The organism is Rhizobium sp. NXC24 (assembly GCF_002944315.1).
Taxonomy (GTDB): Bacteria; Pseudomonadota; Alphaproteobacteria; order Rhizobiales; family Rhizobiaceae; genus Rhizobium.
This window is the reverse complement of sequence record NZ_CP024311.1, coordinates 3,770,157-3,879,388: the sequence shown is the minus strand read 5'-3', so window position 1 is coordinate 3,879,388 and position 109,232 is coordinate 3,770,157. Positions and strand designations below refer to the sequence as shown.

Annotated in this window: 115 protein-coding genes, 1 tRNA gene and 1 pseudogene (1 of these 117 only partly in view); 65 read left to right on the top strand and 52 right to left on the bottom strand. The window is 60.9% G+C overall.

The features are described from left to right. Together NXC24_RS35735 and NXC24_RS35730 are read right to left on the bottom strand one after the other, a co-directional pair. Positions 1–1,562, bottom strand: partial view of an alpha/beta hydrolase gene (locus NXC24_RS35735; RefSeq protein ID WP_104825257.1) — the 5' portion only. It extends 232 nt beyond the left edge of the window; the window shows 1,562 of its 1,794 coding nt (coding positions 1–1,562); the start codon lies at positions 1,560–1,562; its stop codon lies beyond the left edge, outside the window. A gap of 10 nt (positions 1,563–1,572) precedes the next feature. Further along, positions 1,573–3,087, bottom strand: a complete 1,515-nt coding sequence (locus tag NXC24_RS35730; protein ID WP_104825256.1) for a polysaccharide biosynthesis C-terminal domain-containing protein — start codon at positions 3,085–3,087, stop codon at positions 1,573–1,575. Between the two features lie 185 nt (positions 3,088–3,272). Here NXC24_RS35730 and NXC24_RS19050 point away from each other — a divergent pair, with 185 nt between their 5' ends. Then, positions 3,273–4,127, top strand: coding sequence for a glycosyltransferase (locus tag NXC24_RS19050; protein WP_104824713.1), 855 nt, complete (start codon positions 3,273–3,275; stop codon positions 4,125–4,127). Here NXC24_RS19050 and NXC24_RS19045 read toward each other — a convergent pair. Together NXC24_RS19045 and NXC24_RS19040 are read right to left on the bottom strand one after the other, a co-directional pair. Further along, entirely contained in the window at positions 4,094–5,296 is a 1,203-nt protein-coding gene (locus NXC24_RS19045; protein WP_104825255.1) for a glycosyltransferase family 4 protein, read from the bottom strand. The genes NXC24_RS19050 and NXC24_RS19045 overlap by 34 nt on opposite strands. 287 nt (positions 5,297–5,583) lie before the next feature. Beyond that, positions 5,584–5,820, bottom strand: a complete 237-nt coding sequence (locus NXC24_RS19040; RefSeq protein WP_034522129.1) for an Lrp/AsnC ligand binding domain-containing protein — start codon at positions 5,818–5,820, stop codon at positions 5,584–5,586. 178 nt (positions 5,821–5,998) lie between these two features. Here NXC24_RS19040 and NXC24_RS19035 point away from each other — a divergent pair, with 178 nt between their 5' ends. The 3 genes from NXC24_RS19035 (at position 5,999) to NXC24_RS19025 (ending at position 9,985) form a co-directional block, all read left to right on the top strand. Next, positions 5,999–7,282 carry an FAD-binding oxidoreductase gene (locus NXC24_RS19035; protein ID WP_104824712.1) on the top strand — a complete coding sequence of 428 codons (1,284 nt, stop codon included), beginning with the start codon at positions 5,999–6,001 and terminating at the stop codon, positions 7,280–7,282. A gap of 88 nt (positions 7,283–7,370) precedes the next feature. Next, positions 7,371–8,906: an aldehyde dehydrogenase family protein gene (locus NXC24_RS19030; protein WP_104824711.1), complete on the top strand. Its 1,536-nt coding sequence runs from the start codon at positions 7,371–7,373 to the stop codon at positions 8,904–8,906. A gap of 89 nt (positions 8,907–8,995) precedes the next feature. After that, positions 8,996–9,985 carry an Ldh family oxidoreductase gene (locus tag NXC24_RS19025; RefSeq protein WP_104825254.1) on the top strand — a complete coding sequence of 330 codons (990 nt, stop codon included), beginning with the start codon at positions 8,996–8,998 and terminating at the stop codon, positions 9,983–9,985. Positions 9,986–10,035: 50 nt separating this feature from the next. On the opposite strand, the gene NXC24_RS19020 is transcribed toward NXC24_RS19025, so the two are convergent. The 5 genes and pseudogenes from NXC24_RS19020 to NXC24_RS19000 form a co-directional block, all read right to left on the bottom strand. Beyond that, complete coding sequence (locus tag NXC24_RS19020) at positions 10,036–11,361, bottom strand: glucoamylase family protein (RefSeq protein ID WP_104824710.1); 1,326 nt, start codon at positions 11,359–11,361, stop codon at positions 10,036–10,038. A gap of 157 nt (positions 11,362–11,518) precedes the next feature. Then, positions 11,519–11,734 (bottom strand): TetR-like C-terminal domain-containing protein, encoded by a 216-nt coding sequence (locus NXC24_RS19015; protein WP_104824709.1) that lies wholly within the window; start codon positions 11,732–11,734, stop codon positions 11,519–11,521. A 171-nt stretch (positions 11,735–11,905) separates the two neighbouring features. Beyond that, the gene (locus tag NXC24_RS19010) at positions 11,906–12,469 is read right to left on the bottom strand and encodes a TetR/AcrR family transcriptional regulator (protein WP_104824708.1); all 564 of its coding nucleotides are present in this window, start codon (positions 12,467–12,469) and stop codon (positions 11,906–11,908) included. 4 nt (positions 12,470–12,473) lie between these two features. Next, positions 12,474–12,938, bottom strand: a complete 465-nt coding sequence (locus tag NXC24_RS19005) for a nuclear transport factor 2 family protein (protein ID WP_104824707.1) — start codon at positions 12,936–12,938, stop codon at positions 12,474–12,476. An 82-nt stretch (positions 12,939–13,020) separates the two neighbouring features. Continuing rightward, a pseudogene (locus tag NXC24_RS19000) lies at positions 13,021–13,882 on the bottom strand (DMT family transporter). A gap of 106 nt (positions 13,883–13,988) precedes the next feature. On the opposite strand from NXC24_RS19000, the gene NXC24_RS18995 reads away from it, so the two are divergent. Beyond that, positions 13,989–15,407, top strand: a complete 1,419-nt coding sequence (locus NXC24_RS18995) for a PLP-dependent aminotransferase family protein (protein WP_104824706.1) — start codon at positions 13,989–13,991, stop codon at positions 15,405–15,407. A gap of 63 nt (positions 15,408–15,470) precedes the next feature. On the opposite strand, the gene NXC24_RS18990 is transcribed toward NXC24_RS18995, so the two are convergent. Further along, positions 15,471–15,755: a hypothetical protein gene (locus NXC24_RS18990; RefSeq protein ID WP_104824705.1), complete on the bottom strand. Its 285-nt coding sequence runs from the start codon at positions 15,753–15,755 to the stop codon at positions 15,471–15,473. A gap of 239 nt (positions 15,756–15,994) precedes the next feature. Between NXC24_RS18990 and NXC24_RS18985 the strand changes: the two genes are divergently transcribed. The 11 genes from NXC24_RS18985 to NXC24_RS18935 all read left to right on the top strand — a co-directional run bounded on the left by NXC24_RS18985 (position 15,995) and on the right by NXC24_RS18935 (position 26,191). Then, positions 15,995–16,651 (top strand): response regulator transcription factor, encoded by a 657-nt coding sequence (locus tag NXC24_RS18985; protein WP_104824704.1) that lies wholly within the window; start codon positions 15,995–15,997, stop codon positions 16,649–16,651. After that, positions 16,648–18,027, top strand: coding sequence for a HAMP domain-containing sensor histidine kinase (locus tag NXC24_RS18980; protein ID WP_104824703.1), 1,380 nt, complete (start codon positions 16,648–16,650; stop codon positions 18,025–18,027). Before NXC24_RS18985 ends, NXC24_RS18980 begins: the two co-directional genes overlap by 4 nt. A 169-nt stretch (positions 18,028–18,196) precedes the next feature. Beyond that, positions 18,197–18,880 (top strand): MtnX-like HAD-IB family phosphatase, encoded by a 684-nt coding sequence (locus NXC24_RS18975; RefSeq protein ID WP_104824702.1) that lies wholly within the window; start codon positions 18,197–18,199, stop codon positions 18,878–18,880. A gap of 19 nt (positions 18,881–18,899) precedes the next feature. Beyond that, positions 18,900–20,321, top strand: coding sequence for an aminotransferase class III-fold pyridoxal phosphate-dependent enzyme (locus NXC24_RS18970; RefSeq protein WP_104824701.1), 1,422 nt, complete (start codon positions 18,900–18,902; stop codon positions 20,319–20,321). Between the two features lie 4 nt (positions 20,322–20,325). Then, entirely contained in the window at positions 20,326–21,279 is a 954-nt protein-coding gene (locus NXC24_RS18965) for an arginase (protein ID WP_104824700.1), read from the top strand. Continuing rightward, the gene (locus NXC24_RS18960; protein WP_104824699.1) at positions 21,276–21,629 is read left to right on the top strand and encodes an EamA family transporter; all 354 of its coding nucleotides are present in this window, start codon (positions 21,276–21,278) and stop codon (positions 21,627–21,629) included. The genes NXC24_RS18965 and NXC24_RS18960 overlap by 4 nt, the downstream gene beginning before the upstream one ends. Then, positions 21,626–22,498 carry a fatty acid desaturase gene (locus tag NXC24_RS18955; RefSeq protein ID WP_104824698.1) on the top strand — a complete coding sequence of 291 codons (873 nt, stop codon included), beginning with the start codon at positions 21,626–21,628 and terminating at the stop codon, positions 22,496–22,498. The genes NXC24_RS18960 and NXC24_RS18955 overlap by 4 nt, the downstream gene beginning before the upstream one ends. Beyond that, positions 22,488–23,303, top strand: coding sequence for an alpha/beta fold hydrolase (locus tag NXC24_RS18950; RefSeq protein WP_104824697.1), 816 nt, complete (start codon positions 22,488–22,490; stop codon positions 23,301–23,303). The genes NXC24_RS18955 and NXC24_RS18950 overlap by 11 nt, the downstream gene beginning before the upstream one ends. Then, on the top strand, positions 23,284–24,429 hold the full coding sequence (locus NXC24_RS18945; RefSeq protein ID WP_104824696.1) for a peptidogalycan biosysnthesis protein: 1,146 nt from the start codon (positions 23,284–23,286) through the stop codon (positions 24,427–24,429). Before NXC24_RS18950 ends, NXC24_RS18945 begins: the two co-directional genes overlap by 20 nt. Continuing rightward, on the top strand, positions 24,429–24,857 hold the full coding sequence (locus NXC24_RS18940) for an EamA family transporter (RefSeq protein ID WP_104824695.1): 429 nt from the start codon (positions 24,429–24,431) through the stop codon (positions 24,855–24,857). The genes NXC24_RS18945 and NXC24_RS18940 overlap by 1 nt, the downstream gene beginning before the upstream one ends. Continuing rightward, the gene (locus NXC24_RS18935; protein ID WP_104824694.1) at positions 24,857–26,191 is read left to right on the top strand and encodes a cyclopropane-fatty-acyl-phospholipid synthase family protein; all 1,335 of its coding nucleotides are present in this window, start codon (positions 24,857–24,859) and stop codon (positions 26,189–26,191) included. The genes NXC24_RS18940 and NXC24_RS18935 overlap by 1 nt, the downstream gene beginning before the upstream one ends. Here NXC24_RS18935 and NXC24_RS18930 read toward each other — a convergent pair. The 3 genes from NXC24_RS18930 to NXC24_RS18920 all read right to left on the bottom strand — a co-directional run bounded on the left by NXC24_RS18930 (position 26,132) and on the right by NXC24_RS18920 (position 28,284). Continuing rightward, positions 26,132–26,971, bottom strand: a complete 840-nt coding sequence (locus NXC24_RS18930) for a MipA/OmpV family protein (protein ID WP_104824693.1) — start codon at positions 26,969–26,971, stop codon at positions 26,132–26,134. The genes NXC24_RS18935 and NXC24_RS18930 overlap by 60 nt on opposite strands. Before the next feature lie 175 nt (positions 26,972–27,146). After that, positions 27,147–27,788 carry a DUF1007 family protein gene (locus NXC24_RS18925; protein WP_104824692.1) on the bottom strand — a complete coding sequence of 214 codons (642 nt, stop codon included), beginning with the start codon at positions 27,786–27,788 and terminating at the stop codon, positions 27,147–27,149. Positions 27,789–27,927: 139 nt separating this feature from the next. Then, positions 27,928–28,284 carry a hypothetical protein gene (locus NXC24_RS18920; RefSeq protein ID WP_104824691.1) on the bottom strand — a complete coding sequence of 119 codons (357 nt, stop codon included), beginning with the start codon at positions 28,282–28,284 and terminating at the stop codon, positions 27,928–27,930. Positions 28,285–28,513: 229 nt separating this feature from the next. On the opposite strand from NXC24_RS18920, the gene NXC24_RS18915 reads away from it, so the two are divergent. Then, a complete protein-coding gene (locus tag NXC24_RS18915; RefSeq protein ID WP_104825253.1) occupies positions 28,514–29,785 on the top strand; it encodes an MgtC/SapB family protein in 1,272 nt (423 codons plus the stop codon). Between the two features lie 97 nt (positions 29,786–29,882). Further along, positions 29,883–30,167 carry an acylphosphatase gene (locus NXC24_RS18910; protein ID WP_104824690.1) on the top strand — a complete coding sequence of 95 codons (285 nt, stop codon included), beginning with the start codon at positions 29,883–29,885 and terminating at the stop codon, positions 30,165–30,167. Positions 30,168–30,310: 143 nt separating this feature from the next. Here the strand turns inward: NXC24_RS18910 and NXC24_RS18905 are convergent. Continuing rightward, a tRNA-Gly gene (locus NXC24_RS18905) sits at positions 30,311–30,385 on the bottom strand. 243 nt (positions 30,386–30,628) lie between these two features. Here NXC24_RS18905 and NXC24_RS18900 point away from each other — a divergent pair. The 4 genes from NXC24_RS18900 to NXC24_RS18885 all read left to right on the top strand — a co-directional run bounded on the left by NXC24_RS18900 (position 30,629) and on the right by NXC24_RS18885 (position 33,365). Continuing rightward, positions 30,629–31,138, top strand: a complete 510-nt coding sequence (locus NXC24_RS18900; protein ID WP_104824689.1) for a prolyl-tRNA synthetase associated domain-containing protein — start codon at positions 30,629–30,631, stop codon at positions 31,136–31,138. A gap of 159 nt (positions 31,139–31,297) precedes the next feature. After that, a complete protein-coding gene (gene trxA, locus NXC24_RS18895) occupies positions 31,298–32,275 on the top strand; it encodes a thioredoxin (RefSeq protein ID WP_104824688.1) in 978 nt (325 codons plus the stop codon). Positions 32,276–32,507: 232 nt separating this feature from the next. Then, positions 32,508–33,167 carry an LON peptidase substrate-binding domain-containing protein gene (locus NXC24_RS18890; protein ID WP_104824687.1) on the top strand — a complete coding sequence of 220 codons (660 nt, stop codon included), beginning with the start codon at positions 32,508–32,510 and terminating at the stop codon, positions 33,165–33,167. Positions 33,168–33,176: 9 nt separating this feature from the next. Then, the gene (locus NXC24_RS18885; protein ID WP_104824686.1) at positions 33,177–33,365 is read left to right on the top strand and encodes a Trm112 family protein; all 189 of its coding nucleotides are present in this window, start codon (positions 33,177–33,179) and stop codon (positions 33,363–33,365) included. 27 nt (positions 33,366–33,392) lie between these two features. Here the strand turns inward: NXC24_RS18885 and NXC24_RS18880 are convergent, their stop codons facing one another. Continuing rightward, the gene (locus NXC24_RS18880; protein ID WP_104824685.1) at positions 33,393–34,607 is read right to left on the bottom strand and encodes a ubiquinone biosynthesis hydroxylase; all 1,215 of its coding nucleotides are present in this window, start codon (positions 34,605–34,607) and stop codon (positions 33,393–33,395) included. Between the two features lie 83 nt (positions 34,608–34,690). Between NXC24_RS18880 and tesB the strand changes: the two genes are divergently transcribed. From tesB to NXC24_RS18850, 6 genes are all read left to right on the top strand, one after another. Further along, the gene (gene tesB / locus NXC24_RS18875; RefSeq protein ID WP_104824684.1) at positions 34,691–35,575 is read left to right on the top strand and encodes an acyl-CoA thioesterase II; all 885 of its coding nucleotides are present in this window, start codon (positions 34,691–34,693) and stop codon (positions 35,573–35,575) included. A 213-nt stretch (positions 35,576–35,788) separates the two neighbouring features. After that, a complete protein-coding gene (locus NXC24_RS18870; RefSeq protein WP_199773498.1) occupies positions 35,789–36,139 on the top strand; it encodes a P-II family nitrogen regulator in 351 nt (116 codons plus the stop codon). A gap of 27 nt (positions 36,140–36,166) precedes the next feature. Next, positions 36,167–37,606, top strand: a complete 1,440-nt coding sequence (locus NXC24_RS18865; protein WP_104824683.1) for an ammonium transporter — start codon at positions 36,167–36,169, stop codon at positions 37,604–37,606. 277 nt (positions 37,607–37,883) lie between these two features. Continuing rightward, positions 37,884–40,544, top strand: coding sequence for a DNA translocase FtsK (locus NXC24_RS18860; protein ID WP_104824682.1), 2,661 nt, complete (start codon positions 37,884–37,886; stop codon positions 40,542–40,544). A gap of 134 nt (positions 40,545–40,678) precedes the next feature. After that, positions 40,679–41,344, top strand: a complete 666-nt coding sequence (locus tag NXC24_RS18855) for an outer membrane lipoprotein carrier protein LolA (RefSeq protein ID WP_104825251.1) — start codon at positions 40,679–40,681, stop codon at positions 41,342–41,344. A gap of 204 nt (positions 41,345–41,548) precedes the next feature. Next, the gene (locus tag NXC24_RS18850) at positions 41,549–42,352 is read left to right on the top strand and encodes an exodeoxyribonuclease III (RefSeq protein ID WP_104824681.1); all 804 of its coding nucleotides are present in this window, start codon (positions 41,549–41,551) and stop codon (positions 42,350–42,352) included. Positions 42,353–42,362: 10 nt separating this feature from the next. Here the strand turns inward: NXC24_RS18850 and NXC24_RS18845 are convergent, their stop codons facing one another. Further along, positions 42,363–42,818 (bottom strand): cyclic nucleotide-binding domain-containing protein, encoded by a 456-nt coding sequence (locus NXC24_RS18845; protein WP_104824680.1) that lies wholly within the window; start codon positions 42,816–42,818, stop codon positions 42,363–42,365. An 8-nt stretch (positions 42,819–42,826) separates the two neighbouring features. Then, positions 42,827–43,510 carry a response regulator transcription factor gene (locus NXC24_RS18840; RefSeq protein ID WP_104824679.1) on the bottom strand — a complete coding sequence of 228 codons (684 nt, stop codon included), beginning with the start codon at positions 43,508–43,510 and terminating at the stop codon, positions 42,827–42,829. 148 nt (positions 43,511–43,658) lie between these two features. Between NXC24_RS18840 and NXC24_RS18835 the strand changes: the two genes are divergently transcribed. Together NXC24_RS18835 and NXC24_RS18830 are read left to right on the top strand one after the other, a co-directional pair. Next, positions 43,659–44,207, top strand: a complete 549-nt coding sequence (locus NXC24_RS18835) for a L,D-transpeptidase (RefSeq protein WP_104824678.1) — start codon at positions 43,659–43,661, stop codon at positions 44,205–44,207. A gap of 145 nt (positions 44,208–44,352) precedes the next feature. Then, positions 44,353–45,183, top strand: coding sequence for an aldo/keto reductase (locus NXC24_RS18830; RefSeq protein WP_104824677.1), 831 nt, complete (start codon positions 44,353–44,355; stop codon positions 45,181–45,183). Positions 45,184–45,292: 109 nt separating this feature from the next. On the opposite strand, the gene NXC24_RS18825 is transcribed toward NXC24_RS18830, so the two are convergent. Next, positions 45,293–46,186 carry a LysR family transcriptional regulator gene (locus tag NXC24_RS18825; protein ID WP_104824676.1) on the bottom strand — a complete coding sequence of 298 codons (894 nt, stop codon included), beginning with the start codon at positions 46,184–46,186 and terminating at the stop codon, positions 45,293–45,295. 124 nt (positions 46,187–46,310) lie between these two features. On the opposite strand from NXC24_RS18825, the gene NXC24_RS18820 reads away from it, so the two are divergent. Together NXC24_RS18820 and NXC24_RS18815 are read left to right on the top strand one after the other, a co-directional pair. Beyond that, positions 46,311–46,706 carry a cupin domain-containing protein gene (locus tag NXC24_RS18820; protein WP_104824675.1) on the top strand — a complete coding sequence of 132 codons (396 nt, stop codon included), beginning with the start codon at positions 46,311–46,313 and terminating at the stop codon, positions 46,704–46,706. Positions 46,707–46,719: 13 nt separating this feature from the next. Then, on the top strand, positions 46,720–47,709 hold the full coding sequence (locus NXC24_RS18815; protein ID WP_104824674.1) for an aldo/keto reductase: 990 nt from the start codon (positions 46,720–46,722) through the stop codon (positions 47,707–47,709). Between the two features lie 75 nt (positions 47,710–47,784). Here NXC24_RS18815 and NXC24_RS18810 read toward each other — a convergent pair whose 3' ends face one another. Then, the gene (locus tag NXC24_RS18810) at positions 47,785–48,294 is read right to left on the bottom strand and encodes a MarR family transcriptional regulator (protein WP_104824673.1); all 510 of its coding nucleotides are present in this window, start codon (positions 48,292–48,294) and stop codon (positions 47,785–47,787) included. Positions 48,295–48,375: 81 nt separating this feature from the next. Here NXC24_RS18810 and NXC24_RS18805 point away from each other — a divergent pair, with 81 nt between their 5' ends. After that, entirely contained in the window at positions 48,376–49,275 is a 900-nt protein-coding gene (locus tag NXC24_RS18805) for an EamA family transporter (protein ID WP_104824672.1), read from the top strand. A 93-nt stretch (positions 49,276–49,368) separates the two neighbouring features. Here the strand turns inward: NXC24_RS18805 and leuC are convergent, their stop codons facing one another. The 5 genes from leuC to rplS form a co-directional block, all read right to left on the bottom strand. Beyond that, positions 49,369–50,778 carry a 3-isopropylmalate dehydratase large subunit gene (leuC, locus tag NXC24_RS18800; RefSeq protein WP_104824671.1) on the bottom strand — a complete coding sequence of 470 codons (1,410 nt, stop codon included), beginning with the start codon at positions 50,776–50,778 and terminating at the stop codon, positions 49,369–49,371. A gap of 68 nt (positions 50,779–50,846) precedes the next feature. Continuing rightward, positions 50,847–50,969, bottom strand: coding sequence for a hypothetical protein (locus tag NXC24_RS36190; protein ID WP_260303993.1), 123 nt, complete (start codon positions 50,967–50,969; stop codon positions 50,847–50,849). Positions 50,970–51,053: 84 nt separating this feature from the next. Continuing rightward, positions 51,054–51,932 carry an amino acid ABC transporter permease gene (locus tag NXC24_RS18795; protein WP_104824670.1) on the bottom strand — a complete coding sequence of 293 codons (879 nt, stop codon included), beginning with the start codon at positions 51,930–51,932 and terminating at the stop codon, positions 51,054–51,056. A 34-nt stretch (positions 51,933–51,966) separates the two neighbouring features. Beyond that, complete coding sequence (locus NXC24_RS18790; protein ID WP_104824669.1) at positions 51,967–52,764, bottom strand: basic amino acid ABC transporter substrate-binding protein; 798 nt, start codon at positions 52,762–52,764, stop codon at positions 51,967–51,969. 207 nt (positions 52,765–52,971) lie between these two features. Continuing rightward, a complete protein-coding gene (rplS, locus tag NXC24_RS18785; protein ID WP_104824668.1) occupies positions 52,972–53,511 on the bottom strand; it encodes a 50S ribosomal protein L19 in 540 nt (179 codons plus the stop codon). A 336-nt stretch (positions 53,512–53,847) separates the two neighbouring features. On the opposite strand from rplS, the gene NXC24_RS18780 reads away from it, so the two are divergent. Then, positions 53,848–55,302, top strand: a complete 1,455-nt coding sequence (locus NXC24_RS18780) for an NCS1 family nucleobase:cation symporter-1 (RefSeq protein ID WP_104824667.1) — start codon at positions 53,848–53,850, stop codon at positions 55,300–55,302. Between the two features lie 90 nt (positions 55,303–55,392). Here NXC24_RS18780 and NXC24_RS18775 read toward each other — a convergent pair whose 3' ends face one another. The 6 genes from NXC24_RS18775 to ffh all read right to left on the bottom strand — a co-directional run bounded on the left by NXC24_RS18775 (position 55,393) and on the right by ffh (position 59,941). Next, positions 55,393–56,043: a VOC family protein gene (locus NXC24_RS18775; RefSeq protein ID WP_104824666.1), complete on the bottom strand. Its 651-nt coding sequence runs from the start codon at positions 56,041–56,043 to the stop codon at positions 55,393–55,395. A gap of 189 nt (positions 56,044–56,232) precedes the next feature. Then, positions 56,233–56,925 carry a tRNA (guanosine(37)-N1)-methyltransferase TrmD gene (gene trmD, locus NXC24_RS18770; protein ID WP_104824665.1) on the bottom strand — a complete coding sequence of 231 codons (693 nt, stop codon included), beginning with the start codon at positions 56,923–56,925 and terminating at the stop codon, positions 56,233–56,235. A gap of 7 nt (positions 56,926–56,932) precedes the next feature. Beyond that, positions 56,933–57,505: a ribosome maturation factor RimM gene (rimM, locus tag NXC24_RS18765; RefSeq protein ID WP_104825250.1), complete on the bottom strand. Its 573-nt coding sequence runs from the start codon at positions 57,503–57,505 to the stop codon at positions 56,933–56,935. A 121-nt stretch (positions 57,506–57,626) separates the two neighbouring features. After that, positions 57,627–57,986 (bottom strand): 30S ribosomal protein S16, encoded by a 360-nt coding sequence (rpsP, locus tag NXC24_RS18760; protein ID WP_004107969.1) that lies wholly within the window; start codon positions 57,984–57,986, stop codon positions 57,627–57,629. A gap of 48 nt (positions 57,987–58,034) precedes the next feature. Then, a complete protein-coding gene (locus tag NXC24_RS18755) occupies positions 58,035–58,343 on the bottom strand; it encodes a chorismate mutase (RefSeq protein WP_104824664.1) in 309 nt (102 codons plus the stop codon). 17 nt (positions 58,344–58,360) lie between these two features. Beyond that, positions 58,361–59,941, bottom strand: coding sequence for a signal recognition particle protein (ffh, locus tag NXC24_RS18750; RefSeq protein WP_104825249.1), 1,581 nt, complete (start codon positions 59,939–59,941; stop codon positions 58,361–58,363). Positions 59,942–60,266: 325 nt separating this feature from the next. Between ffh and NXC24_RS18745 the strand changes: the two genes are divergently transcribed. The 7 genes from NXC24_RS18745 to NXC24_RS18715 all read left to right on the top strand — a co-directional run bounded on the left by NXC24_RS18745 (position 60,267) and on the right by NXC24_RS18715 (position 66,858). Continuing rightward, complete coding sequence (locus NXC24_RS18745) at positions 60,267–61,289, top strand: MBL fold metallo-hydrolase (RefSeq protein WP_104824663.1); 1,023 nt, start codon at positions 60,267–60,269, stop codon at positions 61,287–61,289. A gap of 75 nt (positions 61,290–61,364) precedes the next feature. Continuing rightward, positions 61,365–62,270, top strand: coding sequence for a diaminopimelate epimerase (gene dapF, locus NXC24_RS18740; protein WP_104824662.1), 906 nt, complete (start codon positions 61,365–61,367; stop codon positions 62,268–62,270). Further along, a complete protein-coding gene (gene mtaB, locus NXC24_RS18735; protein WP_104824661.1) occupies positions 62,267–63,541 on the top strand; it encodes a tRNA (N(6)-L-threonylcarbamoyladenosine(37)-C(2))-methylthiotransferase MtaB in 1,275 nt (424 codons plus the stop codon). Before dapF ends, mtaB begins: the two co-directional genes overlap by 4 nt. Positions 63,542–63,564: 23 nt before the next feature. Further along, positions 63,565–65,040 (top strand): signal recognition particle-docking protein FtsY, encoded by a 1,476-nt coding sequence (gene ftsY, locus NXC24_RS18730; RefSeq protein WP_104824660.1) that lies wholly within the window; start codon positions 63,565–63,567, stop codon positions 65,038–65,040. Beyond that, positions 65,037–65,753 (top strand): septation protein A, encoded by a 717-nt coding sequence (locus NXC24_RS18725; RefSeq protein ID WP_104824659.1) that lies wholly within the window; start codon positions 65,037–65,039, stop codon positions 65,751–65,753. Before ftsY ends, NXC24_RS18725 begins: the two co-directional genes overlap by 4 nt. Further along, positions 65,753–66,343: a DUF2585 domain-containing protein gene (locus NXC24_RS18720; RefSeq protein WP_199773497.1), complete on the top strand. Its 591-nt coding sequence runs from the start codon at positions 65,753–65,755 to the stop codon at positions 66,341–66,343. The genes NXC24_RS18725 and NXC24_RS18720 overlap by 1 nt, the downstream gene beginning before the upstream one ends. A gap of 119 nt (positions 66,344–66,462) precedes the next feature. Further along, complete coding sequence (locus tag NXC24_RS18715) at positions 66,463–66,858, top strand: Rap1a/Tai family immunity protein (protein WP_104824658.1); 396 nt, start codon at positions 66,463–66,465, stop codon at positions 66,856–66,858. 153 nt (positions 66,859–67,011) lie between these two features. Here the strand turns inward: NXC24_RS18715 and NXC24_RS18710 are convergent, their stop codons facing one another. From NXC24_RS18710 to ccmA, 5 genes are all read right to left on the bottom strand, one after another. Further along, positions 67,012–67,623: a DsbE family thiol:disulfide interchange protein gene (locus NXC24_RS18710; RefSeq protein ID WP_104824657.1), complete on the bottom strand. Its 612-nt coding sequence runs from the start codon at positions 67,621–67,623 to the stop codon at positions 67,012–67,014. Then, on the bottom strand, positions 67,620–67,793 hold the full coding sequence (gene ccmD / locus NXC24_RS18705; protein WP_104824656.1) for a heme exporter protein CcmD: 174 nt from the start codon (positions 67,791–67,793) through the stop codon (positions 67,620–67,622). Before ccmD ends, NXC24_RS18710 begins: the two co-directional genes overlap by 4 nt. A 1-nt stretch (position 67,794) precedes the next feature. Then, positions 67,795–68,556, bottom strand: coding sequence for a heme ABC transporter permease (locus tag NXC24_RS18700; RefSeq protein ID WP_104824655.1), 762 nt, complete (start codon positions 68,554–68,556; stop codon positions 67,795–67,797). Positions 68,557–68,614: 58 nt separating this feature from the next. After that, entirely contained in the window at positions 68,615–69,274 is a 660-nt protein-coding gene (ccmB, locus tag NXC24_RS18695) for a heme exporter protein CcmB (protein WP_104824654.1), read from the bottom strand. 193 nt (positions 69,275–69,467) lie between these two features. Next, entirely contained in the window at positions 69,468–70,115 is a 648-nt protein-coding gene (gene ccmA, locus NXC24_RS18690; RefSeq protein WP_104824653.1) for a heme ABC exporter ATP-binding protein CcmA, read from the bottom strand. A 263-nt stretch (positions 70,116–70,378) separates the two neighbouring features. Here ccmA and acnA point away from each other — a divergent pair, with 263 nt between their 5' ends. From acnA to NXC24_RS18675, 3 genes are all read left to right on the top strand, one after another. Beyond that, complete coding sequence (gene acnA, locus NXC24_RS18685; protein ID WP_104824652.1) at positions 70,379–73,069, top strand: aconitate hydratase AcnA; 2,691 nt, start codon at positions 70,379–70,381, stop codon at positions 73,067–73,069. Between the two features lie 260 nt (positions 73,070–73,329). After that, positions 73,330–74,073 carry a thioredoxin family protein gene (locus tag NXC24_RS18680; RefSeq protein WP_104824651.1) on the top strand — a complete coding sequence of 248 codons (744 nt, stop codon included), beginning with the start codon at positions 73,330–73,332 and terminating at the stop codon, positions 74,071–74,073. Between the two features lie 328 nt (positions 74,074–74,401). Further along, the gene (locus NXC24_RS18675) at positions 74,402–74,803 is read left to right on the top strand and encodes a DUF2794 domain-containing protein (protein ID WP_104824650.1); all 402 of its coding nucleotides are present in this window, start codon (positions 74,402–74,404) and stop codon (positions 74,801–74,803) included. 15 nt (positions 74,804–74,818) lie between these two features. Here NXC24_RS18675 and NXC24_RS18670 read toward each other — a convergent pair whose 3' ends face one another. From NXC24_RS18670 to NXC24_RS18655, 4 genes are all read right to left on the bottom strand, one after another. Then, positions 74,819–75,376: a GNAT family N-acetyltransferase gene (locus tag NXC24_RS18670; protein WP_104824649.1), complete on the bottom strand. Its 558-nt coding sequence runs from the start codon at positions 75,374–75,376 to the stop codon at positions 74,819–74,821. 122 nt (positions 75,377–75,498) lie between these two features. Continuing rightward, positions 75,499–76,239 (bottom strand): Bax inhibitor-1/YccA family protein, encoded by a 741-nt coding sequence (locus NXC24_RS18665; RefSeq protein WP_104824648.1) that lies wholly within the window; start codon positions 76,237–76,239, stop codon positions 75,499–75,501. A 225-nt stretch (positions 76,240–76,464) separates the two neighbouring features. Beyond that, positions 76,465–79,008: an ABC transporter permease gene (locus NXC24_RS18660; RefSeq protein ID WP_104824647.1), complete on the bottom strand. Its 2,544-nt coding sequence runs from the start codon at positions 79,006–79,008 to the stop codon at positions 76,465–76,467. Beyond that, positions 79,008–79,718, bottom strand: a complete 711-nt coding sequence (locus NXC24_RS18655; RefSeq protein WP_104824646.1) for an ABC transporter ATP-binding protein — start codon at positions 79,716–79,718, stop codon at positions 79,008–79,010. The genes NXC24_RS18660 and NXC24_RS18655 overlap by 1 nt, the downstream gene beginning before the upstream one ends. A gap of 74 nt (positions 79,719–79,792) precedes the next feature. Here NXC24_RS18655 and NXC24_RS18650 point away from each other — a divergent pair, with 74 nt between their 5' ends. Both NXC24_RS18650 and thpR read left to right on the top strand, forming a co-directional pair. Beyond that, on the top strand, positions 79,793–80,443 hold the full coding sequence (locus tag NXC24_RS18650) for an arylesterase (RefSeq protein ID WP_104824645.1): 651 nt from the start codon (positions 79,793–79,795) through the stop codon (positions 80,441–80,443). 68 nt (positions 80,444–80,511) lie between these two features. Further along, positions 80,512–81,108: an RNA 2',3'-cyclic phosphodiesterase gene (gene thpR, locus NXC24_RS18645; protein WP_104824644.1), complete on the top strand. Its 597-nt coding sequence runs from the start codon at positions 80,512–80,514 to the stop codon at positions 81,106–81,108. On the opposite strand, the gene NXC24_RS18640 is transcribed toward thpR, so the two are convergent. Beyond that, a complete protein-coding gene (locus NXC24_RS18640; protein ID WP_104824643.1) occupies positions 81,039–81,521 on the bottom strand; it encodes a low molecular weight protein-tyrosine-phosphatase in 483 nt (160 codons plus the stop codon). The two genes, thpR and NXC24_RS18640, sit on opposite strands and share 70 nt — an antisense overlap. 36 nt (positions 81,522–81,557) lie before the next feature. Between NXC24_RS18640 and NXC24_RS18635 the strand changes: the two genes are divergently transcribed. The 5 genes from NXC24_RS18635 to NXC24_RS18615 all read left to right on the top strand — a co-directional run bounded on the left by NXC24_RS18635 (position 81,558) and on the right by NXC24_RS18615 (position 85,148). Next, positions 81,558–81,863: a 4a-hydroxytetrahydrobiopterin dehydratase gene (locus NXC24_RS18635; RefSeq protein ID WP_104824642.1), complete on the top strand. Its 306-nt coding sequence runs from the start codon at positions 81,558–81,560 to the stop codon at positions 81,861–81,863. A 66-nt stretch (positions 81,864–81,929) separates the two neighbouring features. Continuing rightward, positions 81,930–82,319 (top strand): YkvA family protein, encoded by a 390-nt coding sequence (locus tag NXC24_RS18630; RefSeq protein WP_104824641.1) that lies wholly within the window; start codon positions 81,930–81,932, stop codon positions 82,317–82,319. A 332-nt stretch (positions 82,320–82,651) separates the two neighbouring features. Continuing rightward, positions 82,652–83,215 (top strand): invasion associated locus B family protein, encoded by a 564-nt coding sequence (locus tag NXC24_RS18625; protein ID WP_104824640.1) that lies wholly within the window; start codon positions 82,652–82,654, stop codon positions 83,213–83,215. A 263-nt stretch (positions 83,216–83,478) separates the two neighbouring features. Beyond that, on the top strand, positions 83,479–84,714 hold the full coding sequence (rlmN, locus tag NXC24_RS18620; RefSeq protein ID WP_104824639.1) for a 23S rRNA (adenine(2503)-C(2))-methyltransferase RlmN: 1,236 nt from the start codon (positions 83,479–83,481) through the stop codon (positions 84,712–84,714). A 5-nt stretch (positions 84,715–84,719) separates the two neighbouring features. Next, positions 84,720–85,148 carry a hypothetical protein gene (locus NXC24_RS18615; RefSeq protein ID WP_104824638.1) on the top strand — a complete coding sequence of 143 codons (429 nt, stop codon included), beginning with the start codon at positions 84,720–84,722 and terminating at the stop codon, positions 85,146–85,148. Here NXC24_RS18615 and NXC24_RS18610 read toward each other — a convergent pair. Beyond that, on the bottom strand, positions 85,132–85,773 hold the full coding sequence (locus NXC24_RS18610) for a LysE family translocator (protein ID WP_104824637.1): 642 nt from the start codon (positions 85,771–85,773) through the stop codon (positions 85,132–85,134). The genes NXC24_RS18615 and NXC24_RS18610 overlap by 17 nt on opposite strands. A gap of 65 nt (positions 85,774–85,838) precedes the next feature. Beyond that, positions 85,839–86,693, bottom strand: coding sequence for an SDR family NAD(P)-dependent oxidoreductase (locus NXC24_RS18605; RefSeq protein WP_104824636.1), 855 nt, complete (start codon positions 86,691–86,693; stop codon positions 85,839–85,841). A 41-nt stretch (positions 86,694–86,734) separates the two neighbouring features. On the opposite strand from NXC24_RS18605, the gene NXC24_RS18600 reads away from it, so the two are divergent. The 3 genes from NXC24_RS18600 (at position 86,735) to NXC24_RS18590 (ending at position 88,659) form a co-directional block, all read left to right on the top strand. Beyond that, a complete protein-coding gene (locus NXC24_RS18600; RefSeq protein ID WP_281060654.1) occupies positions 86,735–87,025 on the top strand; it encodes a type II toxin-antitoxin system ParD family antitoxin in 291 nt (96 codons plus the stop codon). Then, positions 87,022–87,312: a type II toxin-antitoxin system RelE/ParE family toxin gene (locus tag NXC24_RS18595; RefSeq protein ID WP_104824635.1), complete on the top strand. Its 291-nt coding sequence runs from the start codon at positions 87,022–87,024 to the stop codon at positions 87,310–87,312. The genes NXC24_RS18600 and NXC24_RS18595 overlap by 4 nt, the downstream gene beginning before the upstream one ends. Before the next feature lie 123 nt (positions 87,313–87,435). Beyond that, a complete protein-coding gene (locus NXC24_RS18590) occupies positions 87,436–88,659 on the top strand; it encodes an argininosuccinate synthase (protein ID WP_104824634.1) in 1,224 nt (407 codons plus the stop codon). A 76-nt stretch (positions 88,660–88,735) separates the two neighbouring features. On the opposite strand, the gene NXC24_RS18585 is transcribed toward NXC24_RS18590, so the two are convergent. After that, complete coding sequence (locus NXC24_RS18585; RefSeq protein ID WP_104824633.1) at positions 88,736–89,218, bottom strand: MarR family winged helix-turn-helix transcriptional regulator; 483 nt, start codon at positions 89,216–89,218, stop codon at positions 88,736–88,738. Positions 89,219–89,377: 159 nt separating this feature from the next. Between NXC24_RS18585 and NXC24_RS18580 the strand changes: the two genes are divergently transcribed. Together NXC24_RS18580 and NXC24_RS18575 are read left to right on the top strand one after the other, a co-directional pair. Next, a complete protein-coding gene (locus NXC24_RS18580; RefSeq protein ID WP_104824632.1) occupies positions 89,378–90,019 on the top strand; it encodes a LysE family translocator in 642 nt (213 codons plus the stop codon). A gap of 100 nt (positions 90,020–90,119) precedes the next feature. Continuing rightward, on the top strand, positions 90,120–92,183 hold the full coding sequence (locus NXC24_RS18575; protein WP_104824631.1) for a M3 family metallopeptidase: 2,064 nt from the start codon (positions 90,120–90,122) through the stop codon (positions 92,181–92,183). 100 nt (positions 92,184–92,283) lie between these two features. Here the strand turns inward: NXC24_RS18575 and NXC24_RS18570 are convergent, their stop codons facing one another. Next, entirely contained in the window at positions 92,284–92,748 is a 465-nt protein-coding gene (locus NXC24_RS18570) for a MarR family winged helix-turn-helix transcriptional regulator (RefSeq protein ID WP_104824630.1), read from the bottom strand. A gap of 119 nt (positions 92,749–92,867) precedes the next feature. On the opposite strand from NXC24_RS18570, the gene NXC24_RS18565 reads away from it, so the two are divergent. From NXC24_RS18565 to ppa, 4 genes are all read left to right on the top strand, one after another. Continuing rightward, positions 92,868–93,551: a glutathione S-transferase family protein gene (locus tag NXC24_RS18565; protein ID WP_104824629.1), complete on the top strand. Its 684-nt coding sequence runs from the start codon at positions 92,868–92,870 to the stop codon at positions 93,549–93,551. Positions 93,552–93,789: 238 nt separating this feature from the next. Continuing rightward, complete coding sequence (typA, locus tag NXC24_RS18560) at positions 93,790–95,607, top strand: translational GTPase TypA (RefSeq protein WP_104824628.1); 1,818 nt, start codon at positions 93,790–93,792, stop codon at positions 95,605–95,607. A gap of 207 nt (positions 95,608–95,814) precedes the next feature. Beyond that, the gene (locus NXC24_RS18555) at positions 95,815–96,321 is read left to right on the top strand and encodes a GNAT family N-acetyltransferase (protein WP_104824627.1); all 507 of its coding nucleotides are present in this window, start codon (positions 95,815–95,817) and stop codon (positions 96,319–96,321) included. 111 nt (positions 96,322–96,432) lie between these two features. Beyond that, positions 96,433–96,966, top strand: coding sequence for an inorganic diphosphatase (gene ppa / locus NXC24_RS18550; RefSeq protein WP_028751314.1), 534 nt, complete (start codon positions 96,433–96,435; stop codon positions 96,964–96,966). Here the strand turns inward: ppa and NXC24_RS18545 are convergent, their stop codons facing one another. After that, positions 96,967–97,281 carry a DUF167 domain-containing protein gene (locus NXC24_RS18545; RefSeq protein ID WP_104824626.1) on the bottom strand — a complete coding sequence of 105 codons (315 nt, stop codon included), beginning with the start codon at positions 97,279–97,281 and terminating at the stop codon, positions 96,967–96,969. Further along, positions 97,278–97,571 carry a YggT family protein gene (locus NXC24_RS18540; RefSeq protein ID WP_028751312.1) on the bottom strand — a complete coding sequence of 98 codons (294 nt, stop codon included), beginning with the start codon at positions 97,569–97,571 and terminating at the stop codon, positions 97,278–97,280. The genes NXC24_RS18545 and NXC24_RS18540 overlap by 4 nt, the downstream gene beginning before the upstream one ends. Before the next feature lie 136 nt (positions 97,572–97,707). Between NXC24_RS18540 and NXC24_RS18535 the strand changes: the two genes are divergently transcribed. Genes NXC24_RS18535 through NXC24_RS18525 form a run of 3 tightly spaced genes read left to right on the top strand, consistent with a single transcriptional unit; the run spans position 97,708 to position 101,120 of the window. Continuing rightward, entirely contained in the window at positions 97,708–98,964 is a 1,257-nt protein-coding gene (locus tag NXC24_RS18535) for an MFS transporter (RefSeq protein WP_104824625.1), read from the top strand. Positions 98,965–99,012: 48 nt separating this feature from the next. After that, positions 99,013–100,023: an HlyD family secretion protein gene (locus NXC24_RS18530; RefSeq protein WP_104824624.1), complete on the top strand. Its 1,011-nt coding sequence runs from the start codon at positions 99,013–99,015 to the stop codon at positions 100,021–100,023. Then, a complete protein-coding gene (locus NXC24_RS18525; RefSeq protein WP_104824623.1) occupies positions 100,020–101,120 on the top strand; it encodes an FUSC family protein in 1,101 nt (366 codons plus the stop codon). Before NXC24_RS18530 ends, NXC24_RS18525 begins: the two co-directional genes overlap by 4 nt. Positions 101,121–101,147: 27 nt before the next feature. Here the strand turns inward: NXC24_RS18525 and NXC24_RS18520 are convergent, their stop codons facing one another. The 6 genes from NXC24_RS18520 to hemC form a co-directional block, all read right to left on the bottom strand. Next, positions 101,148–101,879: a glutamine amidotransferase gene (locus NXC24_RS18520; protein WP_104825246.1), complete on the bottom strand. Its 732-nt coding sequence runs from the start codon at positions 101,877–101,879 to the stop codon at positions 101,148–101,150. Then, entirely contained in the window at positions 101,872–102,357 is a 486-nt protein-coding gene (locus NXC24_RS18515; protein ID WP_104824622.1) for a TerB family tellurite resistance protein, read from the bottom strand. Before NXC24_RS18515 ends, NXC24_RS18520 begins: the two co-directional genes overlap by 8 nt. A gap of 12 nt (positions 102,358–102,369) precedes the next feature. Continuing rightward, positions 102,370–103,974, bottom strand: a complete 1,605-nt coding sequence (locus tag NXC24_RS18510; RefSeq protein ID WP_104824621.1) for a heme biosynthesis protein HemY — start codon at positions 103,972–103,974, stop codon at positions 102,370–102,372. Positions 103,975–103,987: 13 nt separating this feature from the next. After that, a complete protein-coding gene (locus NXC24_RS18505) occupies positions 103,988–105,259 on the bottom strand; it encodes a mitofilin family membrane protein (protein WP_104824620.1) in 1,272 nt (423 codons plus the stop codon). A 79-nt stretch (positions 105,260–105,338) separates the two neighbouring features. After that, positions 105,339–106,070 carry a uroporphyrinogen-III synthase gene (locus NXC24_RS18500; RefSeq protein ID WP_104824619.1) on the bottom strand — a complete coding sequence of 244 codons (732 nt, stop codon included), beginning with the start codon at positions 106,068–106,070 and terminating at the stop codon, positions 105,339–105,341. 6 nt (positions 106,071–106,076) lie between these two features. After that, the gene (gene hemC, locus NXC24_RS18495; RefSeq protein ID WP_104824618.1) at positions 106,077–107,006 is read right to left on the bottom strand and encodes a hydroxymethylbilane synthase; all 930 of its coding nucleotides are present in this window, start codon (positions 107,004–107,006) and stop codon (positions 106,077–106,079) included. Between the two features lie 84 nt (positions 107,007–107,090). On the opposite strand from hemC, the gene tsaD reads away from it, so the two are divergent. Continuing rightward, positions 107,091–108,188, top strand: a complete 1,098-nt coding sequence (gene tsaD / locus NXC24_RS18490) for a tRNA (adenosine(37)-N6)-threonylcarbamoyltransferase complex transferase subunit TsaD (RefSeq protein WP_104824617.1) — start codon at positions 107,091–107,093, stop codon at positions 108,186–108,188. After that, a complete protein-coding gene (locus NXC24_RS18485; protein ID WP_104824616.1) occupies positions 108,185–109,174 on the top strand; it encodes an NAD(P)H-dependent glycerol-3-phosphate dehydrogenase in 990 nt (329 codons plus the stop codon). The genes tsaD and NXC24_RS18485 overlap by 4 nt, the downstream gene beginning before the upstream one ends. Positions 109,175–109,232: the final 58 nt, after the last annotated feature.

Genomic DNA, 109,232 nt, shown 5'->3' with positions numbered 1-109,232 from the left:
AAGCCGTTGATGACGGTTTCGTGCTCGCCGGCGAAGAACGGGAGAACGCCGAGGAGGGGGCGGCCGAGACGGACGGCGCGCCGCGCCAGCGCCACGACGATGTTGCGCGCCGCACTTTTGGCGTCGATCTGGCCGCCATAGAGCCGCTTCAGCGTCTCAAACTGCAGGAATTTCTGGCCGTAGGTCTCGAGCGAACGCGGCACGAAGCGCAGGGCTTCCTCCACGGGCTGGGTTTCATCCCAGAAGAAAGCATAGGGGTTGACGGTGATCAGACCGCCGCACCTGCCATCTTGGATAGCGCTCTGATAAGCGAGATAGCCACCGCTGCAGCGGCCAACGGCAAAGGCGGGCAACAGTTTCTCCGCCTCCAGAAGGTCGAGAGCGGCGCTAACGTCCTGAAGCTGCGCGGGCGAATAGAGCACCTGTTCCTGCGCATCGGGAAGCGGCGGACTGTCGGCGACGTTGGCGGTATCGAAACGCAGCGAGGGGATGCCGTCGCGTGCAAGCGTTCGCGCCATGGTCACCGACATTCGGCCCCAGCCAGCATGGCGGTCATAGGCCGTGGTCAAAAGCAATGCCGTCGCGCCCGCACGGGTGCCTGTGGGTTCGCAGAGAATGCCGGAGAGGCGGTTGCCCTCGCCAAAGCGCAGCGGCGTTTCGCGAAAACCGTCGCCGATCAGCGGTTCGGCGCGCGGCGCGCGGAGAATTCTGCGAGATGCCGTCGCGGATTCTTCCGTCGCGATCGACCGTGCCCAGTCCAGAACTTTCCGGCCGGCTTCGAGCGGCATGGTGGCTACGGTCGGGTTCGATACCAGCTCGTCATAGCCCTCATAGGCCGAGCGTTCGACGCGTGGGCCGAGGGTTTCGAGATGGGCAGCGAAATCGGCGTCTCCAGGGCGGCCGGGCCGCGTCAGGACAAGGCAATCCGGCGCGCTGATATGGGCAAGCGTCATCAGATTGAGTTTCTTGACCGCGGCGGCGATAGAGTCCGGCATCTGCAGGCTGGCGATGGTCACGCCCTCGGCCCGGCGTTGCGCTTCGGTGAGCCCCATGCCCTCGTCGATCATCTTCGACCAAACGGTCAATTCGCGCAGATAGGCGCGGCCGGAAATGGTCGGAGCCAGAAAGGCGATGCCGTCGACGCCGGAGAGCTGCTCTGCAATATCAAGGGCGACGACGCTTCCGAGCCCTTGGCTCACCAGGATAAGCCGCTCGCAGCCGGAGAGCGATCGCAGCATGCCGGCGGCGGCGAGGGCCGTGCCTTCCCAGAGCGCCAGTCCTTCACCCGGATCGGCAACGTCGAGCGCATCGCCGGTGCCGGCATAGTCGAAGCGGAGGCTGGCAATACCTTCCTTGGCAAAATCTTCGGCGAGAATGCGCCAGAATTTGCGGGTGCACATTTCCTCGAAACCCCAGGGGCTGAGGAACAATACGGCCGTCTGGCTCGTCGGTGCCGCGGCGGGCATGAACAGGCCGACAGTTCCGGCGAAAGTCACCGGCGTGGCGGCGGGGGTGACATCCTTAAGCGGGCCCTGGTATTCGGCGGCTCCCAACGCAGCCATGGCATTCTCCTCAAATTCGGCGCGGCGCCAGCCATGCCAGCGCGTGAACGGCAATCGGATGAGCGCGCCGGGGCAGACGCGCGGCAATTTGCTGAAGGACGGCGATATCCTCCGGCGGCACGGCATTCAGCAGCCGGAGCGCCAGGCCATAGACCAGGATGCCGGCAATGACGGCGCTGACGAGGCCGGGAATGCCGGGCAGCACATGGATGAAACCATAGGCCGCGGCGGCGCAGAGCGCGGATGCGCCGGTCACCTTGGCAAGGCTGACGAACATACTGTGCATCGAGCCCTCGAATTCCATGCGGCGCACCATCAGCACGCACATGGCGGAGAAGGCGAGCAACCGCACTAGCGCGGCACCTTCGCCGCCATACGAGGGCACTGCGATCAGGCAGCCGACGACCATGATGACGCTGGCGACGCCGCCGATGATGGTACGCTCGCGCATGCGGTCGATGGAGTAGAGATATTGCGTGCAGATCTGCATGAAGACGTAGGGAGCAGCCGTCAGCGACAGCAGCGCCACCATGCCGCCGCTCGGGCCGAAGGGCTTGCCGAAGATCGTTACCACCAGCTCAGGGGCGATCGCCGCAAGGCCGAAGCTCATGGGCAGGGTAATATAGGAAATGGCGCGCGCGACGCCCTCGAAGACATGAACCGGCAACTTGCCCGACGCCTGCGAATGCATCTGTTCGGAATAATAGGGCAGCAGGCTGCCGCTCAACTGCACCGGAAGCTGCAGCGCCAGATTGGCAAGCGACAGGCCGACGGCGTAGAAGCCGACTGCTTCGATGCCCCAGTAATGCTGCAGGAAGACCAGCTCGATGCGGTTCAGGAAGATCGAGCTGTTGATGAATTCGACCGAGAGAATGAGCGAGGAACTGACGAGATAGCCAAGGCTGACGCCGCAACTGTTCCGGCGCGCGACTGCGATCCTCAGGCTGGAAACGAACATCGGGAGCTGACCGATGGCATAGCCGGCAAGAGCGCCGCTGACGCCAAAGAAGATGGCGCCGAGAAGCACGGTGGCGAGCTGCAGCACCGAACTTGTCAGGGTGATGCGGAAGAAAGCGCCGAGCTGTTGTTCGCCGACCAGATAGTTCTTGCTGTAGGCGCCCAGCGACTGAAGGACGAAAAACGCGCCGGTGATGACGATGACGGACCATTCATCGTTTGCCCAATGCAGCCGCTCCGCTTCCCAATAAAAGGCCGTGTAGCCTGCGAGCAGGATCAGCGTCGACAGGATCGTCGGGTGCAGGAGGTAGGCCGCAAAGCCGCGCCGCTCCTCCGTCGAATAGCCCTGGACTTTTAGTTGCGGCAGTATGCGCAGTAGCGTGATGCCGGTGCCGAGTTCGGCGACGAGCGCGCCCGTGGTCGTCAACCAGAGCGAAAAGGCGATGATGCCGTTAGCTTCCGGGCCAAGCAGGCGGGCAGCGATGATCGAACAGGCAAAACCGGTCGCCAGCAGGGTCAGCCCCGCCGCCGCGTTCAACGCCGAATTCGCCATGATGCTCTTCGTCATGAAGATTACCGTTCCCCAGGTCGCAGAAATTGGCCGCAAATGCCGGCTCTTCATGGAGATAGCGCCTGCTGTATTTCATATGCCTTAATATTTACCGTCTATTCCTAATGTAACTTTCATTTTTACTTCGGCTAATATGCATATTTCCGATATTGGCTGTCTTGCCGCTTGTTCGGGAGTCCTCTTTGTTCAGCCTCATCGTCTGTACGATCGACCGCTTCGACCAGTTGGAACGACTGTTTCAGTCGCTGATGAGTCAGCGTCACAGGGATTTCGAGGTGGTCCTTGTCGACCAGAATCCTGACGATCGGCTGTCGGAGCTGATCGGAAGCTTCTCGCCCTTCTTCATGATCCGCCATGTCCGCTCGGCCAAGGGCCTTTCGCGGGCACGCAACAACGGAATGGCCGCCGCGAATGGCGACTATGTCTGCTTTCCCGATGATGATTGCTGGTATGAGCCCGATACGCTGGAGACGGCGGAGCGGCTGTTTGCCGCGCACCCGGAGCTTGCCATCGTCACCGGTCGTACACTCGATGCCGACGGCTTGGCCTCCGTCAGCCCGACAGGCGAAACGTCGCTTGCGGTGACGCGCTGGAACTATCTGAAATGCGGCAACTCCAACAGCATTTTCGTGCGCCGTGCGGCGCTGGCCGCCATCGGCGGCTTCGACGAGAATCTCGGGGTCGGCTCGGACTCGCCATTCCAAAGCGGCGAGGAGGCGGATTTCCTGCTGCGTGCTCTTGCTGCAGGCAAGCGGCTGATGTTCTTTCCGGAATTGATCGTCCACCATGATCAGGTCACCAGCGAATATGGCCCGCGGCAGATCGAACGGGCGCGCAAATATGGCCGCGGCTTCGGCGCGCTGATGCGCAAGCAGCGCTTTCCGCTCGCCTATGTCGGCTACCGCCTGTGCAGGCCTGTCGCCGGCTGGCTGGCAGCGCTGGTGCGATGCAGGGTCGATACGGCGCGTTACAAGCGCGCCTGGCTGATGGGCATATTGGAAGGCTATGCGACCTGGCCGCGATGGCGCAGCGGTTGAGGCCGTTCGCCCCTTGGCGTCATGGCTTCGGCATAGACATCCACATAGCGTTGCGCGACCTCGTCCCAGGCATAGGCGCGGGCGTCATGAATGAGTTCTTCTCTCAGGCCCAGGCCTTCGGCACCGAGACGCGCGAAAGCGGCGGCTAGGGCATCGGCGGCGGTTTCCGGATTGGAAAAATCGGAAAGCATTAGCGTCGGATGGGTTTCAGCGAGCGCCTTGTAGGCATCGTTTGTGTGCAGCACCGGCAGCAGGCCGGCACTCATCGCCTCGATCGCCACCAGGCCGAAGCCCTCATATTCGGAGGCGGAAGCAAAAAGCGAGGCGCGGGCGATAACGTTGCGGATGGCGCCATTGTCAATCGACACATGCAGCGAGACATGGCGGCCAAGCTCGCGGACGGCGATTTCCTTCTCCAGCGCCGGCTGATCGAGATCGGAGACGGCACCGATAATGTCGAGATGCCAATCCGGATCGCGGGCGGCGAGCACCTTCATTACGTCAAGCATGCGGTCAAGCCGTTTGTTGACGGAGAAGCGGCCGATAGTGACGATGCGGCGGCGGGCTTCGAGCGCGGCGCAATTGGCGAATTTGCCGACATCGGCGCCGTTCTCGATCAGGCGGGTGCGGCTGGCGGCGATGCCGGAAAACAGCCGCTCGTCCGACAGGCTGCAACAGACGAGCTCGGCATAGGCAAGGGCCGAAAGCCGGGTTGCGGTGTTGAACCAGAGCTTCTTGATGGCGGCATATTTCGGCGTATGGAAGAAGCCGCCATGGGTGGTGGCAACCATCGGGCGGCCATGGAACAGCTTGCCCCAGGCAAGCGCGTCGAAGAAGAAATCGACGGCATGGACATGGATCAGGTCGGCATCGGCGATATGCTTGAAAACCTGCGGCGCCAAGGGATAGCGGCTGGAGCCGGACCAGGGGATGCGGACGATCTCGATATCATCGATGGTTTCGGCCGGTACAAGTTTATGGGTAGGATCGGAGAACAGGCTATTGCAGGTAACGACGCGGACACGATAGCCGCGGCGGATCAACTGCCGGCAGAGGTTGGCGACCACATCTTCCAGCCCGCCCTTGTTGGGCAGGAACTGGCGCACGACATGCACGATCAGCGGTCCCGAGGCATTCTGTGCTTGAATATCCGAAATAGCCGATGTCATTGACCCGCCCTCGATCTTTGGCCGCACAAAGCCGCGGCGATCAGGCGCGCGAAAGCGCCGTCTCTTGATCGGCGCAAAGCACACCATCTTGCTGGTTAAAAAGAGCTTAATTGCGGACGAGGGATCGCGCCGTTTCAAGCAAGAAGGTTAATATCGGAACATTCCGTCAGGGAAGGTTGGGCTTGTGCATGGCCCCTCACCCTTGCCCTCTCCCCGCACGCGGGGACAGAGTTGGGGTGAGGGGTCATCTCGGAAAGAGCGGCATAACTCCTCCTCAGCCGGACCTCTCAAAACGCCCGAAATGTCAGTGTGGTCAGCGAGCGGACGATGCCCGGGATATTGGCGATGTTGTCGTTGATGAACTTGCCGATATCCTGCTCGTCCTTGATGTAGACCTTCAGCAGCAGGTCGTAGTCGCCGCTGGTGGAATAGAGTTCCGAGACCAGCTCCGTCTGGTAGATCGCGTCGGCGACCTCGTAGGTCTTGCCGGGTGCGCATTGGAGCTGAACGAAAATGGGCTTCATGAGATTGTCCTGACTCTGTCGCGGCCGCGATGGCGGCCGGCGCTTTGCTCTATAATGGTCGAAAGCGGCGTGGCCATGCAAGTTTTTCTCTATCCACCGGATGTCGCGCTTGCCGCTTCCGCAAGTCGGGAGGTGGCGCTAGATTGACGGGATTCTTTTAGCCAACCGGATCGACTCGATGCTGAATGACCCTCGCTCTCACGGACTTTGGGAGAAGACTGCTCCGCCGCCGCCTGCGACCGGGCCGCTTGCAGGCGATGTTTCGGCCGACGTGGTGGTGGTCGGCGGCGGCTATACGGGGCTGTCCTCGGCGCTGCATCTGGCGGAAGCCGGAACCAAGGTGGTGCTGCTGGAAGCCAATGAAATCGGCTTTGGCGGCGCGGGGCGCAATGTCGGTCTGATCAATGCCGGCATGTGGGTCATGCCCGACGACCTGCCTGGCGTGCTGGGTCCCGTCCATGGTGAACGGCTGCTGGAGCTTCTTGGCGATGCGCCGAAGCTGGTAATGGCGCTGATCGAGAAACACGGCATCGCCTGCGAGCTGGAACGCAACGGCACGCTGCATTGCGCCGTCGGGTCCGAGGGACTGAAGGAGATCGAAGAGCGTGCCCGTCAATGGGGCAAGCACGGTGCCCCGGTCACCGTGCTCGATACGGACGAGACGGCGCGGCGGGTGGGGAGTTCTGCCTACGCGGGAGCGTTGCTCGACATGCGCGCCGGTACGCTGCAGCCGCTCGCCTATGTCCGCGGCCTGGCGCATGTGGCGGCCACGGCCGGCGTTGTGATCCAAACCGGCAGCCGCGTGACGGCGACCGAGAGGAATGGCGGGCGGTGGATCGTCAAAACCGCCGGCGGCAGTGTCAGTGCGGATTGGATCGTCGTCGCGACGGATGCTTACAGCACCGGTCCCTGGCAAGAGGTGCGCCAGGAACAGGTGCATCTGCCCTATTTCAATTTCGCCACCGTACCACTTGGCGACAATCTGCGCAGATCGGTGCTACCCGGTCGTGAGGGCGCGTGGGATACGAAGGAAATCCTGTCGTCCTTCCGCATGGACCAGGCCGGCCGCCTTGTCTTCGGCAGCGTCGGCGCATTGCGCAATACCGGGCTTGCCGTCCACAAGAACTGGGCGCGTCGTTCGCTGAAAAAGCTGTTTCCGCAGCTCGGAGATATCGCCTTTGAAAGTGAGTGGTATGGCAAGATCGGCATGACCGACAATGCCTTGCCGCGCTTCCACAGGTTCGCGCCGAATGTCGTCGGCTTTTCCGGCTATAATGGGCGCGGCATCGCGCCGGGCACGGTGTTCGGGAAGATATTGGCCGACCATATTCTCGGCCGAGTTTCCGAAGCCGACTTGCCGCTGCCGGCGACCGATCCGCGCGAGCACGGCTTCCGTGCGCTGAAGGAAATGTGGTACGAAGCCGGCGCCCAGGCTGCGCATTTTGTAGGCGCGAGGGACTAGAGCATCCTATCGGCTTGGTGATTTCACCTAAAAGCGGGATGCTCCAGGGACGGGAACCGGACCATCATAACAAGAAGAGGAAGATGACATGACCGCCACACTCGATCTCGCCGCCGAGACCAGGGCAGTCCTGACCGAACTCGGCGTTACCGCCGATCGCTACACGGGCGGAACACTTGCCGTAACCTCACCGGTAACCGGCGCTGAAATCGGCCGCCTGAGGGAGCATTCGGCTGCCGAAGCGAAGGCTGCGATCGACAAGGCGCATGAGGCGTTTCTTTCCTGGCGTGCCGTGCCGGCGCCGAAGCGGGGCGAGCTGATCCGCCTGCTCGGCGAAGAGCTGCGCATCGGCAAGGCGGCGCTCGGCCGTCTCGTTTCCATCGAAGTCGGCAAGATCACCTCCGAGGGCCTCGGCGAAGTGCAGGAGATGATCGACATCTGCGATTTCGCCGTCGGCCTGTCGCGCCAGCTCTATGGCCTGACCATAGCCACTGAGCGCTCGGAACATCGAATGATGGAGAGCTGGCATCCGCTGGGGCCGATCGGCATCATTTCCGCCTTCAACTTCCCCGTTGCCGTCTGGTCGTGGAACGCGGCGCTCGCCATCGTCTGCGGCAATTCCACCGTCTGGAAGCCATCGGAAAAGACGCCGCTGACGGCGCTTGCCGTACAGGCCATGTTCGAAAAGGCGCTGAAGCGCTATGTCGTCGAGGGCGGCGAGGCGCCGGCCAATCTCTCGACGCTGATCATCGGCGGCCGTGATGTCGGTGAGGTGCTGGTCGATCATCCGAAGATTCCGCTCGTTTCGGCGACCGGCTCGACAGCCATGGGCCGCGCTGTCGGTCCGCGTCTCGCCAACCGCTTCGCCCGCGCCATTCTCGAACTTGGCGGCAACAATGCCGCGATCGTCTGCCCAACGGCCGATCTCGACCTGACGCTGCGCGGCGTCGCCTTTTCCGCCATGGGAACGGCCGGCCAGCGCTGCACGACGCTGCGCCGCCTCTTCGTGCATGAAAGCGTCTATGATCAGCTCGTCCCACGCCTGCAAAAGGCCTATGGCTCGGTCACCATTGGCAATCCGCTGGAAACGGACACGCTTGTCGGCCCGCTGATCGACAAGCAGGCCTTCGAGAAGATGCAGGCAGCCCTCGGCCAGGCGCAGTCGGCCGGCGGCAAGGTGACGGGTGGCGAACGCGTCGAAAACGGCGCGGCCGATGCTTTCTACGTCCGTCCGGCCCTGGTCGAGATGCCAGCCCAGACCGGACCGGTCGAGCACGAAACCTTCGCGCCGATTCTCTATGTGATGAAGTACAGTGATTTCGACGAGGTAGTGGCGCTGCACAATGCCGTGCCGCAGGGCCTGTCGTCGTCTATCTTCACCAATGACATGCGCGAGGCGGAAGCCTTCGTCTCGGCGCGCGGTTCGGACTGCGGCATCGCCAATGTCAATCTCGGCCCTTCCGGCGCTGAAATCGGCGGTGCTTTCGGCGGCGAGAAGGAGACCGGCGGCGGCCGTGAGTCCGGCTCGGATGCCTGGAAGGCCTATATGCGCCGGGCGACCAATACTATCAACTACGGCAGGACATTGCCGCTGGCGCAGGGCGTCAAGTTCGACGTCGAGTAAGACGAGCGTCGCAATCCTTGCGTTGCGATGAGGAGGGCATGGGCGTAGAAACGTCTTCGCCCTCCTTCATCATTCCAAGGTCGCTCACCATGCATCTGTCGCTCGCCGAGGCCGAAACGCTGGTTGTGGAGGCGCTGCAGCGAAATCGAGTCAGTGCGGAAAACGCCCGTTCGGTGGCGGTCGCCCTCGTCGCGGCGGAGGCGGCCGGGCAGGGCGGCCATGGTCTGCGCCGCGTGCCCGCCTATGCCGGGCAGGCGAAGATCGGCAAGACCGACGGCTTCGCCAAGCCACAGCTCCTTCGACCCTATCCTGCCGTGCTGCGCATCGATGCCGGCAACGGCTATGCCTATCCGGCGCTCGATCTCGCCGTTGCCGAGCTTTCCATTGTTGCTCGCGAACAGGGGATCGCGCTGGCGGCCATCAGCCGCTCGCATCATGCCGGCGTCATGGGCCTGACGGTCGAGCGTTTTGCCGATCAGGGGCTGGTGGCGCTGATGGTCGCCAATGCGCCGGCCTCCATGGCGCCCTGGGGCGGCAAGAGGCCTGTCTTTGGCACCAATCCGATCGCCTTCGCCGCGCCGCTGCCGGACGCCGATCCCATCGTCATCGATCTCGCACTGTCGAAAGTGGCGCGCGGCAAGGTCATGGCCGCCCGGCAGAAGGGCGCGCCGATCCCGGCCGATTGGGCCTACGACCGCGACGGCAAGCCGACGACCGATGCTGAGGAAGCGTTGGCCGGCACGATGATCCCCGCCGGTGAATCAAAGGGGGCGGCACTGGCCATGATGGTGGAGATCCTCTCCGCCGGCCTGACCGGCGCCAACTATTCTTTCGAAGCTTCGTCGCTGTTCGACGATCAGGGTTCGCCACCCGCGCTCGGGCATACGATCATCGCCATCAATCCGGCGGCGATGAGTGCGGGCGATACGGCAAAGCGGCTGGCCCTGCTGGCGAGCGAAATCACCAGCGATCCCAATGTCCGCCTGCCCGGCCGGCGCGGGCAGAACTCACGACGCCTTGCGCTGAGTGAAGGCATCAGTGTCGAGGACGAAGTGATTGCCGCGATAGAGAGGCTTTGAGCCGCCGACGGTGATGGTCGGGTGCCTGACGGCTACCCGCGATCCACAGATCAGACGATCGCCGGCGCCGTCTGCTCTTCGTTCAGCCAGCCGCCGATAAAGCCGGCGCGTTCGAGGCCACGGCGCAGGATCGGCGATTGCCGCATCAGGTTCCAGATCAGCCCGCTGCGCTCATTTTCGATCATCATCACGAGCAGGCCCTGGTCGATGGCGACCGAGCGGTCGTCCACCCAGCCTTCTGGGCCTGGGCCTCTGACGCTGGGGTTGAAGCCACCGGGAAAGCGGCCGTCCAGCAACAGGTTCGGATAGGTGGAAAGCAGGGCCTTGGTGCCGTCGAGGGCGGCTTGGCGGTCGAACGGCAGGCAGGATAACGGGCCCCAGGGCGCGATCGTACCGTCGTCGGGACCGAGCGGCGCGCCGCGGGCGGCATAGCCGAGAACCTTAGGGCTGTAACGCCGGCTGTGCTTGGTGCCGGTCGGATTCGGGCCGTCACAGGCCGAGAGCCCCCAAATGTTCTTGGCATAGCCGACGAAGTGGCCCGGGTTGCGGTCGGTGTAATCGCGCTGAACGGCGATGGCCGTCTGGGTGTTGCGGAAATAGTCCGTGTCCTTGTCGGCCACATGCCGGTCGGCGATGCCGCGAAAATCGATCCAGGCGTGAGAGAAGAGATGGATGAACAGCGGCCCGGCATAGAGATAGGGCGTGTCCCTGAACATCATCCAGGTATAGGTCGAGGCGAAGGCGTCGTAGCTCGATGACGGTATGGGATGGCTGGGCGAAGCGAGTGCCAGCACGTAAAGAAAGATCGCCTCGTCATAGCCCTGGTAGCGCCAGCGCAGGAAACCGCTGCTCGGCTTCCAGCCCATGCTGATCGTCTTGCCCTTGTTCAGCGCCCAATGCCAATCGCAGCGCTCATAGAGAAACTGCGCCTGTGTGCGAATGTCCTCTTCGTTCTGATCGGGGCCGTTGAAATAGGCTGCCGCCGTCAATACGCCGAGCAGGAAAAGGCCGGTATCGATGGTGGAGAGTTCGCTGTTCCAGGCCCGGTTGCCGGTCGCCATATAGAGGAAGTGATAGTAGAAGCCGCGATGACCGGTGGCGCCTCGCTCTTCTCCCTGCTGGCTTTCGGCGAAAAAGTTCAGCGAGGTCAACACGCGCTGGGCCGCATCCGCGCGGCTGATCCAGCCGCGTTCGACGGCGACGGGATAGCTCGACAGCGCGAAGCCGACGGCGGCGATGCTGCAATGGCTCGTCTTGATCGAAGTATCCGCCACCAGCCCATTTTCCGGATTGGTGTAAAGCATGAAATAGTCGAAGGCCGAACGTTGCAGACGGTCGATCAACGCATCGTCGGTTTCGTTGGTCTGTTGCAGCATTGTCTGATCCATCTCCTCGGCGCCCCCCGGTTTCTGCTGAGCATAGGAGCTCGGACAGTTGCAAATCAAAGATGATTAATGCTGCCACGCTTTTGTGGACGATTGTTTAAAATCGGAGCACCCGTCAGATATACTAGCAGCGGCTGCCTCGAGAAGCTTAATCATCTACGACGCGGATGGCCGAAAGCATCGCGTCCAGCAAACTATCCGCCGTCTCGTCGCCAGGAAGCGATCTGATCATGCCGTCCAGGCGTCCCTCGAGCCGCAGCATAGCGAAGCCATGCACCAGTGACCAGAGGGCCGTCGCCTGCGCCGCCATCTGTAGCGGCGGCATCGATATGTCGGGTGCGCGGGCGGTGGCGGATGGTTTCATTGGCCCGACCGTAGCGCTGTTCCTGGCCGCGCTTGTTTCCTTCGTTCTTTGCTACGCGACCGGTTCATTCTCGGCAAAGTGCCAAAAATTCTGGATATCGGCACGACGATCCTGTTCTGCGGCCTTGCATTCTGGACAGCGGAAGAAGCGGCAGAACAATAGGCAGCCGGGTCACCCCAACTTGGCTTCCACCCGCTCCCGCCACCGTCGAAGCGTTCGCCCAAAAATCGCGTCGTCCCCCAGCGCTCTCGCAAGTATCAGTGCGCCCTGGATACCGACTACCGCTTCTTCGGCGAGCGCATTTGCTTCTGCCGTCTTGAGGCCCGCTCTCGTCAAAGCGCCGGCAAGTGCTTCGATCCATCGGTTGAAATAGGTCTGGATCGCCGCTGCGAAACGGTCGCGTGTTTCGTCGAGCGCGAAGGCGCCGATGAGACAGATGCGATGGCCGGAGCGGAAATAAGTGTCTGTTGTCTCCCACATGCGGGCAATGGCGGCGTGCGGTTCGTCTTCTTCGAGCGGCTTGAACATCTCGTTGACGAACCAGGCGTCGATATTGGCCATGATCTCCGCCGCCATCTCCTCCTTTCCGCCGGGAAAGAAGTGATAGAGGCTGCCCTTCGACAGTTTGGTACGCGCCGTGATGTTGCTCATCGATGCACCCTCGTAGCCGAGTTCACGAAAGACTTCGGCAACGAGGATGATGGCGTCCGATTTTTCGAAGATGGTGCGTGTCATCGTCTCAGAGTCCGAGATCGGAAAGCCCTGGATGGTCGTCCGGACGGCGGCCGAGCGGCCAATGGAATTTCCGGTCTTCTTCCTTGATCGGCATGTCGTTGATCGAGGCAAAGCGGCGCTGCATCAGGCCCTCGGCGTCGAATTCCCAATTTTCATTGCCATAGGAGCGAAACCAGTGGCCGCTATCGTCGCGCCATTCATAGGCGAAACGCACGGCGATGCGGTTGCCGTCGAAGGCCCATAGTTCCTTGATCAGCCGGTAGTCCAACTCTCTGGCCCATTTGCGGGTGAGGAATTCGACGATTTCCTTGCGGCCGCGCGGAAATTCGGCGCGGTTCCGCCACTGGCTGTCTTCGGTATAGACCTTCGAGACACGTTCGGGATCGCGGCTGTTCCAGCCGTCTTCGGCCATGCGGACTTTGGCGTTAGCGGTTTCGCGGGTAAACGGCGGCACGAGTGGGGTGGCCATAGCTTGCTCCTTTTGGACCGATAAGATTATTCTAGACCGATCGGTTTAGTAGAGCAAGAGCGAATTTGATTTTCTCGGGAGGCTATCGCGCGAATTTCTTTGCGCCCATGACACAGGCGACAACGCCGAGCGTCACCGCAAGCATGGACCAACTGACGCTTTCCTTCAGCAAGGTAGCGGCGAGCGCCAGGCCGAAGAAGGGCTGCAGCAACTGCAGTTGCCCGACGGCAGCAATGCCGCCCTGTGCTAATCCGCGATACCAGAAGATGAAGCCAATCAGCATGCTGAAGAGCGAGACATAGATCAGGCTGATCCAGGCCGGCTCGCCGATGCCGCCGATCGCCTGCGGCATGGTGAAGAGGCAAAGCGCGATCATGACCGGCAGCGACAGGACGAGCGCCCAGGAAATGACCTGCCAGCCGCCCAGCCGGCGCGACAGCACCGCGCCCTCGGCATAGCCGAGCCCGCAAACGAGGATTGCCGCCAGCATCAGCAAATCGCCGACCGGCGAGGCGGAGATACCTTGGGCCAGCGCATAGCCGCAGACGATGGCGCTGCCAACGGCGGAAAATATCCAGAAGGCCGGCCGCGGCCGTTCACCGCCGCGCAATACGCCGAATATGGCCGTGGCAAGCGGCAGCAACCCGATGAAGATGATCGAATGCGCCGAGGACGTGCTTTAGCGCCAGTGCCGTCAGCAGCGGAAAACCGACGACGCATCCAAGTGCCACGATGGCAAGAGGGATGATATCGTTGCGAACCGGTCGCTTCTCCCGAAATGCGAGCAGCAGGCACAACGCGAGAATGCCGGCAATCGCCGCGCGGGCGACCGTCAGGAAGACGGGATCGAAATCCATCACCGCCACCCGTGTTGCCGGCAATGAGCCGCTGAAGATCAGCACGCCCGTCATTCCATAGATCCAGCCGCTTGTCGTCTTGTCCATTCCGATGCTCCAAGTTTATCGGCCGGTATCGGCGAAGTCGGCTGGTCATTCCAGAGACGGCGCAGTACAATTTTTGCAAACTGTTATGGTGTGGGGTGCAGTACGGATGAACGATACCATTGTAACGAATGGGGCCAGCGGCACGCGCATCGAGGTCGTGATGGCGGCGATTTCCAATCGCATTGCCGCACGCAGCCTGGTGCCGGGGGCGCGGCTTCCTTCGGTGCGCAGCTTCGCCAGGACGATGCAGGTATCCGTTTCCACCGTGGTCGAGGCTTATGAGCGGCTGGCGGCCGAGGGCGTCATCCGCTCGCGGCCCGGTTCCGGCTTTTACGTCTGTGGGCCGCTCGCGCCGCTTTCCCTGTCGGAGATCGCTCCGCCGCTCGAACGCGATGTCGATCCGCTCTGGATTTCGCGGCAATCGTTGGAGGTGGACGATGCTGTGCTGAAGCCCGGTTGCGGCTGGCTTCCGCCCTCCTGGATGCCGAAAGCGGCGCTGCGTCGAGCGATGCGAACCCTGGCGCGGACCGGCGGGAGCGACATTCTCACCAACTATGGAACACCGCTCGGCCTGCCGCCGTTGCGGCAGCTTCTGGCACGGCGCATGGGCGAACACGGCATTACGGCGTCGCCTGATCGAATCATGCTCATGGAATCCGGCACGCAGGCCATCGATCTTCTCTGCCGTTTCCTGCTCGAACCGGGCGATACCGTGCTGGTCGACGATCCCTGCTACTTCAATTTCCACGCTCTCCTGCGGGCGCACCGGGCCAATATCGTCGGCGTGCCCTTCACGCCGACAGGGCCGGATATCGAGCGGTTTGCCGAGGCACTCGAAAGACATAAGCCGCGCCTCTACATCACCAATTCCGCCGTTCACAACCCAACCGGCGCCGCATTGTCGCCGGTGACGGCGCATCGCCTGTTGAAGCTGGCGGATGCTTCCAACCTGATCATCATCGAAGACGATATTTTTGCCGATTTCGAGCACGTGCCGGCGCCGCGGCTTGCCGCCTATGATGGGCTCGATCGGGTGATCCATATCGGCAGCTTCTCGAAGACGCTGTCGGCCTCGGTGCGCTGCGGCTTCATCGCGGCGCGGCGGGATTGGATCGACGGCCTTGTCGATCTGAAGATCGCCACCAACTTCAGCGGTGGCCAATTGGGGGCCGAGCTGTTGTTCTCGGCCCTGAAGGACGGAGGCTATCGCAAGCATATCGAGGCGTTGCGAGTCCGGCTTGCCAAGGCCATGAGCGAAACCATCTCCCGATTGGAGGCAATCGGCATCACGCCCTGGCTGAAGCCACAGGCCGGCATGTTCCTTTGGTGCCGGCTGCCGGAGGGGCTGAATGCGGCCGACGTCGCCCGCGCCTGCCTCGCCGAAGGCATCATCCTGGCACCCGGCAATGCCTTCAGCCAGAGGGATGCGGCAAGCAATTTCCTCCGCTTCAATGTTGCGCAATCAACGGATGCTCGCATTTTCGAGGTCCTGGCGGCGTCGATGCGGAGATTGGGGGCCGGATGAGCGGCGGCGTTCCCGCTCCGGTCCCAGGCGATGACAATCCGGCCAGCGGGAGTGCCGGATGCATTACTTATGCAGCATCTTCAAGGCGTCGATGAAATAGCTGTTGGCGCCGGAATAGTCGTCGGCCTTGCAACGCTTGAGACCCTCAGCCACCAGGGCGCTTGCCCGCTTTCTGTCGGCGGCGCTGATCGCCGATGTCTTCAACCCATTATTGATACTCTCCACCATTTTGGCGCATGGCGCGGAATTGCCGCTTCCCGTGGTTGCGGTGTTCGCGGCGAAGGCGGTGAAGGAAAGGGCGAAGGTGATTGAGATCAGCGACGGAACGACAAGAGCGAACGTTTTCATGTCCCTGCAGCCTCAGCTCCGCCCGCAGTCTACGGACAAGACATGCAGACCAAACGTCTTTGGATAGGGTCGAATGCCGAGAGAGGGATGGGAAAGACAATCGGACACTGGGAAGCAGCTCTAATACGCTCTTGCAGGTCTTGCTGAACTTAAGCATCACAGTATAGCTCCGCCACAAGGCCGCTTCAATTGCGGTTCACATCGGCTTTCTAATCCCCGTTGGCAAAATGAGATCGACCGTGCGTGTTCTGCTTGTTGAAGACGACAATATTCTCGGATCATCCCTCAAGAAGGCTTTGGAGAAACACGCTTACGGTGTCGATTGGATGCGCGATGGCGAGTCCGGTCTCGAAGCTGCGCAGCATTCGCATTTCGCGGCTGTTATTCTCGATATCAACCTGCCGCAGCTCAATGGCATGGAGGTGCTGAGAGGCATTCGACAGCGGGGCAATGCGGTGCCGGTTTTGCTGCTGACTGCGCTCGATGCGGTACGGCAGAAGGTCGAGGGGCTCGATGAGGGCGCCGATGATTACCTGGTCAAGCCGTTCGATCTCGACGAACTGCTTGCCCGCCTGCGCGCGCTGATTCGCCGCCGCGATGGGCGAACCGAAAGCCTCATACGATGCGGCGATGTCGAGGTCGACCCGTCGGCGATGGTCGCCCGCAAGGGCAGCGCGCAGGTTCATACCACCGCCAAGGAATTCCATCTGCTGAAGCTGCTCATGGAGCGCAGCGGCCGATACGTGACCAAGAACGATATCGAATATGCGCTTTACGATGCCGAGAACAGCGTCGAAAGCAACGCCATCGAGGTGACGATCTACAACCTGCGCAAAAAGCTCGGCACCGATTTCATCAAGTCGATCCGCGGCGTCGGCTACATGATCGAACGATGATCAGGTCCACGCTAACCCGCAAACTCTTCTTCAGGATAGCGCCGGTCGTGGCGGTGACGATCGTGGTGATCGGCGCCTTCGCGTTCAACAGCGCAACGCGCGAGATTAACAATATCTACGATGCCCAGCTCATCGATGACGCGAACGTTATCTGGAGCTTGCTGCGTCGCCCTCTGGAAAGATCGCCGGACCGCTCTCCGAAGAAGATCGACGACATCGACTTCAACATGGACAACCAGCTATCCTTCAATGAGGACGCCGACGACTATGCCGACGCCCACATGTTTCGCGCCTGGGTGGATGGCCGTATTCGCTTCTACAGCAGCACGGCGTTCCAGTCCGATGTGCCGCAGCAGAAGGTCGGCTTCACCACGCTCACCTATAAGGGAGAGGAATGGCGGGTCTACTCGCTGCCGATACCGAACACGACCATCGTCATGGAGATCGGCGAGAAGATCGCCCTGCGGGAAACGTTGGTCTCCAACATCCTGCTCAATCTCTTCTTTCCGCTGCTTGTGCTGGTGCCGGTCATCGGCTTCCTCATCTGGCTTGGCATCAACAGCGGCCTGCGCACGATCCACGGGCTAGTACGCCAGATTCGCACCCGGTCGCCCGACGATCTCTCCGCCATCCCTGTCCAGGGCCTGCCGCGTGACCTCTTGCCGCTCGGCCGCTCAATCAATCAGCTTTTGGAGAAACTCGGTCACTCATTGACCCTCGAGCGGCGCTTCTCCGATCTTGCGGCACATCAATTGCGCACCCCGCAGGCGAGCGTGAAGCTGCTGCTGCAGATGCTGGGCAACACCGACAGCGAGCAGGAACGGCAGACGATCATCGCCGACCTCGTGGCCAGCAACAATCGCGCCACACATCTGATCGAGCAATTGTTGCGGCTGGCCAGGGTAAGCCATCATCCCCTCAATCCGACACCCGTCCCGCTCTACCATATGGTGGCGTCTGTTCTGGCGGAATTCGGCAATATCATCACCAGCAGGCAGCTTGATGTCCTGCTGGAAGGCGACGAGACGGCGCAAGTCAAAACGGATGAATCGCTGCTGCGCATGATGATCGGCAACCTCTTGGACAATGCCATCAAATACACACCCGTTGCCGGCAAGATCGAAGTCGTGATCTCCTCTGAAAACGCGCTCTGGCTGATATCGATCAGCGACAGCGGGCCCGGCATACCGCCCGATGAGCGTGCTGCGGTCTTCCAGCGATTCTATCGGCTCAATACGCTTCACACTGAAGGGGCCGGCCTCGGTCTTGCGATCGTCGCCGATACGGCCGACCGGCTGGCGGCCTCAATCCAGCTATTGACGCCGCGTTGGGGCACCGGCCTGCGGGTCGATCTGCGGTTGCCCAAAAACCAATAGAGCGACCCCTATATACCCATCCGAGCGCTCGGTGCTCATCGCTGGACGGTTCAGCTTTTCACGAAGTCGTGGGGCTGCTCGTTTTTCATTTTCGCATCATCCTGCCCTCATGCCTGGCTCATCCGTGGTTGCTAAACGCAACTTCAGGATAAGGCGAAAGGGTTTTTTTATGCAGGTGTTTTGCGATTTTGATGGAACCATATCCATCGAAGACGCGACGGATATGGTGTTGTCCCGTTTCGCCGGTTCCGAATGGGAAGACATAGAACAGCAGTGGAAACAGGGGCTGATAGGGTCGGGCGAATGCATGCGCCGGCAGATCGCCCTCGTGCAGGCGAGCCGCAAAGATCTCGAGGCTCTCCTGGACGGGGTGTCCATCGACCCCGGCTTTGAGGGTTTCCTGTCATACTGCAACCGCAGTGATCTGCCCGTGACGATCGTCAGCGATGGGGTCGACTATTTCATTCGCCATATCCTGGCACGTCACGGCATCGGCGACCTCAGAATAGTCGCCAACGTCCTCACCTATCGCTTCGCTCATGGCCGAGACTTGTATTCTCTTTCTCCGTCGCCCACGGCAGCCGGCTGCATGTCCGGTTCAGGCGTCTGCAAATGCCGGGTTGTCAGGGGAACTGAACTGCAGATCTACATCGGCGATGGGCGAAGCGATTTCTGTGTTGCCGACAAGGTCGATCTCGTCTTCGCAAAAGCCAAGCTCGCCGATTACTGCGATGACCGCGGCATTTCCTATGTCGGCTTCGACAATTTCGCCGACCTGCTTCCAAAGATGAAAGCCATTCTTCCCAGTGCCGCACGGGAGCACCGCGCGCTGCTGCATTCCAAGATCGCGTGAACCAGACCGAGAGGCATTAATGAAAACCAATGTAGTCGAAGCCTTCAGTGGCGAGATGCAATCGCCCGTCAAATCTGAGGCGGAGTTGCGCATCCTTGAGGAGGCTTATTGCTCCCATGGCGATACGGTCCACTATACGGCAAAGCCGAAATTCTTCGAGGAATGCGAAGGCTCCTACGTCTACGACCAGTCAGGGACGCCGTTCCTCGATCTGCAGATGTGGTATTCCGCCGTCAATTTCGGCTACCGCAACGAACGCCTGAATGCCGCCGCACACCGGCAGCTCGACCGGCTGCCGCAGGTCGCCTCGCAATATCTGCACCGGGAAAAGGTGGAGCTGGCGGCCATGATCGCCCAGGACGCCGAACGCAAGTTCGGGCGCAAGGGGCGGGTTCATTTCAACGTCGGCGGCTCGCAGGCCGTCGAGGATTCGCTGAAGCTGGTGCGCAACTATACCGGCGGCAAGAGCCTGATGTTCGCCTTCGAGGGCGGTTATCACGGCCGCACCCTCGGCGCCTCGGCCATCACCTCCAGCTACCGCTACCGCCGCCGCTACGGTCATTTCGGGGATCGGGCGCAGTTCATCGAATTTCCCTATCATTTCCGCGGCCCGAAGGGCATGTCGAAGGAAGAGTACGGGCATCACTGCGTTCAGAAGTTCGCCCGTCTGTTCGAGAGCGAATATAACGGCGTTTGGGATCCGAAGGCGGGCAAGTCCGAATATGCCGCCTTCTACATCGAGCCGATCCAAGGCACGGGCGGCTACGTCATTCCGCCGATGAACTTCTTCATCGAACTCAAGAAGGTGCTGGACGAACACGGCATCCTGCTCGTCGTCGACGAAATCCAGATGGGCGTCTACCGCACCGGCAAGCTCTGGTCGATCGAGCATTTCGGCGTTTCCCCCGATGCTCTTGTCTTCGGCAAGGCGATCACCAATGGGCTCAATCCGCTTTCAGGCGTCTGGGCAAGGGAAGAGATGATCAATCCGGAAATCTTCCCGCCCGGTTCGACACATTCCACCTTCGCCAGCAACCCGATGGGGACCGCCGTGGCTCTCGAAACCATGAAGATGTTGGAAGAGGAGGATTTCGGCGCGGCCATCATGGCCAAGGGCGCTTATTTCCTCGATGGGCTGAAACAATTGCAGAAGCGCCATGCCATCGTCGGCGAGGTCGACGGTCTCGGCTTGGCCCTGCGGATGGAGATCTGCAAGGACGACAGCTACACGCCGGACAAGGCGACGATGGACTGGCTTTGCGACGAGGGCATGAAGGGCGACATTCAGGTCGGCTCCAAGATGTACGGCCTCGTGCTGGACGTCGGCGGCTACCACAAGAACGTCATCACCTTCGCGCCGAACCTGCTCATCACCCGCGAGGAGATCGATCTGGCGATTGCCCTGCTCGATCAGCTTCTCACGCGCGCAGCCCGGAGATAGACCGGTGCAACTCCTTCTTCTTCATCTCGATGATGCGTTGGAGTTGCAGCCAGATTTCGTGCGCGCCTGCAAGTTTGCGGGCGCGTGCCAATATGCCGATAAAGGAACCGGCAGGGCGGTGCGGCTCTGGAGCAAGCAGAAGGCGCTTGCCGAACTCGGCCGCAACATCGTCCGGAACACGCCCGCAATCGGCAAGGATCCGCAGCTCTGTTTCATGGGCTCCGGCGACTTTCATCATGTGACGGCGCTGCTTCTCGATGGGGCTCTGGAGCGGCAGTCCATTGCGACGACGCTCATTCATTTCGACAATCATCCGGATTGGGTCACCTTCAATGGCGGGATGCATTGCGGCTCCTGGGTCAACAGCGCGCTGGCCAACCGCCATATCCAAAAGGTCATCACCATCGGCGTTTGCAGTCACGACCTTCGCAGCCCGGAGCGCAAAGGCGCCAATCTGCACTGGCTCGGCGAAGGCAAGCTGGAGCTCTATCCTTATGAACATCCGCCGAGCCGTGTTTTGGCCGAATACGGCAGCGGCGCCAGCTATCGGCAGGAGAAGGGCGCCCTGCACTGGAAATCCATTTCCGAGATCGGCGAGGAAAATTTCATCGACCGGATGCTGAGCCGGATTCGCACCGAAGCGGTCTATCTGACGATCGACAAGGATGTGCTGGTGGCGGATGACGCCGTGACGAACTGGGACCAGGGCCGTATGCGGCTGCCCTACCTGCTGGCGCTGATCAGCGAAATCGGCAACCGCCATCGCATTATCGGCGCAGACGTCATCGGCGACTACTCGGCCCCGAGCTATGCCGGCAGTTTTCAAACCAGGATTTTGAAAAGGGCCGAGGTTTTTATCGACCAGCCGCATATCCGGCCAAGGGCCGAAACGATCAGAAATATCAACAGTGCCGCAAACCACGCGCTGCTGGAGGTCCTGGCGGAGTACATGGCATGAGCGGCAGCCTGACCCTTCCGATGCTCGGCCTGATCCTTTTCTGCGTGCTGGCGGAAACGGCGCGCGAGGTCTGCTTCAAGCAGTCGGCAAGCGAAAACGCATTGCTTTCGGCGCTGACCAAGCCAGTGACATGGCTGGGCATCTTCTTTTGGGCGGTGGAGCTGCTCGCCTGGACCGCCGTGCTCGAGCACGTCCCCCTATCCATCGCCTTTCCGCTGATGGCGCTGAGCTATGTCGTCATCGTCTTCGCCGGGGCCCTGATCTTCAAAGAAAATATCAACCTCCGCCACGCGACGGGTGTGTTCCTCGTGACCGCCGGCGTGGCTTGCGTGGGAGTAACCGGACTATGAAAATCTTTGCGCACACCAGATGGGATGCCGCGCCGGTTCTGGCCGCTGTGGCGCATCTCGCTTTCGACATCTATCTGATCGTCGGTTTCGAAAGCCGGCCGTTATGGCTCTCGGCTGTCCTCGGCTGCCTGTATGCAGTGTCGATCTCGTGGAATATCAACAGCATATCCCATAATTTCATCCACACGCCCTATTTCAAGCCGCGCTGGATGAACTACGCGTTCAGCCTGCTGGAATCGGTCGCGATCGGCTTCTCGCAGACCTATTATCATTGGGTGCATATGCGCCATCACTCCGGCAACAGCGATCGGCCGGACGAAAAGGGCGATACGATCGATCTCTTGTCGATCTATCGCCACGGCCGCAACGGCGAGCCGGAGAATGTGTGGTCCTATACGCTTCTGAGCTTCTTTCGGGACAGTCTCGGCGACATTCACAAGGCTATCGCCCGCACGCGGCCGTTCGATGCAAAATGGGGCCGGTTCGAGCTCTTTTTCTTCCTTGGCCTTGCTGCAATTGCGTTGATCTATGACTGGAAGGCCGTGCTGTTCTTCGTGCCCTTCTATTATTTCGGCAACTGCCTGTCGTCGCTGAACGGCTATTACGAGCATCTGAACGGCGATCCGGACGAGCCGATCGCCTGGGGCGTCAGCAGCCACAAGTCGTTCTACAACTGGCTGTGGTTCGGCAACGGCTATCATGCCGAGCACCATTACCGGCCGCGGACCCATTGGACGAAGCTGAGCACGCTGCACGAGCAGATCAAGGAAGAGCAGGAAAAGGCCGGCACGCATGTCATCAGCACCTGCCACGCCCTTGGCTTCATGGCCAAGGAAAACCGGCAGGCGGAGCTTTCCCATGAAATCTGAGGAATTGAGTTTCTTTCTCGAAGGAAACAACGGCAAAGGCGTGCTCCTCATTCATGGATTAACGGGTGCGCCGGCCGAAATGAAGCTTGTCGCGCGTCAGCTCAACCGCAGAGGGTTCAGCGTCCACGCACCGCTGCTGGCAGGTCACGGCGAGGATGTCAGGGCGTTACGGCTCTCTCATTGGGAAGATTGGCTGAACAGCGTGGTACAGGCGGCGGAATTCATGGCGCGGCGCACGCAGCATATTTTCGCGGCAGGCATCTGTGTGGGCGGCAAGCTGTCGATGCTGGCCGCCAATAGCCGCCCGGATCTCATAAAGGCCGTGGCGATCTATTCGCCCTGCTTCCACTATGACGGCTGGGACGTGCCACGCCACTACACTTTGCTGTCGCCGCATATCGGCTGGCTATCGCGCATTCCCTTCCTCGACCGTCTCAATTTCAAAGAGAATTCATCCCTTGGCATCAAGGACGAGCGTTTGCGCCGCATGGTCGAGGCAATGGCGGGCGAAGGCATGCTAGAAAAATTCCCTGGCCGCGGCATCGTCGAGATGCACCGTTTGGGCAAGACGCTGCGGGGCGTGCTGCCCGACATTCGCGTGCCGACCTTGATCCTGCACGCGGAGGAAGACGATCTCAGCAATCCGAGGCACGCCCGCTACATTTCCGAGCACATTGGCGGCCCGCATGAGCTGAAGTGGATCAAGGACAGCTATCATATGATCCACGTCGATCGTCAGCACCGGCAGGTCGCGGAATTCACCGCCGATTTCTTCGAGGCGAGCCATGCTTCAGCGCTCGCTTAGTCCTTCGCCGACGCCGGCGCGCGATCCGGTCGCCGAGGTGCATTTCAGCATTCGCGCCATCGGCCGCGATGCCTGGAACGCCTGCTTTCATGATCAGGTCGAGGATTATGATTGCCTGCTGGCCATCGAGGAGGCCGGTATCGAAGGCTTCGAATGGCGCTACATCACGGTCGCCGAGGACGGGCGGATCAGCGCCGCAATGCCGGCTTTCCTCTGCCCCTATGCCCTGGACACGACTCTGGAAGAGGGCGCGCTGCGCAGGGGCATACGGTGGGTGCGGCAGCGCTTTGCTGGCTTCCTGACGCTGCGCCTCGCCTGTCTTGGCTCTCCCTGCACGGAAACGGGCGCGGTCGGCTTTCATCCCGATGTGCCGCCGGAACGCCGCGAGGTGTTGTTTGCCGAATTGCTGTCATTCTTCGAACAGCTTGCGGCAACGGAAGATTGCGCGCTGATGGGCCTCAAGGACATTCCCCAGCCGGTTGCCCCCGCGCTAGACGGACCGCTGTCGGCCCGCCGTTACGCCATGATCGGCGGCTTGCCGACCGCCTGGCTCGATATCGACTTTAAGACGATCGACGAATATCTCGCCCGGCTCTCTTCCGGCACGCGCAAGGACATGCGCCGCAAGTTGAAATCCTTTGCGCGGGTCAGGGTCGAGATTCGAACGGATTTCGGCGATTTCCTGCCCGAGGTCATGAGGCTCTACCACGACACACGCAATCGCAGCGAATGGCAGTTCGAGGAACTGACGGCCGGTTACTTCGAGGGAATCCTTTCCCGGATGGACGGTCGCTCTTTCTGCGCCTTCTATTTCGTCGATGACAGGCTTCTTGCTGCCAATCTGATCGTCCATGACGGACGCGCCGCCATCGACAAATTCTTCTGCATGGATGGCGAAGAGGGGCGGCCCTACAATCTTTATTTCCTGAGCTGGTTCACCAATCTGCGCTATTGCCTGGAGCACGGCATAGGCCGTTACCAGAGCGGTCAGGCCTATTATGAAAACAAGATGCGGCTCGGCAGCAAGCTCACCGCCAATGCGATGTTCTTTCGCCACCGCAATCCGGTTCTCCAGAAAATATTGCGGCTGGTTTCGCCGCTGTTTTCGACAGATGAGGCGGGCTGATGATGTCGATGCGCTTATCCTGGCTGGCGGTGCCGGTGTTGAACACGCTGTACCAATTCTTCATCAAGCATGGAGCCGCGCAATTGGACGGTGACGGCGGAGCGGATTGGCTGTGGCAGGCGCTCACGTCGCATTGGATCCTGGCGGCGATCGCCGCCGAGATCCTCTGCTTCTTCATCTGGATGAATGTACTTTCCGAGCTTGATCTGAGCCGGGCCTTCCCCCTTTCCGGCATCAGCTACGTTTTGATCATCGCCACCGGCTGGTTCGTCTTCGGCGAGCCCGTCGTCGGCCTGCAGGTCATTGGCAGCGGATTGATCCTGACGGGCGTCTGGCTGATCGCAAGTGCTGCGGGCGAAACCTCAGACCAAAATGGCTGGGCGCCAAAGCGCGGTTCGCTCAGTACCGACACGGGTAAGGATAAGTGATGTCCCGATTGCAAGCTGAAGACCAAAACAAGGGCGTCAGCATCGCGTCCGGCCTTGCGGACTGGAGCTTGAGACGCGCGCTGTCGCACATCGTAACGCGGGGATCACTGACGGTGACGACCGCAGGCGGCCGCGTCCTGACTTTCGGCGATGCCACTGGTCAGCCGGTGCATGTTCGCTTCACGGACACAAGCGCGCAGTGGGCTTTCCTTGTCGACGCCGACCTGCGGCTCGGCGAACTCTACATGGATGGCCGTTTTCTTGTCGAACGGGGCTCGCTCTACGATTTCGTCGCGATGATGCTGCGGGAGGCGCAGAACAGCACGCATCCGCTCATTGCCCGTGTCATCGATCACATCCGCACGAGGCTGCGGATTTTCCGTCACCGCAATCTGCCGGGGCGTTCCAGGGCGAACGTCGCGCATCACTATGATCTCGACGGGCGGCTCTACGAGCTTTTTCTGGATGCGGACCGGCAATATTCCTGCGCCTACTTCGCCCATCCCGGTCAATCGCTTGAAGAGGCGCAACTAGCGAAGAAAAGGCATCTGGCGGCCAAGCTGTCGATCGAGCCGGACAACAGCATTCTCGACATCGGCTGCGGCTGGGGCGGCCTTGCCCTGCACCTGGCCGAGCAGGCACCGGGCGGCTATGTCCTCGGCGTCACCCTGTCCGAAGAGCAGCACGATTATGCTTCGAAACGGTTGCAGGGCGCCGTGGAGGGATCGAGGGCGGAGGTTCAGTTCGCGCTCAGGGACTACCGCAGCCTGACGGGTCATTTCGACAGGATCGTCTCGGTCGGCATGTTCGAACACGTCGGCCTGTCATCCTATCGGACCTTCTTCCGCAAATGTGCCGAATTGCTCGAGGATGACGGTATCATGGTGCTGCACACTATCGGTTGTTCGGCAACGCCCGGCTTCACCACGCCCTGGCTCGACAAATACATCTTCCCCGGCGGTTACATTCCGGCACTTTCGGAGATCGTGCCGGAGGTCGAGGCAGCGGGATTGACGATCACCGATGTCGAAGTGCTGCGCCTGCACTATGCCTGGACGCTTGCCAACTGGCGCGAGCGTTTCATGGCGCGCTGGGGCGAAGTGGCCGAACTCTATGATGAGCGTTTTTGCCGCATGTGGGAATATTATCTTTCGACGGCGGAAGCTGCGTTCCGCTATGAAGATCTCGTCGTCTTCCAGATCCAGATCAGCAAACACAACGACATCGTTCCGGTCACGCGGGACTACATCGCCCGCAACGAAGCGCAGCAGGCTTCAAAACCGGATATCGAACGTTCTGTTGAGCGTAAAGCCGATGACGTTCTGGTTGGGTGAGCCGATCTGCGAGGTGATCGGGCTGTCGGCTGCATCACTTACGAGGCGGCTATATTTATCATAGACCTGCACGCTCCAGGCGGGCGAGATCGTATAGGTCGCGGCCACCGTGAAACCGACGGATTTCAAGCCGCCGCTGGCGTCAAAGGAGTCGAGTTGGCCGTTCTTCGCTGCCTCGCTCGCGGTGATTCCGAAATTGCTGCGCATATAGGTGGAGTTCGCCAGCGACATGCGCGGACCCGCCGACAGAAGCCAGCTATCTCCAACGGGCTGGAACCAGTCGAGCGACAGATCGGCAACGAGGCCGTCGCCGCCCCACAATGCCTGACGCGTCTCAGCCCGCAGCCGCAACTGATTTTCCATCGGCCAATATTGCGCGAACGCACCGGCGTCAAAATTCCAGTGAACCCTGTGCAGGCCGTTCAGACTGGAATCGTCAAATGCCGAGCGCCCACCTCTCAGGCCGACGACCGGACCGACTTCGATGCCGCCAACCTCGAAGAGGCTATAGTCGATGTTGTCGTCCGGAGCGCTGTAGTCCTGCGTTTCGCCAAGGCGATGAAAGTCGAAGGATGGCATGCCGCTGAAGGAGAGATGCTTCGATCCTTCGTAGGAAGGGCCGTATTCCACCGTGCCGCCAAGCGTAACGATCCAGGTACTCGACGAAGATTTCGCCGCCTCCTGCGCCAGTGCCGGAAGCGCGCCGATTGCGGATGTCGCCAGCAGAGCTATCCCGGCAAGCGCCGAGACGCTGGCGAAAGATGTTTTGACGCTGAACATTCTGCCAACACCCGTCCCTGATCGCCCCACACCGATTTACAGGCAGATCGCCCCCGCGCGCATTCCTAGCACGGCCTGCGGTTCCAAAAATAGAAAAAACTTGAGCAGGGGTGGTGGTTAAGGCTGTTCCGCACCTGCATTTCGACCGGATTGGCTCCTCAGATCGACGGCGATTTCAGCACTGGACCTCCAGCCTCGTCGCTACGAGCTGCGAATAATTCGTTCCCATCGGGTCGTTGAAGAACATACTGGTGAGCGTCGCCTGGTTCTGCGCGATGATCTCGTTGGGATTGGGCCTCACCACCTTGCGCTTGCAGCGGGCAAATGCCTCTCCGGAGGTGGCCATGTCGCTGTCCGCGGCGAAATCGACCGCGGTATAAAGCGTCGTATCGTAAATCCCGAAAATCGTGGTTCCCTTGAGGAAGGTCTTCTGCAGCGGTTTTAGCGAGAAGGTCAGTATCAGGGCGTTGTCCTTATAATCCGCCTGTATCGCCTCGGGCTTCGCCATCGCGACCGCTTTGCCGTTACTGGTGACGTTTGTGTAGTAGTTGTATTGCGCAAGCGAATTCCTGACCGTCTTTCCCACCGCTTTGAGCTCGCCGGCATCCAGCGCCATGTTGCCGTTCTTGTCGAAATCCAGCAGCACCGAGGAGGAAAAGACCTCGTCGAAACGCCAGACATTGCGAAGCTCGGCGATCGAGCCGTCCGGTGCTGCGACCACCTCGAACTTGGCATCGATAAATATATGCGGGTGGGCAAGAGCCGTGACAGGAAGGAGCGACAGCATCGCGATCGGCAGAATCGTCAGTCGTTTCATTCAGGCTCTGTCCGTGATCCGTCGGTGGCTCTGGTGTCGAGGCCTGAACTTCAATTGAGACTGATTTGAGACCCTGACGGGTTCCGGTCACGGATGGCTGGATACGTGCTGAACTCGTGCCGAGATTGAGCTCTCCACTCTATGGACTGTTCCATCTGAAGGCGGCGACAAAGCCTGAGATCAGTACCAGCAGCAGGAGCAGGTGGAATACACGGTCGGCCGTCGTCTGCGGGCCGATGCCGATGGCGATGGTGAATGCGCCGACGAGGGTTGCGAAAAGTGCAAAACTCTGGACCGCAAGAGCCACCGAGCGGGTCCATGCCGGCTGGAAGAGGCACGCGAAGATCCCGCAAGCCAGAACCGCCGCAATCAACCCCTCGGCTGTCGCGGCCCGCGCATGCGCATAGCCATCAAGGAGTATGCCGGAGTGGACGAGCGAGGCGGCAGCAAAGAGCGTGACTTCGAAGATGAGAAGAGGTTTCGCCCAAGAGATCATGATCCGGGTCCATCACTGTCCATTGCGCAAAGATCGTATCGAACAAGAACCTGAAACAACGCGCTTGGTTTCCCTCAATGTCTTCGTTTGTTTCCATGGCTCAAAAATGCAGCCGGACTTTGTCGGATCGATGCGGTTCACCTTAGCGCGACGGTGCCCATAAACACGCGGTTTTTCCTGAAAGGCGAAGGTGGATTGCGCGCGGGCGCAAGAGGCATATCGTTATGTCATGGAGCACAGCGAAATCTTTCAACGCCTCGGTGTGGCGCTTGCCATTGGCCTGCTTGTCGGCATCGAGCGGGGCTGGCAGGAGCGCGACGTTCGGGCAGGCGGCAGAACGGCAGGCATCCGCACGTTCGGCCTCACCGGTTTCCTGGGCGGAATAGCCGGCGTACTGCAGTCCATGATTGGCCCATTGCTGCCGGCGACGATCGCCGTCTTGCTCGGCCTCATCTATATCGCAGGCAAGTGGCAGGAAACGAAAGAGGATGAAGATTACAGCATCACCTCGGTCGTCGCCGCTCTCGTCGTGTTCGGGCTGGGCGTTCTGGCTGCCGTCGGCGACGTTGTGACTGCGGCCGCCGGTGGCGTTGTCACGACGGCAATTCTTGCCGCGCGCCAGAGTCTGCACGGCTTTCTTAGGGGACTGACCTGGCCGGAACTGCGTTCGGCGCTCGTGTTGCTGGCAATGACCATGGTCGCACTGCCGCTACTGCCAGATAAGGCGCTCGATCCCTGGGGAGCGCTCAACCCTTTCTCTCTCTGGCTGCTGACCATTACCATCGCCGCCCTTTCCTTTGCGGGCTATGTCGCCATCAAGCTGACCGGCACGAGCCGCGGCATCCTGCTCGCCGGCGCCGCGGGAGGGCTGGTCTCCTCGACGGCGCTGACGCTTTCCTTCGCCCGTCATTCGAAGGAGGCGCCGCAGGGCTCGGCACATCTGGCCGCTGGGGCTGCTATTGCCGGCGCCTTGTCCTTCGCCCGCGTCTTGGTGATCGGCAGCGCCCTTTCCTTCAACTTGCTTCTGCCGCTGGCGTCTGGCCTGGTGCCGGCGATTATAGGCTTCCTGACTGCCGGCTTCCTCTGGGTCTGGCGCTCCGGCTCCGCAACGGAGGTTCCGGAAATCAAGCTGAAGAACCCGTTCGAATTGCGCATGGTGTTCTCGTTCGCCGCATTGCTCGGGCTGATCAGTCTGATATCGAAAATGACCATCGACTATATCGGCGCATCCGCCCTTTTCGTCGTGGCCGCAATTTCCGGACTGGTGGACGTGGACGCCGTCACGCTTTCAACCGCACGGCTCGTGGGGTCTGCGATCGACGTCAAGACAGCTGCCGACGTCATCCTCATTGCTGTCGTCGTCAATGTCGTGACAAAGGCGGTCCTGGCCTTCTCGTCCGGCACGCGCGAATATGGCATGGCCCTGGCGCAAGCGTCGGCCATTGCGATCGTCACGGGCGCTGTCGCCTATTTCGCGCTGTGCAGCTTCATGCCCGATTGATGCGATCGGCCAGACCCGTTTGCCGTGGGAATCAGTCATCCCTTGCGCGCCGCTTTACAGCTTGGCATTCTAATGGTGTTGCCAGATGGGTGTGGCTATGTCCGATGATTATGAGGCTACCCTGGTACGGATAACCGGCAGGGTACAGGGTGTCAGTTTCCGTGTCTGGACCCGCAACGAGGCGTCAAGGCTCGGTTTGACAGGCTGGGTCCGCAACGAATCGGATGGGTCCGTCCTCGCTTTGATCGCCGGACCTGATGCCGCGATTTCGACCATGATCGAGCGTTTCTGGCACGGGCCTGCCGGCGCATCGGTTTCCAGCGTGGAGAAGCAACCGACCACTCTCGCCGAGATGCCGACCGGGTTTCGCATCACCGGCTAGCCGCATCCGCAACGGCAAACTTGCGGAGTTCTCACGGCTTCAAATGCGCCGATGCCTGTCGGCACTCCTCAGCGACAGGCCTTGCGGCAAACGCAAAATGGCCTCGAGCGGCCATTATAACCATCTGATTTTCTTGAGAAAACTGGAGCGGGCGAAGGGATTCGAACCCTCGACCCCAACCTTGGCAAGGTTGTGCTCTACCCCTGAGCTACACCCGCTCATATCCGCAGCCGTCCGGGGTAGTGTGTTGGACCGCTGGGCGTCGTCTTGCGGCGACGGGCGCTATATGGCCTAACCATTTTTCAAATGCAACAGGGAAATGACGAGGTGGCGAAGAAAAATCTGCATTTTTTTCATTGCCCGCCGGAAAGCCCCAGGACGCCGGGCTTTGTCGTCTGGAAGATTGCAAAGGATTTGCGGGCGACGTATCAGGGGCGGGATATTTTTATTGCGAGACGCTCATGACCGACAACAGCCCGAAAACCCGCGACGATCTTTTCCGTTTCCTGGATGGCCTCGGCATTTCCCACAGCACCAAGGATCATGCGCCGGTGTTTACTGTTGCCGAATCGGTGTCGCTGCGCGACGAAATCCCCGGCGGGCATACGAAGAACCTGTTCGTGAAGGACAAGAAGGACAATTTCTTCCTACTGACGGTCGAGGAGAATGCGAGCGTCGATCTGAAGACGGTGCACACGCTGATCGGTGCGACCAGCAAAGTCTCCTTCGGCAAACCCGAAAAGCTGCTAGAATATCTGGGTGTCGTTCCCGGCGCGGTGACGGCCTTCGGGGCGATCAACGATACAGGCAAGAACGTTACCTTTGTGATCGATGCCGAATTGATGGAGCACGACATCGTCAATTGCCACCCGTTGTCGAACGACGCGACGACCTCGATTGCCAGCGGCGATCTCCTTCGTTTCATGGAGGCGACGGGTCATACGCCGCTAGTCTTGAAAGTGACGGGCTGACATACGATTTTAGCGCTACGATTAGAGCGAGAGGACCTATCTTCGAATTGGCCTGTCGCTTTGGCTATTTCATTGGGCGTGATTTTATCCAAAGGCTGCTTCTTTCCTTTTGGAATCATGCTTTAAAGGGTCCAGGATACCGGCAGGCGGGAGACACTCATGAGCGGTTCAAACAATCCTTATAACGCGTCCTTCGGCGGCCAGATGTCGGCTTCGGCATCCTATGGTGCCGCACCTGTCGCATCCGGCGGCGCTTCGCCCATCAAGGACACCACGACGGCGAATTTCGCGCGGGACGTTATCGAGGAGTCGCGCAACCAGCCGGTGCTGGTGGATTTCTGGGCGCCCTGGTGCGGCCCGTGCAAGCAGCTTACGCCGGTTCTGGAAAAGGTCGTCAACGAGGGCAAGGGCCGCGTCAAGCTGGTCAAGATGAATATCGACGATCATCCGGCCATTCCCGGCCAGCTCGGCATCCAGTCGATCCCGGCGGTGATTGCCTTCGTCAACGGCCGTCCGGCCGACGGTTTCATGGGCGCTGTCCCCGAAAGCCAGGTTCGCCAGTTCATCGATCGGCTCGGTGGTCCGGCTGACGGTGCCGGCGACCAGGCGGCGGAGATCGAAGCGATTTTGGAAGAGGCTGCCGGTCTTCTCACCGGGGGCGATATCAATGGCGCCGCCGAGCTGTTCGGCGCGGTGCTGCAGGCCGATCCGGAAAACGCCAAGGCGCTTGCCGGCATGGCCGAGTGCATGATCGCGGCCGGCCAGAGCCAAAGGGCGCGCGAAGCGCTGACGGATCTGCCGGAAACGCTTGCCAATGATGCCGGCATCCAGGCCGTGGTGAAGAAGCTCGATCAGATCGAGGAGGCCCGCAAGCTCGGCGATCCCGTGGCGCTCGAACAGGAATTGGCGGTCAATCCGGACAATCACGAGCAGCGCGTCAAACTTGCCAAGATCCGTAATGTCGAGGGCAAGCGCGATGAGGCGGCCGAGCATCTGCTGACGATCATGCGCCGCGACCGCGCTTTCGACGACGATGGCGCGCGCCGTCAGTTGCTACAATTCTTCGAGGTTTGGGGTGCCAAGGATCCGGCGACCATTGCCGCGCGTCGCAAGCTTTCGTCGATCCTGTTTTCCTAAGGCGTCATCTGTCCGGAAGGAACCTGACGCGCCATTCGGGGCGTCGCGGTTGCCTCGGTTGAACAGGAAAGCGAAATGCTTCGGCGTTTTGCCCGGAAATGCTCTTGTGTTTTCGGGAGAGGGGGTCACATTGTCCTGTGGCGCGGCGTGTGACGGAAGAAGAATGTCCGTTGGGGTATCGTTCTTGCGCGTCTCACAAGGCGCAGCACGGTGATGTAGCGGGACGAAAATCATGCAAGTCGGCAATGCCAGATATCTGAAGCCAAGCGATCTGCCGGATTCGGTGGTTGTCTTTCCTCTGTCCGGTGCTCTGCTTCTGCCGACCGGGCAATTGCCGCTCAATATCTTCGAGCCGCGTTATCTTTCGATGTTCGATGCCGCGATCGCCGGCAACCGGCTGGTTGGCGTCGTGCAGCCGGCGCTCGGCGAGCATCCGGAAACGCCGCATCTTGCGCATGTCGGCTGCCTTGGGCGCATCACCTCCTTCGCCGAGACGGGCGATGGCCGCTATATCGTCTCGCTGACCGGCATCTGCCGCTTCCGGCTGATGGACGAGATCACCGGCCACCATCCCTATCGCAGCTTCCGTATTACGCCCTTCATTTCCGACCTCAAGTCGCGCGACGAGGAGGATACGGTCGATCGTTCGGCACTTCTGTTGGCCTTCCGGGCCTATCTCGACGCCAATAAATTGGAGGCGGACTGGGAGAGCGTGGAGCGCGCCAGCAACATGACGCTGGTCAATTCGCTGGCGATGATGGCGCCCTTCGATCCCGCCGAGAAGCAGGCGCTGCTGGAAGCGCCCGACCTGAAGACGCGGGCGGAGACCTTCATCGCCATCATCGAAATCGTACTCGCCCGCTTCGGGGATACCGATTCCGTCATGCAGTAGGGGGTTGCGATGGATATCACCGTCAGCAAGGTGGACCCGAAACTGCTCGATCTCCTCGTCTGCCCCCTTACCAAGGGACGGCTGACTTATGATCGCGAAAAGAACGAACTGGTGTCGGAAAAGGCGCGGCTCGCCTATCCCATCCGCGACGGCATTCCGATCATGCTGATCTCGGAGGCGCGGCGCTTAGAGGACTGAGGGGGATTGTTCTCCCGATAAAGGAACTCAGATCGCCTCGCCGGCGAGAAGCCGTGGACTGTCCCTGGCAGCCGTGCCGGCGGCCTGGCCGATGAAGAAGGATTTTAGTTTCGGCAGGCGGTCGACGAGGCCGAGGCCGAAATCGCGGGCGATCCGCACCGGCGTAATATCGTTGGAAAACAGCCGGTTCAGCACGTCGGTCGTCACCCCCATGCGGAAGGTGTCGAAGCGCCGCCAGGTCTGGTAGCGTTCGAGAATATTGATCGAGCCGATATCGAGGCCAAGGCGGTCGGCTTCAACGACGGTTTCCGCCAATGCCGCAACATCCTTGAAGCCGAGGTTGAGGCCCTGCCCGGAGATCGGGTGGATGCCGTGGGCGGCATCGCCGGCGAGTGCAAAGCGCGGTGCGACGAAGTCGCGGGCAAGCGTCAGGCCGAGCGGGAAGGCGCGGCGCTCGCCGACTGCGTGCAGTGCGCCGAGCTTGTGGCCGAAACGGCGCTCCAATTCCTCTTCGAATACCAGATCGTCGGAGGCGACCAGCCGGTCGGCATCTGCGGTGCGCTCGGTCCAGACGAGCGAGGCGCGATTGTTCTTCAGCGGCAGGATGGCGAAGGGGCCGGAGGGTAGGAAATGTTCCTCTGCGCAGCCATTGTGCGGCCGCTCGTGCTCGACGGTCACGACGATGCCGGACTGGCCATAGTCCCAGCTCACCGTCTTGATTCCAGCCATATCGCGGAGCTTGGAGCGCACGCCATCGCAGGCGACCAGCAGCTTTGTTTCTAGGCCGCTGCCGTCCGAGAGCGTCAGCGTAACGTTGGCATCGCCGGTCTTGAAGTCTGTCGCGCTGACGCCGTGGCGAATCGGAATACCAAGGCGCTCGCAAGCGCCGCGCAGCGCGCCGACCATGGTGAGGTTCGGGACCATGTGGGCGAAGGGCTGACCTTCCGCCACTTCCCCATCGAAAGTAAGAAAGACTGGCCGCACGGGATCGCTGGTGCGCGAATCGGTGACGATCATGCGGGTGATCGGTTCCGCTTCCGGCTTGATCTCGTCCCAGATGCCGAAAACCTCCAGCATCTTTGAAGCGGCGGCGATGATCGCCGAGGCGCGCATGTCCTTTTTCCAGGCGCTTTCCGGGGCGGCCTCGATGACCATGACGTCAAGATGGGGGGCTGCCTGCTTGACGGCAACCGCGGCGGCGAGACCCACATAACCGCCACCCACTACCAGCATGTCCAACATAGCGCTTCCCCGTGTCCTACTGTCATTTCCTGTTCTATATAGAGCATCCCATTCGTGGTTCCTACCGTCGGAGTTCATGCAAAATGTCGCGCGAGAACGAGAAATTGACCGCCATGCAAGTCGTGCTCGCGACGCTCGATCTCGAAACGATCGAGATGAACCTTTTTCGCGGCAACAGCCCGCAGGTCGGCTGGCAGCGCGTCTTCGGCGGGCAGGTCATCGGCCAGGCGCTGATGGCGGCGCAGCGGACGGTGGCGGACGATCGTTTCGCGCATTCGCTGCACGCCTATTTCATGCTCCCCGGCGATCCCACTGTGCCGATCCTCTATCAGGTCGACCGCCTGCGGGATGGCTCGAGTTTCAATACGCGCCGCGTGCTGGCGATCCAGCACGGCAAGGCGATCTTCGCGATGACGGTTTCCTTCCAGATCGACGAGCCCGGTTTCGAGCATCAAAGCGAGATGCCGCAGGTGCCGGCTCCGGAAGAACTGATGGACGAGGAGCAGATCAAGGAGCGCTATCTCGCCAATGCGCCGGAAAATGTGCGCCGCTATTGGGAGAGGAAGCGGGCGATCGAAATCCGGCCGGTATCGCTCGATCATTATTTCTCCCGTACTGAGCCCAGCCAGCGGCAGGATATCTGGGTTCGCCTGACCGGACCGGTGCCGGATGACCGGCTCTATCGGAATGCAGTGCTTGCCTATCTCTCGGACATGACGCTCATCGACGCAGCGCTTCATGCGCATGGTACGTCGGTTTTCGATCAGGGCCTGCAAGTGGCGAGCCTCGATCATGCCATGTGGTTCCACCGGCCGTTCAAGCTCGACGACTGGTTGCTCTATACCCAGGATAGCCCAAGCGCCTCAGGCGCGCGCGGCTTGGCCCGCGGCAGTCTTTTTACGCGCTCTGGTGTCCTGATTGCGTCGGTGGCGCAGGAAGGTTTGATTCGTAAAAAGGCAAATGATTAAATAATATGCAATTTTTCAAATTTGCATATTATTTGTGCGCGAGGCGCGCCGAGATCTGCCGCTTTATTAGGTGCCTTCCGCAAAGTCGTTAAAATTCAATTAGTTATAATAGTGTCACGAATCTGGCACGTCCCTTGAATGTGTACCCTCAGTCGCTGCTGAAACAGTCGTCAGCGGCAAGGAGAGTCGGCTCCGTGCCGAGGGTAACAAAGGATGGGAAACCAGATGAAAATTGTGATGGCCATTATCAAGCCGTTCAAGCTCGATGAGGTCCGTGAGGCCCTCACGGCTGTCGGCATCCAAGGCCTGACTGTGACCGAAGTGAAGGGTTACGGGCGCCAGAAGGGGCACACCGAAATCTATCGTGGCACCGAATATGCCGTCAGCTTCCTGCCGAAGCTGAAGATCGAAGTCGCGGTCGCAACCGAAATCGTCGACAAGGCCGTCGAAGCCATCGCGGCGTCCGCCAAGACGGGTCAGATCGGCGACGGCAAGATTTTTGTCTACTCGATTGACCATGCCGTGCGCATCCGTACGGGCGAAACCGATTCAGACGCGCTGTAAGACACGGCCGATCAGGGAGTTATCTGCATGACATCTACAAAGCTTTCCTCCACTCTCGCACGGGTAGGCGCGCTTTCCGCGGCCTTGCTCGCGCCGGCGATTGCCTTTGCGCAGCAAGCCACGACAGCCGCAGCGCCGGCCGCTGCCGCAGCACCGGCAATGACCATGGACAAGGGTGACAACACCTGGATGCTGGTTTCCACGGTTCTCGTTCTTCTGATGACGATTCCGGGTCTGGCGCTGTTCTACGGCGGTCTCGTCCGCGCCAAGAACATGCTCTCCGTCCTGATGCAGGTCTTCATGATCACCGCGATGGTCATGATCATCTGGTGCGTCTATGGCTACTCGCTTGCCTTTACCGACGGCGGCTCGCTGAACAGCTTCGTCGGCGGCTTCTCCAAGGCCTTCCTCGCTGGCGTCAGCACCGATCCGAAGGATCTCGTCGAAACCTTCACCAAGGGTGTTGGCATTCCGGAGCTGACCTATGTCTGCTTCCAGATGACCTTTGCCTGCATTACGCCGGCCCTGATCGTCGGCGCCTTCGCCGAGCGCATCAAGTTCTCGGCCGTGATGCTCTTCGTCTTCCTGTGGGTCACGTTCATCTACTTCCCGATCGCTCACATGGTCTGGTTCTGGGGTGGTCCAAGCTCGTACTCGGCTCCGTCGGGCATGGTCTTCGGTTTCGGCGCGATCGACTTCGCGGGCGGCACGGTCGTTCACATCAATGCCGGTATCGCCGGTCTGGTCGGCGCGATCATGCTTGGCAAGCGCACCGGCTACAAGAAGGAGATCATGGCTCCGCATTCGATGACGCTCACCATGGTCGGCGCTTCGCTGCTGTGGGTCGGCTGGTTCGGCTTTAACGCCGGTTCCAACCTCGAAGCCAACAGCTACGCTTCGCTCGCCATGATCAACACCTTCGTTGCCACCGCTGCCGCCGCTCTTTCGTGGTGCGTGGTTGAAACCTTCACCCGCGGCAAGGCTTCGATGCTCGGTGCTGCTTCGGGTGCCGTTGCTGGCCTCGTCGCCGTCACGCCGGCTGCCGGCTTTGCCGGTCCGATGGGCTCCATCGTTCTCGGCCTGCTGGTTTCGCCGATCTGCTACTTCTTCGTCGACGTCGTGAAGAACAAGTTCAACTACGACGACAGCCTCGACGTCTTCGGCGTTCACTGCGTTGGTGGTATTTTCGGCGCCATCGCGACGGGCATCCTGGTCAATCCGGCCCTCGGCGGTGCAGGCATCGTCGACTATTCGACGGCTGACTTCGCAGCCTCCTATCCGGGCACCGCAACCCAGTTGCTCGCTCAGGTGAAGGGTGTACTCACCACGCTGATCTGGTCCGGCGTCGGTTCGGCGATCCTCTACAAGATCGTCGACGTGATCGTCGGCCTCCGCGTGACGCCGGAAGCAGAGCGCGAAGGTCTCGACCTCGCCTCCCACGGCGAAGCCGCTTACCACAATTCCTAATCTGGGGCTTGCGACGCCGGAACAAAGTTTCCGACGTCGCAGAACATCCCGTCGCGGTTCATTTATCAAAAATGAGCCGCTCTTGGCCCGGACCTCGGTTCGGGCTTTTTTTGTTCGCGCGACCGTCTGCCACGCGCCCATATTTCATTGATTCGCCCGCCGCACCCGCATGGTTAACATGCCATTAACCCTCCTCTGATTAGCTAGGGCCGACGTATTCCGTGAGTTGGCATGAAGCCGATTCGCGTGCTTTTCGACAACGAACGGGCTGGATAATATGGGCAGAAGCAATTCGGCAGCGTTGGGCGGTCCTTCCGGTCGTCTCTCGCTTTCGGGAGTGGTTTGGCGGCAGGTGAGGGGCCTCAGCGGCTTCGCGCTGCTGTTCCTGCTGGCGCTTGCCGTTGCGGCACTGGCGACATGGAACGTCATGGACCCCAGCTATTCCTACGCCACGAGCAACGCGCCGACGAACATACTCGGCTTTTCCGGCGCTGCCTTTGCCGACATCATGATGCAGGCGCTCGGTCTTGCCTCGGTCGTCGCGCTGCTGCCGGTCGTCGCCTGGGCTGTTGCGCTGATTTCCAACCGCAGGATTCATCGTGTGCCGGCTCGTCTCGGCGCCTGGGTCGGCGGGGCTATCGTTGCTGCCGGTTCCATCGCCTGCTTCCCCGCGCCTCCGACCTGGCCGATCCCGAACGGTATCGGCGGCGTTATCGGCGACATCGTTCTGCGCTTCCCCGCTCTTTTCATCGGCACCTATCCGAGCGGCGTCTTCGCCACCGTGTTCGGCTCCATTCTCGCGATTCCCGCGGCTTGGCTGATGCTGTTTGCTGCCGGCGTTCTCGGCCGCAGCCTGCCGGAAGATGAGGAGGACGAAGAGGAATACGAGAACACGCCGAGCCGTGCGCGCAATGTCGGCGACGACGACGAGGATGACGATCGCGGCGGCTTCCTGGCCTTTGGCGCCCTCATGCATGCCTGGTACAATACGCAGGCGCGCCTTCGCCGGCTATTCGGCATGGGGCCGCGCAAGCGCCGCGACCATGCCTTCGATGCGCCCTACGACTTCAATGACGACGAGTTCGGTACGCTGAACGAGCCGGTGCGCGCCAAGGCGCCGGTTGCCCGTGGCGAACGCGTCGAGCCGTCGATGGACGGTCCGGCGCAGCGCCGCGTCGTTTCTCCGCCGTCGATGAGTATCGACGATGACGAGGATGAGGACGACGATCCCTCCTATGAGCGCGAGCTGCCGCGCCCGGCCGGTATTCTGCCGGATGACGAGGAAGACGAATGGGCGGCGCTGCGTCCCGCTTCGCCGAAGGTTCCCGGCGGCCACCGCGTCGTTCCCGCCGCCGCCCGCCCGAAGCCCGGTATCCGCGCCGAGCGCGAGGCGCAAACCTCCTTCATCCGTCCCTATGGTTTCCAGCTTCCGGCCGTGCATCTGCTTGCCGAGCCGAAGACGATCGTGCGTGACGCGACGCTGTCTTCCGATGCGTTGGAGCAGAATGCCCGCATGCTCGAGGGCGTGCTCGAGGACTTCGGCGTCAAGGGTGAGATCATCCATGTCCGGCCCGGCCCGGTCGTCACGCTTTATGAACTGGAGCCCGCGCCGGGCATCAAGTCTTCGCGCGTGATCGGGCTTGCCGACGATATCGCCCGTTCGATGAGCGCCATCGCCGCCCGCGTCGCCGTCGTTCCCGGCCGCAATGCCATCGGTATCGAACTGCCGAATTCCACGCGTGAGACCGTTTACCTGCGCGAGCTCGTCGCCAGCCGTGATTTCGAAAGCTCGAAGGCCAAGCTTGCCATGGCGCTCGGCAAGACGATCGGCGGCGAGCCCGTTATCGCCGATCTCGCCAAGATGCCGCATCTGCTCGTTGCCGGTACCACCGGCTCGGGCAAGTCGGTCGCCATCAACACCATGATCCTGTCGCTGCTCTATCGCATGACGCCGGAACAGTGCCGCCTGATCATGATCGATCCGAAGATGCTCGAACTCTCCGTCTATGACGGCATTCCGCATCTGCTCTCGCCTGTAGTCACCGATCCGAAAAAGGCCGTTGTCGCGCTGAAATGGACCGTCCGCGAGATGGAAGAGCGCTACAAGAAGATGTCGAAGATCGGCGTGCGCAACATCGACGGCTTCAATACCCGCGTCGAGCAGGCCGTCGCCAAGGGCGAAGCGATCAGCCGCACCGTGCAAACCGGCTTCGACCGCCAGACCGGCGAGGCGATCTACGAGACCGAGGAATTCGATCTGAAGCCCATGCCTTACATCGTCGTCATCATCGACGAGATGGCCGACCTGATGATGGTCGCCGGCAAGGATATCGAAGGCGCCGTGCAGCGTCTGGCGCAGATGGCGCGTGCGGCCGGCATCCATGTCATCATGGCGACGCAGCGTCCGTCGGTCGACGTCATCACCGGTACGATCAAGGCGAACTTCCCGACCCGCATCTCCTTCCAGGTCACATCGAAGATCGACAGCCGCACGATCCTCGGCGAACAGGGCGCCGAGCAGCTCCTCGGCATGGGCGACATGCTCTACATGGCCGGCGGCGGGCGCATCCAGCGTGTCCACGGCCCCTTCGTCGCCGACGGCGAGGTGGAAGATATCGTATCCTACTTGAAAACGCAGGGTTCTCCCCAATATCTCGATGCGATCACTGCCGACGATGATGATGACGACGATGGTCACGGTCCGGCGGGTACGGCCAACCTTTCCGACTCGGAGGACCCCTACGACCAAGCCGTGGCGATCGTGCTGCGCGATGGCAAGGCGTCGACCTCCTACATCCAGCGCCGGCTCGGCATCGGCTATAACCGTGCCGCCTCGCTGATCGAGCGTATGGAGCAGGAAGGCTTGATCGGCCCGGCCAACCACGCCGGCAAGCGCGAGATTCTCGTGCCGACGGAAGCGGATGTTCTCGATCGCTGAGGGATCGCGAGCCCGTGTCACATATCCCGAATATGCTTTCGGAGATTTGATCGCGGCCCGTGATCGAGCATGGGCCGCCGCGCCATGAAGACGCCGATTTTGCGCGCCATGGACAAAGCATGAAGGAGAATTCGATGAAAAAGACCGATGCACAGCCCTTGACCAGCCTGAACCTGACCCGCCGTCATTTCCTCGGCGCTGTGCTGGCGGCCGGTGCGGCAAGCGCGGCCCCCGCGTCGGCCTTTGCGCAGTCGCAAGCTGCGGCTGCGACCCTCAATCCCGGCATAGCCCAGGCGATCGCCGATCATTTTTCGTCCATCAAGACCATGAAGGGCGGCTTCCTGCAGATCGGGCCGCGTGGCGACCAGATGAGCGGTGCGTTTTTCATCCAGCGCCCCGGCAAGCTGCGCTTCAACTATGACCCGCCGTCCCGCATGCGCGTCATCTGCGACGGCAACAACGTCCAGGTCATCAACGACCAGACGCGTACGAACAACATGTATCAGCTCTCGAAGACGCCGCTGAGCCTGCTGCTCGCCAACAAGATCGACCTTTCCGCGGACATGGTGCGCAATGTCGATGCACAGCCGGACCTTACCAAGATCACGCTCGGAAACCGCACCGTCTTCGGTGATTCGACCATCGCCATGATCTTCGATTCCAAGACGTACGACCTGCGCCAATGGACGGTCATCGACCCCCAGGGCAAGACCACGGATGTCATCATCAACAATGTGAAGACCAATATTTCCTTCGACGACAGCGTTTTCCGGATCGATTATACCGGCACGAGCCGGTGATCCCCTGCCAGCCATGACGAACGGGGAGAAGAGGTTGAACGATCTTCCTTTTCTCTCCTTGCCAGTCTAAATCCCTAGCCTGATTAGAGCAATTCCAGGAAAAGTGCGAAGCGGTTTTCCGTCCGGAATGCGTAAAAACAAACGGATAGAGCGGGAAAGCGATTCTGTGAAACGCTGAACCGCTCTAAGGATAAGGGTTTGGGCATGGGATTTTCGATTGCGACCTGGAACATCAACTCGGTGCGGCTGCGCATGCCGATCGTCGAGCAATTCGTGATGCAGCACCGGCCCGATATTCTCTGCCTGCAGGAAACCAAGGTCCCCAACGAGCTCTTCCCGCTGTCGCCTTTGCGGGCGCTCGGCTACGAGCACATCATCGTCCATGGCCAGAAGGGCTATCACGGCGTCGCCATCGCCTCGCGTGTTCCGCTGACCGAGGACCATCGGCAGGATTATTGCAATGTCGGCGACAGCAGACATATCTCGGCGATCTTCGAACGCGGCGGCCGGCGCATCCGGTTGCATAATTTCTATGTTCCGGCCGGCGGTGACGAGCCGGATCGGACGATCAATCCGAAGTTCGGCCATAAGCTCGATTTTATCGACGAGATGAAGCGGCTGCATGCCAATGCCGAACCGAACACATCAGCGATCCTGGTCGGCGATCTCAACATCGCGCCGCTCGAGCATGACGTCTGGTCGCACAAGCAATTGCTGAAAATCGTCAGCCACACGCCGGTCGAAACCGACGGGTTGATCGAGGTGATGAAACGCGGCGCCTGGCTCGATCTGATGCGCCAGCATGTGCCGGAGACCGAGAAGCTCTATACGTGGTGGAGCTATCGCGCCAAGGATTGGGAAGCGGCGGATCGCGGCCGGCGTCTCGACCACATCTGGTCGTCATCCGATCTCGGGCCGCTCCTGCAGCGCATCGAGATCCTGAAGGCGGCCCGGGGCTGGGACCGCCCGTCCGACCATGTGCCGGTGACCGCGCATTTCAATCTCTGAGCCAGGAGTTTCAAGAAAACCGGTGCAGGAGCGCCGCGGCCTGCTTGGCGAGGACGGCGAAATTTTCGCGGACGCGGTTTTGGATGAGCAGACCGGCGTCGGGGTATTCCTCGATCAGCCGGTGAAATAGCGCCCGCGTGATGCGGATGACATCGGAGTCCTCCAGCGCCACGGCGGTGTATTTGCGCTCCACCAGCGTCACCAGCGCCAGCTCCGACAGCATGGCGCCGGCCTGCACGGTGGCCTCGACATGGGGTTGCCCCGTGGGATCAAGGGTGCTCAGCTCAAAACTGCCGCGGGCGATGACATAGGCGCATTCGGCTGGCGATTTTTCGCGGAACAGAGTGAGGCCGGCTGTGACATGGCGACGGTCGGCGCCGAAGGCGATCAGCCGCAACGGCTCATCGCCCATGCCGTGGAACAACGGCAATTGCGACAGCAGGCGGATATCGTCGTTGAGCGCCATCGTATCGCCTACGGAATGATCTTGTAGCCGCCGTTTTCCGTTACCAGGATTTCGGCGTTGGAGGGATCGCGCTCGATCTTCTGGCGCAGGCGATAAACATGGGTTTCCAGCGTGTGGGTGGTGACGCCGGAATTGTAGCCCCACACTTCCTCGAGAAGGATATCGCGGGTGACGACTTTTTGGTCGGCGCGGTAGAGATAGCGGATGATCGCCGCTTCCTTTTCCGTCAGTCGGATCTTCTGGCCATCTTCCGTGGTCAGCAGCTTCTGGCTTGGCTTGAAGAGATAACGGCCGACGGTGAAGGTTGCGTCCTCGCTCTGCTCGTGCTGGCGCAGTTGCGCGCGGATGCGGGCAAGCAGCACGGCAAAACGGAACGGCTTGGTGACATAGTCGTTGGCGCCGGCTTCGAGGCCGAGGATGGTGTCGGAATCGGTGTCGTGGCCCGTCAGCATGATGATCGGTGCCTTGAAGCCGCTCTTGCGCAACAGCTTCACCGCTTCGCGGCCGTCCATATCGGGCAGGCCGACGTCCATGATCAGCAGATCGACGGGAGCGGCGCGTGCGGCCGCGACGCCCTTGCCGGCGGTCGCTTCCTGCAGAACCGTGAACTCCTCATAAAGGGACAGTTGCTCGACCAGCATTTCACGCAGGTCGTTGTCATCATCCACCAGCAGAATGGTGCGTGCGGTCATGCCGTTGCGGTCCTCGTTCTATTGCACCTTAAGTCCTACGCCAAATTGCATTTTTAGCAAGTCGTCAGGCAGCTCGGGCTTGGTCGTCCAGTTGAAACTGCTATGATTTCAAACGAAATCACAAGCAAAGCAAAAACATGTGAGGAAAATGCAAAAAGCAAGGGCGGGTGGCAGGCGGACCGTTTCCACAATCGTCGTTCGTCCCGCGCCGGGGAAGTCCACGCGCGCCCTAGTGCAGATCGGGCCGCTGGCGCTGCCGGCGGCGATCGGCCGATCGGGGCGCAGCGTGCTGAAGCGGGAAGGGGACGGCGCGACGCCGATTGCGGCGATGAAGCTGCTTTACGGCTTCACGCGCGGCGATCATGTCCGCTTTCTACGTACATCTCTGCCGATACGGCGCATTCGCAAGAGCATGCTCTGGTGCGATCAGCCGGAAGACGCCAATTACAACAGGCTGGTCAAGGCGCCGTTCAAGCCAAGCCATGAAGAGATGCTGCGGCACGATGGGCTTTACGACATCTGCCTGGTGCTCGATTGGAACATCCGCTCGCGCCAGCGTCACCGCGGCTCGGCGATCTTCTTTCATCTGATCCGGCCGGGCTACGAGCCGACGGCGGGGTGTGTCGCGGTCGATCTTCGCGACATGCGGCGGATCCTTCCGCTGCTGCGCAAGGGTACGACCATCCGCGTCGTCTGACTGGCGGCCCCGGGGTTAAAATCCCAGTATTCCCCACTATATAGGTTTGCGACCGGCGCGCCCCTGCGGCCCTGGCCCGGCTTCTTTCTTTCAGAATTTAAATCACGCCTTCACTCCACCGCTTCTCATCCTTTGGAGACTTATCGTGACCACGCAATCGACGATCACTTTCAATGATGGCAATTCCATTCCGCAGGTCGGCCTCGGCGTCTGGCAGACGCCGGAAAACGTCGCGCCGATGGCTGTCAGCGCGGCGCTGAAGGCCGGCTACCGCCATGTCGACACGGCCGCCATCTACGCCAATGAAGACGGCGTCGGCGAAGGCATTCGCCAGTCCGGCGTCGCCCGCAAGGATATCTTCCTGACCACCAAGCTCTGGAACGAAGCCCAGGGTTTCGATTCGACCCTGAAGGCGTTCGATGAAAGCCTGAAGCGGCTCGGCACCGACTATGTCGATCTCTATCTCATCCACTGGCCGTCGCCGCATCGTGGCCGTTACCTCGATAGCTGGAAGGCTTTCCTGCGCATCAAGGAAGAAGGCCGCGCCCGCTCGATCGGCGTTTCCAATTTCGCCAAGGAGCATCTGGACCGCATTATTGGCGAGACCGGCGTCACCCCGGTGCTGAACCAGATCGAGCTGCATCCGACCTTTCAGCAGAGGGGCTTGCGCGAGGTGCACGACAAGCTCGGCATCAAGACGGAGTCCTGGAGCCCGCTCGGCCAGGGCAAGCTTCTCGGCAACGCCGTCATCGGCAAGGTTGCCGCCAAGCATGGCCGCACGCCGGCGCAGGTCATCATCCGTTGGCACATGGACAACGGGCTGATCGTCATCCCGAAATCGGTGACGCCGAGCCGCATCGAAGAAAACTTCAACGTGTTCGACTTCAAACTCGATGCGTATGATCTCGCCGAAATCGCCAGATTGGATTCGGCTGGCGGACGTATCGGGCCGGACCCGATGACGGCGGCGTTCTGATTGTCGAGGTTTGCGGAGGGGAATTGTCTTTCCGCTCAGCATTCGGAAGGCCCGGAGCCGATACTCCGGGCCGCTTAGAATCGTTGATCGTGCCGCGGGCAAAATCTCTTCAAATGCGGCGGCGAAGCGCATTCACCACCAGGGCGAAGGCCGGCGAGGCCTGCCGCCTGCTCGGATAATAGAGATGATATCCGGCAAAGGGCGGACACCAGTCCTCGAGAACCCTGACGAGCCGCCCGTCGTGAAGATGGGGCTGCACGATATCCTCCGGAAGATATGCCAAGCCTAAACCTGCCAGTGCCGCGTTCAGGCGGAGTGCGATATTGTTGAACACCAATTGGCCTTCGACCCGCACCTTCAGCTCCCGCCCGTCCTTCTCGAATTCCCAAGCATAGATGCCGCCGTACGTCGGCAGGCGCAGATTGATGCAATTGTGACCGGTCAGATCCTGAGGAGTCAGCGGTTTCGGCCGTTTCTCAAAATATGTGGGAGCACCGACGGCAGCCATGCGCATGTCGGGACCGATGCGCACGGCGATCATGTCTCGCGCCACCTGTTCACCCAGCCGCACGCCGGCATCATATCGTTCGGCGACGATATCGGTCAGGCCGTAGTCGACGATGATCTCGACATGGACATCCGGATATTGCGGCAGCAATGTTTCCAGTGCAGGCCAAAGGATGGTTTCGGCTGCATGCTCACCGGCGGTAATGCGAATGGTGCCTGCTGGCTTTTCGCGAAATTCGCTAAGGGCGGCCAATTCGTTTTCGATCTCATCGAAGCGAGGGCCAATGGTCACGAGCAAACGCTCGCCTGCTTCGGTCGGTGAGACGCTGCGGGTGGTGCGGGTCAGCAGCCTGAGCCCCAAACGAGCCTCCAGTCCGCGGATGGTATGGCTTAGCGCCGATTGGGAAACGCCGAGTTTTGCGGCTGCTTTGGTGAAGCTTTGTTCCCGTGCCACGGCAAGGAACGCAATGAGGTCATTCACGGGCTGGCGCGGCATTCATGAACCCTTCTCATAAGCCTTTGCCACTTTTACCATCTAATCGGGGTCAATCGCATGCCCTAAATGCCTGTTATCAGCAGCCGAATTCATCGCGCTGCCCTTAGATCAAAGGACGAAGGTCATGGAAATCAAACGAAACGGTTCGCAGCCATCGAGCAGGGGACCAGCCGATTGGTTCACGGGAACAGTCCGGGTGGATCCGCTGTTTCAAGCCCATGAGTCCACGCGCGCGGCCGGTGCCAGCGTCACATTCGAGCCGGGCGCCCGCACGGCTTGGCATACTCACCCCGCCGGTCAAACCCTGATTGTGACGGCCGGTCTTGGCCGGGTTCAACGCGAGGGCGGGCCGATCGAAGACATACGGCCCGGGGACGTTGTCTTGTTCTCTCCGGGCGAAAAGCATTGGCACGGCGCCTCACCCACCACGGCCATGACCCATATCGCCATTCAGGAACATCGCGACGGCAAAGTGGTCGAATGGATGGAGCATGTCAGCGACGAGCAATATCGGGCCTGAGGGAGGAGAAGCCATGCAGATGCGTAAACTTGGAAACAGCAGTCTCGAAGTCTCGGCTCTCGGTCTCGGATGCATGGGCCTCAGCTATGGTTATGGCCCGGCGACGGATACGCAAGAGGCGATCAAGCTGATCCGTGCGGCCTTCGAACGCGGCGTCACCTTCTTCGACACCGCCGAAGCCTACGGCCCCTACAAGAACGAGGAGCTTCTGGGCGAAGCCCTGGCGCCCATTCGGGAAAAAGTCGTGATCGTAACGAAGTTCGGTTTTGAATTCGATGCGAATGGCGGCCAGAGCGGAATGAACAGTCGGCCGGAACATATCCGCAGGGTTGCCGAAGCCGCGCTGATGCGTCTGAAGACCGACGCCATCGATCTCTTCTATCAACATCGCGTCGATCCGAACGTCCCGATCGAAGATGTCGCCGGTGCGGTGAAGGATCTGATCGGAGAGGGCAAAGTCAAGTATTTCGGATTGTCGGAGGCCGGCGCACAGACGATCCGGCGTGCGCACGCGATCCAACCGGTCGCGGCCCTTCAAAGCGAATATTCACTCTGGTGGAGAGAGCCTGAGGAGGAGGTTCTGCCCACCCTTGAAGAACTCGGCATAGGCTTCGTTCCTTTTAGCCCGCTCGGAAAAGGCTTCCTCACCGGCGCGATCAGCGAAAGCACTACATTCGACAGTAAGGACTTCCGCAACATCGTCCCACGCTTCACGCCGGAAGCGCGAAAGGCCAACCAAACCCTCGTCGATCTGCTTGGCGCAATCGCGGCACAGAAGCGGGCGACGTTGGCGCAGATTGCCCTTGCCTGGCTGCTTGCCCAAAAGCCCTGGATCGTTCCGATCCCTGGGACGACCAAGATGCACAGGCTTGAAGAGAACATCGGAGCGGTTGATGTCGTGCTCACCGCCAACGATCTTCAGCGTATCGACGACGCACTCTCTCAGATCGCCGTGCAGGGGGACCGCTATCCTCCGCACCTGCAAGCAAGGGTCAACCGTTAGAGCGCCACGCGGCCGATCCGATAAGAATGCTACGCGTAAAAATAGCCCGTCATCGGCGGGCTACTTTTCGGCGGTTCAGACTGCGGCGGATTTCTCCAGCGCAGTCTCGAAGTCAGATAGATATTTACCGAGCAGCGTATTCAATGCTGCTTTTTCCTCCTCCGACAGACCAGAGACGAGACGGGTCTGCGTCTCGACATGGGCTGCCACCGCGCTGTCAATCAGCGCAAAACCCTTTTCGGTCAGCGATACCAGAAAGCTGCGGGCGTCTTCAGGGTTGACGCTGCGGGCAACGAGGCCAGCTTTTTCCAGTTGATCGATGCGATTGGTCATGGTGCCGGAGGTTACCATCATGGCGGCCATCAGATCGCTGGGGGAGAGGGCATAGGGCATTCCCGAGCGGCGCAGCGTCGCCAGCACGTCGAAGGTTGCGCGATTCAAGCCGAACTGCGCGAAAGTACGCTCCATCTCGCGGCCAAGATGGTGGGCTACGTTTCCGAGGCGGCCGATCAATCCCATCGGGGTGGTATCGAGATCGGGCCGCTCCCTTTTCCATTGGGCAAGAATCTTGTCGATGCGATCCATGCCCGGACATCGCCATGAAAATATCTTGACGTCAAGATATTTCAGATTATCTTGAGGTCAAGATAAATTCGGAAGTAAGACATGACGCGCAATTCCGATCTCTTGTTGACCGCCGTCTCGCCGGCGATCTGGGGCAGCACCTATCTTGTGACGACGGAACTTCTGCCGGCCGGCTATCCGCTGACGGTTGCCCTGTTGCGTGCGTTGCCCGCAGGGCTGCTTCTGCTCGCCATCGTGCGGCGGGTACCGCACGGCATCTGGTGGGTGAGATCGCTCGTCCTCGGCGCTCTGAATTTCTCCATCTTCTGGTGGATGCTGTTCATCTCCGCCTACCGGCTGCCGGGCGGCGTGGCAGCGACCGTCGGTGCGATCCAGCCGCTGATCGTCATCGTGCTGGCCCGCCTCTTGCTCGGCTCGCCGATCCGCGGCCTTTCTATCGTGGCGGCGCTTGCCGGCATTGTCGGCGTTGCGTTCTTGATCCTTACGCCGCGGGCAACGCTCGATCCCGTCGGCATTGCGGCCGGGGTCGGCGGCGCCGTCTCCATGGCGGCCGGTACCGTGCTCAGCCGGCGCTGGCGGCCCGATGTCTCGCCGCTCACCTTTACTGCCTGGCAGTTGACCGCTGGCGGCTTGCTGTTGCTGCCTTTCGCCATGATGATGGAGCCGCCGCTTCCTCTTCCGACCGCCGCCAATATTCTGGGCTTTGCCTATCTCGGCCTGATTGGAGCGGCGCTCACCTATATTCTCTGGTTTCGCGGCCTGTCGCGCCTGGAACCATCCGTCGTCTCGCCGCTCGGCTTTCTCAGTCCCATGACCGCCGTGATCCTCGGCTGGGGTGTGCTGGACCAACAGCTCAGCGCAATTCAGATTCTGGGCATCGCCATCGTGCTTGGCAGCGTCTGGCTGAGCCAGCGCGCGCAGCAGCTTCCTTCTGCCGGGAAATCAGCGTCCGCCAATCCGGCAATCGCGTCGGAACGATAGAGTCCGGTGACGGGAATCCGATCAGTGCTTCGTCCATCGAGACAAACAAAAAAGGCGGCTCGAAAGCCGCCTTTGTCGGTTATCTGAAATCAATCAGTTCCATTCGCGAATATCGACGAAGTGACCGGCGATTGCCGCTGCCGCTGCCATAGCCGGCGAGACCAGATGGGTGCGGCCCTTGAAGCCCTGGCGGCCTTCGAAGTTGCGGTTCGAGGTGGAGGCGCAGCGCTCGCCCGGCTTCAGGCGGTCATCGTTCATGGCGAGGCACATGGAACAGCCCGGCTCGCGCCAGTCGAAGCCGGCGGCCTTGAAGATCTTGTCGAGGCCTTCGGCTTCCGCCTGTTCCTTCACAAGACCGGAGCCCGGAACGATCATCGCGTCGACGGTGGATGCCACCGTCTTGCCTTCGACGACCTTGGCGACGGCGCGCAGGTCCTCGATGCGGCCGTTGGTGCAGGAGCCGATGAAGACGCGATCGATGTTGATCTCGGTCATCGGAGTGCCCGGCTTCAGGCCCATGTAGTCGAGGGCGCGCCACTTGGAAGCGCGCTTGGTCTCATCCTGGATCTCGTCCGGGTTCGGAACGATGCCCTGCACAGAGACGACGTCTTCCGGCGACGAACCCCAGGAGACAATCGGCGGCAGGGCGGCAGCGTTGAGCACGACGACGCGGTCGTAATGCGCGCCTTCGTCGCTCTGCAGCGTCTTCCAGTAGGCGATCGCCTGCTCCAGTGCTTCACCCTTCGGCGCGCGCGGCTTGCCCTTGATATATTCGAAGGTCGTGTCGTCCGGCGCGATCAGGCCGGCGCGGGCGCCGCCTTCGATCGACATGTTGCAGATCGTCATGCGGCCTTCCATCGACAGCGCGCGGATCGCTTCGCCAGCATATTCGATGACGTAGCCGGTGCCGCCGGCAGTGCCGATCTCGCCGATGATGGCGAGGATGATGTCCTTGGCAGTGACGCCCTCCGGCAACTGGCCGTCGACGCGCACCAGCATGTTCTTCGCCTTCTTCTGGATCAGCGTCTGTGTGGCGAGCACATGCTCGACCTCGGAGGTGCCGATGCCGTGCGCCAGGGAGCCGAAGGCGCCGTGGGTGGACGTATGGCTGTCACCGCAGACGATGGTCATGCCGGGCAGGGTGAAACCCTGCTCAGGGCCGATGATGTGGACGATGCCCTGACGCTTGTCGTTTTCGGAGTAATATTCCACGCCGAATTCAGCCGCGTTCTTGGCGAGCGCCTCGACCTGGATGCGGCTTTCCTCGTTCTTGATGCCGAGATGGCGATCAGCAGAGGTCGGAACGTTATGGTCGACGACGGCCAGCGTCTTTTCCGGGGCGCGAACCTTACGGCCGCTCATGCGCAGGCCTTCGAAAGCCTGCGGCGACGTCACTTCATGAACGAGGTGACGGTCGATGTAGAGAAGACAGGTGCCGTCGTCCTGGCTGTCGACGAGATGATCATCCCAGATTTTGTCGTAAAGGGTGCGTGGAGCGCTCATGGCTACAGATCCATATTGCATTGTCGAAAATGGGGGTGACGGATCAGGACCGCCGGCCTCGGGAGTGATCAGCGAAGTCGGCTGTTGAGCGCGCCCGAAATCATCGCAAAGAATCGGGCCGGCAGGCGCTTATGGTCCTGCAGCACGAAAGCCGTGACGAGCTGTCCGTCTTTGCTCATGATCTTTGTCATGCCGATGCTCATACCAATTTTCAAAACCTTCGGCAATGGTGGCGATAGGGTGGTGTTGGGTGGGCCGACGTTTGGCCGCAGCCATCACACTTGCGCATCCGGCGGCTGGCCAGGCGCCATGCGGCGGAAGGCGGAGCGATCGCCGCCCGAACGCCGGCGCATCCAGGCTTCGAGCTGCCGCAGCAATAGCGACAGGCCAATCGTCAGCAACAGGTAGATGAAAGCGAGGATCGACAGCGTTTCGAAGTAGCGGAAATTGGCCGAGTAATAGAGCTTGGCAAGCTGGCTGATATCGGCAACGCCCAGCACGGACACCAGCGAGCTGTCCTTCACCATCGCGATGAAGTCGTTGGACAGCGGTGGCAGGATCACGCGGATCGCCTGCGGAAAGACGACGAGGCGGAAACGCTGGAAGCGGGTGAGGCCTAGCGCCTTTGCCGCTTCGATCTGGCCCTGGTCGACGGCTTGAATGCCGGCGCGGAAGATCTCGGCGATGAAGGACGAATAGCCTATCGTCAGCGCGATGATCGTGCGCCAGACGAACGGCACGTCGCGGACGACAAGCGGGCTTGTCCAGCCGGCGGAAATCAACGGGGAAATGATGAAGTTATAAACGGCGACGAAGGCCGGTGTGCCAACGAAGGCGACGTAGGAGAGCAGCACGAGCATCGGGATGCCGCGCACGATCTCGATATAGAAGCGCGCCGCCTGCCGCAGCACGAGGAAGTCCGACAGGCCAAGCAGCGCAAGCCCAAGGCCGAGCAGCATGGCAAGCGTAAAGGCCACCAGCGTCACGAAGATCGTGACGCCGATGCCGTTGAGCAGAAGAGAGAAGATCTGGGCGTAGAGGCCGTTTGCCGCGATTGCAAAGGAAATGACGACGCCGAGTATGGCAAGGGCGATCAACCACCAGGGAAAGTCATCCTTGCCGGGGTGCCCGCCCAGGCCTGTCAATGGTGCCATCAGAGCGGGCTTCCAGTATATCGATCTGCAGGGTTCATTGGCCCATCTTGTAGTCGAGGAACCACTTCTTGTTCAGGGCGTCGAAGGTGCCGTCGGCCTTCAGGCTGGCGATGGCGGCATTGATCGGAGCGACGAGATCGGAGCCTTTCTGGAAGATGAAGCCGAAATCCTCGGTGCCGAGAGGATCGCCGATCAGCTTCAATCCGCCGTTTGAAGCGTCGACGTAACCCTTGCCTGCCGTGCCGTCGGTCAGCACCAGATCGACATCGCCGGTCTTCAGCGCCTGCACGGTCGCGCCGAAGGTTTCGAAGGTCTTGATGCGCGGGTTCTGCTCGTTGCCGTCGAGGACTTCATAGACGGCGGTGTAGAAGGGGGTCGTGCCCGGCTGCGCGCCGATCAGGCCTTCCTTGAAGGCGGCGAAGCTCTTGGCATCGGTGAAGCGCTTCTCGTCGCCGCGCACCAACATGAACTGCTGCGAGCGCATATAGGGATCGGAGAAGTCGACCTTCTGCTTGCGGTCTTCCTTGATGGTAATGCCGGTCATGCCGATGTTGTACTGGCCTTCGGAGACGGCCTGGATCATCGCATCCCAGCTCGTGTTCTGGTACTCGACCTTGAAGTTCAGCCGCTTGGCGATCTCGTTCATCGCGTCATATTCCCAGCCGATCGGCTTGCCGGACTTGGGGTCGACGAATTGCAGCGGCGGATAGGCATTCTCAGTGACGACGACCACGGTCTTGCCGTTCAGGTTCGGCAGATCGGCGGCGAAAGAAGCAAATGGTGCAAGCACGAGGGCGGTCAGGCCCAAAAGAAACGAACGACGGAATGTCATGGAAATCTCCCCGGATAGCGCAACGGAAAATTGTCATAATTAGAAAGCGAATGGCAAGGCTATTGCCATGGTCGCGACGATAAAAACAGAAAAGCCTCTCCAAAGCTCGTGGTTTGCGGGGAATTTTCCTTCTCGTCCCTTTATCTCCTTCGCAACAAAAAAGGCGACCCGAAGGCCGCCTTGATCTCTGCAATCCAAGAGGAAAGCTTATTCTGCTGCCGGTTCCGCGGCGGCTGCAGCGGCTTCGGCTGCTGCCTTTGCTTCGGCGGCTTCTGCTGCTGCCTTCTCGGCTGCGAGAGCCTGAGCTGCGGCAACCTTTTCAGCTTCAATGCGAGCCTTTTCATCGGCCAAAGCCTGGCGCTCGGCATCGTTGAGCTTGCGAGCGCGCGTGCCGGTGTTTTCAACGATACGGGCAGCCTTACCGCGCAGGTCGCGCAGGTAGTAGAGCTTGGCGCGACGGACCTTACCGCGGCGAACGACTTCGACGCTTTCGATCAGCGGCGAGTAAACCGGGAATACGCGCTCGACGCCTTCGCCGTAGGAGATCTTGCGAACCGTGAAGTTTTCCTGCAGACCGCCGCCGGAGCGGGCAATGCAAACGCCTTCATAGGCCTGAACGCGGGTACGGTTGCCTTCCGTGACCTTCACGTTGACGCGGACGGTATCGCCGGCCGAAAACTCGGGAAGGGTACGCTTGGCTTCGATCTTGGCGGCCTGTTCGGCTTCCAACTGCTGAATGATGTTCATGTTATCAACCTCTTTGTTGGTTCAACAGCCAGAGCGCTCCGAATGGTCTATCCTTGGTCGAGCCTCGGATATCTGCCAATAAAGGCAGGAGCGAATACGTCTGCTTTTCTTTGCTGGTTGATGGGAAATTTCCCATGCCGGGCGCGCACATATCCTATTGTCGCGGCTTTGTCACCCCTTGTCGGGGAATTTCATGAGCGAGACGTCGCTTTTGACGGAATCCGCTCCTTGCGCTGACTAAAAAACAAGCTGGTGTCCGAAGGGTTTAAATAATTGTCAAAATTCGCGTCGTGCTGCACACTTATTTCTTCAGGGGAGCTAAGAAAAGAGGCAGTCATGACAGTGAATAATCCATCGCCCTTGCTCTACAACGAGGATCTGGCGCCAGCCGAGGAGCGAAAGTGGGGAGCTTTCAGCATTTTCAACGTCTGGACCTCGGACGTCCATAGTCTATGGGGCTATTATCTTGCCGCCAGCCTTTTTCTGCTCTGCGGCAGCTTCATCAACTTCGTCATCGCCATCGGCATCGGTTCGCTAGTGATCTTCTTCTTCATGAGCCTAGTGGGCAATGCTGGCGTCAAGACCGGCGTACCGTTCCCGGTGCTGGCGCGTGCTTCGTTCGGCACATTCGGCGCCAATCTGCCGGCGCTTGTGCGTGCCGTCGTCGCCTGCTTCTGGTATGGCGCGCAGACGGCCGCCGCCTCGGGCGCGATCGTCGCGCTCCTGATCCGCAATGACACTATCCTGGCCTTCCATCAGAACAGCCATATGCTCGGCCACTCCACGCTGGAAGTCATCTGCTATGTCGTCGTATGGGCCTTGCAATTGCTGATCATTCAGCATGGCATGGAGACCGTGCGCAGGTTCCAGGATTGGGCCGGTCCTGCGGTCTGGGTGATGATGCTTATCCTCGCCGTCTATCTGGTGGTGAAGTCCGGCACTTTCTCCTTCGGTGCCGAAATTCCGCGGGATGTGCTGCTCGACAAGACCAAGGACGCCGGCGTACCGGGTGAACCCGGCAGCTTTGCCGCGCTCGCTGCGGTCGCTGCGACCTGGATCACCTATTTCGCGGCGCTCTATCTGAACTTCTGCGATTTCTCGCGCTATGCCACGGACACGAAAACCCTGCGCAAAGGCAATCTCTGGGGTCTGCCGATCAACCTTTTGGCTTTCTGCCTCGTTGCGGGCGTGACGACGACGGCAGCATTTGCCGTCTATGGCGACGTGCTGCTGCATCCGGAAGCGATCTCGGCAAAATTCGACAGTTGGTTCCTGGCCTTGCTGGCGGCGCTCACCTTCGCGGTGGCGACGCTCGGCATCAACGTCGTGGCGAATTTCGTATCACCGGCCTTCGACTTCGCCAATGTCTTCCCCAGGCTCATCAGCTTCAAGCGCGGCGGTTATATCGCGGCCTTGATTGCGCTGGTGCTTTATCCCTTCGCGCCGTGGGAGACGGGTGCCGCGCACTTCGTCAACTTCATCGGCTCCACCATGGGCCCGATCTTCGGCATCATGATGGTCGACTATTATCTGATCCGCAAAGGTCAGCTAAACGTCGAGGCGCTTTATCAGGAGAATGGCGAGTTCGAGTTCCAGGGCGGTTGGCACGTCAACGCTTTAATTGCCTTCGTCATTGGCGGCCTGTTCTCATCGATCCTGCCGACCTTCACTAGCATTCTGCCGGATTGGTGGGGAACCTATGGCTGGTTCTTCGGCGTCGCTATCGGCGGAGCGGTCTACTACGTGCTCAGGATGCGCAGCGCGCCGGCCGCCGCCGCCTTGCAGAAGTAGCATCGGATGCCATGAAGCTTCGATCCGCCACTCCTGAAGTGGCGGATCAGGCAATCCGGCTGTACGTTTTCGCCGAGTCGCGGCAGCAACTCACGTCGGTAGCGGTCTGCCGGCCTGTTCGCTGATCATGTACTCGGCGTACCAATTCGGCCAATCCTCATCACGCTGGCCGCCGGTCCGCTTCTCATGCTCGCCATGCGCCATCTCGGCACGGCGGAGCGCGCTGGCAAGCTCAGTCTGTGAAATGAACGTCGTAGCGTTCGCATCCACGCGTCCGGGCAATCTCGCCGTGATCTCCTGCAATAGCCAGCCGTTGCCGTCCGGATCGTTGAACGAGACGAACGAGCGGTAGCTGCGATGCTCGGGATCGCGACCGCCGACCCGGAGCCGCCCGAACAGGTAGGGCTCGTCCGCGCCTGTGTAGACGCCGCCGGCGTCGTGGAACACCTCGCTAACTTCGGCGCCGCGGTCGAGCAGCTCCTTGCGGGCGGCCTCGATGTCGGAGACGATCAGGTACAGTCCCTTAGCGGAACCGGGTGCTGCTGCGGTCACGTTCTTGCCGAAGATGACAGAACACCCGGAGCCCGGCGGCGTAAACTGGATGACGCGGTAGCCGCCATCGTCGGAGGCGAAATCGGCGTCGCGCCTCCAACCCAGCCCGTCATAAAAGCGCTTGGCCCGATCGACATCTGACACAGGGATGACGACAATCTCGAACTTCATGTCAACGGTATTGCTCATGCTCAGCTCCTTAGGTTTGGATGCCTTGAGGGTAGTGACACATGTACAAATGAAGCGCTGGGATCATAGCGGGGACAGGCGGTCGGATCAATTATCCCGATGTATTAGCGAGAAATATGCTACCTTTGATTGTGTAAAATTTCGAATGTTCGACGAGGTTTGGCCAGGCGCCTTCGTCGTCTGTGGCTGCTATTTCTTAGGGGGCTGATCAAGCAAATCCGGCCGACGTTCCCTGGTCAGTGTCTCCGCCTCTTGCCTCTGCCATTTGGCGATGGCGCCATGGTTGCCGGATGTAAGTACCGCCGGAATCTCGCGTCCTTCCCAAACCTGGGGCCGCGTGTACTGCGGATGCTCGAGCAGGCCGCCTTCGAAGCTCTCGTGCAGGCCGGAAAGATCGTTGCCCATGACGCCGGGCAGGATGCGGACGACGGCGTCGAGCAGGATCAGCGCTGCCGGCTCACCGCCGGAGAGAATGTAATCGCCGATCGAGACCTCTTCGAGATTGCGCCCGTCGATCACTCGCTGGTCGACGCCCTCGAAACGGCCGCAGACGATGATGACGCCGTTGCCGGCGGCGAGTTCCCGAACGCGGTTCTGTGTCAGCGGTTTTCCGCGCGGGCTCATCAGCAGGCGCGGACGGTCGTCGTTTTCGGAGGCGTGGTCGATGGCGCGGGCAAGCACATCCGGCTTCAGCACCATGCCGGCACCGCCGCCGGCGGGCGTATCATCGACGGTGCGATGCTTGTCGGTGGCGAAATCGCGGATCTGCACGGTGTCCAGCGACCACTGCCCGCGCTCCATCGCCTTGCCGGCAAGAGACGCGCCGAGATGGCCAGGAAACATCTCGGGGTACAGTGTCAGGATGGTTGCCCGGAAACTCATGGCCGGGTCATTTCTTTGTCTTGCCGGGCCGCTTCGGTGGCTTGCCGGTGAAATCATCGGGGTTGTCGATCAAGCCTGCAGCCATCGGGTCGATCAGGATCTTGCCGCCTTCAAGGTCGATTTCCAGCACGGCGGCTTCGGAAAAGGGGATGAGCACGGGGCGTTTGCCCGGCCCCTTAAGCTCGAGCAGGTCGCCGGCGCCGAAATCATAGATGCCGCTGACCGTGCCGTAGCCGGTGCCTTTGTCGTCCACCGCTTCCAGGCCTTCGAGATCGGCATAGAAGAACTCGTCGTCCTCCAGCTCGTCATCGGGCAGGTTGTCACGCTCGATATAGAGTTCCAGCCCATTCAGCGCCTCGGCGGCATTGCGGTCGTTGACGCCGCGAAAGCGGACGATCACCACGTTCTTGGCTTCGCGGATTTCCAGCACCTCGAAGCTGCGGCCGTCGAGGCTGTGCAGATGGCCGTAATCACCGAGCGCTGTGGGATCGGAAGTAAACGCGCGGGCGCGCACTTCGCCTCTCAGGCCCTGCGCGGCGCCGATGGTGGCCATCAATACCGGGTTTTCAAGTTTCGTCATGGTCCTGTGCCGACTGCAGAAGATCGATTGCGTTCTCTCATAAGGTGAACGCTCGCCGATGGAAACAAAAAACGGGCGGCATGTTGCCATGCCACCCGTTTCAAATCGTCGTTACGGCCGATTATTCAGCAGCAGCGGCGGCGTCAGCGGCCTTCTGTGCCTTTTCAGCGGCACGCTCCTGGGCGCGCTTGCCCGGCTTTGCCTTTTCCGGGTTGTTCTTGGCTTCGCGCGTTGCGATGCCGGCTTCGGCGAGGAAGCGCAGAACGCGGTCGGTCGGCTGGGCGCCGTGGTCGAGCCAATGCTTGATGCGCTCGGCCTTGAGTTCAACGCGTTTGGCGTCGTCCTTGGCGAGCATCGGGTTCCAGGAGCCGAGGGTCTCCAGGAAGCGGCCGTCGCGCGGCGAGCGGGCGTCGGCTACGACGACGTGGTAGTACGGACGCTTCTTGGAGCCACCGCGGGCGAGACGAATTTTCAGTGCCATGTTAATTCTCCTTAGGCTTTTCTTGACCGCTTCGTTTGGGCGGTATGGTCATTTGCCGTTGCTGAGATCAGCAGCGATCTGTTCATGATGCCGGATGACTTCCTTGATGACGAAGTTCAGGAACTTCTCGGCGAAATCCGGGTCCAGATTTGCGTCCTTTGCCAGGTGGCGCAGGCGTTCGATCTGGTATTCCTCGCGCGCCGGATCGGCCGGCGGCAGATTGTACTTGGCCTTCAGCACGCCGACTTCTTTCGTGCAGCGGAAGCGTTCGGCCAGCATGTGCACCAGTGCTGCATCGATATTGTCGATCGACTGGCGGTAGTTGCCCAGTTGGGCTTTGACGTCTGGATCAATCATGGGGTCTGCGATCCTTCTCACTTCTTCTTCGGCAAACCGGGCAGTCCCGGCAAACCACCGCCGAGGCCGGGGAGCTTGGCGCCGCCGAGACCCGGCAAACCGCCACCGCCGCCAAGACCGGACAATCCGCCCGGCATACCGCCGAGACGTCCGAGACCAGCGGCTTCCGCCTGCTTCTGCAGGGCTTCCAACTGCTTGGGATCGATGTTCGACAGGTCAGGCATTCCACCCATGCCGCCGCCGAGGCCCATCTTGCCCGCAAGGCCGCCCATGAGCTGCTTCATCACGCCGCCTTTGCCCTTGCCGCCCATCATCTTCATCATGTCCGCCATCTGGCGGTGCATCTTCAGAAGCTTGTTGATGTCGGCGGCGTCGGTGCCGGAGCCGGCGGCGATGCGCTTCTTGCGGGAGTGTTTCAGGAGATCGGGATTGGCGCGCTCCGCCTTCGTCATCGAGGAGATGATGGCGAGCTGGCGACCGAAAAGCTTATCGTTGAGGCCTGCGGCGGCCATCTTGTCCTTCATGCCGGCCATGCCGGGCATCAGGCCCATGATGCCGCCCATGCCGCCCATCTTCTGCATCTGCTTGAGCTGGTCGGCCAGGTCGTTCAGATCGAATTTGCCCTTGGCCATCTTGGCAGCCATGGCGGCTGCCTTCTCGGCGTCGATATTCTCCGCGGCCTTTTCAACCAAAGAGACGATGTCGCCCATGCCGAGAATGCGGTCGGCGATACGGCGCGGATGGAATTCCTCCAGCTCGCCCATCTTTTCGCCGACGCCGATCAGCTTGATCGGCTTGCCGGTGACGGCGCGCATTGAAAGGGCGGCACCGCCGCGGCCGTCGCCGTCCATGCGGGTCAGCACGAGGCCAGTGATGCCGACGCGCTCATCGAAATTGCGGGCGAGGTTGACGGCGTCCTGACCGGTCAAGCTATCGGCGACCAGCAGGATTTCGTGCGGGTTGGATTTCTTCTTGATGTCCGCCATCTCGACCATGAGCGGCTCGTCGATATGCGTACGGCCGGCGGTATCGAGGATGACGATGTCGTGGCCGCCGAGCCTTGCTGCCTGCACGGCGCGCGCTGCGATATCGGTCGGCGACTGGCCGGCGATGATCGGCAGGGTGTCGACGCCCGTCTGAACGCCGAGCTGGCGCAACTGCTCCTGCGCGGCCGGACGGCGCGTGTCGAGCGAGGCCATCAGGACCTTCTTGCGGTCGCGGCTCGTCATGCGGCTGGCGATCTTGGCGGTCGTAGTGGTCTTACCGGAGCCCTGCAGACCGACCATCATGACGACGACCGGGGCCGGCGCGTTGAGGTCGATGCCGACGCCTTCGCCGCCAAGCATTTCGATCAGTTCGTCATGGACGATCTTGACGACCATCTGGCCGGGCTTGATCGACTTCAGGATCTCGGCGCCTACGGCCTTTTCACGGACGCGATCGGTAAAGGAGCGTACGACATCCAGCGCCACGTCGGCTTCCAACAGCGCGCGGCGAACCTCGCGAAGTGCTGCGGAAACATCGGCTTCCGAAAGCGCGCCGCGGCCTGTCAGTCCATTCAAAATGGAACCAAGACGGTCCTGGAGGTTTTCAAACATCAGTTCTTCCTTATCGATCGCTTGGGATTTGGACTTGCGCAACTTGCGCGGTTCCTCACCCGAAAACGTCGTGCTTTTCCATGACGAAAACAAGACGCAAAGCCAAAAAGCACCCGAGGGCGCATCGCGCTGTCGGGTGTTGACCTCCGGGATCTCTTTATACCTTAACGGGTCCCGGTCGGTGGCTCGGAGGCTTGTGCTCGTCGCAGATGGCGGGGATAAACAGGAAACGGGTGGGAAAGTCAAGCCGAGAGGGCGGAAAGGCTTTCAAAAGCCTGATGTTTGACCCACATCTGGGCAAACAGAAAAATCCAACGGCGCATTCATGACAGACAAATCCGGCTCCCGGAAGGCATCGAACCCCTATTATCAAGGCCCAATCTCCGATCATTTCGACGGGCTACGCTTCTTCAATCCGGACGGCGTGGAGCCGGGCAGTTTCGGTGACCTGTTGAAATGGAAACTCGGCGGCGGTCGCGCGCGCTGGCCTCGTCCGGTCGTCAGCCTGTTCCCGCCGGCGAGGCCCGACAAACGTGTCTTCGGCGACTCATTGCGGGTGACCATGATCGGACACGCCTCGATTCTGATCCAGGCGGCCGGTCTCAATATATTGACCGATCCGGTGTGGTCTGAGCGCGTGAGCCCTTTCACCTTCATCGGACCCAAGCGAGCGGTTCCGCCCGGCATCCGGTTCGAAGACCTGCCGCCGATCGATCTCGTGCTGGTCTCGCACAATCATTATGACCATCTCGATCTCGCAACGCTGAAGCGGCTGCACGAGGCACATGGGCCGAAAATCCTGACGCCGCTCGGCAACGATGCCATTATCCGCCGTGGGGCGCCAGATGCTCGGATTACGGCGATGGATTGGGGCGATCGCATCGCCATCACCAACGGGGTGACCGTCGACGCCGAGCCCTGCCATCACTGGTCGGCACGCGGCGCCGGCGACCGCCGCATGGCGCTCTGGGCCGCCTTCGTCATCACGACCCCTGCTGGGAAGATCTACCATATCGGCGACACCGGCTTTCATCGCGGCGTCAACTATGAGGCGGCGCGGCAAAAACATGGCGGCTTCCGCCTCGCCATCCTGCCTTTCGGCGCCTACGAGCCGCGCTGGTTCATGAAAGGTCAGCATCAGAACCCGGCGGAAGCAGTGCAAGGCATGAAGCTCTGCAACGCTGCCCACGTCGCCGGCCACCATTTCGCGACCTTCCAGCTCACGGACGAAGCGATCGATGCGCCGGTGAAGGCGTTGGATGCGGCGCTCCGGGAGTACGGCGTGGAGGCGGATCGGTTCAGGCCGCTGAGGGCGGGGGAAGTATTTGATGTGCCCCCGATATTTTGAGGAATAGCTTGCCCACTGGTAATTCCCCCGCATTTCCGCCATATACAGCTCGAAAACACGGACGGACCTACCACCATGAGCAATACGGTCGAATTCGCGCGGATGAACGGGCTTGGCAACAAGATCCTGGTTGTCGACATGCGCGGCCGGAAAGATGTGGTGACGGCGGCGGCGGCGATTGCGCTGAATGCCGATCCGGCCACTGAGTTCGATCAGATCATGGCGATCCACGATCCGAAGGCTCAAGGCACCGACGCCTGGATCGATATTCTGAATTCCGACGGCACCAATGCGCAGGCTTGCGGCAACGGCACGCGCTGCGTCGTGCAAGCGCTGGCTGCCGAGAACGGCAAGAAGATGTTCACCTTCCAGACCGTCGCTGGCATCCTGAATGCCGTCGAGCATGAGGATGGCACGATTTCGGTCGATATGGGCAAACCGGTCTTTGCGTGGGACAAGATTCCGCTCGCGGAAGAATTTGCCGATACGCGCCGCATCGAGCTGCAGATCGGGCCGATCGACAATCCTGTCCTGCATTCGCCCTCCGCCATGTCGATGGGCAATCCGCATGCGATCTTCTGGGTGGACAAGGACCCGATGTCCTTCGATCTCGCCCGCTTCGGGCCGCTGCTCGAAAACCATCCGATGTTTCCCGAGCGCGCCAATATCACGCTGGCACAGGTGCTTTCGCCGACCACGCTGCGCACGCGCACCTGGGAACGCGGCGCGGGCCTGACGCTTGCCTGCGGCTCGGCTGCCTGTTCGGCCGCCGTCAGCGCGGCGCGCACGGGCAGAACAGGCCGCAAGGTGACGATCGATGTCGCCTCTGCCCCGGCGCCGAGCCAACTCACCATAGAATGGCGGGAAAGCGACGATCACGTCGTCATGACCGGCCCTGCGGAATGGGAATGGTCTGGCTCCGTCGATCCTACGACGGGGAGCTGGCGGCGCGATCCGGAGCAGGGGGCTCAGGCGCGGTGAGCGGGGTCGAGGTCATCACCTTCGGCTGCCGTCTCAACACCTATGAATCCGAAGTGATGAGGTCGCAAGCAGAAGCCGCCGGGCTCAACAATGCCATCCTGGTCAATACCTGCGCCGTTACCGGCGAGGCCGTGCGCCAGGCGCGCCAGGCGATCCGCCGGGCCCGGCGCGACAATCCGCATGCCCGCATCATCGTCACCGGCTGCGCCGCGCAGACGGAAAAGCAGACCTTTGCCGAGATGGCCGAAGTGGACGCCGTTCTTGGCAATGAGGAAAAGCTGACGAGCGCTTCCTATCGCGCGCTGCCGGATTTCGGCGTTTCGGCCGAAGAGAAGCTGCGCGTCAACGACATCATGAGCGTGCGGGCGACCGCGCCGCAGATGATCAGGCATATCGACGGGCATGTGCGCGCCTTCATCCAGGTGCAGAACGGCTGCGACCATCGCTGCACCTTCTGCATCATCCCCTATGGGCGCGGCAATTCCCGATCCGTGCCGATGGGCGCGGTGGTGAGCCAGGCGCGCAGTCTGGTCGAAAGCGGTTACCGCGAAATTGTCCTGACCGGCGTCGATGCCACCAGCTACGGCGCCGACCTGCCAGGCCAGCCGACGCTTGGCCTTCTGGCGAAGACGCTGCTAAAGCAGATCCCCGAGATCCGCCGCCTGCGGCTGTCCTCGATCGACAGCATTGAGGCCGACCAGCATCTGATGGATCTGATCGCCGACGAGCCGCGTTTCATGCCGCATCTGCATCTGTCGCTGCAGCATGGCGACGACATGGTCCTGAAGCGGATGAAGCGGCGGCACTCACGCGCCGATGCTATCAGTTTTATCGAGGATGCCCGTCGCCTCCGGCCGGAGATGAGCTTTGGCGCAGATATGATCGCCGGTTTTCCGACCGAAACGGAAGCGATGTTCGAAAATGCCATCAGCCTGGCGGAAGAAGTGGGCATTGCGCATCTGCATGTCTTTCCCTACAGCCCGCGTCCCGGCACGCCCGCCGCGCGGATGCCTCAGCTCGACCGCGCACTGATCAAGGAACGCGCTGCACGGCTGCGCTTGGCTGGACAAAAACTGCATCAGTCCCATCTCGACTCCATGGTCGGCACGCGGCAATGGCTGCTCGTGGAGAATAACGGGCTGGCGCATACGGAAAACTTCACGCTTGTCGCAGCCCCAAGCCTCAGGCCGCGCGACCTTGTGCAGGTGGCAATCACCGGCCACAATGGCAAGCATCTCGACATGCAACTTGCGGCCGCCGACGCGGCCTGATCCTACTCGCTCACGGAATTTTCATGGCGCTCAATTTCATCAAAAAAGTCTTCACCTTCGGCCGCGAAAAGTCGGCGGAAGAGCAGGCGCCGGAAGAGGTTTTGCCGAAGGTTGAAGCGACCGTTCCGGAGCCTGAAGTACTGCCTGCTGCGGACGTTTCACCGGCTTCGGAGTTTGCCGAACCTGCGCTACCCCCCTCTGTCCCTACGAGTCATCTCCCCCTCAAGGGGGAAGATTGGTTGGAGGACGCCGTGCCGCCGGAGCAAAAAGAGCAGACTGACCGTCAAGCAGACGTTAGCGCTGAGCTGAATGCGCAGGTGATCGAAGCCGAGGAAGCTTCGTCAGCAGAGTATCCTGTCGCGACCGAAGCCAGTGATGTACTGGATGAGACCGCCTCCGAAACAATCTCCCCCCTTGAGTGGGAGATGCCCGACAGGACAGAGGGGGGTAACGAAGCTTCGGCCGGTTCGGAGTTCTCGTCGGAAAGCACCGAAACTTCCGTCGCCACTCCCATCCTCCCCAAAGGTTTCACCAGCGCCGCCGACGCCCCCGTACCAGCCCCCGAAGCTCCAAAGCAAAAGCTGTCCTGGTTCCAGCGCCTGCGCGCCGGTCTTGCGCGCACCTCGTCGCAGCTCACCGGCCAGATCACGGCGCTTTTCACCAAGCGCAAGCTCGACGACCAGACCCTGCAGGATCTGGAAGACCTCTTGATCCAGGCCGATCTTGGCGTCGAGACCGCGATGCGGGTCACCGATACGCTGGCCTCGGAACGCTACGGCAAGGATGTGACCGGCGAGGATGTCAGCCGGATCATGGCGCAGGAAATCGCCAAGGTGCTGAAGCCGGTCGCCAAGCCGTTGCAGCTCGATCTCAGCCATAAGCCGCATGTCATCCTCATCGTCGGCGTCAACGGCACCGGCAAGACGACGACGATCGGCAAGCTGGCGTCGAAACTGTCCGGTGCCGGGCTGAAGGTCATGGTGGCTGCCGGCGATACCTTCCGTGCCGCGGCGATCGAGCAGTTGAAGATCTGGGCCGACCGCACCAAGTCGGAATTCATCGGCACCAAGCTCGGTGCCGACGCCGCCGGACTTGCCTATGATGCCTTCCAGCAGGCTAAGGCCAGCAAGAGCGATGTGCTGATCATCGACACCGCCGGCCGTCTGCAGAACAAGGCGGAGCTGATGGCGGAGCTGGAAAAGATCGTCCGCGTGCTCGGCAAGCTCGATCCGGACGCGCCCCATACCGTGCTGCAGACGCTAGATGCGACCACCGGCCAGAATGCATTGAACCAGGTGGAAATCTTCCGCAATATCGCAGGGGTCAACGGGCTGATCATGACCAAGCTCGACGGCACGGCGCGCGGCGGCATTCTGGTGGCCATCTCTGCCAAGCACAAGCTGCCGGTCTATTTCATCGGTGTCGGCGAGGGTGTAGACGATCTCGAGCCGTTCGAGGCCGAGGATTTTGCCCAGGCCATCGCCGGGATCAGTCAATGAACGACAAGACCAAATTCGATGATAGTGAAAGTGCCGCGATGACGACCAGCGACAGTGATCTCACCCCAAGTGCTGCCGACAAGCATCATCCGATGCTGAAGCTGGTGCTGGAACTCGGGCCGCTGCTGGTGTTCTTTTTCGGCAATCTGCGTGGCGAGTGGCTGGTGCAGCATTTTCCGCAGCTCGCAGCGCTCGGTGGTCCGCTCTTCGTCGCCACCGGCCTGTTCATGGCGGCAACGGTGATCTCGCTTGTCGTCTCGAAGGTCATGCTCGGCCATTTGCCGCTGATGCCCTTCGTCTCCGGCATCGTCGTTGTCACTTTCGGCGCGCTCGGCATCTATTTGCAGAACGAGACCTTCATCAAGATGAAGCCGACCATCATCAACGCGCTGTTTGGCGTGGTGCTGCTCGGCGGGCTCGCGTTCGGCAGATCGCTGCTCGGCTACGTCTTCAACGCCGCCTTCCAGTTGGACAGCGAGGGCTGGCGCAAGCTCACGATGCGCTGGGGCATCTTCTTCCTGTTTCTCGCCGTGCTCAATGAAATCGTCTGGCGTGGGTCGAACTGGTATTACCTGCCGGATGTTAAAGCCGCGGACAATCTTTGGGTTCTGTTCAAGGTCTGGGGTACGATGCCGATCACCATCCTCTTTACCCTGTCGCAAATGCCGTTGATCATGAAGCACACGGTCAATCCGCCGGCGGAAGCCGAATAATGACGGCGCTTGCGGACGCCAAAAATCGTTATCGGCAACAGAGCTTCTGGTTCATTGCCTGTGCGGTAGTTCTGTTCGTCCAGATCGTCGCGGAATATATGATGAGCCGGGTGCCGATCTGCACCTGCGGCTATGTCAAGCTCTTCGAACCCGCCGTGAAATCCAGCGGCAATTCGCAGCATATCGCCGACTGGTATACGCCGTCGCACCTCATTCACGGCTTCCTGTTCTTCGGGCTGACGCATCTGATCATGCGCCGCAAGCCGCTGTCGATGCGCCTGTTCGTCGCCATGCTGATCGAGTCCGGCTGGGAGCTGCTTGAGAATTCGCCGATCATCATCAATCGCTACCGCACGGCGACGATCTCGCTCGATTATTTCGGTGACAGCATTCTGAATTCGGCGATGGACGCGGTGTTCATGGTCGTCGGCTTCCTGTTCGCGTGGCGCGCGCCGGTCGCGCTGACCATCGTGATCGCCATCTTCTTCGAGCTGCTCACCGGCTGGCTGATCCGCGACAATCTCACGCTGAATATCATCATGCTGGTCTGGCCGGTCGAGGCGATCAAGACCTGGCAGGGCGGGCTTTAACCCGCCGCAGATTTGATGAATTCTACACGCAATTCCCGCCAAAAATCGCCATAAAGTTGCATCTAAATGTCTTGGTGCTGCAATGAATGGCGCAGCAGTCATGATCTTGCGGGGGCTGGATGTCGGGCATTGTCGTTGCAACTTTATTGGCGGTGATCTCGTCGAAGTCATCGGTGGGTTTTTCCGATGGCAGTCAGTTGCTGGCCGATTGCCGCGGCTCACGGCAGTTTGCCAACGGCTATGTGATCGGCTGGTTGGATAAATGGAATCGTGATGAGTACATCGCGCGCCGGGGCATCGCAGAGTCGATCCCCAATGCGCGCGCCATGACCAACTGGGCGTATTTCGGCGGTTCGGTCGGTATAGACGTCTGCATTCCGGCCAATGTCGATACCAAGAAAATCAGCAATATGATTTGCGATTTCCTCATTCAAAACCCGTCGCTTCAGGATGTGCCAGCGGAGGACATCATGAATACGTTCACCGGACTGAATTTCCCCTGCGACAGGAAATAGCTTCCTTCATCGCCGGGTGAGGTAATCCAGACCTGGCAGGACGGGCTTTAACCAATTTCGGATTCGGCGACACGTTCGAGGCGAGCTGGCCTCGTGGCCCCCCGTGGTTCGAGGCCTTGTTTCCTGCTGCCTCTCCTCGACGAGGTGAGGTGTTTATAGCGCAGCCCTTCCCTGAGCTTTCGCTATGGCCGGATAGAGCCCCTCTTTGAGGCTGGTGGCGGTAAACGGGCCGACCTGCTTGTAGAGGATCGTGCCGTCGGGGGCGACGAGGTAGGATTCGGGAATGCCGTAGACGCCCCAGTCGATGGCGGCCGAACCGTTCGGGTCGATGCCGATGGCGCTATAGGGATTGCCGAGTTCGCCGAGGAAACGCAGGGCGTTTTCACCCGTGTCCTTGTAGTTGATGGCGACGATATTCAGTCGTCCGTCCTTGGCAAGGTCTTTCAAGACAGGATGTTCTTCGCGGCAGGGGAGGCACCAGGAGGCGAAGACGTTGACCAGCGTCAGCTTGCCCCGGATAGCGCTGTCGGTCAGTGCGGGTAGATTGGAGCCTTCGAGCGGCGCCAGCGCCAGCGTCGGGGCTTTTGTGCCGATCAGGGCCGAGGGGATCGCGGAAATATCGGTGCCGTGGACTTCCTGGTCGTACATCACCTTGCCGACGGCAAAGGCGATGCAGGCAAAGACGATCAGCGGAATGAGAGCCAGCAGATAGCGGCCGCTGCTACCCGATTTCGCCTTGTTGCCTTCTTCGGTTTCCAGGCTCATTTCGTCTTGCCTTCCGGTGCGCGCTGCGACCGGCGACGGATGCCGGAGGCTTCGAGCGCGGCGATTTCCTTGCGGCGCAGGCGCCCGTCGAACCATGTCCAGGCGATGACGGCGATGATCATGGCGGCGGTAAAGCCATAGGAGCCGTAGACGTAGAAGGGATGTGTCATGCTATTCCTCCCGGGCGGCCATGCGGGCGGCGAGACGGCGTTGCGCGGCAATGCGGCGACGCCAGATCTCGTTGCGGATCGCCATCAGATGCAGCGTGAAGAACAGCAGCGTGAAGGCAAGCGCCATGGTGAAGAGCGGCCATAGGAATTCTGCATCGATGGTCGGGCCACCGAGGCGCATGACGCTTTCGGACTGATGCAGCGTGTTCCACCAGTCGACCGAGAATTTGATGATCGGAATGTTGATGAAACCGACAAGGATCAGCACGGCGCTGACGCGCGCTGCCTTCGACGGATCGTCCATGGCGCGGTTCAGCGCGATCAACCCGAGATACATCAGGAAGAGGATGAAAACCGAAGTGAGGCGGGCATCCCAGACCCAATAGGTGCCCCACATCGGCTTGCCCCAGAGCGAGCCGGTGACGAGGGCAACAAGGGTAAAGGCGGCGCCGAGCGGCGCGGCGGCCTTGGCAGCGACGTCCGCAAGCGGATGGCGCCAGACCAGCGTGCCGATCGCAGACATGCTCATGATCGTATAGCACATCATCGACAGCCAGGCGGCCGGCACATGGATATACATGATGCGGACGGTATCGCCCTGCTGGTAATCGCCTTCGGTCGAGAAGGAGAGATAAAGGCCGATCGCGAAGAGTATGGCTGATATGGCCGCCAGCCAGGGAATAAGACGCGCCGAAAACGCCAGGAACCGGGTCGGGTTGGCGAGGTCGGAAAATCGGCTGATCGCGGGGCTCATATCGCTCATTTCGCCTGTTTAAACCGATATCGTTTATACGGCAATCGATCGCATTGTCTCGGGCCGATCAATCCGTCGTGTGGCGTAAAGCGAGGGCAGCCGCTGTCGGGCCGAGCACGGCGAAGAATAAGGTCAGTGCCATCAGGATCAGGAAGGGCGGCAGGAAGGGTTGAGGACCTTCGACGGCGGCATAGGTGGCGCTGACGCCGAAGATCAGCACGGGAATGGTCAGCGGCAGCACCAGGATCGACACTAGCAGCCCGCCACGCGGCAGGGCGACGGCGACGGCGGCGCCGACCGCGCCGATGAAGGTGATGGCCGGCGAGCCGACAAGCAAAGTCAGGGCCGTCGCGCCGATCGCCATCTCGTTCATATTCATGAAGAGGCCGAGCAACGGCGAGGCGATGACCAGCGGCAGGCCGGTCGCCGTCCAGTGCGCGGCGCATTTGGTGAGCACGGTCAGCACCAGTGGCGTTTCCTGCATCACCAGCAGATCGAGCGAACCGTCATCGCGTTCGGCCTGGAACAGGCGGTCGAGACCGAGCAGGGCTGACAGCAGCGCGCCGATCCAGACGATGGCCGGGCCGATGCGCGACAGCAGCTTGAGGTCGGGGCCGACGCCGAAGGGAATGACGGCGACAACGGTCAGAAAGAAGAGAATGCCGATGAGGGCGCCACCGCCGGCGCGGACCGAGAGTCTTAAGTCACGGAGGAAGAGGGCGGTCATACGGCGATTCCCTTGATTTCATTGTCAGTGGAGACACCAGTTTTGCCCCTCACCCTAGCCCTCTCCCCGCAGGCGGGGAGAGGGGACGACGCAGACTGCCGAACCCCTTCGTCCCGTAAAACGGGGAGAAGGTGGACTCGAGCGGTTACGCGTCGCGAAAAAGGACGGATGAGGGGTCGTGAGGGACGTAAAATCATCCCCACACCCCTTCGCTCACCCCGGCAAACCCCGTCATCCGCATTTCCTGTGTATTCGTAAGCCCCAGCGGCTGATGGGTCGCCGCCAATACGATCCCTCCCGCCTTCTGATGCGACGAGATGAGTTCCGCAAACAGCCGGTCCGCCGCGGCGTCCAGCGCTGCCGTCGGTTCGTCGAGGATCCAGATCGGGCGATAGGCGACCAGGAGTTTCGCAAAGGCGATTCGCCGCTGCTGGCCGGCCGAGAGATAGCCGAAGGGCAGGTGGGTAATGCCGGCAAGGCCGACGGCGTCCGCGGCTTCATCGATATCCAAACCAGAGCCGCCAGCCATGTCACCGAGAAAGATTTTCCAGAAGCCGAGATTTTCGGCCACGGTGAGCTCGGATTTCATCGCATTGCGATGGCCGAGGTAGTGGCTGACCTCGCCCGCCGGCCGGTCCGATTCGCCCTTGGAATCGGTGAAGGCGACGCGGCCTTTTTCCTGTTTGAGGAGGCCTGCGACGACCCGCAGAAGCGTTGATTTTCCCGAGCCGTTGCGGCCGGTCAGAATCAGGGCCTCGCCATTACTCAAGCTAAAGGAAACATTCGCGAAAATCAGGTCTTCGCCCCGCCTTGCGGCCAGGTTTTCAGCGCTTAGATGCATCCGCTCAGGCTTTCCCCGTTTTCGTTGCCGCAGTGCGCAAAAAATTGTCCAAATTTGCGCTCCGCCACTCTGGCAAGTCTTTACGAAATTATCTATAAGACCCGCAACCACGCCAGCGGTCGGCGTGAATTTCATCCTTGCGCCGAACATAAGGTTTTCTGCCTTACGTGCGGACAGCGGAAATGGCCGTACCCGCATCCTGATGTGCATAAAGTGCATAGGCGTTCGCACGACTGTGTTGGCTATCAGAAACGGGGTATCTCGTGTCTAAATCTCTTGACAGTTTCAATTGTCGTTCCACGCTGACCGTGGACGGGAAAGACTATGTCTATTTCAGCCTGCCCAAGGCTGAGGCCAATGGTCTGCCCGGCGTTTCCAAGCTGCCTTACTCCATGAAGGTGCTTCTGGAAAACCTGCTGCGTTTTGAAGACGGGCAGTCGGTCACTAAGGATCATATCGTTGCGGTCGCCGAATGGCTGACCAACAAGGGTACCGTCGAGAACGAAATCGCCTATCGCCCGGCGCGCGTGCTGATGCAGGACTTCACCGGCGTTCCGGCCGTGGTCGATCTTGCGGCCATGCGCGACGCGATGGTCTCCCTCGGCGGCGATCCGGAAAAGATCAACCCGCTCGTCCCCGTCGACCTCGTCATCGACCACTCTGTTATCGTCGACGAATTCGGCACGCCGCAGGCTTTCGCCAAGAACGTCGAGCTGGAATACCAGCGCAATGGCGAGCGTTACCGCTTCCTGAAGTGGGGCCAGCAGGCATTCAAGAACTTCCGCGTCGTTCCTCCCGGCACCGGCATCTGTCACCAGGTCAACCTCGAATATCTCGGCCAGACCGTCTGGACCAAGGAAGAAGACGGCGAAACAATCGCCTATCCCGACACCTGCGTCGGCACCGATTCGCATACGACCATGATCAACGGCCTCGGCGTTCTCGGCTGGGGTGTTGGCGGTATCGAAGCCGAAGCCGCCATGCTCGGCCAGCCCGTCTCCATGCTGCTGCCGGATGTCATCGGCTTCAAGCTGACCGGCAAGCTCAAGGAAGGCGTCACCGCGACCGACCTCGTGCTGACCGTCGTGCAGATGCTGCGCAAGAAGGGCGTCGTTTCCAAGTTCGTCGAATTCTTCGGCCCCGGCCTCGACAACATGCCGCTCGCCGACCGCGCCACCATCGGCAACATGGGTCCGGAATACGGCGCGACCTGCGGCTTCTTCCCGGTCGACAAGGAAACGTTGAACTATCTCAACATGTCCGGCCGCGCGAAGGATCGTATCGCGCTGGTCGAAGCCTATTCCAAGGCTCAGGGCATGTGGCGCGACAATGACGGTTCCGACCTCGTCTTCACGGACACGCTGGAGCTCGACCTCAACGACGTCGTCCCGTCGATGGCCGGCCCGAAGCGTCCGGAAGGCCGTATCGCGCTGGAAAACATCGCTTCCGGTTTCGCCACTTCGATGGACACCGAATACAAGAAGCCGAGCCAGCTTTCGAACCGCTATGCGGTCGAAGGCACGGATTTCGATCTTGGCCATGGTGACGTTGCGATCGCCGCTATCACCTCCTGCACCAACACCTCCAACCCGTCGGTGCTGATCGCTGCCGGCCTTCTTGCCCGCAACGCCGTTGCCAAGGGCCTGAAGACCAAGCCGTGGGTCAAGACCTCACTGGCACCGGGATCCCAGGTCGTCGGCGAATACCTCGCCAAGTCTGGCCTGCAGGCCGATCTCGACAAGCTCGGCTTCAACCTGGTCGGCTTCGGCTGCACCACCTGCATCGGCAATTCCGGCCCGCTGCCGGCGCCGATCTCGAAGACGATCAACGACAAGGGCTTGATCGTTTCCGGCGTTCTCTCCGGTAACCGCAACTTCGAAGGTCGTATCTCGCCTGACGTCCAGGCGAACTACCTGGCGTCCCCGCCGCTCGTCGTCGCCTACGCGCTCGCCGGCACGGTGCAGCTCGACCTGACGAAGGAGCCGATCGGCGAAGACCAGAACGGCAAGCCGGTCTATCTGAAGGACATCTGGCCGACCTCGCAGGAAGTCCAGGAATTCATCCTGAAATACGTCACCCGTGAGCTGTACGAAACCAAGTATGCCGACGTCTTCAAGGGCGACGCCAACTGGCAGGCCGTGCAGGTTCCTCCGGGCCAGACCTATGCCTGGGACGACGACTCGACTTACGTGCAGAACCCGCCTTACTTCGTTGGCATGGGCAAGACCGGCGCCGGTGTTTCCGACATCAAGGGCGCTCGCGTTCTCGGCCTCTTCGGCGACAAGATCACCACCGACCACATTTCCCCGGCCGGTTCGATCAAGGCTGCCTCGCCGGCCGGTTCCTACCTCATTGGCCATGGTGTCGGCGTTGCCGACTTCAACCAGTACGGTACGCGCCGCGGCAACCATGAAGTCATGATGCGCGGCACCTTCGCCAACATCCGCATCCGCAATCACATGCTCGGCCCGAACGGCAAGGAAGGTGGCTACACCATCCACTATCCGTCCAAGGAAGAGACCTCGATCTACGATGCGGCCATGCAGTACAAGGCCGAGGGCGTTCCGCTCGTCATCTTCGCCGGCGTCGAATACGGCAACGGCTCGTCGCGCGACTGGGCTGCCAAGGGCACGAACCTGCTCGGCGTGCGCGCCGTGATCGCCCAGTCCTTCGAGCGCATCCATCGCTCGAACCTGGTCGGCATGGGCGTCATCCCCTTCGTCTTCGAGGACGGCACCACCTGGGCCAGCCTCGGCCTGAGGGGCGATGAGACCGTGACCATCGAAGGTCTGGAACACATCAAGCCGCGCGAGCGCAAGATCGCCAAGATCACCTATGGCGACGGCACGGTGAAGGACATTCCGATCATCTGCCGCATCGATACGCTGGATGAAGTGACCTACGTCAACAATGGCGGCATCCTGCAGACCGTTCTGCGCGATCTCGCCGCTTAATTGACGTTTAGATCACCTATACACGCCGCCGGAGCATCTCTCCGGCGGCGTCTTGTTTTTCACGCCGATGTGTACGACGCTAATGGCTCCAGGCCTTCGTCTCACCCCTTCGTGACTTTGCGTCATCGTGCTTAGCTATTATCTCTTGTTTCAGATTTATCAGGCTTGATGAGGCCCTACGGACATCCTGAGAAGCGCGACGCGGTTTCGGGTTCCTGCCAGCACAAGGCCTTCAAGGTCTGAGAAAGAGGTACAACGGCATGCGCTTACGGTTTTTGGTTCCACTTCTAGCAGGCATCGCGCTCGCAAGTTCGCTGCATGCGCAGGAGCTTGCCAAAATCAAAGGCGTCGTCGAACTCTTCACGTCTCAGGGCTGCGCCTCCTGTCCGCCGGCCGATGCTGCATTTGAGAAGCTGATCCGCCAGGGCGACGTCGTCGCGCTCGCCTATCACGTCGACTACTGGAATTATCTCGGCTGGAACGACACGATGGCCTCCAAGGACAATACGGCCCGGCAATATGCCTATGCCCGTACGCTCGGCCGCAGTGGGGTTTATACGCCGCAGGCGATCATCAATGGCCGTGATCACCTAAACGGTGCGGATCTAAACGCCATCAACTTCAAGCTCGACGATTTCCAGCGCCAGGGCAAGGGTCTGACGGTTCCCGTCAGTGCCGCCATGAAGGGTGACGAACTGGAGATCAAGATCGGCGCAGGCCAGGGCCGGGCAAATGTGGTCGTCGCCTATTTCGATAGGGAACAGCAGGTTTCGCCGAAGGCCGGCGAGAACAACGGCCAGCAGATCACTTATCTGCACGCGGTTTCGGACATTGAAACAGTCGGCATGTGGGACGGCAAGGCCTTGAATGTCGTGTTGCCCGCCAATGTGTTGGATAAGGCCGGTCGGCGCGGCCTGGCGGTTCTGTTGCAGTCGTCGACGCCATCGGGCGACCCGGCGGCGATCATCGGCGCGACCGTCCTGACGGCCGGGACCGACGGCTGATCTGCATTTTTCCGACGTCAGTCGAAAGGCTCCATTTCGGCTGGCGCCAAAGTTCTGTTTCGGCTTTGCCGAAAGGAGGAGAGTGCCCGGCGAGGGCGCATTCGGGGCTGGGGTTCGGTCGATACGCCCCGGCCGGGCCGTTTGGCGCGGCGGCGCCAAACCGATCCCTATAGTTCCGGTAAATGGGGCTTCGTTTTGACTGAAATGCGGCGCAGCCAAGATGCTTTGCTCGAAGCGCAAGAAATTGTGAGTGCCTCTTGGTCTTGCAATTTGCCGTGGCTGAGGCAAACTGTCATCTTCTTGTCATGACACAACCCCTGGGGGATTGATGACTGATCAGCCGGAATTGCGACACGGCGAAAGCCGTTCCGTCGACACCACTTCTTCCGTCGTCGTTGATCTCAGAGAATATAAACAGAGCAAGGACCCGCTGCCGGTGACTTTCCACCGCAGGGAGCTGGACGCAATTCTGTGGATCTACGGCCGCATGGTCGGCGAGGGTGAATGGCGTGACTACGCCCTCGACCATCTCAGGGAAAAGGCGGTTTTCTCGGTCTTCAAGCGCTCCGGCGAGCTGCCGCTCTTCCGCATCGAGAAAAACCCGAAGCTCGCCGCCAAACAGGGCGCGTTTTCCGTAATCAGTACCAATGGCATGATCCTGAAGCGCGGCCACGACCTGACGCAGGTGCTGAAGGTTTTTGATAAGCAGCTCAAGCTGGTGGAGAAGTGATCTTCGCCTGCTGCGCTATTCGCTGAATAGCGTTCCCGGATAGACTGATGGATCGGGGTCAGTTTCCATACCTTCGCCCAGCGGCTTCTGCATCAGCATCGTGTCCAGCCAGCGGCCGTGCTTGTAGCCGGTACCCTTCAACAGGCCTGTCTCGGTAAAACCGGCGGCGCGGTGAAGGGCGACGGAGGCCGGGTGGGCGCCGCCAATGACGGCGATCATCTGGCGGAAGCCGAGGCTCTGGCAGGTTTCCACCAGATTTGCCAGCAGCGCCTTGCCGATGCCGCGGCCCCGGGCTTCGGGCGCGAGATAGATCGAATCCTCCACCATCCAGCGATAGGCCGGCCGCGTGCGGAATGCGGAGGCATAGGCATAGCCGAGGAAGGCTCCGTCTTCGTCTTCGGCGGCGATATACGGGTAGCCCTTGTCACGGATCGCCTGGAAGCGGCCTGCCATCTCCTCTTCGCCCGGCGGAACGATCTCATAGCTTGCGGTGCCGTTCAAAACGGAGTCGCGGTAGATGGCGGTGATGAAGGGAAGGTCGGCTGAGGTGGCGTTGCGAAGGCGGAAGGACATCTGGGTTTTATTGCCTGATCTGCGATTTCAATGGCGGATAATAAAGCCGTGTCCGAAGCAGCAAGGCAAACAGAAAAGGCGGCCGGAGCCGCCTTTTCGAAGGATCATTCATGTCGCATGAGTTATTTGCGGTTGCCCATGAACTGCAGCAGGAACATGAACAGGTTGATGAAGTCGAGGTAGAGCGTCAGCGCGCCCATGATCGCCTTGCGGCCAGCAACGGCGACGTCGTCGGCTTCATAGTACATTTCCTTGATCCGCTGCGTATCCCAGGCGGTCAGGCCTGCGAAGATCAGCACGCCGATCACCGAGATGGCGAACTGCAGAGCGGACGAATGCAGGAAGATGTTGACGAGCATCGCGATGATCAGGCCGAAGAGACCCATCATCAGGAACGAGCCCATCGCCGAAAGGTTACGCTTCGTCGTGTAGCCGAACAGCGACAGCGCGCCGAAGGAGGCGGCGGTCACGAAGAAGGTCTGCACGACGCTCTGGCCGGTGTAGATGATGAAGATCGACGACAGCGACAGGCCCACCAAAGCGGCATAGACCCAGAAGGTCGTCGTCGCGGCGGCCACGCTCATGCTATTGATCCTGAAGCTCAGGAAGAACACCATCGCCAAGGGAGCGAGGATGACGACCCAACGCAGCGGGCTCAGGTAGATCGCCTGGCCGAAAGCTGTGATCTGCCCGTCAGCGAAGGCGAGCGAAAATGCGAAATAGGCGGCCAAACCCGTGATCGCCAGACCCAGCGCCATCAGGTTATAGACCTTGAGCATGTAAGCTCGAAGGCCCTCATCTATCATCGCACCGGTTTGCGCGCCGCTGGGCGCCCGGTTTTGGTAATTGCGAAAGTCAGCCATGTTTTCCTCTTTCAAGCTCCGATGTGAGTAGCGTGTCGGGCACTTGGTCCCAGGCGCCGCTGCGGAGCTCCAGCATGCCTGCACAGAATATGAGGCTTTCACGCCCCATGCACAAGAGCTAAGCGGCGGCGGCAGGGTTAAATCGGCGTAATATCGGGCTATTTCCCGACGCTCGGTTAATGCCTCGGGCGCCTTGGCGGCGCAGACTTTTTCAGGTTCTTGCGCTCAGAGTTCGCGCAGGACAGGCGCTGCTTTCTGGCCAAGAATGCGCCAAGTGCCCACCAGCCCGATCCCGACCGTCAACAGCAGAGCGATGATGAGGGTCGAGAAGGCGACATCCGGGAGGAAGGTCGACGGCAGGTGCATGATGCGGCTGACGATGTACCAGGCCGCGACGGAACCGGCGAGCAGCGCGAAGACGGCGGTCGCCGCTCCCAGCATCAGATATTCATAGCTGAAGGCGCGGATCAGCATGGCTCGCGTCGCGCCGAGCGTCTTCAGCACGACCGCGTCATGGGTGCGTGCGCGGTTTCCCGCAGCAAGCGCGCCCGCAAGCACCAGCACGGATGCGATCAGCGCCACCGACGCCGCGGCGCGGATCGCGGCGGCAAGCTGGCCGACCAGAGTGTTGACGATATCGAGCGCATCCTTGACGCGGACGCTAGTGATCGTCGGATAGGTATTGGTGACATTCTTCAGGATCGCCGCTTCCTGCGCCGGCGTAGCAGAGGGGTCGGTGAGGGTTGCGAGCCACGCATGCGGCGCGCCCTTGAAGGTGTTCGGTGAAAAGATCATCACGAAATTGATGGACAGCGACTGCCACTGGACCTTGCGGAAACTGGCGATCTTGGCCGTCACGTTGCGGCCGAGCACGTTCACGGTCACGGTGTCACCGAGCCTCAAGCCGAGCGCCTTGCCTTCCTCATCGGAGAACGAGACGAGCGGTTCGCCGCCATAATCCTTGCCCCACCATTGCCCTTCGGTAAGGGCGGCGTTCTCCGGGAGAGTCTCGGCATAGGTGATGCCGCGGTCGCCGCGCAACACCCATTGGCCGGCCGGGGGTACCTTCCTCTTGGTCACGTCCTCGCCATTGAAGGCGACGATGCGGCCGCGCAGCATCGGCACTTCGACGAGCTTGCCCTCGGGCGCCTGCGCCTGCACGACCTTGCGGAAGCCGTCGAGCTCCGAACCCTGGATATCGACGAAGAAGAAGTTCGGCGCCTGCTCGCTCATGCGTCCGGTCAGCTCCTGGCGCATATTGCCGTCGATCAGCGTCAAGGTCACAAGGAGCGCCAGGCCGAGGCCGAGCGAGAGGACCACGGAGGCGGTGAGCGCGCCCGGCCGATGAATATTGCCGATCGCCAGACGGAGTGCCGGCGAATGGACGCGCGGGCTGCGGCGGGCGAGCCACGACAACAGGGTCGCGACGGCGCGCAGCACGACGAAGGCGACGGCGATGGAAACGATGAAGACGACGGCGATGAAGCGGTCATAGGCGGTGTATATCGCAAGTGCCGACAGTGCTGCCATCAGCAGGCCGGCGGCGAGCAGGTAGGGCCAGCTTGGCAGGCGGCGAGCCTCGAAGCCCTGTTCGCGGAAGAGCGCCGTCGCCGGCACTTCGCGGGCATGGCCGAGCGGCAGGATGGCGAAGGCGAGCGTCGTCAGCAGGCCGAAAAGCGCTGCAAGCGTCAGAGGGCCGGGATAAAGCCGCGGCGCGGTCGAAATCGGCAGGAATTCGGCCATGAACTGCGAGGCGAGCAATGGCGCGATGGCACCAAGGATCAGGCCGACGGCTATGCCGGCCAGCGCAAGCAGGGCGATCTGGATCAGGTAGATCATCACGACGACCAATGCCGGTGCGCCAAGGCATTTGAAGGTGGCGATGGTGGTGCGCTTGGAATCGAGGAAAGCGCGCACGGCGTTGGCAACACCGACGCCGCCGACGATGAGCGCGGTAAGGCCGACCAGGGTCAGGAATTGCGAGAAGCGGGTGATGTTGTCGGCGAGCGCGGGTGCTGCCCGGCTGCTCGTTCGGATCGACCAGCCGGCTTGCGGGAAAGCGGTATTGGCGCGGGCGGCGATGTTGTCCAGGCCATTGGCGGGATCGTCCATGCGGATCTTGTAGACCTGTTCGACAAGGCTCCCGGTCGTGATCAGGCCCGAGGCGACCAAAGCGTCACGGCTGGTGAGCAATCGCGGCGCAAAGCCGAAACCTTCGGATACCGAATCCGGCTCGGTCTTCACCGTGCCTGTGATCCGGAGCCTGGCGTTGCCGAGCAGCAGTTCGCTGCCGATTTTGAGGTTCAGCCGTTCCAGCAGCAGGGGAGCGACGACGGCGCCATAGGCCCCGTCCTTGGCAGTGAGCAGCGTTGATAGCGGCTGATCCGGATCGGCCACGAAGGTGCCGTAGAGCGGGTAGGCGCCGTCAACCGCCTTGACCTCGACCAGGGCCTGATCGGAACCGTCGGGCAGTCGGGCCATGGAGCGCAGGCCGGTGGATTGGGAGAGCTGGCCGAGGCTGTTGAGATAGGCGAGTTCGTCCGGCGTCGCCGCGCGATTGTTGAGCTCGAAACGGACGTCGCCGGCAAGCAGCGACTGGCCCTGCGTCGAGATCGCGTCGGTGATCGAGCGCGAGACGGAGTTGACGGCGGCGATTGCGCCGGTGCCGAGGGCGATGCAGGCGAGGAAAATATAGAAACCGCCGAGACCGCCGCGCAATTCGCGCAGCGCCAGACGAAAGGCAAGCGTCAGGCGCGCTCCCGCCGCCATCACGCTATCGCCGCCTGATTGGCCCGCGCGCGGGCGCTGTCACCCTCGATTTCGCCGGAGCGAACGTGGATCTGGCGGGAGCAGCGGGCGGCAAGCGCCGGATCATGGGTGACGAGCAGCAGCGTCGTGCCGCGCTCGGCCTGCTGGGCGAAAAGCAGGTCGGCGATCTGCCGGCCGGTATCGGTATCGAGATTGCCCGTCGGCTCATCGGCGATCAAAAGGGCGGGTGACGGGGCGAGCGCGCGGGCGATCGCCACGCGTTGCTGTTCGCCGCCTGAAAGCTGGCCGGGATAATGGCTCAGCCGCTCGCCGAGGCCGACGGCCTGCAATTCGCGCCGGGCGATGTCGAAGGCGTCGCGAACATTGGCCAGCTCCAGCGGCACGGCGACATTTTCCAGCGCCGTCATATTGGCGATGAGATGGAAGGACTGGAACACGATGCCGATATTGCGACCGCGGAAATCGGCGACGCGGTCTTCGCTCAGGCTATGCAGGGGCGTGTCGCGGATCAGGAGCTCGCCGCTGTCGAGCTTTTCGAGGCCGGCGAGCACCATCAGCAACGTCGACTTGCCGGACCCGGAGGGGCCGACGATGCCGACGGATTCGCCTTCGGCAACGGTGAGGTCGATGCCTTTCAGTACGTGGACGGAGGCGGCGGCGTTGCCGAGCGTCAAATCCGCCTTCTTCAGCTCGATGATGGTTTTTGCCAATGCGAACGCCCTATATACGTCAGAGACCACGGCGGGCGCGATTTGGCCCTCACGGCGAATTTAGGGAATGGATCATGAGTTTTAAAGTTGCCGCGTTTCACTTCGCTGTCATTGTTTTCGGTCTTTTCTTTGGCGCGGCCGGTGCAGCCGATGCACGAACGATCCAACTGGTTGGTCTCGGTGACAGCCTCATGGCCGGCTATCAACTGCCGCCGGGCGATGGATTTCCCGCCAAGCTGGAGGCGGTGCTGAAGGCCAAGGGGCTGGATGTGGTGATTGCCGATGCCGGCGTGTCCGGAGATACCAGCTCCGGCGGCCTGTCGCGCATCGACTGGTCGGTACCGGACGGAACCGACGGCGTGATCCTCGAACTCGGCGCCAACGACGCCTTGCGCGGCATCCCGCCCGAACAGACGGAAAAGAACCTCGACACCATCATCAGCCGGCTGAAGGAGCGCAACATTCCCGTCCTGCTCGCCGGCATGCTGGCGCCACCGAACATGGGTCCGGACTATGCGGCCAAGTTCAACCCGATCTACAAGCGGCTTGCCGACAAGTATCAACTGCCGCTCTATCCATTTTTTCTCGATGGCGTCGCGACGCATGCCGACTTACAATTGAGCGATGGCATGCATCCGAACCCGCAGGGTGTCGATGTGATGGTGCAACGTTTCCAGCCTGCGGTGACGAGTTTCATTGGGACGATTGTCGCACATGCGAAATAGGTGCTTGCACCGGCTGCAATTGCATGATTCCCTGTTGTTATCTGCAAGAGATTCGGGGAGTGCTCGTTATGCCGAGACTTTTTACCGCCCTCGAAATTCCGCGCAACGCGGCGATGAGCCTTTCGTTGTTGCGCGGCGGTCTTCCCGGAGCCCGGTGGATCGACGTTGAAAATTATCACATCACTTTGCGTTTCATCGGCGATGTCGACGGTCGTACCGCCGATGAAATCGTCGAGCGACTGGACCGCATCGACCGGCCGGAATTCCAGCTCCGGTTGGAAGGCATCGGTTCCTTCGGCTCGAAGAAGCCGCATTCGGTCTGGGCCGGCGTCACGCAGACGCCCGATATGTACGCACTGCAGGGCGAAATCGAACGCATCTGCCAGCGCATCGGCCTGCCGCCGGACCCGCGCAAGTTCACACCGCATGTCACGCTCGCGCGGCTGAAGTCGTCGCGGGTCGATGATGTCGTGCACTATCTCTCCGGTCGCGGTAACTTCTACACCGCGCCGTTCACGGTAGGACGCTTCGTGCTGCTGTCATCGCGCGAATCGGTTGGCGGCGGTCCCTATCTCACCGAAGAGGTCTTCCCGCTTCACGAGGCTCGCAGCGCTTTTCCCGCCAAGGGCAACAGCGCGTTGCAGCCAGCCAAGAGCATGGTGTAGGTCGCTTCGAAGTCCTCGTGACCTCCGTAGTAGGGGTCCGGGATGTCTTTGCCGCTGCCAAGCGTGAAGGCGTTGAAGAGGTGCAGCTTGCCGAGCGTATCGGCAGGCGCGATCTTGCGCAAATTCTTCAAATTGTCTTGATCCATTGTCAGGATCAGGTCGAACCGATGAAAATCGGCTGCCTCGATGCGGCGTGCGCGTTGAGCGGAAATATCGACGCCGTGGTCCGACGCGACTTCCATGGAGCGGCGGTCCGGCCTCTCGCCCTGATGCCAGCTGCCGGTGCCGGCCGAATCGACCTCGAACTCGGAGCCTTGCCCGGCTTTGATCGCAAGATGCCGGAAGATGCCTTCGGCAAGGGGTGAACGGCAGATATTGCCGGCGCAAACAAACAGAATTTTGTGACGGTCCATAGTATCGTTCAACCGATAAAGAGGAGTGATATTGCCATGAAATACGAAAAGCTGGAACCGGCGGCAATCGATGAAAACCTGGCCGGCCTTAGCGGTTGGACCCTGGCGGCCGATCGCCTCTCCATGTCGAAGAGCTTCAAATTCCGCAATTTTGTCGAAGCTTTCGGCTTCATGACAGAGGCGGCCTTGGCGGCGGAAAAGTTCAATCATCATCCTGAATGGTTCAACGTCTATTCCCGCGTCGACGTGAAACTGACGACGCATGACGCCGGTGGCTTGACGGAGCATGACATTAAACTCGCCAAGGCGATGGAAAAGGCCGCGGCCCGGCGCGCCGATTGAATCGCAGGGGCCGATCACCATATGTCTGATGCGGCCCGGGAAGGGCTTCCTATAGGGATGAATGGAATGGATGACATCAAGTATGGGGAAATCCTGATGCCTGGTGACGAGGAGACCCAAGATCGGCAGGAGAAGACGGTGCGCAGCAAGTTCTGGCCGACCTTGCGCAAGGCAGCACGGTATATCCCGTTTTCCCGCGATGTCGTCGCGGCTTTCTATTGCGCGCTCGACCCGCAAACGCCGACGCGCGTCCGTGGCATTTTGCTGGCTGCCCTCGGCTATTTCGTCATGCCGGTCGACATCATCCCGGATTTCTTCGCCGTCATCGGCTTTTCGGATGATGTCGCGGTGCTGACGCTCGCCTTCGGCATGATCAAAGGCCACATCCGCCAGGAGCACTATGACGCCGCCGACCGGGCCTTGGCCGACGAGCCCGAGGCCGCAAAAGCGGCTTGATCCGCGTCCGATCGATGGCGACGGGATTCCTGCCGGGTTTCCAGACCTTTATGAGATCTTCCTGATTTTAGAGAGGTCAAACTCTTGCCCGAATCTTTCTGTCTTAAATCGATCCCATAGGATGGTGTTCCGCCATCCGGGTTTTCCAATTCCTCCTGATGCATTTCAGGCCCGGCTCCACATGGGCTGAAACGGCACAGATCAGGGGCAATTACCGCTCCGTTGACGGTTTGGTAACCTAAATAAAGTCAAAATAGGGCAGCTCACGAGCATAGGCGTGCGTTACTTGAAATCGCCTTGAGCTCTGGACCGCAAGAAATCGGCAGGAAACCATGTTTGTAAAAAGCTTCGCAATCGCCCTCTCTCTCGTTCTGGCCGGCACCGGCATCGCATCCGCGCAGACGAAGACCAAGAAGCAGGCAGCAGCGCCCGCACAGGCGCAGGCGGCGGCACCGGTGGCTCCGACGCGCATCCAGCAGTTCGACGCCTGGGGCGCCTATTCCTACCAGTCCGGGGCTGGCAAGGTCTGCTACGTTCTCTCCGTGCCGACAGCCAAGTTGCCGGCTTCCGGTATCGATCACGGCGACAACTTCTTCATCGTTTCCCAGCGTCCGGGTCAGAACATCTCCTATGAACCGCAGGCGATGATGGGCTATCCGCTCAAGGAAAATTCCAAGGTCGACGTCGTCATCGACAACAAGACCTTCGTGATGTTCACCAAGGACAAGGCGGCCTGGGTCGAGAATGCCGCGCAGGAGCCGGCGCTGGTCGCAGCGCTCAAGTCCGGCCATTCGCTGAAGGTCACCGCGACCTCGAAGAAGGGCACCGGCACCTCCTACACCTACTCGCTGAAGGGCGTCAGTGCCGCACTGAAGCAGATCGAAAGCTGCAAATAAGATCGATGATGCCGCGATCACGTCAAAGTGATCGCAGGTTCTGTCGAAACCGAAGCGATGAGGCCGGCCTGATGGCTGGCCTTTTGCTTTTCTTCAAGAGGGATGACGCGGGCTGAAATTAATGCTAAAGGCCGCCCCAACGAGCGGTGTATTCGCAATTTCTTGCCCCGCTACCAGATGAACCTTCTGATCTCAGTGCCTTGCCCGCGCCCGCAGCTTTCCGGCTTTGGGGCATCGCCGATATGAACCATTGGAATGATCCTATGTCCGCGATCGATGTCATGACCCCATCCAAGCTGAAGCCGATGCCCGTCTCGCAGCCGGTCGAGCTTTCGCCGAAGCCGTCGCTGATCGGCCTGACCCGCGAGGAAATGGGTGCGGCGCTCAAGGAAAAGGGCGTCTCCGACAAGCAGATCAAGATGCGCGTTAGCCAGCTCTGGAACTGGATCTATGTGCGCGGCGTCTCCGATTTCGATGCCATGGCGAATGTCTCCAAGGACATGCGCGAAATGCTGAAGACGCATTTCACCATCGCCCGGCCGGAGATCGTCGAAGAGCAGGTTTCCAATGATGGCACCCGCAAATGGCTGTTGCGCTTCCCGCCGCGCGGCGCCGGACGGCCGGTTGAAGTGGAGACCGTCTATATTCCGGAAGAGGGCCGCGGCACGCTCTGCATTTCCAGCCAGGTCGGCTGCTCGCTCACCTGTTCGTTCTGTCACACCGGCACGCAGCGCCTCGTCCGCAACCTGACGGCGGAGGAGATCCTGTCGCAGCTACTCCTGGCGCGCGACCGGCTCGGCGATTTCCCGGATCGCGAAGCGCCGCAAGGGACGATCATGCCCGCCGAAGGCCGCAAGGTCAGCAATATCGTGATGATGGGCATGGGCGAGCCGCTCTACAATTTCGACAGCGTCAAGACGGCGCTGCTGATTGCCTCCGATGGCGATGGCCTGTCGCTCTCCAAGCGCCGCATCACGCTCTCCACCTCCGGCGTCGTGCCGGAAATCTATCGCACCGGCGAGGAGATCGGCGTTATGCTGGCGATCTCGCTGCATGCGGTGCGCGACGATCTGCGCGACATGCTTGTGCCGATCAACAAGAAATATCCGCTGAAGGAATTGATGGACGCCTGCCGCGCCTATCCCGGCCTTTCGAACGCCCGGCGCATCACCTTCGAATATGTGATGCTGAAGGGCGTCAACGACAGCCTCGAGGATGCCAAGGGGCTGATCCAGCTCCTGAAGGGCATTCCGGCCAAGATCAATCTCATCCCCTTCAATCCTTGGCCGGGCACGAACTATCAGTGTTCGGACTGGGAGCAGATCGAGAAGTTTGCCGATTTCATCAATTCGGCCGGCTACGCCTCGCCGATCCGTACGCCGCGCGGCCGCGACATTCTCGCCGCCTGCGGCCAGTTGAAGTCGGAATCGGAGCGTATGCGCAAGACCGAACGGCTGGCCTTCGAGGCCATGATGATCGCCAACCATGGCGAGGATTGAGGTCGATGCTTCTCGGATTGCGCAGGCCGATGCGGCTCCTTTGGGGCTATCTCGGCGCCTGTGTTCTGATGGGCTTCGTGTTGGCTTGCGTCGCCGCCTGGACCATGCCGGGAACGGCCGCCCCTGAGCTCTTCGCCCTCACCGTCATGCTGACCAAGCTCGCGATGATCGTCAGCATCCTGCCATCGCTTGTCGTCATTGCGATTTTCGAATGGCGCGGCATGCGCCGTTGGTACGGTTACGCCATCTACGGCGCCTTGCTGTCAGCGTCGGCATCGGTTGTGATCTCGGGGAGCGTGGAACGGCCGCAAACCCTCAATCTGATCACCATCGTCGTTTGTTTTGCCTTTCTCGGAGCCGTCAGCGCCACCGTCTACTGGTGGATCGCCGGCCGGTTCGCTGGGCGCGGCCCCGCTCTCAGCGAGAATGGGTGAGGAAGATCTTCACTGCGAAGACCGAAAAGACGCTCGCAAAGGCGTAATCGAGGCCGCGCATGACGCCGCGGTTCTTCTGCAGCCAGGTCGACAGGCGGTCGGCGGCAAGCACGACGAGCGCGTTGACCGGCATGCCGATCATGATGAAGAAGAAGCCCAGGAACAGGAGCTTTTGCGTGACCGCCGGATCGCCCGCAGTGACGAACTGCGGCAGGAAGGTCATGAAGAAGATGATGACCTTCGGGTTCAGCAGATTGACCCAGAAGCCGGTGGAGATATTGGCGAGCGGAGTGCCCTTTGCCATATCCACCTTCTTGACCGACAGGCTGGAGCCGAAGCGGATCGCCTGGATCGCCAACCACAGCAGATAGCCGGCGCCACCGGTTTTCAGGATCGTGAAGGCGAGCGGCGAGGCGGTAATCAGTGCCGAAACGCCAAAAGCCACCAGGAATGTATGGACGACGATGCCGAAGCTGGTGCCGAGGACTACGAAAAGCGCTGCCTTCTTGCCCTGCGCCAATGCACGGCTGATCGACAGGGTCATATCGGGGCCGGGGGTTGCCGCAAGCAGCAGGCTGGCCGCCGAAAAAGCCAGAAGGGTCGTCAGGCTGGGTATGAAGTCCATGACATGCTCCGAAAGCCGGAAAAGAGTATCAGCGCTTTCTTATTCGGCTTTCGAGTATTTGCAAATCAATCCTTGTTTTCCAGGAATGCCTTGAATTTGTCGGCGTAGTCAGGATGCCAACGGGACAATGGCGGGCGGTTTTCGATGATATCGCCTGCGGCCCAGAGCATGCGGCGTTCGTCCGTCGACCGAGCAACATCATTGTCCGGGCAGAGGATGTAGAAATCGCCCCGCTCGAGGCTCTCCACCATGAAATCGACCGTCTGCTCCGGCGTCCAGGCTGCTTCAGGCTTTTCCTGGCGGTCGCCCTTGGTCAGGCCGGTAAAGACGAATCCGGGGATCAGGAGATGCGCCGATATCTTGGCGCCTGCGGTGTTGCGCAGCTCGTGCTGCAGCGCCTCGGTGAAGACCTTTACGCCGGCCTTGGAGACGTTATAGGCGGGATTGCCCGGCGGCGTGGTGATGCCCTGCTTCGAACCGGTGTTAATGATCAGGCCGGGCTTTCCATGGGCCAGCATGCCGGGTCCGAAGACGCGCGTGCCGTTGATGACACCCAGGAGATTGACGCCGAGAATGTTGTCCCAACCGGCCTGCGGGCTGAAGATCGAGGTTTCCGGCCCGATGCCGGCATTGTTCATCAGCACATGCACCCGGCCGAAATGCTGCAGGACGGCGCGTTCGAGAGCTTCGAGCTGTTCCTTATGGGCAACGTCGGTCTCGACGGCCATGATCTGGTCCACCCCGGCGATCGCTTCGAGCTCGGCGCGTGCAGCGGCCAGCCGGTCGCGGCCGAGATCGGCGATGGCGACGCTCATGCCGAGCTTTGCGAAATATTTCGCGGCCGCAAAGCCAATACCGGACGCGCCGCCGGTGATGACGGCGACATTGGATTTCTTGAAAATCTGTTGAATATCGGTCACGGACGGACGCCCTCCCAGGCATTGTTTGCTCGCAGCCGAATATGGTATTTTCCGAAACCAAGTCAAACCGGCTGGAGGTCGTGTCCGTGACAAAACATATGTCCGTAGAAATCGACGAGCAGATGGATGCGTTCATCGGCGAACAGATCAGCCACGGCAATTACGATTCGCCGAGCGAAGTCATCGACGCCGCGCTGCAACTGTTGCGTAGTAGGGCGGAAATAGAAGCAATCGCGGCTGCCATCGCGGAGGGGGAGGCATCGGGAGAGCCGGAGGAATTTGATTTCAACGGCTTTATCGAAAGAAAGCGAATGTTGCGCAATCAGCGATGAAGAAATTGATCTTTTCGCCCAAGGCAGCGTCCGATATCGATCAAATCTATGACTACACCGAGGAAAAATGGGGTTACCAGCAAGCGGAGGATTACGTCTTCGCCATGCGCGATCGTTGCCATGCCCTGCTCAACGGCACCGCGCGCGGTCGCAAAGTTGGCGGCATCAGATCGGACTACCTCGCTTTGGCCTACGGCTCGCACTTCATTATCTACAAAGACGGCGTCCAGACACTCACGATCGTCCCCATCCTTCATCGGCGAATGAATATCGGCGCGCACCTGTGACGCTGCTCCCGTACCACTCTGCCGCACTTCCCCTTGCGCCTCGCGATAATCTCGCTAAAAGTGCCGCGATACAGGGTTTGCGGGGCCTTTCCGCAGGCTCGCATTGAAACGGACCTCATCACCATGGCATCACATAAAGACGTGAAGAAAGTCGTTCTCGCCTATTCCGGCGGTCTCGACACCTCGATTATCCTGAAGTGGCTGCAGACGGAGCTTGGCGCAGAAGTCGTCACTTTCACCGCCGATCTCGGTCAGGGCGAAGAGCTGGAGCCGGCGCGCAAGAAGGCTGAGATGCTCGGCATCAAGGAGATCTACATCGAGGATGTGCGCGAAGAATTCGTGCGCGATTTCGTCTTCCCGATGTTCCGTGCCAATGCCGTCTATGAAGGCGTCTACCTGCTCGGCACGTCGATCGCTCGTCCGCTGATCTCCAAGCACCTGATCGATATTGCTCGCAAGACCGGCGCCGATGCGATCGCCCATGGCGCGACCGGCAAGGGCAACGACCAGGTTCGCTTCGAGCTTTCGGCCTACGCGCTGAACCCGGACATCAAGATCATCGCGCCGTGGCGCGACTGGTCGTTCAAGAGCCGCACCGACCTGCTCGAATTCGCCGAGAAGCATCAGATTCCGGTTGCCAAGGACAAGAAGGGCGAGGCGCCGTTCTCGGTCGATGCCAACCTGCTGCACTCCTCGTCCGAGGGCAAGGTTCTGGAAGATCCGTCGCAGGAAGCGCCGGAATATGTGCACATGCGCACGATTTCACCCGAGTCCGCTCCCGACAAGGCAACCGTCATCAAGGTCGGCTTCGAAAAGGGCGATGCCGTCTCGATCAACGGGCAGCGCATGAGCCCGGCGACGCTGCTCGCAACGCTCAACAATTACGGTCGTGACAATGGTATCGGTCGCCTCGACCTCGTCGAGAACCGCTACGTCGGCATGAAGTCGCGTGGCGTCTACGAAACCCCCGGCGGCACCATCCTGCTCGCCGCCCACCGCGCCATCGAATCCATTACGCTCGATCGCGGCGCAGCTCACCTCAAGGACGAGCTGATGCCCCGTTATGCCGAGCTGATCTACTACGGCTTCTGGTTCTCGCCGGAACGCGAAATGCTGCAGGCGCTAATCGACAAGAGCCAGGAGCATGTCGAAGGTGAAGTGACGCTGAAGCTTTACAAGGGCAACGTCATGGTCATCGGCCGCGAAAGCCCGAAGTCGCTCTATTCCGACAAGCTTGTCACGTTCGAAGACGATCAGGGCGCCTACGATCAGAAGGACGCTGCCGGTTTCATCAAGCTCAACGCGCTGCGCCTGCGCACGCTCGCCAAGCGCAATCTGTCGAAGTAATCAGCTTTGCGAATAAATACGAACCCGCTTCCGGTTGACGGAGGCGGGTTTTTCTTGCGCGCGCACAGGGCTGGATTTACTCCACGGGCCTTAATTCGCGCTCCATCTCCGCCGGCAGCTCTGCATTCTGCAGATTGCTGCGGAAGGTCCGGAGCGCATGATGGAGCTCGTCCTGCAGGCAATGATCGACGCCCTGTAGCGCGTCCTGCTCTACCGCGTAGATCTCGCAACCGATCTGCTTCAGCTTGGCGCTGGCCGTTTCCGACAACACGATGCGCTTGGCGCGGCGGTCGAGCGGATCGGGCTGACGCTCGATCAGGCCGCGCGCCTGCAGCTTGTCGAGGAAGGCGCTGACCGTCATCGGCTCCAACCCCATGCGAGTGGCAATATCGAGTTGCCGGCTGCCGTTGACGGCGGCGACCTGGATCAGCGTGCGTGCTTCCCCTGCCGTCAGACCTAGCCCCGCGACCATGATGCGCCGCTCGAAGGCCGCCCGCATTAGTCGGGCGCAATCCGCCACAAGAAAGGCAAGCGAATCCGTATCTATCCTGCTGCTCATAAGCGCTTCCCTACTTACGCTTGTTTTTAGGCCCCGATCAATCTTTATTGATTTCGCCCCCCGAATTCAATGGATTCTTGCCCTTTCAAGGGACTTGTTTAACTTGACCCGGTTAGATGCGTTGCTAATCTGTGCTGATAATCAGCGGGAACTTCCAATATGACGCAATCACTTATCGTCGGCGCCTTCCTGGCGGCGCTGTTCTATGTGCTTATTCCCGGACCGGCTTTCCTGGCTCTCCTCGGCATCGGCGCGGGGCAGGGGCGCAAGGCCGGCGCCTTCTTCATGAGTGGTCATCTCGTCGGGGACATCATTTGGTCGTCGCTCGCCTTGGTTGCAATCGTGGGAGCAAAAACTATCGGCACCGTCGTATTCGATCTGCTCGGATTGCTCTGCGGTTTCTATCTTGCCTGGATCGGCTGGAGTGCCGTCACCGCCAAGCCGAAGAAGGATGGCAAGGCCTTGCTCAATGTCGACCGTCCCTTCCGCCGTGGCCTGATCTTCGGCGTCACCAATCCGAAAGGATATCCCGTGGCGCTGGCAACCTTTACCGCGCTGGTGGCGGGTTCGGCCGGCGCATTGACGTTCAGCGCGCTGCCGCTGCTGCTCACCGTTTCTTTCGTCGGCTTCGTCACCGCCGACCTTATTCTCATCGGCATCATCGGCGCGGGCGCGGTCCGGCGGTTCTACCGCGCTCACGAGCGGCTGATCGTACGCTGCTCCGGCGTGCTGTTTATGGGTTTTGCGGCGCAGGCTTTGTGGCATGCGACGCCCGGCTTGCTCGGCTGGCGTAAGGCCTGACCATCATTCCTCATTATTTGTTCCGCCCTCGCCATACCAATTTGGCGGAGAGGGTCTTATATCGTGCTTCGATCAGACGCCTGCCGAAAGGATGCCTTGCATGTCTTCCCAAACCGCCGTCAACCCAGCGCTCGTCGAATGGACCGGACATCAGGGTCTGCCGCGGTTCGATGCCGTGAAAGACGCCGATTTTGCGCCTGCCTTTGACGCAGCGCTTGCGGCTCATGAGGCGGAAATCGATGCGATCGCTGATAACAGCGAGGCGCCGACCTTTGCCAACACCGTCACTGCGCTCGAAACCGCCGGTGACGAGCTGTCGCGGGTCTCCTCTCTATTCTGGAATCGGGCTGGGGCACATACCAATGAGGTGATCCAGGCCCTGGAGCGAGAGATCGCGCCGAAGATGTCGCGGCATTATTCGAAGATCGGCATGAATGCCGCACTATTTGCCCGCATCGATGCGCTATGGGAAGCGCGTGAGGAGCTTGGCCTGACCGTGGAAGAGACCCGCGTGCTGGAACGGCATTGGAAGGGTTTCGTGAAGTCGGGCGCCAAGCTCGCCAAGCCGGAGCAGGAACGGCTCGCCGCGATCAACGAGAAATTGGCGGGCCTCGGCGCGCAGTTCGGGCAGAATGTGCTTGCCGACGAAAAGGGCTGGGCGCTGATCCTCTCCGAAGAAGCTGACCTCGCTGGTCTTCCCGATTTCCTGAGGGACGCGATGGCCGCGGCGGCGCGCGAGCATGGCGAAGAAGGCAAATTTGCCGTCACTCTGTCGCGCTCGATCATAGAGCCGTTCCTGACATCGTCTGAGCGTCGCGATCTGCGCGAACAGGCTTTCAAGGCATGGGTAGCGCGCGGCGCCAATGGCGGCGAGACTGACAATGGCAAGATCATCAAGGAGACGCTGGCGCTGAGGGCAGAGAAGGCCGAGCTGCTCGGCTATGGCAACTTTGCCGAACTGAAGCTCGACAACACCATGGCGAAAACGCCGGAGGCGGTGAATGAACTTTTAAGGGCGGTCTGGGCGAAGGCGGCGGAGCGCGCTCGCGAGGAAGAGGGCGATATCGCCGCGCTGATCGCGGAGGAGGGCCGCAATCATGAGGTCATGCCCTGGGATTGGCGGCATTATGCCGAGAAGATCCGGACGCGGAAGTTCGATTTTTCCGAGACGGAATTGAAGCCCTATCTGCAGCTCGAAAAGATCATCGCAGCCTGCTTCGATGTCGCCGGCCGCCTTTTCGGCATCCGCGCCGTGGAGCAGAAGGGCGTTCCCGCCTATCATCCTGATGTGCGCGTCTTCGAAATCCGCGATCGCTCCGACAGGCTGGTGGCGCTCTTCCTCGGGGATTATTTCGCCCGCAATTCCAAGCGCTCGGGCGCCTGGATGAGCTCGTTCCAGTCGCAGCACAAACTGCCGCTGAAGAACGGTCATGTCGGCGAACTGCCGATCATCTATAACGTCTGCAATTTCGCCAAGCCGGCCGAAGGCAAGCCGGCGCTGCTGTCGCTCGACGATGCCCGCACGCTGTTTCACGAATTCGGCCATGCTCTGCACGGCATGCTCTCCAACGTCACCTATCCTTCGGTATCCGGCACCGGCGTTTCCCGCGATTTCGTCGAGCTGCCGTCGCAGCTCTACGAACACTGGCTGACCGTGCCGGCCATCCTCAGGGAATATGCCATCCATTACGAGACCGGCGCGCCGATGCCGCAAGCTCTGCTCGACAAGGTTCTGGCCGCCCGCACCTTCAATGCTGGCTTCAACACGGTGGAGTTCACCTCCTCGGCGCTGGTCGATATGGCCTTCCATACCCGCGGCGCCGTCGAGGACCCGATGGTGGTGCAGGCGGAAGTGCTCTCGGAAATCGGCATGCCGAATTCGATCGTCATGCGCCACGCCACGCCTCACTTCCAGCATGTGTTTTCCGGCGATGGCTATTCTGCCGGCTATTATTCCTACATGTGGTCGGAAGTGCTGGACGCCGACGCCTTCGCCGCCTTCGAGGAAACCGGCGATGCCTTCGATCCGGATATGGCCGGGAAACTGAAGGCCAATATCTATTCCGTCGGTGGCTCGATCGATCCGGAAGAGGCCTATAAGGCCTTCCGTGGCAAGCTGCCGAGCCCGGATGCGATGCTACGCAAAAAGGGATTGGCGGCTTGATTCTGGCCTTGGGTATGCAGCAAAAATCGGTCGCGAAAGGTCAACTTTTGCCACCGATTTATGCGGCGGCGTTTGGTTTGGATTGATTTTGTCTGGTCAATCAGGATGCGCGCGAAAGCACAGCTAACAACTCGGCTAGTTGATCGGCCTGGGCGTCATCTAGCTTATCGCCGAGGTGGCGCTGAAGGGCCGATGCATAGACGGCCCACATGCGGCTCTGCATGGCACTTCCTGCCTCGGTGATAACGACCCAGCGGCCTCGGCCGTCCTCGGAAAATATCTCGCGGTGGACAAAACCAGCCTTTTCCATCCGGTCGAGAAGGCGAGACAGATTATGTTGTGCCAGCAGCGTGCGCTCCTCAATCTCATAGGGTCGCAACCTGCCGCCCGTGGCCCGCGCCAGCTCCAGCAGTACGTCATACCAACCAAGCGGTGGCAGGTCTGCCGCCTTCAGATCCTGCTCGATCGCAGCAAGGACGATTTGCTGAGTCCGCATGAGGCGTACCCACGCTCGCGTGATGGCGGGCGAGGGCTTTAGGGATTCGAAATCTGATTTATCCGACATAGATGCAATTACATCTATATTGACCAATTTGGCAAGTGTGGATATAAATGCAGTTACATCTATTTTGGATGGAGATATTTCCGGCCCATTTGCCGGGTCAGGCAATAGGAGATCTGATCATGTCCGACGCAAAGCTGATCCTCGTCAGTCACCATCTTTGCCCCTACGTTCAGCGGGCCGTCATCACGCTTACTGAGAAGGCCGTGCCGTTCGAGCTCCGTTATGTCGATCTGTCGGCAAAGCCCGATTGGTTTCTCGCCATTTCTCCCCTCGGCAAGGTTCCCCTCCTTATCGTGCGGCAGGGCGATGGGGCAGAAACGGTTTTGTTCGAGAGCGCCGTGATCTGCGAATATCTTGAGGAAACCCAATCCGGCGCTCCACTCCATCCGGCCGATCCGCTGGCGCGTGCCCGGCATCGCGGTTGGATCGAGTTCGGCTCCTCCATCCTTTCGGATTTGTGGGGGCTTGAGACTGCCAAAGACGAAGGGATCTATGAGACGAAGCGCAAAGCGCTGATCGACAAGTTCGGTCGTGTCGAGGCTGAATTGGATGATGGACCGTTTTTCGCCGGCCGAGCATTCAGCCTGGTCGATGCGGTCTTCGCACCGATCTTCCGTTACTTTGACGTGTTCGATACCATCACGTCGACCGGCATATTTGATGCATTACCGCGTCTCGTGGCATGGCGCGCAGAATTGGCTTCGCGGCAAAGTGTGCGAGAGGCGGTGATGCAAGACTATCCCGATCGTCTCAAGGTATTCTTGAGGGATCACGAGGCGTGGCTGCTGAAACGCGCCGCCTGAAAGGTTGGAGGAATCCTGACTAAGGCGGCTGCCTACATCAGATATTGGCGACATCGCAGAACGAGGGTTTTTGCCATCAGTTGGCGCAAGGTTGACATATTCGTGACGCGCTGGGGCGAGCTTGCCGTTGCTTTCTTGCCTCCCCCCTTTCGCAAACGCGAAAAAAAGGGTATGAGCGCGCCAAATGTAATTGGCGTGTTCACTTCATACCGCGCCCCAGCCTCAGAGATACAAGATTATGGCACTTCGCAACATCGCGATCATCGCGCACGTTGACCATGGGAAAACCACCCTCGTTGACGAGCTTCTGAAGCAGTCCGGCTCCTTCCGCGAGAACCAGCGCGTTGCCGAACGCGTCATGGATTCCAACGATCTGGAAAAGGAACGCGGCATCACCATTCTCGCTAAGGCGACCTCGGTCGTCTGGAAGGATACCCGCATCAACATCGTCGACACCCCCGGCCACGCCGACTTCGGCGGTGAAGTCGAGCGTATTCTGTCGATGGTGGACGGCGCGATCGTTCTCGTCGATGCTGCCGAAGGCCCGATGCCGCAGACCAAATTCGTCGTCGGCAAGGCGCTGAAGGTCGGTCTTCGCCCGATCGTCGCGATCAACAAGATCGACCGTCCGGATGCCCGTGCCGACGAAGTCATCAACGAAGTCTTCGATCTCTTCGCCAATCTCGACGCCACCGACGAGCAGCTCGACTTCCCGATCCTTTACGGTTCCGGCCGTAACGGCTGGATGAACTATTCGCCGGAAGGCCCGAAGGATGAAGGTCTGGCGCCGCTGCTCGATCTCGTCGTCAAGCACGTTCCGGAGCCGACCGTCGGCGAAGGTCCTTTCCGCATGATCGGCACGATCCTAGAAGCCAACCCCTTCCTCGGCCGCATCATCACCGGCCGCATCCATTCCGGCTCGATCAAGCCGAACCAGGCCGTCAAGGTTCTGGGCGCTGACGGCAACCTGATCGAAACCGGCCGTATCTCGAAGATCCTTGCTTTCCGCGGCATCGAGCGCCAGCCGATCGAAGACGCGCAGGCAGGTGACATCGTCGCCATTGCCGGCCTTTCCAAGGGCACCGTCGCCGACACCTTCTGTGATCCGCAGGTCAATGAGCCGCTGATCGCGCAGCCGATCGACCCGCCGACCGTTACGATGTCCTTCATCGTCAACGACAGCCCCTATGCCGGCACCGAGGGCGACAAGGTCACCTCGCGCGTCATTCGCGATCGCCTGTTCAAGGAAGCCGAAGGCAACGTTGCGCTGAAGATCGAAGAAGCCGAAGGCAAGGACTCGTTCTACGTTTCCGGCCGCGGCGAATTGCAGCTTGCAGTTCTGATCGAAACCATGCGCCGCGAAGGCTTCGAGCTTGCCGTGTCGCGTCCGCGCGTCGTCATGCACAAAGACGAGAGCGGCCAGCTTCTCGAGCCGATCGAAGAAGTCGTCATCGACGTCGATGAAGAGCATTCCGGCATCGTCGTGCAGAAGATGTCGGAGCGCAAGGCCGAGATGGCCGAGCTGCGGCCTTCCGGCGGCAATCGCGTCCGTCTCGTATTCTTCGCACCGACCCGCGGCCTGATTGGCTATCAGTCGGAGCTTCTGACGGACACGCGCGGCACCGCCGTCATGAACCGTCTGTTCCATGACTACCAGCCGTACAAGGGCGAAATCGGCGGCCGCGTCAACGGCGTGCTGCTCGCCAACGAAGCCGGCGAAGCCGTGGCCTATGCCCTGTTCAACCTGGAAGACCGCGGCCCGATGATCATCGACGCCGGCGAGAAGGTCTATGCCGGCATGATCATCGGCATTCACAGCCGCGACAACGACCTCGAAGTCAACGTGCTGAAGGGCAAAAAGCTCACCAACATCCGCGCCGCCGGCAAGGATGAAGCCGTGAAGCTGACGCCGCCGATCCGCATGACGCTCGACCGCGCGCTCTCCTGGATCCAGGACGACGAGCTGGTCGAAGTCACGCCGAAGTCGATCCGCCTGCGTAAAATGTACCTCGATCCGAACGAGCGTAAGCGTTTCGAGAAGGCTCGCTACGCATAATAGCGCGACTTGTACCGCTTCGGACGAATTGACCCCGGCCCCTGTGCCGGGGTTTTATTTTGTGTGTTCGATTTTTGAGCCCTTGTCGCAAAGGTTAAAAATGCGTTAATTTTCAGCAGTCGTCCACAGGTAAAGACTGTGAACAAATCGTCTGTCCGCATGATTTGTGGATGGTTAATTTTCGCTGGCGGGACCAGAGTAGACGTTATGAAGACGTTGTCGATTGATGTTCGTCGGGCAGAACCGCATGATGCCCGAGCCATTTCCGAGGTGCACCGCCAGTCGTGGCAGTACACCTATACGGGCATCATTCCGCATCGCGCGCTCAGCCAGATGATCGAGCGCCGGGGCGAAGCCTGGTGGCGCAAGGCGACCAGCGGGCCGGCAACCCTTCTAGTCCTCGACGTCGCCGGCGAGATCGCCGGTTACGCCACGCTCGGCCTCAACCGCGCCCGCGCGTTGCCTCAGGAAGGCGAGATCTACGAACTCTATCTTCGCCCGGAATATCAGGGCATCGGCCTTGGCCGGCTTCTCTTCGGTGAAGCGCGCCGGCTCCTGAAATCGCTGGGGTGCAAGGGATTGGTCGTCTGGTGCCTCGAGGAAAACGAGAATGCGGACCGCTTCTATCGCGGCCAGGGCGGTGCCGATTTCTGCGAGGGCATCGAGACCTTCGATCGCAAGCAGCTCAAGAAGATCGGCTTCGTCTGGCCCTAAGGCGGCGGCTGCGATCATCCATTAAAATCCCGCATCGTCCCAATGCCTTGTTGCGTTGCGTCATGATTCCGATTATCTGGCTGCAGCAACCATCCTTATTAGGGGAGACGCATGCGCATCGACGCGATTTCCATTGGCAAGAACCCGCCCGAAGACGTCAACGTCATCGTTGAAGTTCCGGTCGGCGGTCATCCGATCAAGTATGAAATGGACAAGGATGCCGGCACGCTGGTTGTCGACCGTTTCCTCTACACGCCGATGACCTATCCGGGCAATTACGGCTTCGTTCCGCACACGCTCTCCGAAGACGGCGACCCGATCGACGTGTTGATCGCCAGCACCCGTCCGCTGGTTCCGGGCTGCGTTATCAACGTGCGCCCGATCGGCGTGCTGATGATGGAAGACAATTCCGGCAAGGACGAAAAGATCATCGCGGTTCCTTCGCCGAAGCTGACGCTGCGCTACGAAAAGGTCCGGGAATATACCGACCTGCCGGAAATTACCGTGAAGCAGATCGAGCATTTCTTCGAGCACTACAAGGATCTGGAGCCCGGCAAGTGGGTGAAGATCTACGGCTGGAAGGGCTCGAAGGAAGCCGGCGAACTCATTCTCGAAGCGATCGAGCGCGCCAAGAAGGCGAAGTGATCAGTTTTTCGCTATAGCGTTCAGCTTGCCTCTCAAATCCTCCGGGTCGCCATCGATCCGGAGGATTTTTTTACGGGCGGTGTCGCCGGAAATGAGGCTGATCGAGGATTTGGGGATGCCGAAGCTCTTGGCGAGAAGCGCGATCAGCGCCTTGTTGGCCTTGCCCTTTTCCGGCACGGCGGAGACCCTCGCCTTGAGATAGGCCTCGCCGTCGGCGCCGGTCTCGAACCCGTCGATTGCATCACGCCCGCCATTGGGCGTGAGCCGGACGGACAGTCTCACATGATCGGCAAAAATCTGCCAGGCTTCGCTCACCGGCCGACGAGCGGGTAAAGCGTGTTCCACATCAGGGAACGGAAGAAGAAGATGATCAGCAGCAGGATGATCGGCGAAATGTCGATGCCGCCGAGATCGGGCAGCACGCGCCGGATCGGACGAAGCGCCGGCTCCGTGACTGCATAGAGGAAACTTCCGACCGAGTTGACGAACTGATTGCTCGAATTGATAACATTGAATGCATAGAGCCATGAAAAAATAGCGCTGGCGATCAGCACCCAAGTATAAAGATTCAAAGCCAGATCAATGGTTTGAAATAAGGCGAGCATGTCCGTCTCCATTTCGCGGTTGACAGACATGTAGACATTGGCGACTTAACGGGCAAGTCCCATGCTTTGAAGCACGCTGAATCATGTTTAACAGGCCGAGGGTTCCTGCGCAGCTCCGGCCGGAAAGCCTCATCTCATGTCGTTGGTTTCCAGCGGAGACCGGTTTGCCGCGTTCAGGCATGTCGCCTACACCTATTTCTTCTTTGCCCGCTTTCTGACGGCGTTTGCCACGCAGGTGGTCAGCGTCTCCGTCGGCTGGCAGATGTATGACCATACCGGCAATCCGATCTATCTCGGCCTGATCGGTCTGGTGCAGTTTCTTCCCTCCCTACTTCTGATCCTAGTGACTGGCACCGTTGCCGACCGCTACAACAGGCGTATGGTGGCGGCCATCTGCATTTTCGTCGGCACGATCTGTGCCGCGGCATTGCTGTTCCTCACCGTTTCCGGCACCTTCGCGCCGCTTCCGGTTTTCCTGATCCTCACCGTCTTCGGTATCGAGCGCGCCTTCATGACGCCGGCAACGCAATCGCTGGCGCCCAATCTCATTCCGCCGGAAGATCTGTCGAACGCGGTGACCTGGAATTCTATGTCCTGGGATGCGGCCGCCATTCTCGGTCCCGTCGCGGGCGGCCTGCTCTACGGTATCGGCCCGAGCGTTTCCTATACCGTCGCCGTCCTGTTCTTCGCAGCCGGTTCGCTGCTGACCTTCCTCATTCCGAAACCGCAGCAACGTGTTGCACATGAATCGAGGAGCTTGAACGAGATCCTCGCCGGTTTCCATTTTATCTGGTCGGAAAAGGTGGTGCTTGGCGCCGTCTCGCTCGATCTCTTTGCGGTGCTGCTCGGCGGCGCCGTGGCGCTGATGCCTGTCTATGCGCGCGATATCCTAACGCTCGGTCCCTGGGGCCTCGGCCTGCTGCGCGCTGCTCCAAGCTTCGGCGCGATTGCCATGGGCCTGTTTCTGGCGACCTATCCCATCCGGCATCGGGCCGGGATTTGCATGTTCATCGGTGTCGCAATGTTTGGAGTGGGAACGCTGGTTTTCGGCGTTTCGCATACGCCGTGGCTATCGATCGCAGCCCTTGCCGTCATGGGGGCCTCCGATCTGATCTCGGTCTATGTCCGCGAAACTCTGATCACGCTCTGGACGCCGGATCATGTGCGCGGCCGCGTCAATGCCGTGAACATGGTCTTTGTCGGCGCGTCGAACGAGCTCGGCGAATTCCGAGCCGGCACCATGGCGCGCTATTTCGGCGCCGTCCCTGCCGTCGTCATCGGCGGCATCGGTACGCTGGCCGTCGCGATCATCTGGGCAACCGGCTTTCCGCAACTACGCAAGATCGACAGTCTGAACGCGCCGGACCGAGAGGGCGAGCCGCAGGTGGCGTGAGCCACAATTTTCTTGTCATGCTGGTAACTCCGCGCGCATGTTGTCGCCATGAGCAACACGACGAGCAACGAACCGATCGAGCCAGACCCATCTGCGCCGCCGGATGTGCCAACCGAGCGCCGGCGTGCGTTTCGGCTTGTCGTGGGCATAGCCAGTCTGCTGGCGCTTTTGGCGGTTTGGCAGGTTTTGACATCGTTCGTTGCCTATACCGACGATGCCTATGTCACCACGAATTTCGTGACGGTTGCGCCGCAGGTGACGGGCGTCATCGTGAGCGTCGATATCGCCAACGACCGGGAGGTACGGCGCGGCGATCTTTTGGCTGTCATCGACAAGCTGCCGTTCCAACTCGTCGTCGATCAACGCAAGGCAGCGGTTCAGGAAGCGGCTGCGAACCACAAGCTTGCCGACGATGAGCGGAAGGCGGCTCAGGATCGGCTGACGGCGGCGACGACTGCATTACAACAGGCCGGCATTGATCAGAAGCAGGTGGCCTTGACTGCCGCCGACGGGGTTTCCGCTCAACAGCGGGCGGCCACGGAACAGGCGGCGGCGCGCGAGGCGGTCGACAAGGCATCCCGGTCTGTCGCCAGCCAGGATGCCGTTGCCGCGCAGGCGCAGGCCGCGCTGGCCTTGGCGGAATGGCAGCTCAGCCAGACCGAGATCCGCGCGCCCGTCGATGGCACGGTCAACAATCTCTCCCTGAGTGTGGGCGATACGGCCTCGGCCGGAAAGGCGCTGGTCGGGATTGTCGATGCGGCGGGCTGGCGCATCGTCGCGAACTACAAGGAGAACTACATCAGGAAGCTTGAGCCCGGCAAAGCAGCATGGGTGTGGCTCGACACGCACCCGTGGCGCCTCTATCGCGCTCGCATCGAGGGTGTCTCGCGCGGCATCAGCAGAGGTCCCGATGAGGATGGGATATTGCCTTATGTCGCTCCCACCACCGATTGGATCAGGCTGAGGCGCCGCTTCCCGGTAACATTCAAGCTGGTCGATCCTCCATCCGACCTGACCCTTTATATGGGATCGGATGCCAGCACGCTGATCTTCCCATGAGGCGGGCTCTTGCAGAGCTCGTCCATGCGATCCGCGGCGAGCTGTCGGAGCTGAGCCTTTCCGGTCCACGCTTGCTGCAAGCCAATATCGCCGCGCTGGCGGTCGGGCTCGCGCTCGTTTTCGCTCTGCTCCTGAGGCTCAACAATCCCTGGTGGGCCGCCATCAGCGCCTTCATATGCGTGCAGGCGAGCCATCCGCAATCGTGGCAGAGGGGCGGGCTGAGGATCGTGGGAACGCTGGTCGGCGCGGTGTTGAGCTTCGCCCTTGTGCCTTGGGCCGTCTATGACCCCGTGGCGACGGTGCTGCTTCTTTTCGCCACCGGCACGCTTGCCATCCTTGGTGCGTTGCTGAGCCCCCATGGCTATGCCTGGCTCCTTGGCGGGATCACGGCGATGATAGTCACGCTCGGCTCGTTGGACGATCCGACGCTGGCGCTTTCCATTGCCTTCTATCGTGCCGTCGAGATCGTGCTCGGCACCGCCACGGCCTTGCTGGTGACATGGCTGCTGGCACCTGCGGAAGGCGAGGTCGTGGCGCCACCGCCCGGCTGGCATAGTCTGCTGGGTGGAAACTGGCATGTATTGTCACATGCCATGCGGACAGGCATGGCGGTTGCCGCCGTGCCGCTGGTCTGGCGGCAGTTGGAATTGCCCAACCTCAGCCAGATGGCGATTTCGATCGGTGCGGTCATGGCTGTCCCCACGCTCACCGGGGTCTCGGAGAAGGACCAGTCGGCGATTGCTCAGCGCATGTTGCAACGGGTGGCCGGATGCATCCTGGGCGGCTGTTTTGGCACGATGGTGCTATTCTTGCCGATCAGCCAGTCCTTCGTGCCCTGGCTTCTGCTGCTGATGGCAGGCACCTGGCTCGCCATGCAGATTCAGAACGGGCCGTACGGCATCGCCGGCGTCGGTTCGCAGGCGGCCATCGCTTTGATCCTGACGCTCGTGCAGGATACCGGCCCCGCGGACAGTCTGCTGCCGGCCATGAATCGCATCGCCGGCATGATGGGAGCCATGGGACTGTTGGTGCTTATCAACCTGTTGCTCGGTCCGCCGATAGGCGCCCAATCCGTGAGGGAAGAAAAGCAGGGGTGACGCTTGGGGGATATGATCGTGAGCCGATCAAGCCGCCATCGCCTGCTTGCCCTCGAAAATGAGATCGAGGAAATCGGACAGCCAGGCTCTGAGCGGGGGGTCAAAGATCATGCGACCCTCCAGATGCTCGCGACCCTGTTGGGCGTTCGGCATGCAAAAGCGATGCTCGCCATGCACGACCCAGCGCTGCATCATGGCGCGGGTGAGTTCCGCGTGGAATTGCAGGCCCCAGGCATTGGCGCCATAGCGATAGGCCTGGTTAGGGTAGGTCTCGCCGGTCGCCAGAAGATCGGCGCCATGCGGCAAGTCGAAACCTTCACGGTGAAAGTGATAGACCATTTGCGGCCAGTGGCGCATCAAAAGCCGGCCCTTTTCCGTCGGCTGCAGCGGATACCAGCCGATTTCGGTCTTGCCGTCGTCGCGGGCCTTCACCTTGGCGCCGAGGTGGCGGGCGAGCATCTGTGCGCCGAGGCAGATGCCGAGATAGGGGCGATTTTCCTTCAGCGGCACGTCGAGCCAGTTGATCTCAGTCTTGACGAAATCGTCGGGATCATTGGCGCTCATCGGCCCGCCGAAGACCACTGCGCCGGCATGCCCCTCCAGTGTTGGCGGCAATCGGTCACCGAGTACCGGCCGGCGGATGTCGAGATCGTAACCCTTGTCCAAGAGCATCTGGCCGACACGGCCGGAGCTGGAGCGTTCCTGGTGCAGGATGATCAATACAGGGCGATGTCCACCGCCCTGCGGCGCCTCAATCATCATCCGCACTTTCCCTTCTGTGACCCGGGGCGCGGGCGGCTGCCTCTTGGCGTTTGACAACGCGGTCACGGTCGGAGATGCCCATGAGGTCGGCAATGCGCCAGATCGCATGATCCTCCATCTCGCTGCGTTCGCCATCGGCATAGACGATGTCCCAGAGGATGCCGAGAAGCTCGAGGCGCTGTTCGCTGTTGAGATGGCGCTTCAGATCGGAGGTGAAGCGATAATAATCGACCGCCTCGCTCTCGGCCTCCTGGCCGGCGGCGATCAGAGCGTCGAGCTGACGGCCATCGAGACCGTATTGGCTCTTCAGCAGCTTGCGAAGCCGCTTCTTCTCGCTTTCCTCGATCTTGCCGTCCGCTTCCATCACCTGGAAACAGAGCGCCGCAACCGCGATACGCGGATCGTCGGGAGCAAAGCCGGATTTAGGGTGTTCCTTGGTCAGATTCTGAAAGAATTCCTGAAAGCGTTCGAACATTCGATTCCATTCTTAGAAGAGCTTCAGCCGTGTCTTGGGTTCCGGTTCAAGCTTGAGATCTTTTACGCCCGGATCGTCCGGCGCGCCGCCGAAGAAGGGCTTTGGTTCCGGCTCCTTCGCCGGCTCGGTTTTGGCGGCGGGTACGGGCGCCGGCTTTTTGGCGATCGGCTCCAATTCTATAACAGAGGTGCCGGCAGCCGGCGAAGCAACTGTTGGTGAAGCGGGTTTTGTCGCAGCAGTTGCGGGCGGAGCGGTCTCGCGCACCGGCGGCAGCGACCTCAGCGCGGCATCGACCGAGACGGTCGTGCCCTCTTCCACCGGCCCTTCGAGTTGGCCGAAGGGTGCCTTCCATTCGAAGGCGTCGAGGCGGCCGGTGATCGGCGACAGCGGCAGCCATTTGTCGGAGACGAAACCATCGGCGAGCCAGGCCGGATCGCGCGGCGCGCGCAATGCCTGCGCCATCCAATGGCGGATGCGCCCCTGGTCTCCGGTCTCGGCCTCTTCTATATCGGCCAGCAGCAGGAAGGCGCCTTCGCGGGCATCGATGCGAGCCGCGGCTTCCGCCTTGGAGCGGGCTTTGGCGAAGTCGCGGGCGTCGAGTGCCGCCTTTGCCGTGATCAGCAGCGCTTCGACATTGTTCGGGCGCGTCGCTTCCAGCCGTTCGGCACGCTTCAGGCGATCGGAGACGGAATCGCCGCTGCGGGCGCGGACATAGGCCCTGCCGATCTCCGGATGCGGCTCCACCTTCCAGACCTGTTCGAGAATGGAAGCGGCCTTGCGCACCTTGTCTTCGCGAAACAACGCCTTGGCGGCTGTCAGCGCGGCCGGCACGAAATCGGGGGACAGCTTCAATGCAGCCAGCGCATCGTCCCGGGCGCCGGACGGATCGCCTTCGAGCTTTTGATTGGCGCGCGCGGTCAGCAATACGGCGCGCTGGCGGTTGGCGGTATCCTTATCGATGACGCGGGCGATCTTCTGCTGGTCGAGAAGCTTGATGGCGTCGTCCCAATGGCCGGCCTGGCTGCGGTATTCCAGCGTCGCCTGCGCTGCCCATGGCAGATAGGGCGCCTGGTCGGCAGCCTTTTCGGCATAGTGCCGCGCCGCCTCGTGCGCGCCAAGCCGTTTGGCTTCGAGATAAAGGCCGCGCAGACCCAGTTCGCGGGTTTCCGGGTCGTTGGCCATCAGCTCGAATTTTTGGCGGGCCTCGTCATGCTTGCCTTCGATTAGCGCGGCCTGTGCTTCCAGCAGGTTGATCAGCGGCTCCTGGTCGGCGCGGATCAGACCGCGGGTGCGCGCCGCCATCTTGCGGGCAAGCAGCGCGTTGCCGGCACCGGCGGCGATCAGCCCCGTGGACAAGGCCTGATAGCCGCGGTCGCGCTTGCGGGCGCGAAAATAGCGGGTGACGGAATGCGGCGAGGTCCAGATGAGGCGGATAAACCACCAGACCACCATGACGACGGCGATCAGCGCAATCAGGATGCCGGCAGCGACGATGAGCTTGGTCTGATAGAGTTCGCCACCCCAGACCAGGGAAAGATCGCCAGGGCGATCCGCAAGCCAGGAAAAGCCATAGCCAAGCAGCAGGACGAGAACGGCGAAAATAAGCAGTCTGATCATTCTCTTCCCCGCCTCAGCTTTGTTTTCCGGTGTCGGCGATCGCCTTCGACAGCGCGTCGCTGACTAGGTCTTCGACCCGGATGCGAGCTTCCAATGATTGCTTGAAGGCGGCGGAGGCCGATTTGGCGGCGTCCGGCAGGCTGTTCCATTCGGTGATCGCTCCGGGCAGATCGCCGTTCTTCACCTTGTCCTCGAAGCGGGCGGTAATGGCCTCGACGCTATCGCCGGTGACGTTGCCGACCGGGCGCACCTGCACCAGGGATTTGGCGCTGCTCAGCAGCCGGTCGCTCCAGCTCTGGTTCGGATCGTCCTGCTGCGTCGAACTGACGATCGCCGTCGCAACATCGGAGACACGGCGAATGAGATCGGCGCGCGAGGGAATGCCCGTCTGGGCGAACGCCTTCAGATCGGCAACCGCAGGGTCATCAGGTGCGACATTGGCGTAGGTATCGAGTTCAGGCTGAAAGGGACCGCCGCGATCGATCGCCGCCTTCAGGGCCGCAGCCGCAATGGCGCGGGCGACAGCGCTTTCCTGGCTCGGCGCGTTCAGCTTCTTTTCAGCGTCATCAAGGCGTTTGCTGACATCGGCGTCGGATGAGGCCTGACTTTGCGTCGCCTGAGCAAGGCTCGCCTTCAATTGATCCACTTCGGCGCTGAGCGCTGCGATCTTCTGGTCCGCATCGCCGCTGCTTGTACCGGATGATCCGCTTGCGCCCGTGTTATTGGCGGCCGCTGTCTCAAGGGCTGCGACGCGGGCTGCAAGGGTGGTGTCCGATGTTGCGGCGGAGTTGGCAGCGAGATTGGACACGGTCTGCTTCAGCCCGTCGATTTCGTCTGTGAGCGCGGCAATATCGGCGGAATGGTCTTTTGCCGGCCGGCCGCCGGGCAGGAGGCCGGCATATTGGATGGCGCCGACGCAGATGAGGGAGATCAGCCCGCCGACGATGCCCGCGGCGATCAGGCCAGACGTTGCCCCTTGCTGCCGCTGGGGCGCAGAAGGTTGCTCGGCATCGGAGCGGGGAGGTTCCGGTTCCCCCGCGGTTGCGGCTTTAGGATCTTCTGCCGCAGGCTCCGCGACCGGTTCGTCGGCCTCTTCCGCCACCGGTTCCTTTTCCATTTCCGGCGGTATTTCCACCTCATTGGCGGACGAACTGCCGGGGTCGCTGTGATTGCGCTCCGTCATCTCCTCGGAAACCGCGGTTCGAGCGGTTTCCTCAGCTTCCAGATCGATCGTGATCGGCTCGTCGTTGGGCTTCGAATGGTTTGGCGGATTTCCCGATACCATGAGGTCCTCTTTTCATGCGCTGCAGCGAAAGTAGACAGACAGATCGATTATGGAAAGAGGTTAGATCAAAATTGCGACCTCACTTCGCTGCCAGAAGCGCCAGAAGGCTGTCTTCGTCCGGCACGGCGGCGATTTCCACAAGTGATTGCAGCGCCGCCGGCACCACCTCGGCAACTGCTCCGCTGAGACAGAGCATTCGCGTTTGAGCGAGGGTGTCAGAGTGCACGCGCAGAAAAGGCAGGGCGAAAAAGCGGCGGGCGGTCTCGCGGGAATAGAAGAGGATCGCATCCGCGGGAGTATCGACAAGGACGCGGGCCAGCGTGCCGATGTCGGGCATGACGTCCTCCATGCGGTAGCATTCGACCGTTCGGAACGCGATCCCGAGCTGCGCCAACCGCGCTTCGAAGCCGGCTGCGCGCGGGGAGCCTGCCAGATAGAGCAGTGGCAAATCTCCGAATTCGGCGCTTTGCTGGCTGATCAGCTCCGCTAGCTGGGCTCCGTTGCCGCCGCCCACGCCCACGGCACTCTTGAAGCCGATCTCCCGGGCAGCCTGCGCGGTCGCGTTGCCGACCGCAAAAAGCGGCCGATGGATAATCGACCGCAATGACGGCTTCACATGTTCCAAGACACGTATGATTTCGGTGCTGGTGACGGCGATGGCACCGCTTGTTTCCTCAAGCCCCTTTAGAGCCGCCTCGGCATCATGCACGGGCTTTGTCAGCGGCAAGAGGATCGCCTCATGCCCCATCTCCGCAAGCCGTCGGGCGGTGCGTTCACCCGAATGTTCCGGACGGGTGACGACGACACGCATCGGATATCAGGTCCAGTCTTCGAAGAAGGTGCTGCCGGCTTCAGTGCGGATCGCCTGGCCGGCATTGGTGCCGAGCGCCTCGGCGTCCCGGCGATGACCTTCGATGGTGGTGGTGTGCACTTGCTGGCCATCGGGCGTCAGGATCATGCCGAAGAACCTGATATGGTCGCCCTCGCAGACGGCATAGCCGGCGATCGGCGTGCGGCAGGAGCCGTCCAGTGCCGCCAGGAAGCCGCGTTCGCAGGAAACGGTGTCAAAGGTCGGTGCGTCGTTGATGGCGGCGAGCAGGTCGTTCGTCCTGTCGTCGCTGACGCGGCTTTCGATACAGATCGCACCTTGCGCTGGCGCCGGCGGGAATTCATCTGGGTCGAGAATGTCAGTGATCACATTCACCTTGCCGAGCCGTTTCAGGCCGGCGAGAGCCAACAATGTCGCGTCCGCTTGGCCTTCCTCCAGCTTGCGCAGACGCGTTTCGACGGCGCCGCGAAAGGTTATGACGTTGATATCTGGGCGCAGGCGCCGGATCAGCGCCTGGCGGCGCAGCGAGGCGGAGCCGACGGTTGCGCCATGCGGCAGGTCGATCAGCTTCGGCGCGGTGCGGCCGATAAAGGAATCGCGGATATCCTCGCGCGGCAGATAGGCCGATAGCGCCAGCCCTTCCGGCAGCTTTGTCGCCATGTCCTTTGCCGAGTGTACGGCAAAGTCGAGCTCGCCTTTGGTCAGTTTCTGTTCCAGCTCTTCCGTGAACAGGCCTTTGCCGCCGATCAGCGCCAGCGAACGGTCGGTAATGCGGTCGCCCTTGGTGCTCAGAACGACGATCTCGAACATCTCCTCCGGCAAGCCATGCGCCGCCATCAGGCGGTCGCGGGCCTCGTGTGCCTGCGCCAGCGCAAGCGGGCTGCCGCGCGTGCCGATCCGGAAAGGTTTTGTTTGCATCCGCTTTGATCCGTTGTTACCGACAGTTCCCGTAACCATATTTCCGCTTCATCGCAATCGACCAACAGGCAACGAACAGCTTCCATGGCGTCCTTTCTTCGCATTCTCGGCATCGAAACAAGCTGCGACGAAACCGCCGCGGCCATTGTCGAGCGCCGGGAAGATGGCACGGCCACGATTGCCTCCGACGTGGTTTTGAGCCAGTTGGACGAGCATAGCGCCTATGGCGGCGTCGTGCCGGAAATTGCCGCGCGGGCCCATGTCGAGGCGCTGGATACGTTGATCGACGAGGCCCTGAAGCGCGCCAATGTGTCGCTGTCCGATGTCGACGCCATCGCGGCCACATCCGGCCCCGGTCTGATCGGCGGCCTGTTGGTCGGGCTAATGACCGGCAAGGCGATTTCGAGGGCGACCGGCAAGCCGCTCTATGCCATCAATCATTTAGAGGGCCATGCATTGACGGCAAGGCTGACGGATGGCCTCACCTTTCCCTATCTCATGCTGCTCGTCTCCGGCGGCCACACGCAACTGATTTTGGTGCGCGGCGTCGGCGAATATGAGCGCTGGGGCACGACCATCGACGATGCGCTGGGCGAAGCCTTCGACAAGACGGCGAAGCTGCTCGGTCTGCCCTATCCCGGCGGCCCGGCGGTCGAAGCGGCGGCGCAGAACGGCAATGCGGACCGATTCGACTTCCCTCGGCCGCTGGTCGGCGAGACGCGGCTGGACTTTTCCTTTTCCGGCCTCAAGACTGCAGTGCGACAGGCGGCGACGGCGATCGCGCCGGTGAACGCGCGGGATATCGCCGATATCTGCGCCTCCTTCCAGAAGGCGATCTCACGCACCTTGAAGGACCGGATCGGGCGTGGCTTGCAGCGCTTCAAAAAGGAGTTTCCAAACAGGGCGGACAAGCCGGCGCTGGTCGTCGCTGGCGGTGTCGCCGCCAATCTCGAGCTGCGCCGCACGCTGCAGGAGCTTTGCGATCTCAACGGTTTCCGCTTCATCGCGCCGCCACTGCACCTCTGCACCGACAATGCGGTGATGATCGCCTGGGCGGGGCTGGAGCGCATGGCGACAGGTGCGGCACCCGACGGCCTCGATGTGCAGCCGCGCTCGCGCTGGCCGCTCGATCAGAAGGCGGAAACTCTCTTGGGGCATGGCAAACGAGGAGCGAAGGCATGAGCGATAGTGAACGCATCGCAGTGGTTGGCGCCGGCGCCTTCGGCACGGCGCTCGCCTCCGTCATCGCCTTGACCGGCAAGAGCCAGGTGACGCTGGTCGGGCGCAAGGCGGCTCTGATGGCCGATCTCAGGGATGATCGTCTGCATGATACGGCTCTGCCGGGCATAGAATTGCCGGATTCGCTGCAATTTTCGGCCGAGCCGGACGCGATTTCGGACGCTGGCATCGTGCTTTTCGCCATGCCGTCGCAGGCGCAGGCGGATGCGGCGCGCCATTACGGGCCTTACCTGGCGGAAGATGCCGTCGTCGTCACCTGCGCCAAGGGCATCGACAAGGTCTCAGGCGATCTCCTGACCGACATGCTGGAGCGGGAATTGCCGCATCACACCATTGCGGTTCTCTCCGGTCCGGGCTTTGCGACCGACATTGCCAAGGGCCTGCCGACGGCTATGGCGATCGCCGCCGGCGATATGGCGGTGGCCGAACGGCTGGCGCAAGCGATTTCAGGGCCGACATTCCGTCTCTATGCCTCCGACGATCGCGTCGGTGTGCAGCTTGGCGGCGCGCTAAAGAATGTATTGGCGATTGCCTGCGGCATTGTCGAAGGGCGCGGCATCGGCGATTCGGCGCGCGCGGCACTGATCAGCCGCGGCCTTGCGGAAATGTCGCGCTTCGTCGTCGCCAAGGGCGGCAAGGCGGAAACGGTGCGCGGTCTCTCCGGCCTCGGCGACCTCGTGCTGACCGCTACCAGCCACCAATCCCGCAATCTGCGTTTCGGCATCGCGCTCGGCCGCGGCGAGGCGGCGGATCCATCGCATGGCGACCTCGTCGAAGGCGCTTATGCCGCCTCGATCGCGGCGCGGCTGGCACTTGAGCTGGGCGTCGACATGCCGATCACCGAAGCGGTCTCGGCCATCATCGATGGCAAGCTCGACATAGCGACCGCCATTGGGCAATTGATGACCCGGCCGATCACGACGGAATGACTTGAACTTGAATGCACCGCGATTACTGGATATATTACCGGTAATATCGCGGAGGCCA

What these genes read in the sequence shown, in the direction of transcription:
- NXC24_RS19040 (WP_034522129.1), bottom strand. Translation starts at nt 5,820, where the DNA reads ATGAAGCCCATTTTCGTTCAGCTCCAATGCGCACCCGGCAAGACCTAC.
- dapF (WP_104824662.1), top strand. Translation starts at nt 61,365, where the DNA reads ATGAGCAATACGGTCGAATTCGCGCGGATGAACGGGCTTGGCAACAAG.
- NXC24_RS18710 (WP_104824657.1), bottom strand. Translation starts at nt 67,623, where the DNA reads ATGAGCCTGGAAACCGAAGAAGGCAACAAGGCGAAATCGGGTAGCAGC.
- NXC24_RS19010 (WP_104824708.1), bottom strand. Translation starts at nt 12,469, where the DNA reads ATGACACGCACCATCTTCGAAAAATCGGACGCCATCATCCTCGTTGCC.
- NXC24_RS19035 (WP_104824712.1), top strand. Translation starts at nt 5,999, where the DNA reads ATGCTGAATGACCCTCGCTCTCACGGACTTTGGGAGAAGACTGCTCCG.
- NXC24_RS18890 (WP_104824687.1), top strand. Translation starts at nt 32,508, where the DNA reads ATGCAAGTCGGCAATGCCAGATATCTGAAGCCAAGCGATCTGCCGGAT.
- NXC24_RS18640 (WP_104824643.1), bottom strand. Translation starts at nt 81,521, where the DNA reads ATGGACCGTCACAAAATTCTGTTTGTTTGCGCCGGCAATATCTGCCGT.
- rplS (WP_104824668.1), bottom strand. Translation starts at nt 53,511, where the DNA reads ATGAACATCATTCAGCAGTTGGAAGCCGAACAGGCCGCCAAGATCGAA.
- rimM (WP_104825250.1), bottom strand. Translation starts at nt 57,505, where the DNA reads ATGACGAAACTTGAAAACCCGGTATTGATGGCCACCATCGGCGCCGCG.
- NXC24_RS18565 (WP_104824629.1), top strand. Translation starts at nt 92,868, where the DNA reads ATGTCCGACGCAAAGCTGATCCTCGTCAGTCACCATCTTTGCCCCTAC.
- NXC24_RS18980 (WP_104824703.1), top strand. Translation starts at nt 16,648, where the DNA reads ATGATCAGGTCCACGCTAACCCGCAAACTCTTCTTCAGGATAGCGCCG.
- NXC24_RS18795 (WP_104824670.1), bottom strand. Translation starts at nt 51,932, where the DNA reads ATGGCACCATTGACAGGCCTGGGCGGGCACCCCGGCAAGGATGACTTT.
- NXC24_RS19015 (WP_104824709.1), bottom strand. Translation starts at nt 11,734, where the DNA reads ATGAAACCATCCGCCACCGCCCGCGCACCCGACATATCGATGCCGCCG.
- NXC24_RS18660 (WP_104824647.1), bottom strand. Translation starts at nt 79,008, where the DNA reads ATGGCGGCGGGAGCGCGCCTGACGCTTGCCTTTCGTCTGGCGCTGCGC.
- ffh (WP_104825249.1), bottom strand. Translation starts at nt 59,941, where the DNA reads ATGTTTGAAAACCTCCAGGACCGTCTTGGTTCCATTTTGAATGGACTG.
- NXC24_RS18670 (WP_104824649.1), bottom strand. Translation starts at nt 75,376, where the DNA reads ATGTCCTTCCGCCTTCGCAACGCCACCTCAGCCGACCTTCCCTTCATC.
- NXC24_RS18925 (WP_104824692.1), bottom strand. Translation starts at nt 27,788, where the DNA reads ATGAAACGACTGACGATTCTGCCGATCGCGATGCTGTCGCTCCTTCCT.
- ccmA (WP_104824653.1), bottom strand. Translation starts at nt 70,115, where the DNA reads ATGCATCTAAGCGCTGAAAACCTGGCCGCAAGGCGGGGCGAAGACCTG.
- NXC24_RS18600 (WP_281060654.1), top strand. Translation starts at nt 86,735, where the DNA reads ATGGTATTTTCCGAAACCAAGTCAAACCGGCTGGAGGTCGTGTCCGTG.
- NXC24_RS18840 (WP_104824679.1), bottom strand. Translation starts at nt 43,510, where the DNA reads ATGACCGCACGCACCATTCTGCTGGTGGATGATGACAACGACCTGCGT.
- NXC24_RS18845 (WP_104824680.1), bottom strand. Translation starts at nt 42,818, where the DNA reads ATGGCGCTCAACGACGATATCCGCCTGCTGTCGCAATTGCCGTTGTTC.
- NXC24_RS18530 (WP_104824624.1), top strand. Translation starts at nt 99,013, where the DNA reads ATGAGCAACACGACGAGCAACGAACCGATCGAGCCAGACCCATCTGCG.
- NXC24_RS18815 (WP_104824674.1), top strand. Translation starts at nt 46,720, where the DNA reads ATGCAGATGCGTAAACTTGGAAACAGCAGTCTCGAAGTCTCGGCTCTC.
- NXC24_RS18675 (WP_104824650.1), top strand. Translation starts at nt 74,402, where the DNA reads ATGACTGATCAGCCGGAATTGCGACACGGCGAAAGCCGTTCCGTCGAC.
- NXC24_RS18700 (WP_104824655.1), bottom strand. Translation starts at nt 68,556, where the DNA reads ATGAGCGATATGAGCCCCGCGATCAGCCGATTTTCCGACCTCGCCAAC.
- NXC24_RS18810 (WP_104824673.1), bottom strand. Translation starts at nt 48,294, where the DNA reads ATGGATCGCATCGACAAGATTCTTGCCCAATGGAAAAGGGAGCGGCCC.
- NXC24_RS18555 (WP_104824627.1), top strand. Translation starts at nt 95,815, where the DNA reads ATGAAGACGTTGTCGATTGATGTTCGTCGGGCAGAACCGCATGATGCC.
- NXC24_RS18870 (WP_199773498.1), top strand. Translation starts at nt 35,789, where the DNA reads ATGGGAAACCAGATGAAAATTGTGATGGCCATTATCAAGCCGTTCAAG.
- leuC (WP_104824671.1), bottom strand. Translation starts at nt 50,778, where the DNA reads ATGAGCGCTCCACGCACCCTTTACGACAAAATCTGGGATGATCATCTC.
- NXC24_RS18940 (WP_104824695.1), top strand. Translation starts at nt 24,429, where the DNA reads ATGATGTCGATGCGCTTATCCTGGCTGGCGGTGCCGGTGTTGAACACG.
- NXC24_RS18540 (WP_028751312.1), bottom strand. Translation starts at nt 97,571, where the DNA reads ATGCTCGCCTTATTTCAAACCATTGATCTGGCTTTGAATCTTTATACT.
- NXC24_RS18595 (WP_104824635.1), top strand. Translation starts at nt 87,022, where the DNA reads ATGAAGAAATTGATCTTTTCGCCCAAGGCAGCGTCCGATATCGATCAA.
- NXC24_RS19005 (WP_104824707.1), bottom strand. Translation starts at nt 12,938, where the DNA reads ATGGCCACCCCACTCGTGCCGCCGTTTACCCGCGAAACCGCTAACGCC.
- NXC24_RS18880 (WP_104824685.1), bottom strand. Translation starts at nt 34,607, where the DNA reads ATGTTGGACATGCTGGTAGTGGGTGGCGGTTATGTGGGTCTCGCCGCC.
- NXC24_RS18805 (WP_104824672.1), top strand. Translation starts at nt 48,376, where the DNA reads ATGACGCGCAATTCCGATCTCTTGTTGACCGCCGTCTCGCCGGCGATC.
- NXC24_RS18485 (WP_104824616.1), top strand. Translation starts at nt 108,185, where the DNA reads ATGAGCGATAGTGAACGCATCGCAGTGGTTGGCGCCGGCGCCTTCGGC.
- NXC24_RS18615 (WP_104824638.1), top strand. Translation starts at nt 84,720, where the DNA reads ATGCTTCTCGGATTGCGCAGGCCGATGCGGCTCCTTTGGGGCTATCTC.
- NXC24_RS19025 (WP_104825254.1), top strand. Translation starts at nt 8,996, where the DNA reads ATGCATCTGTCGCTCGCCGAGGCCGAAACGCTGGTTGTGGAGGCGCTG.
- NXC24_RS18525 (WP_104824623.1), top strand. Translation starts at nt 100,020, where the DNA reads ATGAGGCGGGCTCTTGCAGAGCTCGTCCATGCGATCCGCGGCGAGCTG.
- NXC24_RS18680 (WP_104824651.1), top strand. Translation starts at nt 73,330, where the DNA reads ATGCGCTTACGGTTTTTGGTTCCACTTCTAGCAGGCATCGCGCTCGCA.
- NXC24_RS35730 (WP_104825256.1), bottom strand. Translation starts at nt 3,087, where the DNA reads ATGACGAAGAGCATCATGGCGAATTCGGCGTTGAACGCGGCGGCGGGG.
- NXC24_RS18935 (WP_104824694.1), top strand. Translation starts at nt 24,857, where the DNA reads ATGTCCCGATTGCAAGCTGAAGACCAAAACAAGGGCGTCAGCATCGCG.
- NXC24_RS18500 (WP_104824619.1), bottom strand. Translation starts at nt 106,070, where the DNA reads ATGCGTGTCGTCGTCACCCGTCCGGAACATTCGGGTGAACGCACCGCC.
- NXC24_RS18665 (WP_104824648.1), bottom strand. Translation starts at nt 76,239, where the DNA reads ATGGCTGACTTTCGCAATTACCAAAACCGGGCGCCCAGCGGCGCGCAA.
- rlmN (WP_104824639.1), top strand. Translation starts at nt 83,479, where the DNA reads ATGTCCGCGATCGATGTCATGACCCCATCCAAGCTGAAGCCGATGCCC.
- NXC24_RS18885 (WP_104824686.1), top strand. Translation starts at nt 33,177, where the DNA reads ATGGATATCACCGTCAGCAAGGTGGACCCGAAACTGCTCGATCTCCTC.
- ccmB (WP_104824654.1), bottom strand. Translation starts at nt 69,274, where the DNA reads ATGACCGCCCTCTTCCTCCGTGACTTAAGACTCTCGGTCCGCGCCGGC.
- NXC24_RS18780 (WP_104824667.1), top strand. Translation starts at nt 53,848, where the DNA reads ATGACAGTGAATAATCCATCGCCCTTGCTCTACAACGAGGATCTGGCG.
- NXC24_RS18855 (WP_104825251.1), top strand. Translation starts at nt 40,679, where the DNA reads ATGAAAAAGACCGATGCACAGCCCTTGACCAGCCTGAACCTGACCCGC.
- NXC24_RS18610 (WP_104824637.1), bottom strand. Translation starts at nt 85,773, where the DNA reads ATGGACTTCATACCCAGCCTGACGACCCTTCTGGCTTTTTCGGCGGCC.
- NXC24_RS18790 (WP_104824669.1), bottom strand. Translation starts at nt 52,764, where the DNA reads ATGACATTCCGTCGTTCGTTTCTTTTGGGCCTGACCGCCCTCGTGCTT.
- NXC24_RS18950 (WP_104824697.1), top strand. Translation starts at nt 22,488, where the DNA reads ATGAAATCTGAGGAATTGAGTTTCTTTCTCGAAGGAAACAACGGCAAA.
- NXC24_RS18505 (WP_104824620.1), bottom strand. Translation starts at nt 105,259, where the DNA reads ATGGTATCGGGAAATCCGCCAAACCATTCGAAGCCCAACGACGAGCCG.
- NXC24_RS18775 (WP_104824666.1), bottom strand. Translation starts at nt 56,043, where the DNA reads ATGAGCAATACCGTTGACATGAAGTTCGAGATTGTCGTCATCCCTGTG.
- NXC24_RS36190 (WP_260303993.1), bottom strand. Translation starts at nt 50,969, where the DNA reads ATGACAAAGATCATGAGCAAAGACGGACAGCTCGTCACGGCTTTCGTG.
- NXC24_RS18515 (WP_104824622.1), bottom strand. Translation starts at nt 102,357, where the DNA reads ATGTTCGAACGCTTTCAGGAATTCTTTCAGAATCTGACCAAGGAACAC.
- NXC24_RS18580 (WP_104824632.1), top strand. Translation starts at nt 89,378, where the DNA reads ATGACGCAATCACTTATCGTCGGCGCCTTCCTGGCGGCGCTGTTCTAT.
- NXC24_RS18755 (WP_104824664.1), bottom strand. Translation starts at nt 58,343, where the DNA reads ATGATTGATCCAGACGTCAAAGCCCAACTGGGCAACTACCGCCAGTCG.
- NXC24_RS18635 (WP_104824642.1), top strand. Translation starts at nt 81,558, where the DNA reads ATGAAATACGAAAAGCTGGAACCGGCGGCAATCGATGAAAACCTGGCC.
- ftsY (WP_104824660.1), top strand. Translation starts at nt 63,565, where the DNA reads ATGGCGCTCAATTTCATCAAAAAAGTCTTCACCTTCGGCCGCGAAAAG.
- trmD (WP_104824665.1), bottom strand. Translation starts at nt 56,925, where the DNA reads ATGAGTTTCCGGGCAACCATCCTGACACTGTACCCCGAGATGTTTCCT.
- NXC24_RS18715 (WP_104824658.1), top strand. Translation starts at nt 66,463, where the DNA reads ATGTCGGGCATTGTCGTTGCAACTTTATTGGCGGTGATCTCGTCGAAG.
- hemC (WP_104824618.1), bottom strand. Translation starts at nt 107,006, where the DNA reads ATGCAAACAAAACCTTTCCGGATCGGCACGCGCGGCAGCCCGCTTGCG.
- NXC24_RS18720 (WP_199773497.1), top strand. Translation starts at nt 65,753, where the DNA reads ATGACGGCGCTTGCGGACGCCAAAAATCGTTATCGGCAACAGAGCTTC.
- NXC24_RS18650 (WP_104824645.1), top strand. Translation starts at nt 79,793, where the DNA reads ATGAGTTTTAAAGTTGCCGCGTTTCACTTCGCTGTCATTGTTTTCGGT.
- NXC24_RS18945 (WP_104824696.1), top strand. Translation starts at nt 23,284, where the DNA reads ATGCTTCAGCGCTCGCTTAGTCCTTCGCCGACGCCGGCGCGCGATCCG.
- NXC24_RS18960 (WP_104824699.1), top strand. Translation starts at nt 21,276, where the DNA reads ATGAGCGGCAGCCTGACCCTTCCGATGCTCGGCCTGATCCTTTTCTGC.
- typA (WP_104824628.1), top strand. Translation starts at nt 93,790, where the DNA reads ATGGCACTTCGCAACATCGCGATCATCGCGCACGTTGACCATGGGAAA.
- tesB (WP_104824684.1), top strand. Translation starts at nt 34,691, where the DNA reads ATGTCGCGCGAGAACGAGAAATTGACCGCCATGCAAGTCGTGCTCGCG.
- NXC24_RS18930 (WP_104824693.1), bottom strand. Translation starts at nt 26,971, where the DNA reads ATGTTCAGCGTCAAAACATCTTTCGCCAGCGTCTCGGCGCTTGCCGGG.
- NXC24_RS19030 (WP_104824711.1), top strand. Translation starts at nt 7,371, where the DNA reads ATGACCGCCACACTCGATCTCGCCGCCGAGACCAGGGCAGTCCTGACC.
- ccmD (WP_104824656.1), bottom strand. Translation starts at nt 67,793, where the DNA reads ATGACACATCCCTTCTACGTCTACGGCTCCTATGGCTTTACCGCCGCC.
- tsaD (WP_104824617.1), top strand. Translation starts at nt 107,091, where the DNA reads ATGGCGTCCTTTCTTCGCATTCTCGGCATCGAAACAAGCTGCGACGAA.
- NXC24_RS19020 (WP_104824710.1), bottom strand. Translation starts at nt 11,361, where the DNA reads ATGCTGCAACAGACCAACGAAACCGACGATGCGTTGATCGACCGTCTG.
- NXC24_RS19045 (WP_104825255.1), bottom strand. Translation starts at nt 5,296, where the DNA reads ATGACATCGGCTATTTCGGATATTCAAGCACAGAATGCCTCGGGACCG.
- NXC24_RS18510 (WP_104824621.1), bottom strand. Translation starts at nt 103,974, where the DNA reads ATGATCAGACTGCTTATTTTCGCCGTTCTCGTCCTGCTGCTTGGCTAT.
- NXC24_RS18995 (WP_104824706.1), top strand. Translation starts at nt 13,989, where the DNA reads ATGAACGATACCATTGTAACGAATGGGGCCAGCGGCACGCGCATCGAG.
- NXC24_RS18920 (WP_104824691.1), bottom strand. Translation starts at nt 28,284, where the DNA reads ATGATCTCTTGGGCGAAACCTCTTCTCATCTTCGAAGTCACGCTCTTT.
- NXC24_RS18520 (WP_104825246.1), bottom strand. Translation starts at nt 101,879, where the DNA reads ATGATTGAGGCGCCGCAGGGCGGTGGACATCGCCCTGTATTGATCATC.
- NXC24_RS18850 (WP_104824681.1), top strand. Translation starts at nt 41,549, where the DNA reads ATGGGATTTTCGATTGCGACCTGGAACATCAACTCGGTGCGGCTGCGC.
- NXC24_RS18575 (WP_104824631.1), top strand. Translation starts at nt 90,120, where the DNA reads ATGTCTTCCCAAACCGCCGTCAACCCAGCGCTCGTCGAATGGACCGGA.
- NXC24_RS18585 (WP_104824633.1), bottom strand. Translation starts at nt 89,218, where the DNA reads ATGAGCAGCAGGATAGATACGGATTCGCTTGCCTTTCTTGTGGCGGAT.
- thpR (WP_104824644.1), top strand. Translation starts at nt 80,512, where the DNA reads ATGCCGAGACTTTTTACCGCCCTCGAAATTCCGCGCAACGCGGCGATG.
- NXC24_RS18835 (WP_104824678.1), top strand. Translation starts at nt 43,659, where the DNA reads ATGCAAAAAGCAAGGGCGGGTGGCAGGCGGACCGTTTCCACAATCGTC.
- trxA (WP_104824688.1), top strand. Translation starts at nt 31,298, where the DNA reads ATGAGCGGTTCAAACAATCCTTATAACGCGTCCTTCGGCGGCCAGATG.
- NXC24_RS18910 (WP_104824690.1), top strand. Translation starts at nt 29,883, where the DNA reads ATGTCCGATGATTATGAGGCTACCCTGGTACGGATAACCGGCAGGGTA.
- NXC24_RS18745 (WP_104824663.1), top strand. Translation starts at nt 60,267, where the DNA reads ATGACAGACAAATCCGGCTCCCGGAAGGCATCGAACCCCTATTATCAA.
- NXC24_RS18865 (WP_104824683.1), top strand. Translation starts at nt 36,167, where the DNA reads ATGACATCTACAAAGCTTTCCTCCACTCTCGCACGGGTAGGCGCGCTT.
- NXC24_RS18955 (WP_104824698.1), top strand. Translation starts at nt 21,626, where the DNA reads ATGAAAATCTTTGCGCACACCAGATGGGATGCCGCGCCGGTTCTGGCC.
- rpsP (WP_004107969.1), bottom strand. Translation starts at nt 57,986, where the DNA reads ATGGCACTGAAAATTCGTCTCGCCCGCGGTGGCTCCAAGAAGCGTCCG.
- NXC24_RS18625 (WP_104824640.1), top strand. Translation starts at nt 82,652, where the DNA reads ATGTTTGTAAAAAGCTTCGCAATCGCCCTCTCTCTCGTTCTGGCCGGC.
- NXC24_RS18975 (WP_104824702.1), top strand. Translation starts at nt 18,197, where the DNA reads ATGCAGGTGTTTTGCGATTTTGATGGAACCATATCCATCGAAGACGCG.
- NXC24_RS18990 (WP_104824705.1), bottom strand. Translation starts at nt 15,755, where the DNA reads ATGAAAACGTTCGCTCTTGTCGTTCCGTCGCTGATCTCAATCACCTTC.
- NXC24_RS18590 (WP_104824634.1), top strand. Translation starts at nt 87,436, where the DNA reads ATGGCATCACATAAAGACGTGAAGAAAGTCGTTCTCGCCTATTCCGGC.
- NXC24_RS18900 (WP_104824689.1), top strand. Translation starts at nt 30,629, where the DNA reads ATGACCGACAACAGCCCGAAAACCCGCGACGATCTTTTCCGTTTCCTG.
- NXC24_RS18725 (WP_104824659.1), top strand. Translation starts at nt 65,037, where the DNA reads ATGAACGACAAGACCAAATTCGATGATAGTGAAAGTGCCGCGATGACG.
- NXC24_RS18860 (WP_104824682.1), top strand. Translation starts at nt 37,884, where the DNA reads ATGGGCAGAAGCAATTCGGCAGCGTTGGGCGGTCCTTCCGGTCGTCTC.
- NXC24_RS18570 (WP_104824630.1), bottom strand. Translation starts at nt 92,748, where the DNA reads ATGTCGGATAAATCAGATTTCGAATCCCTAAAGCCCTCGCCCGCCATC.
- NXC24_RS18630 (WP_104824641.1), top strand. Translation starts at nt 81,930, where the DNA reads ATGGATGACATCAAGTATGGGGAAATCCTGATGCCTGGTGACGAGGAG.
- NXC24_RS18535 (WP_104824625.1), top strand. Translation starts at nt 97,708, where the DNA reads ATGTCGTTGGTTTCCAGCGGAGACCGGTTTGCCGCGTTCAGGCATGTC.
- NXC24_RS18970 (WP_104824701.1), top strand. Translation starts at nt 18,900, where the DNA reads ATGAAAACCAATGTAGTCGAAGCCTTCAGTGGCGAGATGCAATCGCCC.
- NXC24_RS18820 (WP_104824675.1), top strand. Translation starts at nt 46,311, where the DNA reads ATGGAAATCAAACGAAACGGTTCGCAGCCATCGAGCAGGGGACCAGCC.
- ppa (WP_028751314.1), top strand. Translation starts at nt 96,433, where the DNA reads ATGCGCATCGACGCGATTTCCATTGGCAAGAACCCGCCCGAAGACGTC.
- NXC24_RS18825 (WP_104824676.1), bottom strand. Translation starts at nt 46,186, where the DNA reads ATGCCGCGCCAGCCCGTGAATGACCTCATTGCGTTCCTTGCCGTGGCA.
- NXC24_RS18915 (WP_104825253.1), top strand. Translation starts at nt 28,514, where the DNA reads ATGGAGCACAGCGAAATCTTTCAACGCCTCGGTGTGGCGCTTGCCATT.